110 protein-coding genes and 2 rRNA genes are annotated in these 112,445 nt (G+C 72.1%); 68 read left to right on the forward strand and 44 right to left on the reverse strand.

Annotated elements, in window-relative coordinates; all coding sequences use genetic code 11:
* A 23S ribosomal RNA gene (locus DV20_RS00005) occupies positions 1–354 on the forward strand; the annotation flags it as partial.
* Between the two features lie 56 nt (positions 355–410).
* A 5S ribosomal RNA gene (rrf, locus tag DV20_RS00010) occupies positions 411–527 on the forward strand.
* Between the two features lie 120 nt (positions 528–647).
* On the opposite strand, the gene DV20_RS47380 is transcribed toward rrf, so the two are convergent.
* On the reverse strand, positions 648–2,327 hold the full coding sequence (locus DV20_RS47380) for a hypothetical protein (RefSeq protein WP_235190663.1): 1,680 nt from the start codon (positions 2,325–2,327) through the stop codon (positions 648–650).
* A gap of 39 nt (positions 2,328–2,366) precedes the next feature.
* Between DV20_RS47380 and DV20_RS47385 the strand changes: the two genes are divergently transcribed.
* The 6 genes from DV20_RS47385 to recN all read left to right on the forward strand — a co-directional run bounded on the left by DV20_RS47385 (position 2,367) and on the right by recN (position 7,756).
* Positions 2,367–2,894: a tetratricopeptide repeat protein gene (locus tag DV20_RS47385; RefSeq protein WP_235190664.1), complete on the forward strand. Its 528-nt coding sequence runs from the start codon at positions 2,367–2,369 to the stop codon at positions 2,892–2,894.
* A complete protein-coding gene (locus DV20_RS00020) occupies positions 2,887–3,858 on the forward strand; it encodes an HAD-IIA family hydrolase (protein WP_043774927.1) in 972 nt (323 codons plus the stop codon). Before DV20_RS47385 ends, DV20_RS00020 begins: the two co-directional genes overlap by 8 nt.
* A gap of 17 nt (positions 3,859–3,875) precedes the next feature.
* Entirely contained in the window at positions 3,876–4,073 is a 198-nt protein-coding gene (locus tag DV20_RS00025; protein ID WP_043774930.1) for a hypothetical protein, read from the forward strand.
* Positions 4,074–4,078: 5 nt separating this feature from the next.
* Positions 4,079–4,921 (forward strand): TlyA family RNA methyltransferase, encoded by an 843-nt coding sequence (locus DV20_RS00030; protein WP_043774932.1) that lies wholly within the window; start codon positions 4,079–4,081, stop codon positions 4,919–4,921.
* Positions 4,918–5,844, forward strand: coding sequence for an NAD kinase (locus DV20_RS00035; RefSeq protein ID WP_043774935.1), 927 nt, complete (start codon positions 4,918–4,920; stop codon positions 5,842–5,844). Before DV20_RS00030 ends, DV20_RS00035 begins: the two co-directional genes overlap by 4 nt.
* Positions 5,845–5,977: 133 nt before the next feature.
* Positions 5,978–7,756 (forward strand): DNA repair protein RecN, encoded by a 1,779-nt coding sequence (gene recN / locus DV20_RS00040; RefSeq protein ID WP_043774938.1) that lies wholly within the window; start codon positions 5,978–5,980, stop codon positions 7,754–7,756.
* Positions 7,757–7,807: 51 nt separating this feature from the next.
* Here recN and DV20_RS00045 read toward each other — a convergent pair whose 3' ends face one another.
* Entirely contained in the window at positions 7,808–8,374 is a 567-nt protein-coding gene (locus DV20_RS00045; protein ID WP_200876324.1) for a VOC family protein, read from the reverse strand.
* Positions 8,375–8,814: 440 nt separating this feature from the next.
* Between DV20_RS00045 and DV20_RS00050 the strand changes: the two genes are divergently transcribed.
* The 4 genes from DV20_RS00050 (at position 8,815) to DV20_RS00065 (ending at position 13,193) form a co-directional block, all read left to right on the forward strand.
* The gene (locus DV20_RS00050) at positions 8,815–9,801 is read left to right on the forward strand and encodes a zinc-binding alcohol dehydrogenase family protein (protein ID WP_043774940.1); all 987 of its coding nucleotides are present in this window, start codon (positions 8,815–8,817) and stop codon (positions 9,799–9,801) included.
* On the forward strand, positions 9,798–10,973 hold the full coding sequence (locus tag DV20_RS00055; RefSeq protein WP_043774943.1) for a DUF1266 domain-containing protein: 1,176 nt from the start codon (positions 9,798–9,800) through the stop codon (positions 10,971–10,973). Before DV20_RS00050 ends, DV20_RS00055 begins: the two co-directional genes overlap by 4 nt.
* Before the next feature lie 88 nt (positions 10,974–11,061).
* On the forward strand, positions 11,062–12,246 hold the full coding sequence (steA, locus tag DV20_RS00060; protein ID WP_043774946.1) for a putative cytokinetic ring protein SteA: 1,185 nt from the start codon (positions 11,062–11,064) through the stop codon (positions 12,244–12,246).
* On the forward strand, positions 12,243–13,193 hold the full coding sequence (locus DV20_RS00065; RefSeq protein ID WP_043774949.1) for a copper transporter: 951 nt from the start codon (positions 12,243–12,245) through the stop codon (positions 13,191–13,193). Before steA ends, DV20_RS00065 begins: the two co-directional genes overlap by 4 nt.
* 5 nt (positions 13,194–13,198) lie before the next feature.
* On the opposite strand, the gene DV20_RS00070 is transcribed toward DV20_RS00065, so the two are convergent.
* Positions 13,199–13,906 (reverse strand): aspartate/glutamate racemase family protein, encoded by a 708-nt coding sequence (locus DV20_RS00070; RefSeq protein WP_043774952.1) that lies wholly within the window; start codon positions 13,904–13,906, stop codon positions 13,199–13,201.
* Positions 13,903–15,324, reverse strand: coding sequence for an NCS1 family nucleobase:cation symporter-1 (locus tag DV20_RS00075; protein WP_043774955.1), 1,422 nt, complete (start codon positions 15,322–15,324; stop codon positions 13,903–13,905). The genes DV20_RS00070 and DV20_RS00075 overlap by 4 nt, the downstream gene beginning before the upstream one ends.
* 150 nt (positions 15,325–15,474) lie before the next feature.
* Between DV20_RS00075 and DV20_RS00080 the strand changes: the two genes are divergently transcribed.
* The 5 genes from DV20_RS00080 to DV20_RS00100 all read left to right on the forward strand — a co-directional run bounded on the left by DV20_RS00080 (position 15,475) and on the right by DV20_RS00100 (position 21,309).
* Positions 15,475–16,143: a GntR family transcriptional regulator gene (locus DV20_RS00080; protein WP_084093246.1), complete on the forward strand. Its 669-nt coding sequence runs from the start codon at positions 15,475–15,477 to the stop codon at positions 16,141–16,143.
* 162 nt (positions 16,144–16,305) lie between these two features.
* Entirely contained in the window at positions 16,306–17,496 is a 1,191-nt protein-coding gene (locus tag DV20_RS00085; RefSeq protein ID WP_043774958.1) for a S53 family peptidase, read from the forward strand.
* Positions 17,497–17,732: 236 nt separating this feature from the next.
* Positions 17,733–18,893 carry an acyltransferase gene (locus DV20_RS00090; RefSeq protein ID WP_043774960.1) on the forward strand — a complete coding sequence of 387 codons (1,161 nt, stop codon included), beginning with the start codon at positions 17,733–17,735 and terminating at the stop codon, positions 18,891–18,893.
* Between the two features lie 89 nt (positions 18,894–18,982).
* Entirely contained in the window at positions 18,983–20,683 is a 1,701-nt protein-coding gene (locus DV20_RS00095; RefSeq protein WP_063607765.1) for a CTP synthase, read from the forward strand.
* Positions 20,680–21,309: an NUDIX domain-containing protein gene (locus DV20_RS00100; protein ID WP_043774966.1), complete on the forward strand. Its 630-nt coding sequence runs from the start codon at positions 20,680–20,682 to the stop codon at positions 21,307–21,309. The genes DV20_RS00095 and DV20_RS00100 overlap by 4 nt, the downstream gene beginning before the upstream one ends.
* A 21-nt stretch (positions 21,310–21,330) precedes the next feature.
* Here the strand turns inward: DV20_RS00100 and DV20_RS00105 are convergent, their stop codons facing one another.
* Complete coding sequence (locus DV20_RS00105) at positions 21,331–21,852, reverse strand: DUF1707 domain-containing protein (protein WP_043774968.1); 522 nt, start codon at positions 21,850–21,852, stop codon at positions 21,331–21,333.
* A 104-nt stretch (positions 21,853–21,956) separates the two neighbouring features.
* Here DV20_RS00105 and xerD point away from each other — a divergent pair, with 104 nt between their 5' ends.
* The 6 genes from xerD to DV20_RS00135 all read left to right on the forward strand — a co-directional run bounded on the left by xerD (position 21,957) and on the right by DV20_RS00135 (position 26,976).
* Positions 21,957–22,859, forward strand: coding sequence for a site-specific tyrosine recombinase XerD (xerD, locus tag DV20_RS00110; protein WP_043775311.1), 903 nt, complete (start codon positions 21,957–21,959; stop codon positions 22,857–22,859).
* Positions 22,860–23,006: 147 nt separating this feature from the next.
* Positions 23,007–23,978, forward strand: coding sequence for a ParA family protein (locus DV20_RS00115; protein ID WP_043774970.1), 972 nt, complete (start codon positions 23,007–23,009; stop codon positions 23,976–23,978).
* On the forward strand, positions 23,975–24,406 hold the full coding sequence (locus tag DV20_RS00120; protein WP_043774972.1) for a hypothetical protein: 432 nt from the start codon (positions 23,975–23,977) through the stop codon (positions 24,404–24,406). The genes DV20_RS00115 and DV20_RS00120 overlap by 4 nt, the downstream gene beginning before the upstream one ends.
* Positions 24,406–25,308, forward strand: coding sequence for a segregation and condensation protein A (locus DV20_RS00125; RefSeq protein ID WP_043774973.1), 903 nt, complete (start codon positions 24,406–24,408; stop codon positions 25,306–25,308). The genes DV20_RS00120 and DV20_RS00125 overlap by 1 nt, the downstream gene beginning before the upstream one ends.
* Positions 25,305–26,237 carry an SMC-Scp complex subunit ScpB gene (gene scpB / locus DV20_RS00130; RefSeq protein ID WP_043774975.1) on the forward strand — a complete coding sequence of 311 codons (933 nt, stop codon included), beginning with the start codon at positions 25,305–25,307 and terminating at the stop codon, positions 26,235–26,237. The genes DV20_RS00125 and scpB overlap by 4 nt, the downstream gene beginning before the upstream one ends.
* The gene (locus DV20_RS00135) at positions 26,224–26,976 is read left to right on the forward strand and encodes a pseudouridine synthase (RefSeq protein ID WP_043774977.1); all 753 of its coding nucleotides are present in this window, start codon (positions 26,224–26,226) and stop codon (positions 26,974–26,976) included. Before scpB ends, DV20_RS00135 begins: the two co-directional genes overlap by 14 nt.
* Here the strand turns inward: DV20_RS00135 and DV20_RS00140 are convergent.
* On the reverse strand, positions 26,955–27,797 hold the full coding sequence (locus tag DV20_RS00140) for an SAM-dependent methyltransferase (RefSeq protein ID WP_043774979.1): 843 nt from the start codon (positions 27,795–27,797) through the stop codon (positions 26,955–26,957). The genes DV20_RS00135 and DV20_RS00140 overlap by 22 nt on opposite strands.
* A 66-nt stretch (positions 27,798–27,863) precedes the next feature.
* On the opposite strand from DV20_RS00140, the gene DV20_RS00145 reads away from it, so the two are divergent.
* Both DV20_RS00145 and DV20_RS00150 read left to right on the forward strand, forming a co-directional pair.
* Complete coding sequence (locus DV20_RS00145; protein ID WP_235190665.1) at positions 27,864–29,705, forward strand: Xaa-Pro dipeptidyl-peptidase; 1,842 nt, start codon at positions 27,864–27,866, stop codon at positions 29,703–29,705.
* A 101-nt stretch (positions 29,706–29,806) separates the two neighbouring features.
* Positions 29,807–30,148, forward strand: coding sequence for a hypothetical protein (locus tag DV20_RS00150; RefSeq protein WP_043774980.1), 342 nt, complete (start codon positions 29,807–29,809; stop codon positions 30,146–30,148).
* Here the strand turns inward: DV20_RS00150 and DV20_RS00155 are convergent.
* From DV20_RS00155 to DV20_RS00165, 3 genes are read right to left on the reverse strand one after another with little or no spacing between them, the layout of a single operon-like run.
* Entirely contained in the window at positions 30,136–31,335 is a 1,200-nt protein-coding gene (locus tag DV20_RS00155; protein ID WP_043774981.1) for a cation:proton antiporter, read from the reverse strand. The two genes, DV20_RS00150 and DV20_RS00155, sit on opposite strands and share 13 nt — an antisense overlap.
* A 7-nt stretch (positions 31,336–31,342) precedes the next feature.
* Positions 31,343–31,825: a cation:proton antiporter regulatory subunit gene (locus DV20_RS00160; RefSeq protein WP_043774983.1), complete on the reverse strand. Its 483-nt coding sequence runs from the start codon at positions 31,823–31,825 to the stop codon at positions 31,343–31,345.
* Between the two features lie 36 nt (positions 31,826–31,861).
* Positions 31,862–32,230, reverse strand: coding sequence for a DUF4267 domain-containing protein (locus DV20_RS00165; protein WP_043774985.1), 369 nt, complete (start codon positions 32,228–32,230; stop codon positions 31,862–31,864).
* Positions 32,231–32,341: 111 nt separating this feature from the next.
* Here DV20_RS00165 and DV20_RS00170 point away from each other — a divergent pair, with 111 nt between their 5' ends.
* From DV20_RS00170 to DV20_RS00215, 10 genes are all read left to right on the forward strand, one after another.
* Positions 32,342–32,887: a TetR/AcrR family transcriptional regulator gene (locus DV20_RS00170; RefSeq protein ID WP_084093249.1), complete on the forward strand. Its 546-nt coding sequence runs from the start codon at positions 32,342–32,344 to the stop codon at positions 32,885–32,887.
* 91 nt (positions 32,888–32,978) lie between these two features.
* Entirely contained in the window at positions 32,979–33,683 is a 705-nt protein-coding gene (cmk, locus tag DV20_RS00175) for a (d)CMP kinase (protein WP_043774991.1), read from the forward strand.
* Positions 33,680–34,339: a lysophospholipid acyltransferase family protein gene (locus DV20_RS00180; RefSeq protein ID WP_043774994.1), complete on the forward strand. Its 660-nt coding sequence runs from the start codon at positions 33,680–33,682 to the stop codon at positions 34,337–34,339. Before cmk ends, DV20_RS00180 begins: the two co-directional genes overlap by 4 nt.
* A gap of 16 nt (positions 34,340–34,355) precedes the next feature.
* Entirely contained in the window at positions 34,356–35,816 is a 1,461-nt protein-coding gene (der, locus tag DV20_RS00185) for a ribosome biogenesis GTPase Der (protein WP_043774997.1), read from the forward strand.
* A 289-nt stretch (positions 35,817–36,105) separates the two neighbouring features.
* On the forward strand, positions 36,106–39,981 hold the full coding sequence (locus DV20_RS00190) for a Pls/PosA family non-ribosomal peptide synthetase (RefSeq protein ID WP_043775001.1): 3,876 nt from the start codon (positions 36,106–36,108) through the stop codon (positions 39,979–39,981).
* Positions 39,982–40,061: 80 nt separating this feature from the next.
* A complete protein-coding gene (locus tag DV20_RS00195; protein ID WP_043775003.1) occupies positions 40,062–41,471 on the forward strand; it encodes a M1 family metallopeptidase in 1,410 nt (469 codons plus the stop codon).
* A 125-nt stretch (positions 41,472–41,596) separates the two neighbouring features.
* Entirely contained in the window at positions 41,597–43,888 is a 2,292-nt protein-coding gene (locus DV20_RS00200; RefSeq protein WP_043775006.1) for a glycosyl hydrolase family 95 catalytic domain-containing protein, read from the forward strand.
* 131 nt (positions 43,889–44,019) lie between these two features.
* Positions 44,020–44,895, forward strand: a complete 876-nt coding sequence (locus tag DV20_RS00205) for a peptidylprolyl isomerase (RefSeq protein WP_043775009.1) — start codon at positions 44,020–44,022, stop codon at positions 44,893–44,895.
* A 64-nt stretch (positions 44,896–44,959) separates the two neighbouring features.
* Entirely contained in the window at positions 44,960–45,709 is a 750-nt protein-coding gene (locus DV20_RS00210; RefSeq protein WP_043775011.1) for a DUF4184 family protein, read from the forward strand.
* Positions 45,710–45,806: 97 nt separating this feature from the next.
* Positions 45,807–46,250, forward strand: coding sequence for a hypothetical protein (locus DV20_RS00215; RefSeq protein WP_043775013.1), 444 nt, complete (start codon positions 45,807–45,809; stop codon positions 46,248–46,250).
* Between the two features lie 4 nt (positions 46,251–46,254).
* Here DV20_RS00215 and DV20_RS00220 read toward each other — a convergent pair whose 3' ends face one another.
* Positions 46,255–47,127 (reverse strand): PDR/VanB family oxidoreductase, encoded by an 873-nt coding sequence (locus DV20_RS00220; protein WP_043775016.1) that lies wholly within the window; start codon positions 47,125–47,127, stop codon positions 46,255–46,257.
* 1 nt (position 47,128) lies between these two features.
* A complete protein-coding gene (locus DV20_RS00225) occupies positions 47,129–47,749 on the reverse strand; it encodes an MSMEG_1061 family FMN-dependent PPOX-type flavoprotein (RefSeq protein WP_043775019.1) in 621 nt (206 codons plus the stop codon).
* Between the two features lie 56 nt (positions 47,750–47,805).
* Between DV20_RS00225 and DV20_RS00230 the strand changes: the two genes are divergently transcribed.
* Positions 47,806–48,423, forward strand: a complete 618-nt coding sequence (locus DV20_RS00230; RefSeq protein ID WP_051735717.1) for a TetR/AcrR family transcriptional regulator — start codon at positions 47,806–47,808, stop codon at positions 48,421–48,423.
* A gap of 44 nt (positions 48,424–48,467) precedes the next feature.
* On the opposite strand, the gene DV20_RS00235 is transcribed toward DV20_RS00230, so the two are convergent.
* The 3 genes from DV20_RS00235 to DV20_RS00245 are packed head-to-tail and all read right to left on the reverse strand — an operon-like array spanning position 48,468 to position 50,976.
* Positions 48,468–49,466 (reverse strand): hypothetical protein, encoded by a 999-nt coding sequence (locus DV20_RS00235; protein ID WP_043775021.1) that lies wholly within the window; start codon positions 49,464–49,466, stop codon positions 48,468–48,470.
* 28 nt (positions 49,467–49,494) lie between these two features.
* Positions 49,495–50,397, reverse strand: a complete 903-nt coding sequence (locus DV20_RS42890) for a phosphotransferase (RefSeq protein WP_167344351.1) — start codon at positions 50,395–50,397, stop codon at positions 49,495–49,497.
* Complete coding sequence (locus tag DV20_RS00245; protein WP_043775024.1) at positions 50,398–50,976, reverse strand: LuxR C-terminal-related transcriptional regulator; 579 nt, start codon at positions 50,974–50,976, stop codon at positions 50,398–50,400.
* 22 nt (positions 50,977–50,998) lie between these two features.
* On the opposite strand from DV20_RS00245, the gene DV20_RS00250 reads away from it, so the two are divergent.
* Positions 50,999–51,988, forward strand: coding sequence for a histidine kinase (locus DV20_RS00250; RefSeq protein WP_043775026.1), 990 nt, complete (start codon positions 50,999–51,001; stop codon positions 51,986–51,988).
* On the opposite strand, the gene DV20_RS00255 is transcribed toward DV20_RS00250, so the two are convergent.
* Complete coding sequence (locus tag DV20_RS00255) at positions 51,930–52,661, reverse strand: polysaccharide deacetylase family protein (RefSeq protein ID WP_043775027.1); 732 nt, start codon at positions 52,659–52,661, stop codon at positions 51,930–51,932. The two genes, DV20_RS00250 and DV20_RS00255, sit on opposite strands and share 59 nt — an antisense overlap.
* 109 nt (positions 52,662–52,770) lie before the next feature.
* Here DV20_RS00255 and DV20_RS00260 point away from each other — a divergent pair, with 109 nt between their 5' ends.
* Both DV20_RS00260 and DV20_RS00265 read left to right on the forward strand, forming a co-directional pair.
* A complete protein-coding gene (locus DV20_RS00260) occupies positions 52,771–52,980 on the forward strand; it encodes a helix-turn-helix domain-containing protein (RefSeq protein WP_051735718.1) in 210 nt (69 codons plus the stop codon).
* Positions 52,980–53,642, forward strand: a complete 663-nt coding sequence (locus DV20_RS00265; protein ID WP_043775030.1) for a Clp protease N-terminal domain-containing protein — start codon at positions 52,980–52,982, stop codon at positions 53,640–53,642. The genes DV20_RS00260 and DV20_RS00265 overlap by 1 nt, the downstream gene beginning before the upstream one ends.
* Positions 53,643–53,711: 69 nt before the next feature.
* Here the strand turns inward: DV20_RS00265 and DV20_RS00270 are convergent, their stop codons facing one another.
* Both DV20_RS00270 and DV20_RS00275 read right to left on the reverse strand, forming a co-directional pair.
* Positions 53,712–54,518: an NAD-dependent epimerase/dehydratase family protein gene (locus DV20_RS00270; protein ID WP_043775033.1), complete on the reverse strand. Its 807-nt coding sequence runs from the start codon at positions 54,516–54,518 to the stop codon at positions 53,712–53,714.
* 25 nt (positions 54,519–54,543) lie between these two features.
* A complete protein-coding gene (locus DV20_RS00275; protein WP_043775035.1) occupies positions 54,544–55,347 on the reverse strand; it encodes an IclR family transcriptional regulator in 804 nt (267 codons plus the stop codon).
* Between the two features lie 153 nt (positions 55,348–55,500).
* Between DV20_RS00275 and DV20_RS00280 the strand changes: the two genes are divergently transcribed.
* From DV20_RS00280 to DV20_RS00310, 7 genes are all read left to right on the forward strand, one after another.
* Positions 55,501–57,009, forward strand: coding sequence for a sodium:solute symporter family protein (locus DV20_RS00280; RefSeq protein ID WP_043775037.1), 1,509 nt, complete (start codon positions 55,501–55,503; stop codon positions 57,007–57,009).
* A gap of 51 nt (positions 57,010–57,060) precedes the next feature.
* Positions 57,061–57,996, forward strand: a complete 936-nt coding sequence (locus DV20_RS00285; RefSeq protein WP_043775038.1) for a 5-dehydro-4-deoxyglucarate dehydratase — start codon at positions 57,061–57,063, stop codon at positions 57,994–57,996.
* Positions 57,996–59,252 carry a glucarate dehydratase family protein gene (locus DV20_RS00290; protein ID WP_043775041.1) on the forward strand — a complete coding sequence of 419 codons (1,257 nt, stop codon included), beginning with the start codon at positions 57,996–57,998 and terminating at the stop codon, positions 59,250–59,252. The genes DV20_RS00285 and DV20_RS00290 overlap by 1 nt, the downstream gene beginning before the upstream one ends.
* 4 nt (positions 59,253–59,256) lie before the next feature.
* Entirely contained in the window at positions 59,257–60,387 is a 1,131-nt protein-coding gene (locus DV20_RS00295) for a hypothetical protein (protein WP_043775043.1), read from the forward strand.
* Between the two features lie 15 nt (positions 60,388–60,402).
* Positions 60,403–61,857 (forward strand): aldehyde dehydrogenase (NADP(+)), encoded by a 1,455-nt coding sequence (locus tag DV20_RS00300; protein WP_043775045.1) that lies wholly within the window; start codon positions 60,403–60,405, stop codon positions 61,855–61,857.
* A 176-nt stretch (positions 61,858–62,033) separates the two neighbouring features.
* The gene (locus tag DV20_RS00305) at positions 62,034–64,430 is read left to right on the forward strand and encodes a polysaccharide lyase 8 family protein (protein WP_200876325.1); all 2,397 of its coding nucleotides are present in this window, start codon (positions 62,034–62,036) and stop codon (positions 64,428–64,430) included.
* Positions 64,431–64,497: 67 nt separating this feature from the next.
* Positions 64,498–65,940, forward strand: coding sequence for a flavin-containing monooxygenase (locus tag DV20_RS00310; protein WP_043775051.1), 1,443 nt, complete (start codon positions 64,498–64,500; stop codon positions 65,938–65,940).
* Positions 65,941–65,982: 42 nt separating this feature from the next.
* On the opposite strand, the gene DV20_RS00315 is transcribed toward DV20_RS00310, so the two are convergent.
* A complete protein-coding gene (locus DV20_RS00315) occupies positions 65,983–66,612 on the reverse strand; it encodes a winged helix-turn-helix transcriptional regulator (RefSeq protein ID WP_043775054.1) in 630 nt (209 codons plus the stop codon).
* An 87-nt stretch (positions 66,613–66,699) separates the two neighbouring features.
* On the opposite strand from DV20_RS00315, the gene DV20_RS00320 reads away from it, so the two are divergent.
* Positions 66,700–67,068 (forward strand): VOC family protein, encoded by a 369-nt coding sequence (locus DV20_RS00320; protein WP_043775057.1) that lies wholly within the window; start codon positions 66,700–66,702, stop codon positions 67,066–67,068.
* Between the two features lie 95 nt (positions 67,069–67,163).
* Here the strand turns inward: DV20_RS00320 and rpmJ are convergent, their stop codons facing one another.
* From rpmJ to DV20_RS00350, 6 genes are all read right to left on the reverse strand, one after another.
* Positions 67,164–67,286, reverse strand: a complete 123-nt coding sequence (rpmJ, locus tag DV20_RS00325; RefSeq protein ID WP_043775060.1) for a 50S ribosomal protein L36 — start codon at positions 67,284–67,286, stop codon at positions 67,164–67,166.
* Between the two features lie 73 nt (positions 67,287–67,359).
* Positions 67,360–68,610, reverse strand: coding sequence for a VWA domain-containing protein (locus tag DV20_RS00330; protein ID WP_051735719.1), 1,251 nt, complete (start codon positions 68,608–68,610; stop codon positions 67,360–67,362).
* Positions 68,607–70,787, reverse strand: a complete 2,181-nt coding sequence (locus DV20_RS00335) for a DUF5682 family protein (RefSeq protein ID WP_043775063.1) — start codon at positions 70,785–70,787, stop codon at positions 68,607–68,609. Before DV20_RS00335 ends, DV20_RS00330 begins: the two co-directional genes overlap by 4 nt.
* A complete protein-coding gene (locus DV20_RS00340) occupies positions 70,784–71,869 on the reverse strand; it encodes an ATP-binding protein (protein ID WP_043775066.1) in 1,086 nt (361 codons plus the stop codon). The genes DV20_RS00335 and DV20_RS00340 overlap by 4 nt, the downstream gene beginning before the upstream one ends.
* Positions 71,866–73,251, reverse strand: a complete 1,386-nt coding sequence (locus DV20_RS00345) for a DUF5691 domain-containing protein (protein ID WP_043775071.1) — start codon at positions 73,249–73,251, stop codon at positions 71,866–71,868. The genes DV20_RS00340 and DV20_RS00345 overlap by 4 nt, the downstream gene beginning before the upstream one ends.
* 202 nt (positions 73,252–73,453) lie before the next feature.
* Positions 73,454–74,773, reverse strand: coding sequence for an SWIM zinc finger family protein (locus DV20_RS00350; RefSeq protein ID WP_235190666.1), 1,320 nt, complete (start codon positions 74,771–74,773; stop codon positions 73,454–73,456).
* Between the two features lie 151 nt (positions 74,774–74,924).
* Here DV20_RS00350 and DV20_RS00355 point away from each other — a divergent pair, with 151 nt between their 5' ends.
* On the forward strand, positions 74,925–75,434 hold the full coding sequence (locus DV20_RS00355; protein ID WP_043775077.1) for a PadR family transcriptional regulator: 510 nt from the start codon (positions 74,925–74,927) through the stop codon (positions 75,432–75,434).
* Complete coding sequence (locus DV20_RS00360) at positions 75,434–76,033, forward strand: GyrI-like domain-containing protein (RefSeq protein WP_043775080.1); 600 nt, start codon at positions 75,434–75,436, stop codon at positions 76,031–76,033. Before DV20_RS00355 ends, DV20_RS00360 begins: the two co-directional genes overlap by 1 nt.
* Here DV20_RS00360 and DV20_RS00365 read toward each other — a convergent pair.
* From DV20_RS00365 to DV20_RS00375, 3 genes are all read right to left on the reverse strand, one after another.
* Positions 76,018–76,281 carry a hypothetical protein gene (locus DV20_RS00365; RefSeq protein WP_043775083.1) on the reverse strand — a complete coding sequence of 88 codons (264 nt, stop codon included), beginning with the start codon at positions 76,279–76,281 and terminating at the stop codon, positions 76,018–76,020. The genes DV20_RS00360 and DV20_RS00365 overlap by 16 nt on opposite strands.
* Entirely contained in the window at positions 76,281–78,347 is a 2,067-nt protein-coding gene (locus DV20_RS00370) for an AMP-binding protein (RefSeq protein ID WP_043775085.1), read from the reverse strand. The genes DV20_RS00365 and DV20_RS00370 overlap by 1 nt, the downstream gene beginning before the upstream one ends.
* A 304-nt stretch (positions 78,348–78,651) precedes the next feature.
* On the reverse strand, positions 78,652–79,590 hold the full coding sequence (locus DV20_RS00375; RefSeq protein ID WP_043775088.1) for a helix-turn-helix transcriptional regulator: 939 nt from the start codon (positions 79,588–79,590) through the stop codon (positions 78,652–78,654).
* 187 nt (positions 79,591–79,777) lie between these two features.
* Between DV20_RS00375 and DV20_RS00380 the strand changes: the two genes are divergently transcribed.
* The gene (locus DV20_RS00380) at positions 79,778–80,170 is read left to right on the forward strand and encodes a VOC family protein (RefSeq protein ID WP_043775091.1); all 393 of its coding nucleotides are present in this window, start codon (positions 79,778–79,780) and stop codon (positions 80,168–80,170) included.
* Here DV20_RS00380 and DV20_RS00385 read toward each other — a convergent pair.
* On the reverse strand, positions 80,124–80,564 hold the full coding sequence (locus tag DV20_RS00385) for a DarP family protein (protein WP_043775328.1): 441 nt from the start codon (positions 80,562–80,564) through the stop codon (positions 80,124–80,126). The genes DV20_RS00380 and DV20_RS00385 overlap by 47 nt on opposite strands.
* Before the next feature lie 167 nt (positions 80,565–80,731).
* On the opposite strand from DV20_RS00385, the gene DV20_RS00390 reads away from it, so the two are divergent.
* From DV20_RS00390 to DV20_RS00415, 8 genes are all read left to right on the forward strand, one after another.
* Positions 80,732–81,505 carry a helix-turn-helix domain-containing protein gene (locus DV20_RS00390; protein ID WP_043775094.1) on the forward strand — a complete coding sequence of 258 codons (774 nt, stop codon included), beginning with the start codon at positions 80,732–80,734 and terminating at the stop codon, positions 81,503–81,505.
* On the forward strand, positions 81,498–81,686 hold the full coding sequence (locus DV20_RS43545) for a DUF397 domain-containing protein (RefSeq protein ID WP_084093250.1): 189 nt from the start codon (positions 81,498–81,500) through the stop codon (positions 81,684–81,686). Before DV20_RS00390 ends, DV20_RS43545 begins: the two co-directional genes overlap by 8 nt.
* Positions 81,687–81,735: 49 nt before the next feature.
* The gene (locus DV20_RS00395) at positions 81,736–82,485 is read left to right on the forward strand and encodes a 3-hydroxybutyrate dehydrogenase (protein ID WP_043775098.1); all 750 of its coding nucleotides are present in this window, start codon (positions 81,736–81,738) and stop codon (positions 82,483–82,485) included.
* A gap of 34 nt (positions 82,486–82,519) precedes the next feature.
* Positions 82,520–83,845, forward strand: a complete 1,326-nt coding sequence (locus DV20_RS00400) for an MFS transporter (protein ID WP_043775101.1) — start codon at positions 82,520–82,522, stop codon at positions 83,843–83,845.
* Between the two features lies 1 nt (position 83,846).
* Positions 83,847–85,700 carry a helix-turn-helix domain-containing protein gene (locus tag DV20_RS00405; RefSeq protein WP_043775104.1) on the forward strand — a complete coding sequence of 618 codons (1,854 nt, stop codon included), beginning with the start codon at positions 83,847–83,849 and terminating at the stop codon, positions 85,698–85,700.
* Between the two features lie 146 nt (positions 85,701–85,846).
* On the forward strand, positions 85,847–86,020 hold the full coding sequence (locus DV20_RS45380; RefSeq protein ID WP_160169688.1) for a hypothetical protein: 174 nt from the start codon (positions 85,847–85,849) through the stop codon (positions 86,018–86,020).
* 115 nt (positions 86,021–86,135) lie between these two features.
* Positions 86,136–86,300 (forward strand): hypothetical protein, encoded by a 165-nt coding sequence (locus DV20_RS45385; RefSeq protein WP_160169689.1) that lies wholly within the window; start codon positions 86,136–86,138, stop codon positions 86,298–86,300.
* Entirely contained in the window at positions 86,297–88,486 is a 2,190-nt protein-coding gene (locus tag DV20_RS00415) for a TOMM precursor leader peptide-binding protein (RefSeq protein ID WP_043775107.1), read from the forward strand. Before DV20_RS45385 ends, DV20_RS00415 begins: the two co-directional genes overlap by 4 nt.
* Positions 88,487–88,524: 38 nt before the next feature.
* Here the strand turns inward: DV20_RS00415 and DV20_RS00420 are convergent, their stop codons facing one another.
* The gene (locus DV20_RS00420) at positions 88,525–89,718 is read right to left on the reverse strand and encodes an extracellular catalytic domain type 1 short-chain-length polyhydroxyalkanoate depolymerase (RefSeq protein WP_043775110.1); all 1,194 of its coding nucleotides are present in this window, start codon (positions 89,716–89,718) and stop codon (positions 88,525–88,527) included.
* A 175-nt stretch (positions 89,719–89,893) separates the two neighbouring features.
* Between DV20_RS00420 and DV20_RS00425 the strand changes: the two genes are divergently transcribed.
* The gene (locus tag DV20_RS00425) at positions 89,894–91,249 is read left to right on the forward strand and encodes a 3-hydroxybutyrate oligomer hydrolase family protein (protein WP_200876326.1); all 1,356 of its coding nucleotides are present in this window, start codon (positions 89,894–89,896) and stop codon (positions 91,247–91,249) included.
* Positions 91,250–91,525: 276 nt separating this feature from the next.
* Positions 91,526–91,927 (forward strand): hypothetical protein, encoded by a 402-nt coding sequence (locus DV20_RS00430; protein ID WP_043775112.1) that lies wholly within the window; start codon positions 91,526–91,528, stop codon positions 91,925–91,927.
* A gap of 5 nt (positions 91,928–91,932) precedes the next feature.
* Here the strand turns inward: DV20_RS00430 and DV20_RS00435 are convergent, their stop codons facing one another.
* Genes DV20_RS00435 through DV20_RS00450 form a run of 4 tightly spaced genes read right to left on the reverse strand, consistent with a single transcriptional unit; the run spans position 91,933 to position 95,833 of the window.
* Positions 91,933–92,721: an aminotransferase class IV family protein gene (locus DV20_RS00435; RefSeq protein ID WP_043775114.1), complete on the reverse strand. Its 789-nt coding sequence runs from the start codon at positions 92,719–92,721 to the stop codon at positions 91,933–91,935.
* Positions 92,722–92,737: 16 nt separating this feature from the next.
* Positions 92,738–93,712 carry a TolB-like translocation protein gene (locus tag DV20_RS00440; RefSeq protein ID WP_043775117.1) on the reverse strand — a complete coding sequence of 325 codons (975 nt, stop codon included), beginning with the start codon at positions 93,710–93,712 and terminating at the stop codon, positions 92,738–92,740.
* Positions 93,709–94,953 (reverse strand): MFS transporter, encoded by a 1,245-nt coding sequence (locus DV20_RS00445; RefSeq protein WP_407638302.1) that lies wholly within the window; start codon positions 94,951–94,953, stop codon positions 93,709–93,711. Before DV20_RS00445 ends, DV20_RS00440 begins: the two co-directional genes overlap by 4 nt.
* 4 nt (positions 94,954–94,957) lie before the next feature.
* Positions 94,958–95,833 (reverse strand): alkaline phosphatase family protein, encoded by an 876-nt coding sequence (locus DV20_RS00450; RefSeq protein WP_043775118.1) that lies wholly within the window; start codon positions 95,831–95,833, stop codon positions 94,958–94,960.
* A gap of 230 nt (positions 95,834–96,063) precedes the next feature.
* Between DV20_RS00450 and DV20_RS00455 the strand changes: the two genes are divergently transcribed.
* Complete coding sequence (locus DV20_RS00455) at positions 96,064–96,810, forward strand: SIR2 family NAD-dependent protein deacylase (RefSeq protein ID WP_043775120.1); 747 nt, start codon at positions 96,064–96,066, stop codon at positions 96,808–96,810.
* Positions 96,807–97,292, forward strand: a complete 486-nt coding sequence (locus tag DV20_RS00460; RefSeq protein ID WP_200876327.1) for a GNAT family N-acetyltransferase — start codon at positions 96,807–96,809, stop codon at positions 97,290–97,292. The genes DV20_RS00455 and DV20_RS00460 overlap by 4 nt, the downstream gene beginning before the upstream one ends.
* Positions 97,293–97,303: 11 nt before the next feature.
* Here the strand turns inward: DV20_RS00460 and DV20_RS00465 are convergent, their stop codons facing one another.
* From DV20_RS00465 to DV20_RS00475, 3 genes are all read right to left on the reverse strand, one after another.
* On the reverse strand, positions 97,304–97,609 hold the full coding sequence (locus DV20_RS00465) for a hypothetical protein (RefSeq protein ID WP_043775121.1): 306 nt from the start codon (positions 97,607–97,609) through the stop codon (positions 97,304–97,306).
* Positions 97,610–97,810: 201 nt separating this feature from the next.
* Positions 97,811–99,550 (reverse strand): serine/threonine-protein kinase, encoded by a 1,740-nt coding sequence (locus DV20_RS00470; protein ID WP_235190667.1) that lies wholly within the window; start codon positions 99,548–99,550, stop codon positions 97,811–97,813.
* A gap of 37 nt (positions 99,551–99,587) precedes the next feature.
* Positions 99,588–100,553, reverse strand: a complete 966-nt coding sequence (locus DV20_RS00475) for an SDR family NAD(P)-dependent oxidoreductase (RefSeq protein WP_043775122.1) — start codon at positions 100,551–100,553, stop codon at positions 99,588–99,590.
* Positions 100,554–100,657: 104 nt separating this feature from the next.
* Here DV20_RS00475 and DV20_RS00480 point away from each other — a divergent pair, with 104 nt between their 5' ends.
* Complete coding sequence (locus DV20_RS00480) at positions 100,658–101,209, forward strand: DUF6069 family protein (protein ID WP_043775123.1); 552 nt, start codon at positions 100,658–100,660, stop codon at positions 101,207–101,209.
* On the forward strand, positions 101,206–101,631 hold the full coding sequence (locus tag DV20_RS00485; protein WP_043775124.1) for a nitroreductase/quinone reductase family protein: 426 nt from the start codon (positions 101,206–101,208) through the stop codon (positions 101,629–101,631). The genes DV20_RS00480 and DV20_RS00485 overlap by 4 nt, the downstream gene beginning before the upstream one ends.
* Positions 101,632–101,652: 21 nt before the next feature.
* Here DV20_RS00485 and DV20_RS00490 read toward each other — a convergent pair whose 3' ends face one another.
* The 4 genes from DV20_RS00490 to msrA all read right to left on the reverse strand — a co-directional run bounded on the left by DV20_RS00490 (position 101,653) and on the right by msrA (position 106,724).
* Entirely contained in the window at positions 101,653–102,456 is an 804-nt protein-coding gene (locus tag DV20_RS00490; RefSeq protein WP_043775127.1) for an ABC transporter permease, read from the reverse strand.
* Positions 102,453–103,427 (reverse strand): daunorubicin resistance protein DrrA family ABC transporter ATP-binding protein, encoded by a 975-nt coding sequence (locus DV20_RS00495; RefSeq protein WP_043775129.1) that lies wholly within the window; start codon positions 103,425–103,427, stop codon positions 102,453–102,455. Before DV20_RS00495 ends, DV20_RS00490 begins: the two co-directional genes overlap by 4 nt.
* 184 nt (positions 103,428–103,611) lie before the next feature.
* The gene (locus tag DV20_RS00500; protein WP_043775132.1) at positions 103,612–105,888 is read right to left on the reverse strand and encodes a M4 family metallopeptidase; all 2,277 of its coding nucleotides are present in this window, start codon (positions 105,886–105,888) and stop codon (positions 103,612–103,614) included.
* Positions 105,889–106,208: 320 nt separating this feature from the next.
* Complete coding sequence (gene msrA, locus DV20_RS00505) at positions 106,209–106,724, reverse strand: peptide-methionine (S)-S-oxide reductase MsrA (protein ID WP_043775135.1); 516 nt, start codon at positions 106,722–106,724, stop codon at positions 106,209–106,211.
* A 137-nt stretch (positions 106,725–106,861) separates the two neighbouring features.
* Here msrA and DV20_RS00510 point away from each other — a divergent pair, with 137 nt between their 5' ends.
* Complete coding sequence (locus DV20_RS00510) at positions 106,862–107,242, forward strand: STAS domain-containing protein (protein ID WP_043775137.1); 381 nt, start codon at positions 106,862–106,864, stop codon at positions 107,240–107,242.
* Positions 107,243–107,245: 3 nt separating this feature from the next.
* On the opposite strand, the gene DV20_RS00515 is transcribed toward DV20_RS00510, so the two are convergent.
* Entirely contained in the window at positions 107,246–108,112 is an 867-nt protein-coding gene (locus tag DV20_RS00515) for a LysR family transcriptional regulator (RefSeq protein ID WP_043775140.1), read from the reverse strand.
* 114 nt (positions 108,113–108,226) lie between these two features.
* Between DV20_RS00515 and DV20_RS00520 the strand changes: the two genes are divergently transcribed.
* Complete coding sequence (locus DV20_RS00520; protein WP_043775143.1) at positions 108,227–108,676, forward strand: nuclear transport factor 2 family protein; 450 nt, start codon at positions 108,227–108,229, stop codon at positions 108,674–108,676.
* 3 nt (positions 108,677–108,679) lie between these two features.
* Here DV20_RS00520 and DV20_RS00525 read toward each other — a convergent pair whose 3' ends face one another.
* Both DV20_RS00525 and DV20_RS00530 read right to left on the reverse strand, forming a co-directional pair.
* Positions 108,680–109,390, reverse strand: coding sequence for a 2OG-Fe dioxygenase family protein (locus DV20_RS00525; protein ID WP_043775146.1), 711 nt, complete (start codon positions 109,388–109,390; stop codon positions 108,680–108,682).
* Between the two features lie 29 nt (positions 109,391–109,419).
* Entirely contained in the window at positions 109,420–110,295 is an 876-nt protein-coding gene (locus tag DV20_RS00530) for a helix-turn-helix domain-containing protein (RefSeq protein WP_043775148.1), read from the reverse strand.
* A 318-nt stretch (positions 110,296–110,613) separates the two neighbouring features.
* On the opposite strand from DV20_RS00530, the gene DV20_RS00535 reads away from it, so the two are divergent.
* Complete coding sequence (locus DV20_RS00535; RefSeq protein WP_043775150.1) at positions 110,614–111,051, forward strand: hypothetical protein; 438 nt, start codon at positions 110,614–110,616, stop codon at positions 111,049–111,051.
* 10 nt (positions 111,052–111,061) lie between these two features.
* Here the strand turns inward: DV20_RS00535 and DV20_RS00540 are convergent, their stop codons facing one another.
* Positions 111,062–111,367, reverse strand: a complete 306-nt coding sequence (locus DV20_RS00540) for a hypothetical protein (RefSeq protein WP_043775153.1) — start codon at positions 111,365–111,367, stop codon at positions 111,062–111,064.
* A gap of 122 nt (positions 111,368–111,489) precedes the next feature.
* Between DV20_RS00540 and DV20_RS00545 the strand changes: the two genes are divergently transcribed.
* Positions 111,490–112,401 (forward strand): hypothetical protein, encoded by a 912-nt coding sequence (locus DV20_RS00545; RefSeq protein ID WP_043775155.1) that lies wholly within the window; start codon positions 111,490–111,492, stop codon positions 112,399–112,401.
* Positions 112,402–112,445 lie beyond the last annotated feature (44 nt).

Here is a 112,445-nt window from a genome sequence, read left to right on the forward strand (position 1 = left end):
GGCTGTTCGCCCATTAAAGCGGCACGCGAGCTGGGTTTAGAACGTCGTGAGACAGTTCGGTCCCTATCCGCCGCGCGCGTAGGATACTTGAGGAAGGCTGTCCCTAGTACGAGAGGACCGGGACGGACGAACCTCTGGTGTGCCAGTTGTTCTGCCAAGGGCATGGCTGGTTGGCCACGTTCGGAAGGGATAACCGCTGAAGGCATCTAAGCGGGAAGCCTGTTCCAAGATGAGGTATCCCACCCCTTTGTGGGTTAAGGCCCCCAACAGACCATTGGGTTGATAGGCCAGAAATGGAAGCACAGTAATGTGTTGTCGAGTTGACTGGTACTAATAGGCCGAGGACTTGCCTACAAAGATGTTACGCATCCACTCTACGGTTCTGAAACACCACGCGTGTTTCACAGTGTTTCGGTGGTTATAGCGTCAGGGAAACGCCCGGTCCCATTCCGAACCCGGAAGCTAAGCCTGACAGCGCCGATGGTACTGCAACCGAAGGGTTGTGGGAGAGTAGGACACCGCCGAACTTACCTTCCGTACGGCCCGTTAGGATAGCCAGTTGGCTGCCCTAGCGGGCCGTACGCGTATGTCCAGAACAAGATTTTTTCATGGCAGGAGGCCAGGTGTCCGAGTTCGGTCGACGAGACTCAAGCGATGATGGGTCCGGCCGGTCGGCACGCCGGGACGAAGGCTCCCGGGGCCGGTCGGACGGACCCGGGGGAGACCGGCGCGGCGCGGACCGCGGTGGCCGCGACAACGCGCACCAGGGACGGCCGCGCCGTGACGACCACGGTGCCCGCGGCGGTGGCAAGCCCTTCCGCGGCGGCGACGGTCCCCGTGACCGCGATCAGCGCGGGGGTTACGCAGGTCAGAGCCGCAGTGGCGGCCGTGACTTCGGCAACCGCGACGACCGGAAGGGCGGGTACGGCAGCCGCGACTCCGGCGGCCGGCCGGGTGGCAGCCGCTTCTCCGACGGCCCGAGCCGCTCCGGTGGCGGACGCTACGAAGACCGGGGCGCCGGCCGATCGGGCGGCCGCTACGAGGACCGAGGCAACAGCCGTTCCGGCACCCGCGGTGACGGCCCGGGCCGCGGCTACGAAGACCGGAGCGGCCGGCCGCAGGGCAAGTCGTCCTACGGCGACCGCAAGCCCCGCTGGGAGGACCGCGGCGGTTCCGGCCGCCGCGACGACGACCGCGGCACCCGCCCGGGCGGCTTCCGCTCGGACGACCGCGGCCGCGGCGGCTACCAGCGCCGCGACGACGACCGCGGTCCCCGCACCGGCGGTTTCCGCTCCGACGACCGCGACCGTCGCGACGACTCGCGCGGCGGCTACCAGCGCCGCGATGACGACCGAGGTGGCCGTACCGGTGGCTTCCGATCGGACGACCGCAACCGTGGCGGCGACGACCGTGGCTCCCGCACGGGCGGTTTCCGGTCCGACGACCGCAACCGTGGCGGCGACGACCGCGGTTCCCGTACCGGCGGTTTCCGTTCGGACGACCGGAACCGTCGTGACGACTCGCGCGGCGAGCGCGGCGGCTACCAGCGCCGCGACGATGACCGCGGTTCCCGTACCGGCGGTTTCCGCTCGGACGACCGTGGCCGCGGCGATTCGCGTGGCGGTTACCAGCGTCGCGATGACGACCGCGGCTCCCGCACCGGGGGTTTCCGCTCGGACGACCGGAACCGTCGTGACGACTCGCGCGGCGAGCGCGGCGGCTACCAGCGCCGCGATGACGACCGCGGTCCCCGCACTGGTGGCTTCCGGTCCGACGACCGGAACCGTCGTGACGACGACCGTGGCACCCGTCCGGGCGGTTTCCGTTCGGACGATCGTGGCGGCGACCGCGGGCCCCGGACGGGGGGTTTCCGGTCCGACGACCGGGACCGCCGTGACGACTCGCGCGGTGAGCGCGGCAGCTACCAGCGCCGCGACGACAGCGGTGACAGCCGCGAGAACCGTGACAGCCGGGAGAACCGCGGCGAGCGCACCGGTGGGGGCTTCCGCGACGCCGGCAAGCGCTACGACCGCGACAACAGCAGCCGCCCCGGTGGTCGTGACCAGGGTGACCGCAGGGATCGCCGGGACGACCGGCCCCGCCGGGACCCGCGGCCCCGGGTCGGCGGCCCGCTGGACGACGAGGCCCTCGCCAAGGAACTCCTCGAAGCGCCCGAGCTCCCCGAGGACATCGAGTTCTCCGACCTCGACGAGGAAGCGCGCCGCGAGCTGCGGACGCTTCCCAAGGGGCTGGCCGAGACCGTCGGGAAGCACCTCGTCGCGGCCGGCGGCCTGATCGACAGCGATCCCGAGGCCGCCCTCGAGCACGCCAAGTACGCCAAGGCCAAGGCCTCGCGCGTCCCGATCGTGCGTGAGGCCCTCGGCCTGGTCGCCTACCAGGTCGGCAACTGGTCGGAGGCCCTCTCCGAGCTGCGGGCCGTCCGGCGGATGACCCGCACCGACGACCACATCGCGGTCATCGCCGACGCCGAACGCGCGCTCGGGCGTCCCGAGCGGGCCCTTGACCTGGCGAAGGAGGTCGACACGGCGAAGCTCACGAAGGCCACCCAGGTCGAACTCGCGATCGTCGCGGCCGGGGCGCGGCGGGACCTCGGGCAGCTCGACGCCGCCGTCGTCTCGCTGCAGGGTGACGACCTCAAGGCCGAGAAGCGCGAACCGTGGAGCGCTCGCCTCTTCTACGCCTACGCCGACAACCTCGCCGCCGCCGGGCGCAAGGACGAGGCCATCCGGTGGTTCCTCAACGCCGCCGAGGCCGACGCCGAGGACGAGACCGACGCCGCCGAGCGCGCCGCCGATCTGTCGAACGAGGACAAGAACGCGGACGCGAACGCGGACACCAACGAGGCGAAGGACACCGAAGCCACCGATGAGTGACGCCCTCCTCGCGGCCTACGACGCGGTCCTCTTCGACCTCGACGGCACCGTCTACCACGGCACCCGGGTGATCCCGGGCGCCCCGGAGACGGTGCGGGCCGCGCGGGAGCACGGCACTCCGGTCCGGTTCGTCACGAACAACGCCTCCAAGGCACCCGACGAGGTCGTCGCGCACCTCACCGGTCTCGGCATGCCCGCCGGGACCGATGAGGTGCACACCAGCGCCCAAGCCGGCGTGCAGCTGCTGAAGGAGCGCCTGGACCCCGGGGCCGAGGTCCTCGTCGTCGGCACCGAGTCGCTCGCCGCCGAAGTGACGCAGGCGGGGCTCACGCCGGTGCGGGAAAACGTCGCGGGCGTCCAGGCCGTCGTTCAGGGGCACTCGCCGGACAACACCTGGGCCGCGCTGGCCGAGGCCTGCCTGGCCATCCGCGCCGGCGCGCTGTGGGTGGCCTGCAACGTCGACGCGACCCTGCCCAGTGAGCGCGGCCTGCTGCCGGGCAACGGCTCGATGGTCGCCGCGCTGCGCACCGCCACCGACGTCGAGCCGCTGGTCGCCGGGAAGCCGCAGCCGCTGCTGTTCGACACCGCCGCGCGGTCGGCCGGTGCGGAGCGGCCGCTGGTCGTCGGCGATCGGCTCGACACCGACATCGCCGGTGCGGTCGCGGCGGGCATCGACTCCCTGGTCGTGCTTTCGGGGGTCGCCACGCCGAAACAGCTGATCGAAGCGATCCCGGCCGAGCGGGCGACCTACCTCGCCCGTGACCTCACGGCGCTCACCGAAGCGGTCGAAGACCTGCGGATCGGGCCGAGGCCCGGCTGGACCGTCACCACCGAAGGCGGCGTCCTGGCCGCGACCGGTGACGGCGACGAGCTGGACCTGCTGCGCGCCCTGTGCCACACGGCCTGGGAGACCGGCGTCACCGAACTCCACGGCGACGCCGAAGCGCGGCTGGGCGGCAGCTGACTGATACCGTTTGCCCCGTGCAGGACCATCCCTACCCCGTCCCGGGGCCGCCGCCCGGTTCGTTCTCGCAGCAGACCGACCCGCGGGCCGGCATCGACGAAGCCGTCGCCGGGCTGGACGACCTCGACGCGTTGCCGCTCGCGGAGCACGTCGAGCGCTTCGACGCCGTGCACACCGAGCTGACGGTCGCCCTGTCCAGCATCGACAAGGTCTGATCGGCGTGCCCAAGCGGGCCCGCCTCGACGCGGAACTGGTTCGGCGCGGCCTCGCCCGGTCGCGGGAACAGGCGTCGGCCCTGATCACCGGCGGCAAGGTCACCGTCCGCGGGATGGTCGCGACCAAGCCCGCCACCGGCGTGGAATCCGACGCGCCCATCGTGGTGAGGGACGAAGATGACCCCGGCTGGGCGTCGCGCGGCGCGCACAAGCTCCTCGGCGCGCTGGAAGCGTTCACGGAGCTGAGCGTCGAGGGCAAGCGCTGCCTCGACGCCGGCGCGTCGACCGGTGGGTTCACCGACGTCCTCCTGAGGAACGGCGCCGCGACCGTGATCGCCGCCGACGTGGGCCGTGGCCTGCTCGACTGGCGAATCCGCACCGATGAACGTGTAGTGGTCATGGACCGCACGAACGTCCGCAACCTGACGCCCGACGACCTCGGCGGGCAGGTCGACCTCGTCGTCGGCGACCTTTCGTTCATCTCGCTCAAGCTCGTGCTGCCCGCGCTCGCGGCCTGCGCGCGCGACGGCGCCGATCTGGTGCCGATGGTGAAACCGCAGTTCGAGGTGGGCAAGGACCGCCTCGGCAGCGGTGGTGTCGTCCGCGACCCGGAACTGCGCGCCGAATCGGTGCTCACGGTCATCGACGAGGCCGCGAAGCTCGGGCTCGCGTTGCGCGGGGTGACCGCCAGCCCGCTGCCCGGGCCGTCCGGGAACGTCGAGTACTTCGTGTGGCTCACCAAAGCCCGGTTCTCCGGAGAACGGGTGGCCGAGTCCACTGTGGACGCGGTAGACAGGTCTGAGGCCGAGCGGCTCGTCCGGACCGCCGTCGAGGAAGGGCCCGCATGACCACCGAACGTGAAGTGCTCCTCCTGGTGCACCCCGATCGCGAAGCGACGGGCGAAGCCGCGCGCGAGGTTTCGGCGCGCTTCGCCAAGGCCGGCATCCGGATCCGGGTCACCGAGCACGACGTCTGCGCGTTGATCAACCCCGAGCAGCACGGCGTCGGCGCGACCTGCACCGTCGTCGGCCCGGACGACGACCCGGCCGAGGGCGTCGAGCTGGTCTTCGTGCTCGGCGGCGACGGCACGCTGCTGCGCGCGGCCGAGCTGGCCCGCCCCGCCGGGGTGCCGGTGCTCGGCGTGAACCTCGGGCGCGTCGGCTTCCTCGCCGAAGCCGACTCCGACGCGCTGGCCGACACCGTCCAGCGGGTGGTCGACGGCGACTACCAGGTCGAAGAGCGGATGACCATCGACGTCACCGTCACCCACGACGGTGCCGAGGTCGCCCGCACCTGGGCCCTCAACGAAGCCAGCGTGGAGAAGAGCACCCGGGAGCGGGTGCTCGACGCGCTGATCGAGGTCGACGGCCGCCCGGTGTCCGCCTTCGGGTGCGACGGTGTGCTCTGCGCCACACCGACGGGCTCGACCGCGTACGCGTTCTCGGCGGGCGGCCCGATCATCTGGCCGGACGTCCAGGCGCTGCTGGTGGTGCCGAGCAACGCGCACGCGATGTTCGCGCGGCCGCTGGTCGTCTCCCGGGACTCGGTGATCACCGTCGGGATCGACCCGGACGGCTCGTCCGCCGTGCTGACCTGCGACGGCACCCGGCCGATCGACCTGCCGCCGGGCGCGCGGGTGCGCGTGACCTGCGGCAAGACGCCGGTGCGGCTGGCCCGGCTGTGGGACGGCCCGTTCACCGATCGCCTGGTGCAGAAGTTCTCGCTGCCGGTGAAGAGCTGGCGAGAACGGCACGCCCGCCCCTGCGAATAGCCCTCCGCCACCACCCTCACCGGAGGCGCTTCGCGCCGCTGACCAACCATTCGGCGCTTTGTTCGAACATATCGGCGACGCGCCGGGTGCCCGCGCGCGCAGAGTGTCGGTGGTGGCCGCTACCGTAGGCGGCGTGCTGGCCGAGATGCGCATCCAGGGCCTCGGAGTCATCGAGGACGCCCTGCTGGAACTGCACGCGGGCTTCACCGTCGTGACCGGTGAGACGGGTGCGGGCAAGACCATGGTCGTCACCGGGCTGCACCTGCTGTCCGGGGGCCGAGCCGAGGTGTCCAAAGTCCGGACGGGAATGCTCAAGGCGTTCGTCGAAGGGCGGTTCACCTACTCCGGTGTCGAAGGCGCCGAGCGGATCGTCGCCGATTCGGGCGCGGACGTGGACGAGGACGGCAGCGTGATCGCGCTGCGGGCGGTCGCTGTCGACGGGCGGTCCCGCGCCCACCTCGGCGGCCGGTCCGTGCCGGTCGGGGTGCTCGCCGAGCTGTCCGAGCAGCTGATCGCGGTGCACGGGCAGAACGACCAGCTGCGGCTGCTGCGCCCGGCCGAGCAGCGCGCGGTGATCGACCGGTTCGCCGGCGACTCCGTGGCGAAGCCGCTGCAGGCTTACCGGGAGGTCCGGTCGGAGTGGCTGGCGGTGATCGCCGAGCTGACCGAGCGGTCGACGCGCTCGCGGGAGATGGCCCAGCAGGCCGACCTGCTCAAGCACGGGCTGACCGAGATCGACGCCGTCGCGCCGGAGCCGGGCGAGGACGTCGAGCTCACCGAGCAGATCAAGCGGCTCGCGGCGGTCGACGAGCTGCGCGCGGCCGCCACCGAGGCGCACGTCGCGGTCTCCGGTTCCCCGGACGGCGACCCGGACGCGCCGGGCGCGATGGGCCTGGTCTCCGAGGCGCTGCGGCGGCTCTCGACGGCGGAGGACGCCGTGCTGCGCGAGCTCGCGCCGCGGCTGGAGGAAGCGTCCGTGCTGCTCTCCGACGTGGGCGCCGAGCTGGGCAACTACGTCGAGACGCTGGACGCCGACCCGGCGCTGCTGGAGAAGGTGCTGGCCCGCCAGGCCGACCTCAAGCGGCTCACGCGCAAGTACGCGGCGGACGTCGACGGCGTGCTGGCCTGGGCCGAAGACGCCCGGCGCCGGCTGGAAACCATGGACACGTCGGAGGAGGCCCTCGCCGAGCTGGCGCTGCGGCGCGACCAGCTCGCGATCCAGCTGGCCGCGCACGCGGCCGAGGTGTCGGCCGCCCGGGAGACGGCGGCGACCGAGCTGGCGGCGGAGATCACGCGCGAGCTGTCCGGGCTGGCGATGGGCCAGGCCGCGATCGAGGTGACGGTCGAGCAGCGCCCCGCCGAGCACGGCGACACGCACGCGCTGGCGATCGACGGCCGCGCGGTGCACGCGGGCCCGGACGGCGTCGACGACGTCGAGCTGCTGCTGCGCGCCCACGACGGCGCCCCGCCGCTGCCGGTGCACAAGGCGGCCTCGGGCGGTGAGCTGTCGCGGGTGATGCTGGCCATCGAGGTGGTCCTGGCCCACGCCGACACGGTCCAGACGCTGGTGTTCGACGAGGTCGACGCCGGGGTCGGCGGCCGCGCGGCGGTCGAGATCGGCCGCCGGCTGGCGCGGCTCGCGCGGACCCACCAGGTCCTGGTGGTGACGCACCTGCCGCAGGTCGCGGCGTTCGCGGACCAGCACCTGGTGGTGGACAAGGGGCACACCGGCGGCGTCACCCGAAGCGGCGTGAAGAACCTGAGCCAGACAGAGCGGGTGAGCGAGCTGGCCCGCATGCTCGCGGGCATGGACAACGAGACCGGCCGGGCTCACGCCGAGGAACTGCTGGCGACGGCGGAGAAGGACAAGACGGAGTTCGAGCCGAAGAAGAAGCGGGCCAGGAAGAAGTAGCCGGGCTGCCGGCATGGCGGGTGGGGCCCGCGGCGCCCCACCCGACGCGGCTCAGCAGGCGTCCGGGTCCTCGACACCCGGCGGCGGGGTGAACAGTTGCTCGAAGGTCTGGTCGACGAGCTCGAGCACGTTGCCGAACGGGTCTTCGCAGAAGCAGAACCACGACTCCGGCCCCACCTGGTGGATCTTGCTGCGCTGGCGGCCGCCGAAGAGGCGGATGCGGGCGGCCGTCTCCGGCACGTCGAGGCACGTGAAGCAGATGTGGAAGATGCCGGTGCGCCAGTAGTCGAAGTTGTCGGCGCGACGCTCGGCGACCGGGCCGGTGAATTCGAACAATTCGATTCCGGTGCCGCCCGGCATGACCATGTGCGCGATCCGGGCGCTCTGCCAGCCCTCGCCGTAGATGTCCGACGCGGGGCCGCCGCCGGGGGCGTCGCTGCTGATGGAAAACGGGCCGAGCAGGAGCTTGAGGCCGAAGACCTGCTCGTACCACGCGACCGCGCGATCGAGGTCGGTCACCGACAGGGCGGCGTGGTTGAAGCCGGTCCGCACGGCGGGCGGGGTGAGGCACTCGAGCGCGGCGAGCCGCGGTGCCGGGACGTGGGGCAGGGTGGGCACGCCCGGAACCACACCGGTTCCGGGAACACCGACATCGCTGGACTGCATGGGCAAACTCCTGGGTGGTGTGAGAAACGCTCGGTGGCGCAATGCGATCACCCCCCATGAGGATGCATTGCACAGCCGTCGGCTGTGCGACCAAGTATCGGTGGTCCCCGCGAGAAATCTTCCTGAGAATTGTGGCAGCGTTGGGAAACGGGTCACGAACGCACAGTCACCACTGCGGCAAACGGCCTACGACCGGCCTTTTTCCCCTGCTGAGACCCCTGCCTGTCACTTTCCAACCAGGCGCACCCGCCGACGGGATCCGCATTTTGAGTAAATTGTTGGTAAAGCCGTCTCGGAAATTCGAAAACCGCGCGTGAGCCCTCGACGGTCACGGAAGGTTCTCGCGGGCGAAGTGGTTGGAGGACTTGTCCGACGGCGAAGAAAGGACCCCCATGCGCGCGGTGGTACTCCGTGAACCCGGCCCGGTCGAGCACCTCGAGCTCACCGAGCTTCCGCTGCCCGAGGTGAAACCCGGCTGGGTCCGGATCGCCGTCAAGGCGTTCGGCCTCAACCGGTCCGAGCTGCACACCCGGCTGGGCCTGGCCGAAGGTGTCACCTTCCCGCGCGTGCCCGGGATCGAGGCCGTCGGGATCGTCGACGCCGGCGGCGGCTTCCCGCCGGGCCAGCAGGTCGCGACCATGATGGGCGGCATGGGCCGCACCTTCGACGGCGGCTACGCCGAATACACCCTCGTGCCGGCGAACCAGGTCATCCCGTTCCGCAGTGACCTGCCGTGGGCGGTCATCGGCCAGGTCCCGGAGACGCTGCAGACCGCGTACGGTTCGCTCACCACCGGCCTCGACCTGCGGGAAGGCCAGACGCTGCTGATCCGCGGCGGCACGTCCGCGCTCGGCTTCGCCACCGCGACCCTGGCGAAGGACCTCGGCGCCACGGTCTTCGCCACCACCCGGCAGAAGGATCGCCTGGACACTCTCGCCGGGCACGGCGTCGACCACCCGCTGCTGGACGACGGGACCGTGGCCGAGCAGGTCCGGAAGATCGTCCCCGAAGGGGTCGACGCCGCCCTCGAACTCGTCGGCACCCCGACCCTGCCGGACACCCTGAACGCCACCCGCGTGCACGGGACCGTCTGCTTCGCCGGCATGTTGTCCAACCAGTGGACGATCTCGAACTTCTATCCGATCGGCTACCTTCCCGCCGGGGTGCGGTTGACCGCTTATGGTGGTGAGGCGGACGACCTGCCCGCCCCCGTCCTCCAGCGGCACCTCGACCGGATCGCCGACGGCGAAGCGAGCCTCGGCCCGGTCAAGGTCTACTCGATGGCGGAGATCCGGCAGGCGCACGACGACCTGGAGCACAACCGGACGGCGGGCAAGCTCGTCGTGTTGACCGGCCGAGCGGAGGGAGCCGCCCCGTGATCCTGCCGCCGCCCGCCGACGTCGAAGCCCAGCTCGCCGCCGCGCGGCGGGACGGCGACCTCGACCGCTACCTCGGCCTGCTCGCGGACGAGGAGCTGTTCGTGCCGATCCGGCGGGTGGACGCCCGGAGCATCCTCGACGAACGGGCGGAGACCTTCCCGAACGTCTACTTCGAGACCGGCGGCGACGAGTTCCTGCAGGTCTTCACCCGCGGCGCGCTGCCGGACTTCGGGCCGGACGTCGTGGCCATGAGCGGCGCGCTCGACTGGGCGGTCGACGGCGTCGGGCGGCACGAGCGCGTCGTGTTCAACCGCGGCACCCGCGCCGAATGGCGGCTGGCGGGGGCGACGCTGCAGCCGTGGCTCGACGCGCACGCGGGCGACGTCACGCCGCTGGAAGAGCAGGTCGAGCGGCTGATCACCGCGCCGTACGGGCACCTCGAAGGGCCCATCGCGCACGCGCTCGCCTGCGGCGCGCACCTCGCGGTGCTCAACGCGGCGCCCTGGAACCTGCTCGACGGCCGCTACCACGACTACGTCGCCGAGGTGCGCAGCCTGCGGGACTGGTGGGGCGTGGCCGACCCGCCCGGCTGGCGCGCGACCATGACCGGCCTGATCGGCGACGGCTACACGCTGACGCCGGGCAACCTGGTCCTCATGCTGCGCCTGCGGTTCGCCGCCGAGTACGGGCTGCCGGGCGCCGAGTTCGACCCGCTGACCTGGGCGCAGCTGGTGGACCGGTGGTGCACCGAGAACGACGCCGCGGACCAGGCCGACGAGCTGCGGGACACCGTCCGCCGGGTGTCCCGGTACGAGCGGCGGCTCCGCGCCGACGGCCTGGTCGGCGCGGACGGCTGCGTCACGACGGCGTTGTCCTGGGACGTCGGCCGCGCGATCGCCATCGCCCGCGGCGGGCTGGCGGCCGGGTACTGCGACGCGCTGAGCGCCGAGCTGATGGCGCTCGAAGCCGGATCGCTGGCCCGTCGCTACCACCAGTCATGGGCCGACCTGTCGGCGGGGTACGTGATGGGCCGGGTGCTGCACGCCGGCGAGGACGAGTTCGGCGAGTGGTACCCGGCCGCCGTGCGCGTCCACCACCAGCTCCTTCAGGATCCGGCGAGCCCCTGGTTGAACCTCGATTTCGGCTCGCTGTCGGAGGAGTCCGAGGCCTGACCCGTGCGGGGGAGGTCACCACAATGAGTCACCCCGGCTACGGCGTGGCGAGCATCGTCCCATGAGCAAATTTGTCACCATCGGCCACATGAAGCTCACGGGTCTGCTCACGCGGAATCAAGAACCCCCGCCGGGGATCACCGGGGTCGCCCGGGTCGACCGCCGCACCCGGGAGCTCCTGCGCCGGATCAGTCCCGGCGACATCGTCGTGCTCGACCAGCTGGACCTGGACCGCGCGACGGCCGACGCCCTGGTCGAGGCCGAGGTCGCCGGCGTGGTCAACGCGTCGCCGTCGATCTCCGGCCGGTTCCCGAACATGGGCCCCGAGATCCTCGTCGCGGCCGGCATCCCGCTCGTCGACTCGGTCGGGGGCGAGCTGCTGCGCTCGATCAAGGACGGCACGAAGCTGCGGCTGCACGACGGCGTCGTCTACGTCGGCGAGCGCCAGGTCGCCTCCGGCATCCTGCAGACCGCCGAGAGCGTCGCCGACCAGATGATCGAGGCCAAGGCCGGGATGTCGACGCAGCTGGAGGCGTTCTCGGCCAACACCATCGAGTTCCTGCGCCGCGAGCGCACCCTGATCCTCGACGGCGTCGGCGTCCCCGAGCTGAAGGTGCCGCTGCGGGACCGGCACGTGCTGGTCGTGGCGGGCGGCAACGGGCACGCCGAGGACCTCAAGAAGCTCAAGAAGTACATCGCCGAACACCGCCCGGTGCTGATCGGGGTCGACGCCGGCGCCGACACCCTGCGCGTCCAGGGCTACCGGCCGGACGTCGTCGTCGGCGACCCCACCGGCATCGGCACCGCGACGCTGCGCGGCGGCGGCGAGGTCGTCGTGCCCGCGCAGCCGGACGGCCACGCCCCCGGCGTCGAGCGCATCCAGGACCTCGGCATCGGCGCGGTGACGTTCCCCGCGTCGGGCAACGCCGAAGACCTCGCGCTGCTGCTGGCCGACGCGCACGGCGCCAGCCTGGTCGTCACCGTCGGCTTCCAGGCCACCCTGCGCGAGTTCCTCGACCACGGCCGGTCCGGCTCGAACCCGTCGACCTTCCTGACGCGGCTGAAGCTCGGCACGAAGCTCGTCGACGGCAAGGCGGTGGCGACGCTGCACCGCAACCGCGTGTCGATCGGCGCGGTCGTCCTGCTCGTGCTCGCCGCGGTCGTGGTGGTCGCCGCGGCACTGCTGGTGTCCGATGTGGGCTCGGTCTACCTCGACTGGCTCAAGGGCACCTGGAATTCGTTCTACGCCTGGGTCAGGGGATTGTTCACGTGATTTCGCTGCGCTACCACGTCGTTTCCATCGCCGCCTGCTTCCTCGCGCTGGCCGTCGGCGTCGTGCTCGGCTCCACGGCCCTGAACGGCACGCTGCTGTCCGGGCTCGCGGGCGAGAAGAAGGACCTCGGCAGCCAGGTCGCCGACCTGGAGGCGCAGCGCAACGCGCTCAACGCCCGGCTGGCCGACGCCGACGCCTTCGCCGGCTCGATGGGCCCGAAGGTCGTGGCCGGCACGCTGGACAAGCGGACGGTGGTGCTGGTGACCACCGAAGACGCGCGCCCGGCCGACCGGGACGCGCTCAAGCAGCTGATCGGCCAGGCCGGCGCTTCGGTGACCGGCGAGGTGCAGCTGACGTCGGCGTTCGCCGACCCCGGAAAGGCCGACCAGCTCCGCGACGTCGTCACGCGGCTGCAGCCGGCCGGCTCGAAGTTCCCGACGGCGGGGGACTCGGGCACGCTGGCCGGCGCGCTGCTCGGTTCGGTGCTGCTGCTGGACAAGACCACGGCGAAACCGCAGTCCGCGCCGGAGGAACTGGCGGCGGCGCTGAGCGGGCTCACCGACGGCGGGTTCGTCAAGGCCGGCCCGGACGTCAAGCCCGCGCAGCTGGCGATGGTGCTCACCGGCGCCCAGGCCACCGGCGACGGCGCGGGCGACCGGGCGGCCACGATCGCCCGGTTCACGACCCAGCTGGACCGCAGCGGTGCGGGCACGGTCCTGGCGGGCGACGCCGGTTCCGCGGACGGCACCGGCGCGCTGGGCGTGGTCCGGGCGGACACCGCGGCGACGTCGATCCTGTCCACAGTGGATAACGCAGACACGTCGGCGGGCCGGGTGAGCGCGGTGCTGGCGCTGAAGGAACAGCTCGACGGCGGCGCGGGCCGCTACGGGGTGGCGGGCAACGCACAGGCTCCGGCGCCGGGCGTCGCCCCACCGCCCGGCAACTGAGCGGTTCATCCGGACCAGGTACGCCGTTTGGCCAGCGGCCGCGCGTACGAACCCGCCCGGCTCGTCTTCAGCCCCAGGGCCACCAGGGATTCGGCGAGCCGGACCGCGGCCGCGACGCCGTCGATGACGGGGATGTCCAGCATCGTCGAGATCCTCCGGTCCAGCCCGGTCATCCCGGCGCACCCGAGGACCAGCACCTCCGCCCCCGCGTCCCGCGCGCGACGGCCGGCCGTGAGCAACGCCGACTCGGTCCGGCGTTCGTCGGTCAGCTCCAGCACCCCGAGCCCGGCGCCGGTGACCGTGACGCAGTTCTGCGCGACCCCGGCGGCGTGCAGGCTGTCCTCGATCAGCCCGCACGTCCGGTCCAAGGTGGTCACGACGCCGTAGCGGCGGCCGAGCAGGCAGGCCAGGTGCGCGGCGGCCTCGGTGATGTCGACGACCGGGACGTCCAGCAGCTCGCGCGCGCCCTCGCGGCCGTGCTCGCCGAACCCGGCGAGCACGACGGCGTCGAACGGTTCTTCCAAGCCCCGCAACAGATCGAGCACCGCGGCCGCGGACAGGAAGCTGTCCAGCCAGCCCTCCGCGGACTCGGGTCCCCACCGAGGCGTCCGCGCGAGGATCTCGGTGCCGGGGCTCGCGGCCGCGCGGGCCCCGGCTTCGATCTCCTTCGTCATCGTCTCGGTGGTGTTGCAGTTGGTGACGACGATCCTCATCGGTGCTTCCTCGACACCGCGAAGTAGAGCAGCGCCGACGACGCCGTGCCGATGAACCACGAGTACGGCGCGGCCGGCGCGAAGAACGGCACCAGCGCGATCACGGCGGACAATGCGGCGGTCGGGAAGAACGTCACCAATGCCCGCGGGTTCACGCGCGGGTAGCTCCCGCCGTCGACGAACAGCTGGGCGACGTCGACCTTGCCGCGCCGGATCAGGTAGTAGTCGACGATCATGATGCCGAACAGCGGGCCGAGGAACGCGCCGAGCCCGCCGAGGAAGTAGTTGACCACCGCCGGCGAGGAGTACAGCTTCCACGGCAGCACGCACAGGGCCGCGACCGCGCTGATCATCCCGCCGACGGTGAAGCTGATCCGCTTCGGCCAGATGTTGGCCAGGTCGTAGGCGGGGGAGACGAAGTTGGCGACGATGTTGACACCCATGGTGGCGACGGCGAAGGTCAGCGCGCCGATGACGAGCACCGGCGTGTTGTGCACCTTGGCCAGCAGCTCGGCCGGGTCGGTGATGGCCTCGCCGAACACCTGCATGCTGCCCGCGGTGACGACGACCGACAGCAGGGCGAACGCCGTCGAGTTGATCGGCAGGCCCCAGAAGTTGCCGCGCTTCACGGTCTTCTGGTCCGGGGCGAACCGGGAGAAGTCGCAGAAGTTGAGCATGAGCGTGCCGTAGGTGGCCAGGATGAGCCCGGCCGCGCCGAACCACTGCCGGATCTGCTCGCCGGTGGACAGCTGCTGGGGGCTGCTGGTGAACGAGATGTTCCAGTGGCCCGCGGCCAGGATCCAGACGGCGAGGGCGATCATCACGACCCAGATCGCCGGGCCGCACCAGTCCTGGAACTTGCGCACCGACTCCATGCCGCGGGTCAGGATCAGCGCCTGGACCGCCCACAGCGCGACGAAGCAGATCCAGCCGAGCGCGTGCAGGCCGAGGAAACCGTGCTCGGTCCAGGGTTTCAGGCCGGGGTCGATGGCGAGCACGAGCAGCGTGATGGCGACGCTCGCCAGGTAGGTCTGGATGCCGTACCAGAAGATGGCGATGATCGCGCGGATCAGCGCGGGCAGGTTGGCGCCGAACGTGCCGAAGCTGATCCGCGCCACGACCGGGAACGGCACGCCGGTGCGCTGCCCGATCCGGCCCATCAGGTTCATGCCGGCGTAGATGATGACGAACCCGAACAGCAGCGCGGTGAACACCTGCCAGGCCGACAGGCCCAGCACGAAGAGCCCGGCCGCGAAGGTGTAGTTGCCGAGGTTGTGCACGTCGGACATCCACAGCGCGAAGATGTCGTAGACCTTCCACCGGCGTTCCTTCGCCGGCGCGAGATCCTCGTTCCAGAGGCGGGGGTCGGGTGGTGGAGTCGTCTCTTGAGAGGGTTCGGTAAGCGGGGCGGCGGTCATGAAGGCCCTCCGATCGACGTGCGGTGACGACGATTTGGGATACCAAACTTTGGAATCCCAAATATCACCCCGGCGTCCACCCGAGTCAATACTCCGGCCGATAAGCTCGGGTAACGACGTGTTACGGCGGTGTTGAGCGAGAGGGGCGCGGTGAACGAGCGGCAACCCCTCGCGGCCACCCGGCAGCGGGTGCGCGAGGAGCTGCGCGAACGGATCCTGACCGGGCGGCTGCGCCCGGGTGACCGGCTGGTCGAGCGCGAGCTCGCCGAGGACCTCGGCGTTTCCCGGGTGCCGGTCCGCGAGGCCATCCGCAGCCTGGAGGCCGAGGGCTTCCTCGTCGTCCAGTCGCCGCGGCGGGTGGTCGTCCGGCAGCTCGCCCGGGTCGACGTCGAGGAGCTGTTCGACGTCCGCGAGGCGCTCGAAGGACTCGCCGCCGGGCTCGCCGCCGAGCGCGCCGGCGCCGCCGCGCTCAAGCGCCTCGACCGCGCGCTCGCCGACGCCGCCCGCGCCACGGCCCGCGGCGACGCCGCCCGGATCACCGTGCTGAACTCGCGCTTCCACGACGAGATCGTCGCCATCGCGGGCAACGCCCTGCTGTCCACCATGCTCCAGCCGCTGGAGGGCAGGCTCCGCTGGCTGACGAGCCAGAACGAGCACTGGGCCGAGCTGCTCGACGAGCACCGGCGGCTCTACGAGGCGATCGCCTCGGGGGACGCGGACCGCGCGAAGGCGTCCGCGGTCGAGCACGTGCGCGTCAACCGGGAAGTCACGCTGCGTTCCCTCTTCGGTGAAGAAACCGGGGAGCGCCCGGCGGGGTGACCCTGCCCGATTTGACGAGCAATCCGCACGGGCGCCCGGTTTTTCAGCCATTCGCACCAACGGTGACACGACTTTGGTCTGTGTCACGCCGCCGAACGGCTGCTTACGGTCTTCGCTCACCGGTCCCGCCGACCGGCGTCCCCACCGTTCCGGAGGTTCACTGTGCGTAGAGCGACAGTATTCGCCGCAGCCTTCACCCTGGCCCTGACCACCGCGGGCGTCGCACAGGCGGCGCCCGCGCCGCACGGCCACGCCCAGCGCGTCTGCTCGGTCGCGCCCGCCGGGCTCGCGGCCTGCAACGCCTGGATCAACACCGACACGACCTTCGCCGCGGCCGCCACGCCGTCCGGGCTCGGCCCGGCCGACCTGCTCTCCGCGTACAACCTCGGCTCGCTCGCGGGCAGCGCCGGCGCCGGCCGCACGATCGCCATCGTGGACGCCTACGACGCCCCGACCGCCTTCGCCGACGTCAACGTCTACCGCGCCCAGTACGGCATCCCCGCGCTCGCCTCCTGCACGCCGTCGTCGATCAACGCGAGCACCACCCCGTGCTTCGCCAAGGCCGACCAGAACGGCGGCACCACCTACCCGCGCAAGGACGGCGGCTGGGCCCAGGAGATCTCCCTCGACCTCGACATGGCCTCGGCGATCTGCCCGAAGTGCAACATCCTGCTGGTCGAGGGCACCTCGTCGAGCTTCGCCAACCTCGGCACCGCGGTGAACACCGCCGTGCGGCTCGGCGCCGAAGTGGTCAGCAACAGCTACGGCGGCAGCGAGTTCTCGAGCGAGGCGAGCGCCGAAGGGCAGTACTTCAACCACCCCGGCGTCGCCATCACGGTCAGCTCCGGTGACGCCGGGTACGGCGTCGAGTTCCCCGCCGCGTCGCGGTACGTCACCGCGGTCGGCGGCACCAGCCTGAAGAAGGCGTCGAACACGCGCGGCTGGAGCGAGACGGCGTGGAGCGGGGCCGGCAGCGGCTGCTCGGCGTACATCACCAAGCCGTCGTGGCAGACCGACGCCGGCTGCGGCAGGCGCACGGTCGCCGACGTCAGCGCCGTCGCCGACCCGGCCACCGGGGTCGCCGTCTACGACAGCACGGCGTACCAGGGCCGCTCCGGCTGGATGGTGTTCGGCGGCACGAGCGTCGCGGCTCCGGTCGTCGGCGGCGTCTACGCCCTCGGCGGTGTCAGCGGCGTCACGGGCGCGAACACTGTGTACTCGAACACATCGTCGCTCAACGATGTGAGCGGCGGCAGCAACGGCTCGTGCGGCGGCAGCTACCTCTGCACCGCCGTGACCGGCTACGACGGCCCGACCGGGCTCGGCACCCCGAACGGCGCCACCGCGTTCTGACCCCTGCGGAAGTGGCCTGCCACACGGGCGCCCCGGCTCGCTCGTGTGGCAGGCCGTCACGCACCGCACTAACATGATCACGGTAACCGCGCATCCCGAGCGGACGTGGCATATCCGACACGCTCCAGGAGCCCCGCCAACAGGCGCTTCCCAGCGGCTTCATGGGAAATTCACAGAATGGGTGGCAAGTCTGACAACGTGAACCACGCCGACGACGGTGCCGGATCGGCGGCACGATGACGACTGCCCAGGCCACGCTCGAGGCCCCCGCCCGCGCTGCGAGACCGGGCGGCAAAGCGCCCTACCTCCACCAGATCGACCTGTTCCGGTTGATCACGTTCGCCTGCGTCATCCTCATCCACGTGGTGGGCGCGACGAACTTCGCGCAGGACGTCGGCGCCAACGCCGTCGAGACGCCGCTGCACTTCACCCGGGAAGCCTTCTTCGCGCTGACCGGCTTCGTGCTGGTCTTCCAGAACCGCCGCCGCGAGTTCACCGCCGGTGACTTCTGGCGTCGGCGGCTCCCGCTGGTCGCGACCCCCTACCTGGCGTGGTCGATGTTCTTCTGGGCGTACTCGCTGATCACCGGCGCGCAGCAGCCGGGCTCGCTCGAGGCGTCGATGCGCCTGCTGCTCAAGGACCTCGTCACCGGCGGAGCCTGGTACCACCTGTACTTCCTGCTGGTGACGATGCAGGTCTACCTGCTCTTCCCGCTGCTGATGAAGCTGCTGCGGGCGACCGGGGGCAGGCACAAGTGGCTGCTGCTCGGCAGCGGGCTGGTGCAGGTCGGCGTCACGTTGTTCATGACCTACCAGCCGCTGGGCGTCAGCTACGAGACGATCACCCACCTGTACGGCACGATCCTGCCGTACCAGTTCTACACGCTGTTCGGCGCCGTGGCGGCCATGCACTTCGAGACCGTGCACGCCTGGGCGGGGCGGCACCGGCTGCTGCTCGGCGGCGCACTCGTCGCGGTGCTGGCCGGCACCGAGTGGTACTACTTCCAGACTGTCCACAATGGAACTTTCCCGCAGGTGGCCAGCGATCCGTTCCAGCCGTACCTGATCCCGTGGTTCCTCACCGTGATCGCGGCGATCTACGCGTTCGCCACGCGGTGGGCGGCGCGCCGCCGCGAAGGCGGCCGCGGGGCCCGGGTGGTCTCGTGGGCGGCGAACCGCTCGTTCAGCGTCTTCCTCGTGCACCCGCTCGCGCTGGCCCTGCTCGGCCCGGCGATCCCGCACGTCGCGGAGCGGTTCGGCGCGCCGTGGCTCAGTGTGCTCATCTACCTGGCGACGATCGTCCTGACGGTCGTGATCGTGGAGGTCCTGCGCCGGCTGCCCGGTAGCCGCGCGCTCACGGGCCGGCCGCGGCTGCGGCCGGCCAAGGTTGCGGCTTAAGTCACCCGGGTGGGTGGCTCAGGTCATATCCGGGGGCTCGGGCATGTCTGAGCGCGCGGATCCGCAGCGGTGGGATATGCTGGCGGCCCGTGGGACTTCAGTCACGGGCAACCAAGTACGTTTTTGTCACCGGAGGCGTCGCCTCCTCTCTGGGTAAGGGACTCACGGCCTCGAGCCTGGGGCAGCTCCTTACCGCACGCGGGCTTCGCGTCACGATGCAGAAGCTCGACCCCTATCTCAACGTCGACCCCGGGACGATGAACCCGTTCCAGCACGGCGAGGTGTTCGTCACCGACGACGGCGCCGAGACCGACCTCGACATCGGGCACTACGAGCGGTTCCTCGACCGCGATCTCGACGGCAAGGCCAACGTCACCACCGGCCAGGTCTACTCCGAGGTGATCGCCAAGGAGCGCCGCGGCGAGTACCTCGGCGACACCGTGCAGGTCATCCCGCACATCACCGACGAGATCAAGGCCCGGATCACCGCGGCCGCCGGGCCGGACGAGACCGGCCAGTCGCCCGACGTCGTCATCACCGAGGTCGGCGGCACGGTCGGCGACATCGAGTCCCTGCCGTTCCTGGAGGCCTGCCGCCAGGTCCGCCACGACGTCGGCCGTGACCACTGCTTCTTCCTGCACGTCTCGCTGGTGCCGTACCTGGCGCCGTCGGGCGAGCTCAAGACGAAGCCGACCCAGCACTCGGTCGCCGCGCTGCGCAACATCGGCATCCAGCCCGACGCGCTGGTCTGCCGGGCCGACCGGGAGATCCCGGAGGACCTCAAGCGCAAGATCGGCCTGATGTGCGACGTCGACACCGAGGCCGTCATCGCCTGCCCGGACGCGCGCTCCATCTACGACATCCCGAAGGTGCTGCACCGCGAGGCGCTCGACGCCTACGTGGTCCGCCGCCTCGGCCTGCCGTTCCGCGACGTCGACTGGACGGTGTGGGGCGACCTGCTCGACCGCGTGCACAACCCGAACGAGATCGTGCGGATCGCCGTGGTCGGCAAGTACATCGACCTGCCGGACGCCTACCTGTCGGTCACCGAGGCCCTGCGTGCGGGCGGGTTCGCCCACCGCGCCAAGGTCGAGATCGTCTGGGTCGCCTCCGACGACGCGCAGACCGCGTCCGGTGCCGCCTCCGTGCTGTCCGATGTGGACGGCGTGCTGATCCCGGGCGGGTTCGGCATCCGCGGCATCGAGGGCAAGGTCGGCGCGATCGAGTACGCGCGCACCCGCGGCGTCCCGCTGCTCGGCCTGTGCCTCGGCCTGCAGTGCATGGTCATCGAGGCCGCCCGGCACCTGGCCGGCATCGAGGACGCGGGTTCGTCGGAGTTCGACGAGAACACCAAGCACCCGGTGATCTCGACCATGGCCGACCAGCGCGACGTCGTCGCGGGAGAGCGGGACATGGGCGGCACCATGCGGCTCGGGGCGTACCCGGCGAAGCTCAAGGCGGGTTCGCAGGTCGCGAAGGCCTACGGCACCACCGAGGTCTCCGAGCGGCACCGGCACCGCTACGAGGTCAACAACGCCTACCGCAAGCAGCTCTCGGACGCGGGCCTGGTCTTCTCCGGCACCTCGCCGGACGACCGCCTGGTCGAGTTCGTGGAGCTGCCCGCCGACAAGCACCCGTTCTTCGTCGGCACGCAGGCGCACCCGGAGCTCAAGAGCCGCCCGACCCGCCCGCACCCGCTGTTCAGCGCGTTCGTCAAGGCCGTCGTCGACCGCAAGGTCGCCGAGCGGCTGCCGGTCGAGCTGCCCGAAGCCCCGGTGGCCGCCCGATGAGCGCGCCGGGCGAGCACGAGTTCAGCGTCGCGTCGAGCCGCGACGTCCACATCGGACGCGTCGTCGGCCTGCGGATCGACGACGTCGTGATGCCGGGTGGGGACACCGCGGTCCGCGAGGTGATCGAGCACCTCGGCGCGGTGGCGATCGTCGCGCTGGACGAAGACCAGCAGGTCACGCTCATCCACCAGTACCGGCACCCGATCGGGCGCCGGCTGTGGGAGCTGCCCGCGGGCCTCATCGACCACCTCGGCGAGGACCCGGTCGGCACGGCCAAGCGCGAGCTCGTCGAAGAGGCCGGCCTGGCCGCGGCGGACTGGGTGACCCTGGTCGACGTCGCGGCGTCACCCGGCTTCACCGACGAGGTCGTGCGGGTGTTCCTCGCCCGCGGGCTGTCCGATGTGGACCGCGAGGTGCTCGGCGAGGAGGAAGCCGACCTGGTCATCCGCAAGTTCCCGCTCGCCGAAGCGGTCCGGATGGCCCTGGCGGGCGAGCTGCTCAACGGCGCCACCGTGTCCGGGGTGCTGGCCACGCACGCGGTGCTCACCGGCGTGGCTTCGCCGCGGCCGGCGGACGCGCCGTGGGAGGACCGCCCGACGGCGTTCGCCAAGCGCAAGCAAGCCTGACCCGCTCCGCTGCGTCCCGGCTCAGGGGCGCAGCGGGCGGCCTTCGGCGTCCGTTCCGCCGTTGACCAGCAGCACGACGCCGTCGATGATCGGCCACAGGATGCCGACCCCGGTGCAGAACGTGGCGAAGAGCTGGGCCACGCCCAGCCCGGTCTGGCCGGTGTAGAACCGGCCGACGCCGAAGGGCAGCACGATCTGCAGCACGCCGGCCACCGTCTTCGACCGGTGTGAGTACGGCACGGGCATCGGCTGCGAGTACGGCATCGGCGCCGGTGGCGCGTACGGATCCGGCCCGTACACCGGCAGCTGCGTGGTGGGTTGCGCGTACGGCGGTGTCGCCGGCGGCCCGAAGAAGCCCGGGTGCGGGTGCGGCAGGTCGCGGAACAGCGGCCGCAGGTCGCCGAGCGTCGTCGCCGCGTAGGCGTCCGTCACCCGCGTCTCGTACTCGTCCGGCGTGATGCGGCCCATGCCGAAGTGGTCGGCGAGCAGCCTCGCGGCTTCCTCCCGCTCGGCCGTCCCGATGCGCAGTTCGTCGGACCCCATGGCTCCACGGTAACCGCGTGCCACCGGGAACGGGGTTTCTGCCGGGTCACGACCGCCGCGCGGCCTATGGTGACGGCGTGGCAGCCCCGGGCAGCACCGACGGCGTGATCGCCGCGTACCTCGACCACCTCGTCGTCGAACGCGGCACCGCGCGCAACACCCTGGACAGCTACGCCCGCGACCTGCGCCGGTACGCCGCGCACCTGGACGGCCTGGGCGTCGCGAAGATCGCCGACGTCACCTCCGCGCACGTCACGGCTTTCGGTGCCGCCCTGCGCGAGGGCGACGACGAGCACAAGCCGCTCGCCGCGTCGTCGGCCGCCCGTGCCCTGGTCGCCGTGCGGGGCCTGCACAAGTTCGCGCACGCCGAGGGCCTCACCGAGCACAACCCGGCCCGCGAAGTCCGGCCGCCGACGCCGGCCAAGCGGCTGCCCAAGGCGCTGCCGGTCGACGACGTGCTGCGGCTGCTCGAAACCCCGCCGCCCGACGGCGAGCGCCCGCTGCGCGACCGGGCCCTGCTGGAGGTGCTCTACTCCACCGGCGCCCGGATCTCCGAGGCGGTCGGCCTGGACGTCGACGACGTCGACGCCGCCGAGCGGACCGTGCTGCTCGACGGCAAGGGCGGCAAGCAGCGGCTGGTGCCGATCGGCCGTCCGGCGCTCGCCGCGTTGCACGCCTACACCGTCCGTGCCCGTCCGGCGCTCGCGGCGCACGGCCGGGGCACGGCGGCGCTGTTCCTCAACGCCCGCGGCAGCAGGCTGTCGCGGCAGAGCGCGTGGCAGGTCCTCAAGGACACCGCCGAGCGAGCGGGGATCAGCGCCGTCGTGTCGCCGCACACGCTCCGCCACTCCTTCGCCACGCACCTGCTCGAAGGCGGCGCCGATGTCCGCGTCGTCCAGGAACTGCTCGGCCACGCGTCGGTGACGACGACCCAGGTGTACACGCTGGTCACGGTCAACACCCTGCGCGAGGTGTACGCGACGGCGCACCCGCGGGCGTTGGGCTAGACGGCCCTAGAAAGCGACAAGAGCCTTCCCAGCCTGCACCGACGGTCGAGTGACATTGCCCCGTCGAGTCCGGCGCGTTGCTTTGCCGGGGCTCCGACTCCGGACATAGGCTGCGGCGGACGCTGACGAACAAGGAGCTTTCGCGCCATGTCGACACCGAACCAGCCGGCCCCTTCGGCCGAGTCCGCCGGGTCGGCGGCGGCGAACCTCAGCCAGGTCACCATCGCCACGCCCACGATCCACGACGGCGACGAGCAGCAGGAGCGCAACGGCAAGAAGGTCAAGCTCGAAGGCATCGGCCCGACCGGCCGCCCGATCCGCGAGCACCCCGATCCGGCGCCGCTGGACAAGCACGGCCCGGCCAAGATCATGGCGATGTGCAACCAGAAGGGCGGCGTCGGCAAGACGACGTCGACCATCAACCTGGGTGCCGCCCTCGCCGAGTACGGGCGGAAGGTGCTGCTCGTCGACTTCGACCCGCAGGGCGCGCTCGCCGTCGGCCTCGGCATCCAGCCGCACGAGCTGGACCAGACGGTCTACAACGCCATCATGGAGCGCTCGGTCAGCGCCACCGACGTGCTGATGAAAACCCGCGTCGAGGGCGTTGACCTGCTGCCGAGCAACATCGACCTGTCCGCCGCCGAGGTCCAGCTCGTCGCCGAGGTAGGGCGCGAGCACACGTTGTTACGGGTCCTGCGTCCGGTCATGAACGACTACGACTATGTTCTTGTCGACTGCCAGCCCTCGCTCGGCTTGCTCACGGTGAACGCGCTGACCGCCGCGGACGGCGTGATCATCCCGCTGGAGTGCGAGTTCTTCAGTCTGCGAGGCGTCGCCCTCCTGATCGACACCATCGAGAAGGTTCAGGAACGCCTCAACCCCAAACTGGACATAGTCGGGATTCTCGCCACCATGTACGACCCGAGAACCCTGCATTCGAAGGAGGTCATGGCTCGCGTGGTGGAGGCATTCGGCGAGACCGTGTTCGACACGGTCATCAACCGCACCGTGCGGTTCCCCGAGACGACGGTCGCGGGTGAGCCGATCACGACCTGGGCGCCCAAGTCGGCCGGCGCGGCGGCGTACCGCCAGCTGGCCCGCGAGGTGATCGCTCGGTGAGCAGGCGCGCCTCCCTGCCCGGAGCGTCGGAACTCTTCCGCATCACCTCCAGCCCCGCTCTCGATCTCCCTCCCCAGGCCCCGCCCGGCCCGGCGCCCGCAGAACCCGGTGAAAACGGCAGCGGCAAGGCCAAGGGCAACGGCCGCAAGGAGCAGCTCGCCCGCAGCGGCGACGCGGCCCCGCACGGATCCGGCCGGACGAAGCACGATGCGAAAATCACCGTGTATGTCTCGGGCGACGAGCTCCTGGCCATGGAGCAGGCCCGGCTGACGTTGCGCGCGAAGCACGACCTGGTCGTCGACCGCGGCCGGCTGGTCCGCGAGGCCGTGGCGGTGCTGCTGGCCGACTTCGACCAGCACGGCGAGGAATCGGTGCTGGTGCAGCGGCTGCGGGTGGTCGGCTCAGACGGCGGCGAAACCGAGGGCTGATGGACGAGCCGGCACCGGCTCCCGAGGACCAGGTCCCCGAACCGCACCAGACGGTGCACGGCGGGATGATCCCCGAAGGCGTCAACACCGAAGAGCTGAGCACGTCGAAGTTCAAGGTGCGGCTGGCCAACTTCGAGGGCCCGTTCGACCTGCTGCTGCAGCTGATCTCGCAGCACCAGCTCGACGTCACCGAGGTGGCGCTGCACCAGGTCACCGACGACTTCATCGCGTACACGCGCGCGCTGGGCAGTGACTGGAACCTCGACGAGACGACGGAGTTCCTGGTCATCGCGGCCACGCTCCTGGACCTGAAGGCGGCCCGGCTGCTGCCGTCGGCCGAGGTGGAGAGCGAAGACGACCTCGCGCTGCTCGAAGCCCGCGACCTGCTGTTCGCGCGGATCCTGCAGTACCGCGCCTACAAGCAGGTGGCGGCGCTGTTCGGCGAGCTGGAACAGAACGCGCTGCGGCGCTACCCGCGCTCGGTGGCGTTGGAGGAGCGGTTCGTCGGGCTGCTGCCCGAGGTCATGCTGGGGGTGACGCCGCAGCGGTTCGCCGACATCGCGGTGGCGGTGTTCCGGCCGAAGCCGCCGCCGACGGTGTCGATCGCCCACATCCACATGGGCCGCATCTCGGTGCGCGAGCACGCGGCGATCCTGCGGGTGATGCTGGCCGAACGTGGCCAGGCGACGTTCGGCGAGCTGGTCGACGACTGCGAGCACACGGTGGAGATCGTGGCGCGCTTCCTGGCGCTGCTGGAGCTCTACCGCGAGGCGACGGTCCAGTTCGAGCAGAGCGAGGCACTGGCCGAGCTGCACGTCCGCTGGACGGGCGGCTCGAAGGAAGAAGCCTCCGCGGCGGCCGAGCTGGACCGCGCCGCCGGAGACGAAGAGGAGTACGGGTGAGCCCGGAGAACAACGAGCAGGTGTCCCCGCCCGAACCGCCGGTGGGCGAACCGGCCGACGCCGCGGCGGAGCTGGCCCTGGGCGAGGCCCTGTCGGGCGAGCCGGTCACCGAGGACGGCGAGCCGCTCGACCCACTGCCCGAGGTCGCCGCCCCCGAGCCCGACCCCGAGGGGGCACTTTCACGTGAAAGTGCCCGGGAGACGGCGGCACTTTCACGTGAAAGTGCCCCCTCCGAGCCCGAGCCCGAGCCCGAGGCCGAGTCGGGGGTCGAGCCCGAGGCGGACCCGGCACTTTCACGTGAAAGTGCCGCGCGTGCCGAGCCGGGTCCGGAGGATCCCGAGGCCGATCTGGTGGCCGCCGGGGATGCCGACTCCCGGCCGGATGTCACCTCCGACGAGACCCTCGAAGCCGCGCTCGAGGCGCTTCTGCTCATCGTCGACTCGCCCGCGAGCGAAGAACTCCTCGCCGAGACCCTCGGGCAACCCCAGTCGCGGATCGTCGTCGCGCTGCGGACCATGGCGCAGAAGTTCACCGATCGGGCGTCCGGGATCGACCTGCGGCGCGTCGGCGAAGGGTGGCGGTTCTACACTAGGGACGTCTATGCCCCGTTCGTGGAGAAGCTCCTGCTGGACGGCCAGCGGTCGAAGCTGACCCGGGCCGCGCTGGAGAGCCTCGCCGTGATCGCGTACCGGCAGCCGGTGACCCGGGCCAGGGTCGCCGCGGTGCGCGGCGTGAACGTGGACGGCGTGATCCGGACGCTGCTCGCGCGCGGCCTCATCGAAGAGATGGGGACCGATCCCGAGACGACCGGGACGCTGTACGTGACGACCGAGCTGTTCCTGGAGCGACTGGGGCTGTCGTCACTGAACGACCTGCCGCCGATCGCTCCGTTGCTACCCGAAGTGGACACCATCGATGACATCCAGTGAACACCCCGACGGCGTCCGGCTGCAGAAGGTGCTGTCGCAGGCCGGGGTCGCCTCCCGGCGCGCGGCGGAAGACCTGATCGTCGCCGGCCGGGTCGCGGTGGACGGCGAGGTCGTCACCGAGCTGGGCCGCCGCGTCGACCCGGACAGCGCGATCATCCACGTCGACGGCACCCGCGTGAACCTCCGCGACGACCTCATCTACCTCGCCCTGAACAAGCCCAAGGGCGTGCACTCGACGATGTCGGACGACCGTGGCCGCCCCTGCGTCGGCGACTACCTGCGCGGCCGCTACGAAGAGACGCCCGGCGTCGTGCACGTCGGACGGCTCGACGAGAACACCGAGGGCCTGCTGCTGCTGACCAACGACGGCGACCTCGGCCACCGGCTGATGCACCCGTCCTACCGGGTGCTGAAGACCTACCTCGCCGAGGTCGACGGCCTCGTCCCGCGCGGGCTCGGCAAGGAGCTGCGCAAGGGCTGGGAGCTGCCGGACGGCATCGTCAAGGTCGACCAGTTCCGCGTCAAGGACATGCACTCCGGCAAGTCGCTGGTGGAGCTGGTCATCCACGAGGGCAAGAAGCACATCGTGCGCCGCCTGCTCAAGGACACCGGCCACCCGGTGCTCAAGCTGGTCCGCACGGCGGTCGGCGACGTCCAGCTCGGCAACCAGCGCGTCGGCTCGATCCGGCGGCTGACGAAGACCGAGGTGGGTGCGCTCTACCGCAACGTCGAGCTCTGACCGCCTCTCGGGGGCAGCCGCACAGCGGTGACGAAGCCGCCGGCGGTCGCGTCGTCGTCCGACGGGCGGCCGTAGGCGGCGGCGAGTTCGGCGCGGGTGACCGTCGACGGCTGCCAGCCGTGGGTGGCCAGCCACTCCGGCGCCCGGCCGCCGAGCCCGCCGCGCCACAGGGACGTGACGTGCTCGCCGCCCGCGGCCACCTTCGCGCGGGCGATGAGGCTCCCCGGCGGGGTGCCCGGCCGGTGCTCGAACGCGATCCGGCTGCCCGGCGCCGCCAGCTCGCCGACGGTGGTCAGCAGCCGCTCGGCCTCCGCGCCGGTCAGGTACATCAGCAGGCCTTCGGCCAGCCACGCGGTCGGCACGGCCGGGTCGAACCCGGCGCCGCGCAGCGCGGTGGCCCAGTCCTCGCGCAGGTCGGCGGGCACGACGACCCGTGCGCACGCCGGTTCGGCGCCCCGCCCGGCGAGCACCTGGTCCTTGAACGCCAGCACTTCCGGCAGGTCCAGCTCGAACAGCCGCGTGCCGTCCGGCCAGGGGAGCCGGAACGCCCGCGTGTCGAGCCCGGCCGCGAGCAGCACGACCTGCCCGCAGCCGCTGCCGAGCAGGTGGCCGTCGTAGAACCGGGTGCGGATCACGACCTGGGGGTAGAACATCGCGCCGAGCCCGCCCGCCGGTTCCGCGGGCAGCGCCGAGCGGCCCGCCTCGGCGAACGCGGCCGCGTACGGGTCGTCGAACAGGCGGTCCGGGCGGCGGCTTTCGGCGGCGCGCAGGGCGGCGACACCGACCGCCGTGCGGCTCACCGCGGGCAGGGATCCGGTCACGATCCCAACGTACGCCCGACTTTCCGCTGTAGTGGGCGTGAACCCCGGCCCGCTAGCGTGTGAGGCATGCGAACCGGTGTGGTGTGCGGGATCGTCGCGGTGCTCCTGTCCGGCACGGTGGTTCCCGCCGCCGCGGCCACGCAGGAGAGCGAACCGGTCTACGACTACGCGAAGGCGGTCCGCGAAACCGTCTGGGTCGACATCGGCCGTGACGGGGACGGTGACGGCCGGTCCGATCGCGTGGCCGCGGACATCGTCCGGCCGAGCGAGGCGACTTCACCCGTTCCGGTGATCATGGACGCCAGCCCGTACTACTCGTGCTGCGGGCGCGGCAACGAGAGCGAGCTGAAGTCGTACGACAGCGCCGGGAAGCCGGTGAAGTTCCCGCTGTTCTACGACAACTACTTCGTCCCCCGGGGCTACGCCGTGGTGCTGGTCGACCTGGCCGGGACGAACCGCTCGGCCGGCTGCGCGGACGTCGGCGGCGCCTCCGACGTCGACTCCGCCCGCAAGGTCGTCGACTGGCTCAACGGCCGCGCGACCGGCTACACCGCGAAGACCGGCGGCAGCGCGGCGACGGCGGGCTGGAGCAGCGGGAACGTCGGGATGATCGGCAAGTCCTACGACGGCACGATCGCCAACGGCGTCGCGGCGACCGGGGTCGCCGGGCTGAAGACGATCGTCCCGATCGCGGCGATCAGCTCCTGGTACGACTACTACCGCTCGGACGGCGCGACCTTCGGCTTCAACCCGGACGGGCTCGCGCGCACGGTCGAAGCGCGCAACAGCGGGCAGAACTGCTCGGCGCAGAACCAGGTCCTGGCGGCCGGCGCCGCCGCGAACGGCGACTACGGGCCGCTGTGGGCGGACCGCGACTACGTCCGGCGGGCGGGCAACGTGCGGGCCAGCGTGCTGCTGTCCCACGGCGTCAACGACCTCAACGTCAAGACCATCCACTTCGGACAGTGGTGGGCCGGGCTGAACGTCGAGAAGAAGATCTGGCTGTCCCAGACCGGGCACGTCGACCCGTTCGACTACCGGCGGGCCGGCTGGGTGGACCTGCTGCACCGGTGGTTCGACCACTACCTGCTCGGCATCGACAACGGCGTCCAGAACGGCCCGATGGCCAGCGTCGAACGGCAGCCGGACCAGTGGGTGGACCAGAGCGCGTACCCGGCGGCCGGCGTGGTGGCGACGACGCTGCGGCCGCACGCCTCCGGCACGCTGGGCACTTCGCCGACGTCCGGGACGGCGTCGTTCACCGACAACCCCAGCCTGGGCGAGGACACCTGGGTGACGAACCCGGGCGGCGCGGCCTTGACGTACTCGACCGGGGCGCTCCCGGCCGACGTGCAGGTTTCGGGAACGTCGTCCGTCACCGTGACGGCGACCCCGAGCACGTCGTCGGCCCGGGTGTCGGCCCTGCTGGTGGATCTGGGCGCGGCGACGATCCGCAACTTCGCCGGCAGCGGCGAGGGGATCAAGACGGGCACCACGGAGAACTGCTGGGGCTCGTCGACCTCGGGCGACGACGCCTGCTACCGGATCGCCTCGGCGGACGTGAAGAAGGTGAACTACACGATCATCAGCCGCGGCTGGGCGGACCTGGCGAACTACGCGTCCCTGTCGCAGGAGAGGCCGTTGACCCCGGGGACGGCGTACACGATGACGTTCCGGCTGGCGTCCACGGACCACGTCGTTCCGAAGGGCCACGCACTGGCCCTGATCATCGGCGGCACGGACGGCAGCTTCCTCCGCGGGCCGGCCCAGCCGGGCCGGGTGACGCTGGACCTGGCCCGGACGTCGGTGTCGGTGCCGATCGCCGGCGTGGTGCCCGCGGCGACGACCCACGCGGCCTTCGGCACGGGCGCGTTCGTGCCGTCGGCGGGCCGGGCGGACCTGCGGTGAGGTAGCCGGACGGCCCAGCCGGGCCCCGCCGGAAGGTCGCTTGCCCCCGGACCTTCCGGCGATAGGCCCGAAAACCCCCGCACCCCCACCGAGGAGCCGCCGTGCCGATTCGGAAGCTGTGCGCGACCCTGGCCGTCCTGACCGGTGCCTCCGCGCTGGTCGCCCCCGCCCTTGCGCAGGCCGCCACCACGACCGCCTGCGCGTCCGGCGTCTTGATCCGGACCAGTTCGATCCCGTACCCCTCGCCCACGGTCAACCTCGGCACGTCGTGCGCCGGGTTCGCCGACGCGGGGGCGCCCTACGTCTTCACGATCGCCCGGCTGAACGCCGTCTACCACCAGTTCCCGATGAACGCCGTCTACACCAACGTCACCGCCACCTGCAGCGCTTACTCGTACAGCGGGACGTCCCTGGTCGCGACGGGCTGCACCTACGTGTTCTGAGCCTCCGCCGTGGCCGTCCGCGCGGTCGCTTTCCGCTGCAACGCCCGGACGATCGGCTCCACCACCCGGGCCGCCGTCGGGCCGAGGATGGCCATCAGCAGGACGTACGCCGTGGCCAGCGCCGCCAGCTCGCCGGTGACCGCGCCCGCCGCCACCGCCAGCCCGGCGATGACGATCGAGAACTCGCCGCGGGCGACCAGTGCCGCGCCCGCTCGCGCGCGGCCCATCTTGCCGATGCCCTGGCGGCGGGCCGCCCACCAGCCCGTGCCGACCTTCGTCAGCGTCGTCACGACCGCGAGGACCAGGGCCCAGCCGAGCACCGGCGGGATCGACGCCGGGTTCGTGTTGAGCCCGAAGACCACGAAGAACACCGCCGCGAACAGGTCCCGCAACGGCTCCAGCATGCGTGTCGCGTTCTCCGCCGTCGAACCGGAGATCGCGATGCCGAGCAGGAACGCGCCGACCGCGGCCGACACCTGCATCGCCGACGCCAGCCCGGCCACCAGCAGCGCCGCGCCGAGGACCTTGAGCAGGAACACCTCGCGGTCCGGGCTGTCGACCGCCGCCGAGACGTACCGGCCGAACTTCAGCGCGACCACCAGCACCACGGTGATCACCAGCAGCGAGATGCCGACGGCCTCGAGACCGCCGAGCAGGGACACCCCGCCCAGCACCGCGGTGAGGATCGGCAGGTAGAGCGCCATCGCGAGGTCCTCGAACACGAGGATCGACAGCACCACCGGCGTCTCGCGGTTGCCGAGCCGTCCCAGGTCGCCGAGGACCTTGGCGATGATGCCGGACGACGAGATGTACGTGACGCCTGCCATCACCATCGCGCCGACCGGGCCCCAGCCCAGCAGCAGCGCGACGGCCGCGCCGGGGGCCGCGTTGAGGACGATGTCGAGCAGGCCCGCCGTCCACGAGCGGCGGAGCCCGGTGAACAGCTCGGCCGCGGAGTACTCGAGGCCGAGCAGCAACAGCAGCAGCACGACGCCGATTTCGCCGGCCAGGTGCGTGAAGCCGCCGATGTCGGTGAGCGGGATCAGGCCACCTTGCCCGAAGCAGAGGCCACCGAGCAGGTAGAGCGGGATGGGGGAGAGGCCGATCTTGCCGGCCAGGCGCCCGAGCACGCCCAGCACGAAGAAGACCGCCCCCAGTTCGATCAAGGACAGCGCGGTGTGGTCCATCGGCCGCTCAGCCGTACTTGAGGATCTTGGCGGCGGCTTCGAGGCCCTCGCTCGTGCCGACCGCGACCAGCAGGTCGCCTCCGGTGAACGTGAAGTCCGGCGTCGGCGACGGGTGCACCTGCCCGGCCCGAGCCACCGCCACCACCGAGACGCCGGTGCGGGTGCGCATCGCGGTGTCGCCGAGCGTCCGGCCGTCGAACGGGCCGGACGGCTTGATCGGCAGCTGCCGGGTGCTGATCCCCGGCAGGTCCCGGTGCTCCTCCGTCAGCTGGGCGACCAGCTGCGGTGCGCCGAGCAGGTTGGCCAGCGCGCCGGCCTCGTCCGCGGTGAGCGGGATCGAGGCGGCGCAGGCATCGGGATCATCCGATTTGGACACGATCAGCTCGATGTGGCCGTCCCGCTGGGTGACGACGCCGACGCGCCGACCGGTACGGGTGGCGAAGTCCTTGCGGACCCCGATGCCGGGCAGAGGAGTTACTTCGACGTTCACCCAACCACCGTAACCCACGTGTCCGATTCGCGGCGTTCAGCCGAGCAGCAGGAGCAGGGCCGCGACGACCATCACGGCCGCGGTCAGCCCGTGGACCCCGAACGCGACGGCCTTCTTCCCCCGGTGGCGCAGGACGATCAGCATGTCGAAGACGGGCCAGAGGGCCGCGGTCAGGATGACCCAGCCCAGCGCGTGCGGGTCGCCGTAGACGATCAGGGTCAGCGGGACGAGGCCGGCCCCGATGTCACGGCCGCCCTTGACGTTCAGGAAGGTCGTGGCGTTTTCCGGGACCTCGGGGAAACCGAAACCCGCGGCGATCTTCGCCGGCGCGAAGAGGTAGTTGAGGCCGATGAAGATGATCCCGAGCGAGACGATCGCGACGAGGGTGTAGCCGGTGACGATCATGGTGTTCCTCCAGTTTTCTAGCGTCGCTAGGATTGCTAGCAACGCTAACTTAGCACCGCTAGTTTGTCTAGCAGTGCTAGCGTGTGACCCATGACCCAGCGACAACGACGTGTGCGGGACCGGACCGAGCGAGCGCAGCGCATCGTCACCGCGGCCCGCGAGCTCGCCGAGGCGGAGGGCTGGGAGGCGGTCACCACCCGGCGGCTCGCGGCCCTGATCGAGTACAGCCAGCCGGTGCTCTACAGCCATTTCCCCGGCGGCAAGGACGCGATCATGGCGGCGGCCGCCTTGGAGGGCTTCGCCGAGCTGGCCGAGGCACTGGCCGCGGCGCGCGACGGCGGTCTCGCCGGGATCGCGAGCGCGTACGTCGCGTACGCCGAAGCGAAGCCGGCGCTGTACGACGCGATGTTCACGCTCGCGTCCGAACTGCGGTTCGCCCAGGACGACACCCCGGAGGTGATGAAGGCGAACTTCGCGGAGCTGCTCGCGGTCGTCGAGCCGGTGGCGGGTGAGCAGCCCGCGGGTGTGCTGACCGAGGTGTTCTGGAGCACGCTGCACGGGCTGGTGACCCTCGATCGCGGCCACCGGCTGTCCCCGGAGCACCGTGACGAGCGCCTCGCGCTGGTGGTCGCCCGCTTCGGCGCGCGGGGCGACTGATCTCCTCCGCGCCCCGACCGGCAGAATGGGGGACAAAGCCGACCGAGACGAGAACGCGAGGAGAATGCCGGTGACGGGAGCCCTACGAGGTGTGGTCGCGCTGGACGGCCCGTCGGGGACCGGGAAGACCACCGTCGCCCGCAAGCTCGCCCAGCGCCTCGGCGCCGGCTACCTCGACACCGGTGCGATGTACCGGATGGTCACCCTCGCCGTGCTGCGCGCCGGTGTCGACCCGGCCGACGCGAACGCCGTCGCCGCCGTGGCCGACCGGGCCGAGTTCAGCATCGGCACCAGCCCCGAGCGGCCCGAGATCCGCCTGGCCGGCGAGGACGTCGCCGCCGACATCCGCGGGCCCGAGGTCACCAGGGCCGTCTCGCCCGTGTCGGCGGTGCCGCACGTGCGTGAGCTGCTGGTCGCCCGGCAGCGGCAGATCATCGGCGACGTCGTCGAGCACCGCGGCGGGATCGTCGTCGAGGGCCGGGACATCGGGACCGTCGTCGCGCCGGACTCGCCGCTGAAGGTGTTCCTGACCGCCTCGGCCGACGTCCGCGCGTCGCGCCGGAGCACCCAGGACACCGCGGCCGGGCGGCAGTCTTCGGTCGCCGACGCCCTGGCTTCGGTCGAACGCCGTGACCACCTCGACTCCACCCGCGCCGCCTCGCCGCTGCGCGCCGCCGACGACGCGGTGCCCGTCGACACCTCGGAACTGTCGATCGACCAGGTGATCGTCGCCCTGAGCGAGCTGGCCAGCCACCGCGGCCTGCTGGCGGGGTGCGGCGCCGAGGTGGCTCGATGACCGCTGACGGGTTGCCGGAAGGCTCCGTCGGCAGGCTCCACGACGCCGGGCGGGTCTTCGCCCGGTACTATCTGCGCTCGGCGTTCCACATCCGGGTGCACGGCCGCGAGCGCGTTCCCGCCACCGGGCCGCTGCTCGTGATCGCCAACCACAGTTCCATGATCGAGCCGCAGCTGATCTTCGGAATGCTTCCGCGGCGTTCGGCGTTCCTGGTCAAGGCCGAGATGTTCGGCGGGATCGTCGGCCGGTTCCTGCTGGCGATCGGGCAGATCCCGCTCAAGCGCGGCGAGATCGACCGCAAGCCGCTGATGACCGCGGTCGGCGTCCTGAAAGACGGCGGAGTCGTCGGGATCTTCCCCGAAGGCACCCGCGGGACCGGGGACGTCGGCGCGGCCGAACGCGGCGCGGCCTGGCTGGTCCGGGCCTCCGGCGCGACCGTGCTCCCGGTCGCGACGCGGGGCACGCTCAAGCCGGACGGCGGCCGACGGCGGTTCCGGCCACGGGTGGACATCCTCGTGGGCGAGCCGTTCTCGCCGAAGGTCGGACCCGGCAGGACCGGGCTCGACCAGGGCACCGAAGAGCTGCGCGGTGAGCTCGCGGCGCTCGTCAAGACTTTGGACGACTGGCGTGCCGAACACGGATTCGGCGCGGTATAAGGGAAATTAGGTTCCGATGGAAGAGTACGAAACCGCCGGCGAAGTCGACGGCACCTGGTCCGACGAGACCGAGTTCGCCGCGCTCGACGCGCGGATCGAGGCGGCGGAAGCGGCCGAGGAGGCCGCGCTCGCACAGCCGGTCCTCGCCGTCGTCGGCCGGCCCAACGTGGGCAAGTCGACGCTGGTCAACCGCATCCTCGGCCGGCGCGAAGCCGTCGTGCAGGACGTGCCGGGCGTGACCCGCGACCGCGTCGCCTACGACGCCTACTGGGGCGGGCGCAGGTTCACCCTGGTCGACACGGGTGGCTGGGAGCCGGACGCGACCGGGCTGCAGGCCTCCGTCGCCGCACAGGCCGAGCTGGCCATGCAGACCGCGGACGCGGTCCTGCTGGTCATCGACGCCTCGGTCGGCGCGACCGCGACCGACGAAGCCGTCTCCAAGGTGCTGCGCCGCTCGAAGAAGCCGGTGCTGCTGGCCGCGAACAAGGTCGACGACGACCGGCTGCTCGCGGACACCGCGTCGCTGTGGTCGCTCGGCCTCGGCGAGCCGCACCCGGTCAGCGCGCTGCACGGCCGCAGCTCCGGCGACCTGCTCGACGCGATCCTCAAGGCCCTGCCCGAGTCGCCGCGCGAGGGCGGCGCCGTGACGTCGGGGCCGCGGCGCGTCGCGCTGGTCGGCAAGCCGAACGTCGGCAAGTCGAGCCTGCTCAACAAGCTGTCCGGCGAGGAGCGCTCGGTCGTCGACTCGGTGGCCGGCACCACCGTCGACCCGGTCGACTCGCTGGTCGAGCTGGACGGCGAGACCTGGCGGTTCGTGGACACGGCGGGCCTGCGCAAGCGCGTCAACTTCGCCGCGGGCGCCGAGTACTACGCCTCGCTGCGCACCAAGACCGCGATCGACGCGGCCGAGGTCGCGATCGTGCTGCTGGACGCGGCCGAGCCGCTGTCGGAGCAGGACCTGCGGGTGCTGACCATGGTCGTCGAGGCCGGCCGCGCGTGCGTGCTGGCGTTCAACAAGTGGGACCTGGTCGACGAGGACCGCCGGCACGCGATGGTCCGCGAGCTCGACCGCGGCCTGGTCCGCGTGCCGTGGGCGGAGAAGGTCAACATCTCGGCGCTGACCGGCCGGTCGGTGCGCAAGCTCGCGCCGGCGCTGCGGACCGCGCTGAAGTCGTGGGACCAGCGGGTGCCGACCGGCCAGCTCAACGCCTGGCTGTCCGACCTGGTCGCGGCCACCCCGCCGCCGGTCCGCTCCGGCAAGCAGCCGAAGGTGCTGTTCGCGACCCAGGCCGGCATCCGCCCGCCGACCCTGGTGCTGTTCACCACCGGCTTCCTCGAGGCGGGCTACCGCCGCTTCATCGAGCGCAAGTTCCGCGAGCAGTTCGGCTTCACCGGCAGCCCCGTCCGGGTGAACGTCCGGGTCCGCGAAAAGAAGGCAAAGCCCAAGGTCGGCGGAAAAGCCGCCCGAACCCGGTGACGTTACGGGCATCACAGGTGATTGGACGGGCATCATTCGTGATTGGTGGGGAATCACTCTCGATGCCCGTCCCATCACGCGTGATGCCCCTCTGATCACGCGTGATGCCTCCAAGATCGTGAGGTCGGACACGCTGGCGTGACCCTGTGGATACCTTTTGGTGATCCGCGGGTATGGTGAAAGGTCGTTGCGGGCGCCTCATTCGGAGAGCGAGCCCGGTTGAGGCTCCCGAAAGGTGAGTGGTGGGCTTGCGCGCCCATGGTTTTGTTCTGCCCGGGGTGAGCGGCCGATGACCGTCACGATCGAACCCACCGGATCCGCCGCCGAAGTCACGCTCGCCGAGCGGGCGCTGTTCTGGTCCGGTCTCGGTGCCGCCGAGCGCACCCTCCTCGACATCCTCGCCGCCACCGCCGAGCGGCACCCGAACGCGGCCGCGATCGACGACGGCACCACCACCCTGACCTACCGCCGGCTCCTCGAGGAGATCGACGCCTACGGGCGCCGCCTCAAGAGCTACGGCGTCGGCCTCGGCGACCGCGTCGGCATCCGGATCTCCTCCGGCACCGCCGAGCTGTACACCGCCATCCTGGCCACGCTGTCCGTCGGCGCCGCGTACGTGCCGGTCGACGCCGACGACCCGGACGAGCGCGCCGAGCTGGTCTTCGAAGAGGCCCAGGTCGCGGCGGTCGCCACCGACGGCGAGATCCACGTCCACAGCACCCCCGGTGGCCGCGAGGGCCGTCCCGGCCCAGCCGACGACGCCTGGATCATCTTCACCTCCGGCTCCACCGGCAAGCCCAAGGGCGTCGCGGTCACCCACGCGAGTGCCGCCGCCTTCGTCGACGCCGAAGCCGAGCTCTTCCTCGCCGACGAGCCGATCGGCCCCGGCGACCGCGTCCTGGCCGGCCTGAGCGTCGCCTTCGACGCCTCCTGCGAAGAGATGTGGCTGGCCTGGCGCCACGGCGCCTGCCTGGTCCCGGCGCCCCGCGCGCTGGTCCGCACTGGCGTCGACCTCGGCCCGTGGCTGGTCGCGCAGCGCATCACCGTCGTCTCGACCGTGCCGACGCTGGCCGCGCTGTGGCCGGCGGACGCGCTCGAAGACGTCCGCCTGCTCATCTTCGGCGGCGAAGCCTGCCCGCCGGAGCTGGCCGAGCGCGTCGCCGTCGAAGGCCGCGAAGTCTGGAACACCTACGGCCCGACCGAGGCCACCGTCGTCGCCTGCGCCGCGCAGCTGACCGGCGACGGCCCGGTCCGCATCGGCCTGCCGCTCGCCGGCTGGCAGCTCGCCGTGGTCAACGACGAGGGCGAGCCGGTCGCCATGGGCGAGACCGGCGAGCTCGTCATCGGCGGCGTCGGCCTGGCCCGCTACCTCGACGCGGCGAAGGACGCCGAGAAGTTCGCGCCGCTGCCGTCCCTGGGCTGGCAGCGCGCCTACCGTTCGGGCGACATGGTCCGCGCGGAAGAGGAAGGCCTGCTGTTCCTCGGCCGCCTCGACGAGCAGGTCAAGCTCGGCGGCCGCCGCATCGAACTCGGCGAGGTCGACGCCGCGCTGCAGGCCCTGCCGGGCGTGCAGGGCGCGGCCGCCGCGATCCGCCGCACCAAAGCGGGCAACCAGGTCCTCGTCGGGTACGTCGTCCCCGGCAGCGAGGAGTTCGACCACGACCAGGCCGCGCATCGCCTGCGGGAGCACCTGCCCGCCGCGCTGGTGCCGCTGCTCGCCGTCGTCGACGACCTGCCGACCCGCACCTCCGGCAAGGTCGACCGCACCGCCCTCCCGTGGCCGCTGTCCACAGTGGAGGCTTCCGGGCTGACCCCGACCGAGACGTGGCTCGCCGAAGGCTGGGCCGAGATCCTCGGTGTGTCGGTCGACAGCCCGAAGGCCGACTTCTTCACCCACGGTGGCGGCAGCCTGACCGCCGCGCAGGTGGTCGCCCGCATCCGCACCCGGCACCCGCAGGTGTCGGTCGCCGACATCTACGCCCACCCCAAGCTGGGCGCCATGGCCGCGATGCTGGACGCGCTGAGCGGCCAGGCCACCGAACGCCGGGACATCGCGCCGACGAAGCGCCGGGCCGGCGTCATCCAGACGCTGCTGCTGGTCCCGCTGATGGGCCTCGTCGGGCTGCGGTGGGCGACGCTCGCCGCCGCGCTGTCGAACGTCCTGTCGCTGCTCGGGTTCGCCTGGGCGCCGACGCTGAGCTGGGCCTGGATCGGCCTGGCGTGGGTGGCGCTGTTCAGCCCGGCGGGCCGGATCGCCATCGCCGCCGGCGGCGCGCGCGTGCTGCTGTCCGGAGTGCGTCCCGGGACGTACCCGCGTGGCGGCAGTGTCCACTTGCGACTCTGGACGGCCGAGAAGCTGGCCGAGTTCTCCGGCGCGGACAGCGTGGCCGGCGCGTCCTGGATGACCACGTACGCGAAGGCGCTCGGCGCGCGGATCGGCAAGGACGTCGACCTGCACTCGCCGCCGCCGGTCACCGGCTTCCTCAAGCTGGGCCGCGGCGCGGCGATCGAGCCTGAGGTCGACCTGACCGGCCACTGGGTCGACGGCGACGTCGTGCACATCGGCAAGGTCCGCGTGGGCGCCGAAGCCCGTGTCGGCGCGCGCAGCACGCTGTTCCCGGGGGTCCGGATCGGCAAGGGCGCGGAGATCGCGGCCGGGTCGACCGTCCGCGGCGCCGTCCCGGCCGGGCAGCGCTGGGCCGGTTCGCCCGCCGCCCGCGTCGCCAAGGAGGAGCGCAACGCGCTGAAGTGGCCGTCGAGCCGCCCGCCGCGCTCGCACTTCTGGGCCGCCGTCTACGGCGTGACCTCCCTGGCCCTCGGCTTCCTGCCCGGCGTGGCCGCGCTCGCCGGGGTCGCCGTGCTCGGCTACGCGATCTCCGGTGCCCCGACGCTGCTGGACGCGTTCACCCGCGCGCTGGTCTTCGTCCCGGTCGCGACCGCCGCGTACTTCCTGGCGTACATGCTGCTCGTGCTGGTCGGTGTCCGGGCACTGAGCGTCGGCATGGTCGAGGGCTACCACCCGGTGCACGGCCGCGTCGCCTGGCAGGTCTGGGCGACCGAGCGCCTGATGAGCATGGCCCGCGAAGGCCTGTTCCCGCTGTACGCCAGCCTGTTCACCCCGGTGTGGCTGCGGCTGCTCGGCGCGAAGGTGGGCCGCAACGTCGAGGCGTCGACCGTCCTGGCGCTGCCGAAGATGACGAAGGTCGACAGCGGCGCGTTCCTCGCCGACGACACGATGGTCGCCACCTACGAGCTCGGCCACGGCTGGCTGCACGTCGCTCCGGCACGGATCGGCAAGCAGGCCTTCCTCGGCAACTCGGGGATGACCGCCCCCGGCCGCTCGGTGCCGAAGCGCGGCCTGGTCGGCGTGCTGTCCTCGACGCCGCTGAAGGCGAAGAAGGGCTCGTCGTACCTGGGCATGCCGCCGCTGCCGGTCCGCCGCGCGGTCGGCGAGGCCGACACGAGCCGCACCTACACCCCGGCGCTGCACCTCAAGGCGGCGCGGGCGCTGGTCGAACTGTGCCGGATCGTCCCGGTCATGTGCGGGGTCGCGCTGACCGTCGTGGTCGCGTTCGGCCTGCTGTGGACGGCTTCGGCGTTCGGCTTCGGCGTCGCCGCGCTGCTGGCCGGGCCCGCCCTGCTGGCCGCCGGGATCGTCGCGGCGCTGACCGCGACGGTGATGAAGTGGCTGCTGGTCGGCAAGTTCCGAGAGGTCGACCACCCGTTGTGGAGCTCCTTCGTCTGGCGCAACGAGCTGGCCGACACCTTCGTCGAGGCCCTGGCCGTGCCGTGGCTGATCGGCTCGGTCGGTGGCACCCCGCTGCTGAGCGCGTGGCTGCGCACGATGGGCGTCAAGATCGGCCGCGGCGTCTGGCTGGAGACGTACTGGCTGCCTGAGGCGGACCTCGTCGAGCTGGGCGACGGCGCGACGATCAACCGCGGCTGCGTCGTGCAGACGCACCTGTTCCACGACCGGATCATGAGCATGTCCCGGGTGACCCTCGGCGAGGGCGCGACGCTCGGCCCGCACGGCATCGTGCTGCCGGGTGCGGGCATCGGTGCCCGGACGACGGTCGGCCCGGGCTCGCTGGTGACCCGCGGCGACGAGGTCCCGGCCGACACCCGCTGGCTGGGCAACCCGATCTCGGCCTGGCCGGGCAAGTAACGAAAGCAGGGCCAGGCGCGCCGGACTCCCCCGTCCGTGCGAGCCTGGTTCCAGCACGCACGACGAAAGGTTCGCCACGGGTGATTGCGAAGGCTCCCGCTCCCGGCGCGGACACCTCCGGCGACCCGTACCTGCCCGCGCACGGCAACGGCGGCTACCGGACGCGGCACTACGACCTGAACCTCGACTACAAGGTCGCGCCCAACCGGCTCTCGGCCTCGGCCGTGATCACCGCCGAGGCGACGCAGGCGCTTTCCCGCGTCAGCCTCGACTTCGGTGAGTTCCGGGTCAACCGCGTGCTGTTCGACGGGAAGCCCGCGAAGTACCTCAAGCGCGGCGCCAAGCTGCACGTCAAGCCGGCGAAATCGGTCCCGGCGGGTGCGGCGTTCACCGTCGAGGTCCACTACGTCGGCAACCCGCGCCCGGTGCGGAGCCGCTGGGGTGACGTCGGCTGGGACGAGCTGACCGACGGCGCGCTGGTGGCGAGCCAGCCGGTCGGCGCGCCGTCGTGGTTCCCGTGCAACGACCACCCGTCGGACAAGGCGGCGTACCGGGTGAGCGTGACGACGGCGTCGCCGTACCTGGTCGCGGTCACCGGCACGCTGGTCGAGCGCACGACGTCGGCCAGCACCACGAGGTGGGTCTACGAGCGGCGCGAGCCGACGGCGACGTACTTGATGAGCGTGCAGATCGGCCGCTACGACGAAGTCGAGCTGACCGGCCGCGGCTGGTTCCCGCACACGGGCGTGGGACTGCGCCGGCTGAGCCTCGGCATCGGGCGCGCGAGCGGGCAGGTGGAATCGGTCTTCGAGACGGTCCCGCAGCGGGCCGCCGTGCCGCCGCGGCTGCGGCGCGCGTTCGAGCGCGACTTCGGGCGGCAGGGCCGGATGATGGAGTTCCTGCAGCGGCTGTTCGGCCCGTACCCGTTCACCGAGTACGTCGTCGTGGTCACCGACGACGACCTCGACGACCCGATCGAGGCCCAGGGCATGGCGATCTTCGGCGCCAACCACGTCGACGGCCGCCGCACCCACGAGCGGCTCGTGCTGCACGAGCTGTCCCACCAGTGGTTCGGCAACAGCCTGACGGTGGCGGATTGGCGCCACATCTGGCTGAACGAGGGCTTCGCGACGTACGCGGAGTGGCTGTGGTCGGAGGAGTCGGGCGGCCCGCCGGCCGCGGCACTGGCCCGCGACTGGCACGCCCGCGTCAAGGCCAAGCCGGCGGACGTCCGGATCGCCGACCCGGGCGTGTCCCGGATGTTCGACGAGCGCGTGTACAAGCGCGGGGGGTTGACGCTGCACGCGCTGCGGGCGGAAATCGGCGACGCGGCGTTCTTCGCGTTGCTGAAATCCTGGGCGGAGCAGTACCGGCACGGGCTGGTCACGACCGAGCTCTTCGTCGCCGCGGCCGAGGTGCACGCGGGGCGTTCGCTGCGCGGCTTCTTCACGCGCTGGCTGGACACGCCGGCGGTGCCCCCGCTGCCCTGATTCGTCGGATGTCTATGCTGCTGTCCGGGTGAACCGCCCTGGCCTTTCGGGCTGCCTTCTGCAAGTATGGCCGGACGCCGCCGCATGATCTCGCCGAAACGTAGTATGAATTCGGAGGATGCTTCATGGACGCAGTGTCCCGGCGGACGGTACTCCGCGCTGCTTCGGTACTCGCCGGGGCCGCCGCCTTCGGGGGTTTGTGGTCCCAGGCCGCCCCGCCCGCGCTCGCGAACGCCGACCCGCACCGGGACGTCGCCGAAGACGCGCGGATGATCTGGCGGCGGTTGCCGAAGAACTGGCAGGAAGGCCCGTTCCTGGCCAACGGCTACCTCGGCACCCAGGTCTACGCCGGGAAGACACCGAACACCCTCAAGTTCATGCTGAGCCACACCCAGGTGCAGGACCAGCGCATCCAGTGGGAGGCGGGCATCGGCCTCTCCCGCCTGCCGATCGGCTCCCTCACGCTCACCCTGGCCGGCGCGATCACCGCCGTCGACTGGACGCTCGACCTCTACAACGCCGAGCTCGGTGGCACCATCACCACCACGCAGGGCTCGGTCGCCTTCTCCGCCGTCGTGCACAACGACCTCGGCGTCCTCCTCGTTTCGTTGACGCCGAGCGCCGGCGAAGCCGGTGCCACGTGGGGCTTTCAGCCGCTGGAGTCCGCGACCACCCGGACCGTGCGCAAGCCGCCCGAGTACGTCGCCAACCCGGCGCCCGAGCTCGGTGACGGCTACTGCGCCCAGCCCATGCTCGCGGGCGGCGGGTACACCACGGCGTGGCAGGAACGCGCGATCGGGACGCGACGGCTGCTCGCCGCGACCGTCGCCTACAGCTTCCCGGGCACCACGCACACCGCCGACGCGCGCGCGGCCGTCCGGAAAGCGCTTGCCGCCCGCCCGGACGCCCTGCTCGCCCGCCACCGCCACTGGTGGAACGACTACCACCGGCGCAGCTTCGTTTCGGTTCCGGACAAGCAGGTGCAGCGCTTCTACTGGATCCAGCTCTACAAGATCGCGGCCGCCACCCGGGCGGACGGGCCGGTCGTGTCCGAATGGGGGCCGTGGTTCCCCGAGACCGGCAACAGCTGGACCGCCGTCTGGTGGAACCTCAACGTCCAGGTCACCTACCCGATCGTCAACAGCACCAACCACCCCGAACTCGACGCCGTCACCGCGACCTTCCGGCGCGACCACGCGAACCTCGAGGCGTCCGTCCCGCCCGCGTACCGCGACGGCGACACCTACGCCCTCTCGCACCCGGGCGACTGGCGGCTGCGGCCCGGCGGCACGCGCTCGGTGGGCGTCCCCGGGACGACGTCGAAGACCGACCAGACCGGGAACCTGCTGTGGGGGCTGCACAACGTGTGGCTGGCCTACCGGCACCACCTGGACAAGCGCGTGCTGCGCGATGTCCTGTACCCGACCTTGGCGAAGGCGCTGAACTTCTACCGCCACTTCCTGTTCACGGGCCCGGACGGGTTCCTGCACCTGCCGCTGACCCGGTCGCCGGAGTACGCCGACGCGCCGGACTGCACCTACGACCTGTCCCTGATCCGGTGGGCGGCCCGCACGCTCGTCGACTCGGCCCGCATCCTGTGCCTGGACGAACCGCGCGTGCCGATCTGGCGGGAAATCGGCGCGAAGCTCGTGCCGTACCACGAGGACCCGGCCAACGGCGTGCTGATCGGCGACGCCGTCCCCCTGTCCGCTTCGCACCGGCACTTCTCGCACCTGCTGTGGCTGTACCCGCTGCGGGAGAAGGTCTGGGACCGCCCGGGCGACCGCGACCTGATGACGCGCACCTTCACCCACTGGGCCGCCGACCAGACGGCGTGGCACGGCTACAGCTACGCGGCCGCGTCGTCGATGAGCTCGGTGATGGACGCGCCCGAAGAAGCGTTGCGGTACCTGAAGTTCTTCCTCGACCGGAACGTCGTGGCCGATACCGGGCTGACCGCGAACACGATGTACCGCGAGGGTTCGAACTTCGCGATCGAGAGCCCGATCACCGCGGCACAGTCCGTTGTGGACATGGTGCTGCAGGGGGCCGGCGGGGTGCTCAAGGTCTTCCCGTCGGTGTCGGCGACCTGGCGTGACGCCTCGATCGCCGGGCTGCGCGCGGAAGGTGCGTTCCTCGTGGACGCCTCCCGCCGCGACGGCCAGACCGAGTTCGTCCGCGTGCACAGCGAAGCCGGCGAGGCCCTGGTGCTCCAGCACGGCGTCGCCGGGGACATCGAGGTCCGCGACGAACACGGCCGACGGCTGCCGTGGCGCCCGGCCGGGCCCGGGCGGATCGCGATCGGGCTGCGCCGCGGCGGCACCGCCGTCGTCACCCCGCGGGGCGGGCGCCCGGACTACGCGCCGCGGGACGTCCCCGCGCTCGGTCCCGCGCCGGCGTGGGGCCTGCCGAGCTGAACCGGAGGAGGTCGAACGGACGTGACGTGCAGAACCGTGCTCGGCGGGGCGGGGTCTGCCGTGATCGCGTGTTCTCACCCGGGAACGCGGTCGTGACGGCAGAATGACGCTCTCCGACGAGGGGAGCGTGGATGAGCGAGCCGGGCGGCAGACCCGGTCCGTACTCGGACCGGCCGCCGCCGAAGCAGTCGTCGGCGACGGCGATCGTGCTGGTCACCGGGTCGGTCGTGGTTGTCGTGGTGATGGCACTGGCCTTCCTGGCCTGGGGCTACCCCGGGTTCCTGCGCGAGCCGGCCGGCCGGGCCGGCGGCGCGTTCCGGACCACCGCGCCGACGTCGAGCTCCCCGTCGGCGACCGTGTCCGGCACGCCGGCCGCGATCCCGGGCGGCCGGGCGCCGATGCCGAAGCGGGCGAAGCCGCTGGCCGACCCGGTGACGTGCGCGTTCACCCCCGACCCGGGCTCACCGGCGCCGAAGAAGGCCGCGCTGCCGCCCGACGGCCCGGCTCCGTCGACCGGGACCGTCGACGTGCGGCTGGCGACGACCGCGGGCGACGTCGGGCTGACCCTGGACCGCGCGCTGGCGCCGTGCACCGTGGTCAGCTTCCTGAGCCTGGCCCGGCAGGGGTTCTACGACGGGACGGCGTGCCACCGGCTGTCGGTCAGCGCCGGGCTGCAGATGCTCCAGTGCGGCGACCCGGTCGGCGACGGCACCGGCGGCCCGGGCTACACGATCCGCGACGAGCTGTTCCCCGGCCTCACGTACGGCCGCGGCGTCCTCGCGATGGCCAAGCCGACCGCCCCGGACTCCGGCGGGTCCCAGTTCTTCCTGGGCTTCGGCCGGATCGACATCCCGCCGGACTACACGGTCTTCGGCAGCATCGACGACCCCGGCCTCGAGGTCCTCGACCGGATCGCCCGCGCCGGAACCGACCCGGCCGAACCGGGCATCGGCGACGGCAGCGGCCCACCCGAGATCCCGGTCACCCTCACCCACGTCACCCCCTGACCGTTTCGGGCGGTCGAGGAGTCCGGGCTTAAGGTGGGTCCACGTACGGACACCGGGGGAGTCGTTGCCGTTCACCTTCGCGCACCCGGCCGCCGTGGTGCCGCTGGCCCGGTGGCTCTGGCTGCCCGGCCTGGCCGCGGGTTCGCTCGCGCCCGACGTGGCCTACTACGTGCCCATCCCGGGCGGTGCCCTGACCCACGAGCCCGCCGGCCTGGTGAGCGTGGACCTGCTGCTCGGGCTCGCGCTGGTGGCCGTGGGGTACGCCGTCCTGGCGCCGGTACTGGCGCTCGGCCCGGCCGGCTGGCGGGAGCGGGTGCCGCGTCCGGAGGGCCGCATCCCGTGGCTCGGCGCGGTGGTCTCGGTCGTCGCCGGGGCGGCGACCCACCTGCTCTGGGACGCGTTCACTCACACCGATGGCTTCGCGGTGCGGCACTGGGCTTTTCTGCGGGTCTCGGTCGTCGGCCCGCACCGGCTGTACAACGTTGTCGGGTACGTGTCCTCGGCCGGTGGCCTGCTCGTGCTCGCGGTGCTGGTCGTGCGCTGGTACCGCCGGGCGCCGCGGGCCGGACGGGCCTGGCCGGTGCTGCCCCGCGCCGGCCGGCTCGTCGTGGCGGCCGGGCTCGGCGCCGGACTGGTGGCCGGGGCGCTGCTCGGGCTGACGGACCCGGTGAGCCGGGTCAGCGGGTACGACTGGGTGCGGTGCCTGCTGATCGGCGCGGTGCGCGGCGGGGCCGTCGCGGCCGCTTGCCACGTCGGGTCCTGGCCGCTGATCAGCCGGCGGATCCGCGCTCGGGCCGTGCCGTCGCTGCGCTGACCCGACCAGGCGATACGGCCGATCGGACGTAACACGAAGCGTGATCGTCCCGACTCGGGGAGACGACGGGTACGGACACGGCTCACCGGGGGTCGGGATGGCCGAAGGAAGCTTCTGGAAGACGGCGCCGGGTGTGCTGACCGCCGTGGCGGGCGTGATCGCGGCGGTCGGGGGACTGCTGGCCATCCTGTTCCAGGTCGGCGTCCTCGGCGGCGGGGACGAACCGCCGCCCGCGGCCTCCGGGGTGGCTTCGTCGTCGGCCGTGGTCTCCTCGACGGTCCGCTTCTGCATCGGCGCCGGGACGGGGATCAACCTGAACGACAGCCTGGACGTCGCCTTCGAGAAGATGTCCGGGCTCGAGATCGCGCGGTCCGACCCGGCGCTTTCCGCCGGCGGCAAAGCGACCGTCAAGGTGCACCTCACCAGCGGGAAGGATTTGTCCGGGACGATCACGTCGGGCTGCGACTTCTTCGCGCAGACCGACGTCGGCCGCTACAGCCTCTACCCGGACAGGCTGGTGAAGATCGAGTTCCGCCGCTGATCGCTCACAGGTCCAGCACCAGCTTCGGCGACAACGCGCGGGACACGCACGGGTACATGCGGCCGGGAGCCGCGCCGATGTCGTCGCGGTGCTCGGGTTCGCCGTCCAGCACCAGCACCTCGCAACTGCCGCACACGCCTTCCCGGCACGCCGACGGCACCGGCTTCCCGGCGTGGTTCAGCGCGTCCAGCAGCGACTCGTCCGCCGGGACCTGGATCCTGCCCCCGGACCGGCCGCAGACCACCTCGAACGGTGTGTCGGGCCCGAACGTCCGCCGCGTGGGCTCGAAGCGTTCGGTGTGCACCCGCGGGAACACCGCCTCCGCCGCGTCCACCATGGACGCCGGGCCGCAGCAGTAGACGTCGGCGGCCGGGAACTCCCGCGCGAGCGCCGCGAGATCCGGGCGCCCGAACCGGACGCGGTCCCCGTACCAGCCCCGCAGTTCCGCGGCGAAGGGCCGGCTCCGGCCCGCGTACGCCAGCGTCACGGCGGCACCGGACGCGACCGCGGCCCGCAGCATCGGCACGATCGGCGTGATCCCGATCCCGCCCGCCACGAACAGGTACTCGGCCGCCGGCCGGAGCGGGAAGTGGTTGCGGGGCAGCGAAACCGACAGTGTCCGGCCCGGCCGGAGGAACAGATGGACGTATTCCGAGCCGCCGCGGCTCAGCGGGTCGTGGCGGACCGCGATGCGGTACGCCGACAAGTCGCCGGGATCGCCGCACAGCGAGTACTGCCGCGTCAGCCAGTTCGGCAGCTCCAGGTCGATGTGGGCGCCCGGCTCCCACGGGGCCAGGGGGCCTTCGTCGCCGCGCAGCAGCAGGGAGACGACGTCGCCGGTCAGGCGCTCGACGCTTTCCAGGATCGTTTTCTGCATGTCAGTACAGCTTCCGGTAGCCGTCTTCGAGGAGCTGGTCGAGCAACGCCGGTTCGAGGTTCATCTTCTCGGCGGCGATCTCGCCGGCCGACGGCAGTTCCGCGGCCAGCGCCTGGCTCGCCGGGTCCCACAGGCGCGACCGGATCAGCGCGCGCCCGCAGTGGAAGTACACCTCGGCGACGTCGACGACGATCGCCAGCATCGGCGCCTTCGCCTCGGTGCGCATCCGGGCGAGCACGTCCGGCTCGTCGGTGACGTACGCGCTTCCGTTGACCCGCAGGGTTTCCCGCATGCCGGGGACGAAGAAGAGCAGGCCGACCCCGTCGTTCTCGGCGATGTTGCGGAAGGAGTCCGCGATCTTGTTGCCGGGCCGGTCGGGCAGGGCCAGGGTGCGCTCGTCGAGCACCTTGACGAAGCCGGGGTAGTCACCGCGGGGGGAGCAGTCGGCGCGGCCCGCGGCGTCGGCGGTGGCCAGCGTCAGGAACGGCGAGTGCGCGATGAAGCGGCGGGCGTGCCGGTCGATGCGGTCGCCGATCTTGGCCTTGATCATCTCCTCCGGCTCGCCCAGCCGGGCCCGCACCGCGGCCGCGGAGACGTGATGGAGCATGTTTGTGCTGGTCATGGCACAATTATGAGCAAATATTCAGATCTTGACTACTCGCTTTCCCGGGGAGATCCGTGACGTCGGACCAGCGCCGCATCCAGCCACGTAAACAGCCGCGTCAGGTCCGCGCCGAGCTGACCCGGCAGCGGATCCTGACCGCGGCTGCTCACGTTTTCGCCGACCACGGCTACGCCGCCGGCACCACCAACCGCATCGCCGAGCGCGCCGGCATCTCGATCGGCTCGCTGTACCAGTACTTCCCGAACAAGGACGCGATCCTCGCCGAGCTGCTGACCCGGCACCTCGACGACGGCACGGCGGCCGCGACGAGGGTCCTCACCGGCCCGCTGCCGGACTCGATCGAGGAGGTCTTCCGCGTCTTCGTCCGGCTCGCGGTCGAAGCCCACCTCGACGACCCCCACCTGCTGCGCATGCTGCTCGAGCAGGCCCCGCGGTCGGACGAGCTGCTCGAGCGGATCGGCCGGGTGAAGCGGACCATGGTCGACCGCACCCGTCAGCTGCTGGAAGGCCACCCCGAGGTGCGCGTCGCCGACCCGGCCACGGCGGCCCGCCTGGTCATCGCGACGGTCGAGCTGGGCGTCCACGACCTGCTGGCCGAGCCCGACCCCATCGACGCCCGGCGGCTCGAGGACGAGATGGTCGCGATGCTGACCCGGTACGTCACCGGGTGAACCGGCAGGCCCCCGCGTCGATCCGGGTGCCGATCGCGGACGAGTCAGCCCAGCCGGTGCATGATCCGTTGCGCTTCGGCCGGGCTCAGGGCGAGCTGGGGGTCGTCGCGGAGGCCGCGCCAGATGTCGTCCAGCTTGCGGGTGGGCTGCCAGCGGCCTTGACCGACGTACAGCTCTCCGAACCACTTGTCGCCGGCCTCGGTCTTGACGAGGAGGCGGGTGGCGTCGACGTCGAGGGTCGCTTCCAGCGTGTCATAGATCCCGAAGTACCAAGCATCGGAGCCCCACTCCTGGCGCTGCTTGAACCGGCGGATCCGCTGGGCCAGCTGGTAGGCCTCGAAGGTTTCCTGGGCCGGGGCGACTTCGGTGACCGTCCAGTCCGGGTGGTCCGCCACCTCTTCGAGCAGACTGGCCGTCTTCCACTCGAGGCCGCGGCCGAACACCCGCTCGGTTTCGCCGTCGAGGTGCACCACCGCGCGCGGGACGTCGTGCCCGTCGTCGACGAGGAACGAGCGTGGCCGGGAGAGCCGCGCGGTGACCTGCTCGACTTCCTCGGCACTGAGCGGCAGAGACCGGTCGAAGGACCCGACGCCTCGGTAGGGGCCGCGAAGCTGTTTCGAGGGGATCCACAACCCGTCGCGGACGCACACCTCTTCGCCGCCGTTGTGCCGCCGGACCACGGTGAACACCAGCTCGACGTCGACGAAGGGGCGCAGGTTTCTCGAGAACCCGAAGTATTCTGGGCCCTCGGTCCGGCGGGCGGCCCGGACACCGGTCGCGAGCGCGAACAGGAGGTCCGCCGCCTCTTGCTCGCCGGCGACCGCTTCGAGCTCCAGCCCCGGTGGAACGGGCTCCCACCGGAGGTTTCGCGTGTAAGCCTCGGCCACGGCCGGGATGTCCCGGACCACAGCGACGGGAAACGGCAGCTCGTCCCGGGCCACGAACCACCGCGCAGGGGCGACCTCCCCGCGGATCCGGTCGTGCTCCGCCTCGCTGGTCGGGACGGAGCTGGGCTCTTCGGGATCGTCGTCCGTGTAACGCATGGTTCCCCCTTGCGCCGAGGTTAGCCGATCAGGCGCCCGCCCGGCGCAGGCGTTCGGCCGCCTGGACCCGCACGGCTTCTCCGCACACCGGGCGGTCGCCGTGCAGTGCTTCCCAGCGGGCGTTGTGCAGTGCGGGCCAGAGACTCGCCGCCCAGGCGATCTCGCGCTCTTCCGCGGTGAACCGGCGCCCGCGGAGTTCCTGGTAGACCGTCAGGAACGCGGCCGAGCTGTCGATCGGCGCCAGGTTCGGCGGCGAGGCGCTGGCGAACGTCCCGGACGCCGCGCCCGCCAGCGCCGCCTCCGGTTGCCACGCCAAGCTGTCCCAGTCGTCCACCGACCAGATCTCCCCGTCGCGCCAGCGGAGGTTCTGGGCTTCGAAGTCGGCGTGGCCCAGGACGCACGGCAGATCCGCGGCCAGCAAACGTTTGCGCGCCCGGACGGCCGTCTCGACGACGACGGCGGGCACGGCACCCTGGTCGAGTTCGTCGAGGAAGCCGATCGACGGCCACAACCCCGGATCCGTGTGGTCCCACCGCGCCCACCGCGGGTTCGGCAGCGGCGGCGGGACCAGCACGCCGGTCAGCTCGGCCATCAGCCGGGCGAAGACCGCCGCGCAGCGCACGGCGACGTCCGGGGTGTCGCCCGGCAGCAGGGTGCCGCCGGGCCGGAACTCCTCCGCGTGCACCGCCCGCGGGCCCACGGTGATCACCGGCGTCACGGGCCGGGGACACGGAAACCCGCGCTCCGCCAACCGGGCCTGTGCCTCGACGCAGGCGGCGGCCCGGCCCTCGTCCTCGCGCGCCTTGACCACGACCTGCCGTCCGTCGGTCAGCCGCACCCCGGTCACGTCCGACAGCGACCGCCGTTCGAACAGCACGCCGGCCGGTGCGGCACCGAGGTGTTCCGTGCACCAGGACGACAGCCAGTCCACTCAGCGGTCCCTGGCCACGAGCGCCGCCTGCGTGCGGCTGCTCACGCCGAGCTTGGCCAGCACGTTGCCGACGTGCGCCTTCACCGTCCGCTCCGCCAGCCGCAACCGGCCCGCGATGTCCTTGTTGGACAGTCCCTCGCCCAGCAGGTCCAGCACATCCCGCTCCCGCGGCGTCAGCGCACCGCCGGCGCTCAAGGCCGCTGCCGCCGCCGGGCTCAGGGCCGTCACGCCCTGGTGGGCCGCCCGGACGGCCGCCGCGAGCTCGTCGCCCGAGGAATCCTTCAGCACGAACCCGGCCGCGCCCGAGGCGAGGGCTTCGCGGATCTCCCGGGGGCGGCCGACCGTGGTCAGCATGAGCACCCGCGGGGCCGCCGGTCCGAACCGGCGCAGGACTTCGAGGCCGTCCATGCCCGGCAGGTACAGGTCGAGCAGCACGACGTCGGCCTCGGCGGACGACGCGAGCAGCTCCCGGCCGCTCGCGAAGACCGCGACCACGTCCAGGTCCGGCTGCGCGCCCAGGATCAGCGCGATGCCCTCGCGCACCAGCGCGTGGTCGTCGACGACCTGCACCCGGATCATGCCCGCACTCTACTGTCGGCCCATGCGCCAGTCCCTCCTCACGACCGCCGCGGTGGCCGCGGTGTTCTTCGCCAGCGGGGCGTGGACGCCGCAGCAGGGGTGGCTCGCCGCCGGGCTCAGCGCGGCCCAGCTCGTCCCGCTGCTGTGGTCCCGTCGCGCTCCGGCGCTCGTGCTCGTGGTGGTGACCGTCGCGACGGCCGGGCACCTGCTGCTCGACCAGCCGCGCAACACGATGTACGTGCCGGTGCTGCTTGCCCTCCACAGCACGCCCCAGCGGTGGCTCGCGGCCGCGGCGGCGCTCGTCACCGGCGCCGCGGTGTTCCCGGCGAAGGGACCCGTCGACGGCACGCTCCTGGCCGTCACCATCAGCGCGGTCGCCTGGCTGCTCGGCGCCGAACGCCGCCGGGCCCTCGCCGACCGGGCCGAGCGCGCGGCCCGGCGGCTGCACGACACGCTCGCCCAGACCACGGCCGTCATGCTCGTGCAGGCCGAGACGCTGCGCGCGGTCGGCGACCTGACCGACGCCGACCGCGCCCGTCTCGACACCCTGCTGGCCGCCGGCCGGGGCGCGCTGACGCTCGTCCGCCGCACGCTGGACGACCTGCGCGACGACGCCGACCGCGCCCCCGACCTCGCCGAGGTGCTGGCGCGGCTCCGCACCGCCGGCCTGGTCCTTGACCGCGACCCGGTGCTGCCGGAACTGCCGCGCCCGGTGCGGGAGCTGGCCGAGCGGTTCGTCGCCGAAACCGCGGTGAACGCCCTGCGCCACAACGGTCCCGGTGTCCGGCTGCGGCTGGACGTCGACGCCGGGGAGCGGGTGAGGATCACCGCGCGGAACCCGCTCAAGGGAACGTCGTCCCCCGGAGGCGGCTACGGGCTGGCGGGACTCGCGGAGCAGGCCAGGGCGGCCGGCGGCACGCTCACCCACGGCCCGCGCGACGGCGAGTGGGTCGTCAGCGTCGAGCTGCCAGCAGCTGTGCCACGGTCACGAACCGGTAGCCGCGCTGCTTGAGCGCGTCGAGGACCGGTCCGAGCGCCCGGCGGGTCGGCTCGCGTGCCGGGTACATCGCGTGCAGCAGGACGATGGAGCCGGGCCGCACCTGCTCGACGGTCGTCCGCTCGATGGTGGCGGCGTCGGGGGTGCCGGCGGAGTCCGGGTCGACGTCCCAGGTGACGGTCGTGCGGTGGTGCGAAGCCAGGTAGCGGGGGAGGGCGAAGAGCTTCTTGCCGTGCGGCGGCCGGAACAGGATTTCCCCGCGGTAGCCGGTGGTGCGGATCAGCGCGTCGGTGGCTTCGACCTCGTCGGCGACCCAGGACGACGTCACGCCGATCATGCGGTCGTGGCTGAAGCTGTGGTTGCCGATCTCGTGCCCGGCGGCGGCGATGTCGCGGGCGAGGTCCGGGTGCGCGGCGATGTCCCGGCCGACGAGGAAGAAGGTCGCGGGCACCTGACGGCTGTCCAAGGTGCCGAGGACCGCGTGGGTGCCGGCGGGGTCGGGGCCGTCGTCGAAGGTGAGGGCGACGATCTTCTCGCTGGTGTCGACCCGGTTCACGAGGGTGCCGAAGAACTGGAAGGTCCGCGAGTCGGCGACCTGCAGCAGCGTGAAGGCGCCCGCGAGGGCGACGACCAGCAGGCTCGCCACGACGATCGTCCACTTCCGCGCGCGGCGGGATCTCAGGATCATGGCCGCCACCCTGGCGGTGGTGCGGAACGGGGGGAAGCCGCGAAGGTACTAGTACCCGTCAGCATGTGTTGACGCGATTCCGCTGTCAGCATATGCTGACACGGTGAGCTTGCCGACCGACCTCGACCACGCCGTGCGCAGCACCGACCCCGACGTCGCGCTGCGGGCCGTGGCGCGGCTGCGGCGGCTGACCGAGCAGCTGGAGGCCGATCAGGTGGCGGCCGCGCGGCGGGCCGGCTGGTCGTGGCAGGACATCGCCGAGCGGCTCGGCGTCACCAAGCAGACCGTGCACCGCAAGCACCGTGGCCGGGAGGGCTGATGTTCCAGGGAGATCACCCGGCGGTCGGCCGGGCGTTCCGCCGCGCCGGCGAGCTGGCGCGGGAGTTCGGGCACACCCGGGTCGGCAGCGAACACCTGCTGCTGGCGCTCACGGAAGGGCCGCTGGCCGGGCTCGCCGGCATCGAGCAGGCCGTGCACCGGGCGGCCCCGGACGGCGCGGGCGTGGCCGCCGACCGCGAGGCGCTGACGGTGCTCGGCATCGACCTCGGCCCGCTGCCGGCGGAACTGGCGGACCGGCCCCCGGCCAAGGCGCCCCTGTTCCCGCTGGGCGCGGGGAAGGCCCGGCGCCGCTGCGCCCGCGCGGCACCGCGGATCGGCCTGGACGTCCAGGCGGCGTACGCCGCGTCACTGCGCCTCGCCCTCGCGCGCCGGGAACGCCGGCACCGCGTCGAGCACGTCGCGCTGGCGCTGGTCGCGCTCGACCCCGGAGCCGACTGGGTGGTGCGCACGGCCGGGGTGAACCGCGGAGAACTCCTCGCCGGCCTCGCGGCGGCCCACCCGCCACCGCGGCGGAACCGGCTGCTGCGGGCCGAACGCCGGGTGGGCCGCCGGGCGCGGTGCCGCGACATCGTCCGCGGCTACCAGCACACCACCGGCCGCGCGGCGGTCGCGCCCGCCGCGTTGGCCGGCTTGGTGCACTGAGCCGGCTCCGGCTGTCGGCCCAGTCGCCGGCGCCCCAGAAAACCACAGTGGGGCGCCGGCGGGCGGGCGTCAGAGCGGATTGAAGACGCCCAGGGGAGCGGTGCAGAACGGGCCGCCGACGTACTCGGCCGCGGGGCCCGTCGGCGCGGGCTTCGCCGCCAGCTGGTCCGCGTACACCTCCGCGTCGTCCAACGACTTGTAGCCCAGCGCCTCCGCCTCCGCCAGCGAGTAGATCCGGCGGGTGTTGTCCGAGACGCCCCAGATCAGCCGGTACCCCGGCGAAGGCGCCGAAAGGCAGGCCTCGAACAGCCGCGCGGCGTCGTCGGGGGAGAGCCACGTCGACAGCCCGCGGGGGCCCAGCGGCAACGGCGTCTCGAAGCACGAGCCGATGCGGATCACGATCACGTCCATGCCGAACCGGGAGTGGTACAGGCTCCCCAGCGCCTCGATCGCCGCCTTGGAGACGCCGTAATACGTGTCCGGCCTCGGGGACGAGTCCGCCGGGAGGTCGGAATCCACCCGGCGGAAACCCACCGCGTGGTTGCTCGAGGCCAGGATCACGCGCGAGATGCCCGCCGCCTGCGCTGCCTCCAGGACCTTCTGCGTCCCGTTGATGTTGACGTCGAGGGTCGCTTCCCACGAGTTCTCGCGGCTGTGCCCGCCCAGGTGGATCAGCGCGTCGACGCCTTCGCACGCCGCCGCCATCGCCGCCGGGTCGGTCACCGACGCCGTCACGATCTCTTCGGAAGCGTCGGAAGCCGTTTGCGGGGCCAGGTCGAGCAGGCGCAGCACCCGGCCCGGGCGCCGCAGGCGGGGGCGCATCAGGGTGCCGACGACACCCGCCGACCCGGTGATGAGCACGCGCTGGTCCGTCATGGGGTTCCTTTCACACAGAAGGGGGTCAACGGATGCCGGCGCGGCGCAGCTGCTGCCCGAGCTCGGCGGTGGTCTCGGCGAGCAGCTCGCCGACGCGGCGGGCGTCGTCGTCGGTCACCTGGGCGATGGGCATCGAGCAGCTGATCGCGTCGGTGCCCGGGATGCGGTACGGGATCACCGCGGCGACGCACCGGACGCCCAGCGTGCCTTCTTCGACCTCGGCGGCGTACCCGCGTTCGCGGGTGGCGGCGAATTCGGCGTGCAGGCCTTCGAGCGTGGTGATGGTGTTCGGGGTCAGCGCGGGCAGCGTGGCCGGCATCAGCGCTTCGATCTCGTCGTGCGTCAGCTCGGCCAAGAGGGCCTTGCCCAGCGCGGTCGCGTGCGCGGGCAGCGTGCGCCCGACGCGGGAGACCAGGTGCGTCGAGCGTTGTGACTCGCGCGTCTCCAGGTAGACGACCTCGGTGCCGTTGCGGCGCGCGAAGTGCGCGGTGAAGCCGGTCTTCTCCCGGATGCGTTCCAGCGCTTCGGTGGCGAAGGGGACGACGGCGTCGCGGTCGAGGTACGCCGTGCCGCAGATCAGCGCGCGGACGCCCAGCCGGTAGCGGGCGGTGTTCGCGTCGGCCTCCAGCCAGCCGGCCTCCAGCAGCGTCCGCAGCAGGCCGTGCAGCGACGAGCGCGGGAAGCCGGTGCGCGCGTGCAGGTCCGACAGCGACAGCCAGACGTCGTTCGCCGCGAACGTCTCGATGAGGTCGACGGCCCGGCGTGCGGACTTGACGCCCGAGGCTTCGGCCGGGGCGCTCTCGGCCGCGTTGTCCACCTTCTGCGGCATTTGTGCTCCTCCGTCCGGCCGTTGACTTGTGACCCCGGCCATATTAGCGTCCCGAACAACGTTCTTATGGATGAACATAATCACTATAACAGACTCCGTTCATAGATGTGAACAGTGGCACCACATCGACGTGGACGCGGAAGGGAGCCTGCGGTGCACGCACTCGACTGGACGATGATCTGCGCGTACTTCGCGCTGATGATCGTGATCGGCTGGTGGTCGCACAAACGGGTCAGCGACGTGAAGGACTTCTTCACCGCCGGCGGCCGGATGCCGTGGTGGCTGGCCGGCATCTCACACCACATGTCCGGCTACAGCGCCGTCCTCTTCGTCGCGTACGCGGGTGTCGCGTACACCAGCGGCGTCACCGTGTACTTCTGGGGCTTCGCCAGCATCGGCATCGGCGTGGGCATCGGCAGCTGGCTGTTCGCCGCCCGCTGGAACCGGCTGCGCTCGAAGCTCGGCGTCGCCTCACCGCTGGAGTACCTGGCCAAGCGGTACAACGTGCCGACCCAGCAGGCGCTGGCCTGGAGCGGCAGCCTGCTGAAGATCTTCGACATCGCGGCCAAGTGGTTCGCCGTCGCGACGCTGCTGCACGTCTTCGCCGGCCTGGACTACAACCTCGGCATCCTCATCACCGGCGCGGTCACCCTCGTCTACTGCACGATCGGCGGCCTGTGGGCCGACGCGCTCACCGACTTCGGCCAGTTCGTCATCCAGGCCATCGCCGCGATCGTGATGATCGTCGTGGTGCTGGGCAAGCTGGGCGGGATCTCGGCGCTCTGGACGATGTGGGACAAACTCCCCGCAGGCCACGTCGACCCGGTGACGTCCAAGTACACCACCATCTTCCTGCTCGTCTACGTGCTGGTGAAGACGCTGGAGTACAACGGAGGCATGTGGAACCTGGCGCAGCGGTACATGGCCGCGCCGACCACCCAGGAGGCCAAGCGTGGCGCCCGGCTGTCGTCGGCGCTGTACCTGTTGTGGCCGCTGGTGCTGATGTTCCCGATGTTCGCCGCGCCGCTGCTGATCCCGGGCATCAAGGACCCGACGCAGTCCTACGCGATCATGACCACGACGTTCCTGCCGCCGGGCCTGATCGGCCTGGTGCTGGCCGGCATCTTCTCCCACACCATGGCGATGGTCTCCTCCGACGCCAACGCCATCTCCGCGGTGATCACCCGGGACATGATCCCGGCGATGTTCCGCCGCACCCGGCAGTGGACCGACGTCCAGGGCCTGAAGGCCGCGCGGATCACCACGGTCGTGTTCGTCGCGCTGACCATGCTCGTGGCCACCCAGGCGCAGAACCTCGGCGGCGTGCTGCAGATCGTCGTCAACTGGGTCGCCGCGCTGATGGGCCCGATCTCGATCCCGCTGCTGCTGGGCATGCTGCCGTGGTTCCGCAAGTGCGGCCCGCGCGCGGCGCTGATCTCCTGGGCGGGCGGCCTGATCGACTACGCGCTGGTGTACTACGTCTTCAAGGCGAACCAGACCGTGCTCGTCGCGACGCCGATCCTGGTTTCCCTCGTTCTCTACGTCGGTCTCGGCCTGCTGGCCCCCGAGCGCAGCGACGCCGCCGATGAGATCGTCGACACCGTGAACACCGCCGACGACGTAGTCGGCCGGAAGCAGGAAGGCACGACCGTGCCCGCCTGACGCAGGCCTCACCCGGCCGAACCCGAAAAAGGACGAGAGAGCAGAAGACTGATGGCACAGAACGAGATCGAGCTGGACGGCCTGCTGGCGTTCCCCCTCACCCCGTTCACCGAGGACCTCGAGGTCAACCTCGACGCGTTCGCGGAGAACGTGGAGAGCCACATCGCGGCGGGCGCCGGTGCGCTGTTCGTGGCGTGCGGCACCGGCGAGTTCAGCTCGCTCTCGCCCGCCGAGGTCACCTCGGTGCTCACCCGGGCCCGGGAGGTGGCCGGCGGCCGCGTCCCGGTCTGGGTGGGCGCCGGGGGCGGCGCGGCGTCGGCCCGGGCCGGCATCGCGGCGGCACAGGCCGGCGGCGCGGACGGCGTGCTGCTGCTGCCGCCCTACCTCGTCGCCGGACCGCAGCCGGGCCTGGTCGACTTCGTCCGGTACGCCGTCGGGGACTCGTCCGTGCCGGTCATCGTGTACCACCGCGGCACCGGCGTGTTCAGCGCGCCGGCCGCCGCGTCGCTGCTCGACATCCCCTCGGTCGTCGGGCTCAAGGACGGCTACGGCGACGTCGAGTGCATGACCCGGATCGTCACCACGATCCGGGTGCTGGACACCGAGCGGGCGCGGAACTTCCTGTTCTTCAACGGGTTGCCGACCGCGGAGGTCTCGGCCAAGGCGTACGCCGCGATCGGCGTCGCCCGGTACTCCTCGGCGGTGCACTGCTTCGCGCCGGAGATCGCCCACCGCTTCCACCGCGCGCTCGCCGAGGGGGACACGAGCGTGATGGACGCCCTGCTCACGGGGTTCTACCTGCCGCTGGTGGCGTTGCGGGACGAGACGCCCGGCTTCGCCGTCTCGCTCGTCAAGGCCGCCGCCCGGCTGCGCGGCGACAAGGTCGGCCCGGTCCGGCCGCCGCTGGTCGAGCCGACGCCGGAGCAGATCCACCGGCTGGAGAAGGTCGTGGAGGACGGCTTCGTGACGCTGAAGGGGCTCGGCTGATGCAGATCCTCGACGTGGTGCTGACCCCGGTGGCGTTCGCGGACCCGCCGCTGCTCAACGTCATGGGCGTGCACGAGCCGTTCGCGCTGCGCAGCGTCGTCCAGGTCAAGTGCGAGGACGGGATCGTCGGGCTCGGCGAGTCCTACGGCGACGACGCCTTCCTCGGCGAGGTGCGCAAGGTGCTGCCGCGGCTGCGCGGCCACGACGTGTTCGACCTGCCCGGCCTGCAGCGGCTGGTCGCGGAGGCGCTGTCGGACACCGTGCTGACCGACGCGCACGGCCTGATCGGCGGGTTCTCCATCCGCAAGACCATCGCGAGCGTGTACTCGCTGTTCGAGGTCGCCTGCCTGGACGCGCAGGGGCACTACCTGGGCCGTCCGGTGACCGACCTGCTCGGCGGCAAGGCGCGCGACGCCGTCGAGTTCTCCGCCTACCTGTTCTACAAGTACGGCAAGCACGTCGACGGCCGCGAGGACTCCTGGGGCGAGATCACCACGCCCGAGGCGCTCGCCGGGTCGGCGAAGCGGATGTTCGACGAGTACGGCTTCCGCTCGATCAAGCTCAAGGGCGGGGTCTACGAGCCCGCCCAGGAGATCGACGGCGTCCGCGCGCTGGCCGAGGCGTTCCCGGGGCACCCGCTGCGGATCGACCCGAACGGCGCCTGGACGGTCGAGACGAGCATCCGGGTGGCCGGCGAGCTCGACGGCGTCCTGGAGTACCTGGAAGACCCGACACCGGGCATCGACGGCATGGCCCAGGTGGCCGCCGAGGCGTCGATGCCGCTGGCCACCAACATGTGCGTGGTCAACTTCGGCGACATCGAGCCGGGCTTCCGGGCGCGGGCGATCGGCGTGCTGCTGTCGGACCACCACTTCTGGGGCGGGCTGCGCGCCACGCAGTCGTTGTCGGTGACGTGCGAGAGCTTCGGCGTCGGTCTGTCGATGCACTCCAACAGCCACCTCGGGATCAGCCTGGCCGCGATGGTGCAGGTCGCCGCGGCGACGCCGCACCTGACCTACGCCTGCGACACGCACTGGCCGTGGAAGGTCGAGGACGTCATCGAACCGGGTGTGCTCCAGTTCCGGGAAGGGGCCGTCGCGGTGCCGACGACCCCGGGACTCGGCGTCACCCTCGACGAGGACGCGCTGGCGAAGCTGCACGAGAACTACGTCCGATGTGGACTGACCCAGCGGGACGACGTGACCTACATGCGGAAGTACGTCCCCGGGTTCGAGCCGAACACGGCGAGGTGGTGAGCCGGTGAAGGTGACGGGATACGCCTACCCCTGGGACGTCCTGGAGCCCGGGTTCGCCGCCCGGGTGCGGGCGCTCGGCGTCGACGAGGTGGCCGTGGCGCTGTCGTACCACAGCGCCCGCGCGGCGACGCCGTGGTCGCCGTCCCGGACGGCGGTCGTGGCGCGGCACGCGGCGTTCTACCGGCCGGTGCGTCCGGACGGGTGGGGCGCGCTGCGTCCGTCCACTCCGGACTGGATGGCCGCGGAGGACTCCGGCGGCGACGCCGTCCGGCTGCTCGGCGAAGCCGGGATCCCGGCCGCCGCCTGGATCGTGCTGACCCACAACTCCCAGCTCGGCTACGAGCACCCGGACGTCGTGGTCCGCAACTGCTTCGGCGAGTCCTACCCGTGGGCGCTGTGCCCGTCGCAGCTCGGGGTGCGTGAGTACGCCGCCGCAGTGGTGGCGAATTCCGTCGCCGGGCTGGAGCTGTCGTCGGTGATCCTCGAGGCCTGCGGGCCGCTCGGCGCGGTGCACCAGCACCAGCACGAGAAGACCGACGGCGTGTGGGCGCCCGCGGTGGCCCGGCTGCTGTCGATCTGCTGCTGCGACGCCTGCGCTTCGTCCTGGGACGTCGACGCGGACGCCGTCCGGGCCCAGCTCGTCGAGGAGGTCCGGCGGCTGATCGCGACCGGCGACCTGGGGGTGACGGCCGATGGCTTGCCGCCCTCGTTGACCTCGATGCTGCTGCGGAGCCGGCAGCGGGCCACCGACGAACTGCGGGCCGCCGTTTTGGCCACGCTGCCGCCGGGCACCCGGATCGTGCTGCACGGCGCGCTCGACCCGTGGGTCACCGGCGCGCTGCCCGGGCTGACGCCGTCGGCACCCGAAGACGTCGACACGGTCGTATTGTTCGGGTGGGCGTCCGCCACGGGTGCCGAGGCCGTCGCGGCGGCCCGGGAGGCCCTGCCCGAACGGGTCGCGATCGCCAGTTACATCACGGCGGTCGCCGCCGCGCCGGTGCCGGACATCGCCGCCTACGTCGGCGAGCTGGCCAAGGCGGGTGCCGCCGAGCTGCACCTGTACCACCTCGGCTTGGCCGGTCCGGGCCGCTGGCCCGACCTGGAAACGGCCACCGCCGCCGCCCATGAGAACTGAGGAGCTGCACCCCACATGAGCCAGGCCACTGACGCCGCCACGCTCGAGAAGATCCTGGCGGGCGCCGCCGAAGCCGCCCGTCCCGCCGCCGAGGCGACCCCGGCCGAGCGCGCCGGCTGGCTGACCGCCGTCGCCGACGCCCTCGACGCCGCCGCGGGCGAACTGGTCCCGCTGGCGCACGCCGAGACGCACCTGCCCGAGTCGCCGCGGCTGGCCGGCGAGCTGAAGCGCACGACGTTCCAGCTGCGCCTGTTCGCCGAAGTCCTCGCCGACGGCGAGTACCTCGGCGCCACCGTCGACCACGCCGACCCGGACTGGCCGATGGGCCCGCGTCCGGACATCCGCCGCGTCAAGACCGCGATCGGGCCGGTGCTGGTGTTCGCGGCCAGCAACTTCCCGTTCGCGTTCAGCGTCGCCGGCGGCGACACCGCGTCCGCGCTGGCCGCGGGCTGCCCGGTGGTCCTCAAGGCGCACCCGGGGCACCCGGAGCTGTCCGCGCAGACCGGCTCGATCGTGCGGGAAGCGCTGATCAAGGCGGGGGCACCGGCCGCCCTGTTCAACGTGATCTTCGGGCAGGAGGAAGGCGTCACCGCGCTGAAGGACCCGCGGATCGCGGCGGCGTCCTTCACCGGCTCGATCCCCGGCGGGCGGGCGCTGTTCGACATCGCGAACGCGCGCCCGCGGCCGATCCCGTTCTACGGCGAGCTGGGCAGCGTCAACCCGGTCGTGGTCACCGAGGCCGCGCTCGCCGTGCGCGGGGAAGCCGTGGCCAAGGGCTACGCCGGGTCGTTCACCCTCGGCGCCGGCCAGTTCTGCACGAAGCCGGGCCTGCTGTTCCTGCCGGAGGACCACGGCCTGACCGACACGCTGCGCGCGGCCCTCGACGGCGCCGCGGCGCAGCCGATGCTGAACGACCGGATCGCTTCCGGATACGCCTCTCGGCTGTCTGCGCTGCGGGAGGTCCCGGGCGTCGAGGTCGTGTCGTCGTCGGATTCCGCGTCGCCGTCCTTCACCCCGACGCTGCTGGCGACCACCGGCAAGCAGTTCCTCGAGGGCGGTGACACCGTGCACGAGGAGTGCTTCGGGCCGGCGTCGCTGATCGTCACCTACGCCGACCAGGCCGAGCTGCTGCGCCTGCTCGACGTCGTCGAACCGGGGCTCACCGCCACGATCCACGGCGAGGAGTCCGATGTGGACTGGCTGCGGCCGGTGCTGCCGTCGCTGGCCCGCATCGCCGGACGGCTGCTGTGGAACGACTGGCCCACCGGCGTGACGGTGAGCTGGGCCCAGCAGCACGGCGGCCCGTACCCGGCCACGACCGCCCCGACGACGACGTCGGTCGGCACCGCGGCGATCGAGCGGTTCCTGCGCCCGATCGCCTGGCAGGGCTTCCCGGACGCCCTGCTGCCCGAGCCCCTGCAGGAGGCCAACCCCTGGCAGCTGCCCCGCCGCACCGACGGCTCCCGCTGACCGACTGACCCCGGCACTTTCACGTGAAAGTGCCCACCTGGCCGCGGCACTTTCACGTGAAAGTGCCCACCTGGCCCCGGCACTTTCACGTGAAAGTGGCCGGGGTGTCCGCCGCCGCACAACTGAATTCCGTTCCCCCGCAAGCCAAGGATGTCTTGATCCTGGGAGGCATTGTCATGCCCGTGAACCGGAGAAACGCCCTGCGCGGTGGTGCCCTGGCGGCCGCTTCCACCGTGCTCTTGACCCGCCCGGCGTTCGCCGCGCCCGCCACCAGCGCGCCCGCGAACAGAGCGACTGCGAACAGCGCGGTCGCGGCGAGCCCGGTGCCCGCCGGGACCGCGGCGATCGTCGCCGCCTACCGGCAGCTGCAGACCGGCATCAACCGGCCGTCGCCGGAACGCACGGCGGCGCTGGCCAACCTGGGCCGCGTTGCCAAGGCCTACAACGCGAGCCTGTCGGTGGCCGGTGGTGGAGCTCCACTGTGGACGGACTTGCCGCTCGGCCCGGGCAGCGACTACACGACTTCGATGTACGCGCGGCTGCGCGCGATCGCCGTCGACTGGGGCACGCCGGGTGGTGCGCTGTCCGGTGACCCGGTGGTGCTCGACCGGATCAAGTCCGCGCTCGAACTGATCTACACCAGCCAGTACCACGAAGACGTCGGCGAGATCGGCAACTGGTACACCTACGAAATCGGCATCCCGTACTACCTGCTGCACACGTTGTCGGTGGTCGCCGACCAGCTGACCGCCGAGCAGCTGGCCCGCTACCTCAAGCCGGTCAAGCGATTCGTCGGCAACCCGAACCTGCGCGCGAACAACCCCTCGGTGATCGAAACCGGCGCCAACCGCGCGGACAAGGCGCTCATCTCGATCGTGTCGGGTGCGCTGCTCGGCGACACGGCGTGGATCAAGACCGGCATCGACGCGCTGACCGACGTCGCGGGCGGCGGTGCGGCGAGCGTCGTCGCGAAGCTGGACCGGGCGGCCGGTGACGGCTTCCACGTCGACGGCTCGTTCATCCAGCACGACACCATCCCGTACGCCGGGCACTACGGCATCGTGCTGCTCAGCGCGCTCGCCGGCGCCATCTACGTCACGCAGGGCACGGAATACGCGCTCCCGCAGCCGGTGAAGGACAAGATCTACGCGCTGGTCGCCGACAGCTTCGCGCCCTTCGTCTACGCGGGCGCGCTGATGGAGCCGGTGCGCGGGCGGATGCTGTCGCGGCAGGGGGAGACCGGCCACGACATCGGCCACCAGCTCACCGTCGCCACGCTGGTGCTGGCCCGGACGGCGTCGGGCAAGACGAAGACCGACCTGAACGCGCTCGCCGCGAAGTGGATCAAGGAGGGCGAGTACGCGCCCTTCCTGAAGATCCCGGATCCGGAGCGGTTCGCGCCCGGCCCGGACCTGGTGGCGACGCCGGGCATCGAGTTCGCGCAGGACATGCTGGCGTCGGGGGCCCGCCCGGCGCGGGTCGAGGCGACGCACCGCGTCTTCGGCCAGCAGGACCGGCTGGTCCACGTCACCGCCGGCTGGTCGGCTTCGCTGGGCGTCAGCTCGACGCGGATCTCGCGCTACGAGGCCATCAACGGCCAGAACCTCAAGGGCCACCACGTCGGCGACGGCGTGCTCTACACGTTCCTGCCGAACGCCAAGGGCCACTACACCGACGCCTACTGGCCGACGGTCGACCCGCTGCTGCTGCCCGGCACGACCGAGCACGACGGCCCGGTCGACCCCCGGTTCGGCGGCGTGCCGGTGGGCCCGAACCCGCACACCGGCGGCGTCCGCTGGGACGCGCGGCACGGCGCCCACGCGTTCGACTTCAAGAACTGGGACGGGTCGCTGGTCGCGAAGAAGTCGTGGTTCTTCACCCCGGACGGGATCGTCTGCCTCGGTGCCGGGATCACCAGCACGTCCGCCTTCGCGGTGCGCACCACGATCGAGAACCGCAACCTCGGCGAGGGCGGCCGCGGGACGCTCCTGGCCGACGGCCGGCGCGTTCCGGCCGACCTGGGGAAGGTGTCCGCGCTGCAGCGGCCGCGCTGGGTGCACCTGGAGAACGTGGGCGGGTACGTGCTCCTCGACGACGCTTCGGTGACGGCGGTCCGCGAAGACCGGACGGGCGCGTGGCGCGACATCGACACGGGCGCCAACACCAAGGGCACCACGGCACCGCACACGCGCCGGTACCAGAAGCTCATCCTGGAACACGGGGTCAAGCCGACGGACGCGAAGTACGCGTACGCGGTGCTGCCCGGTGCTTCGGTGATCGGCACGCTGACGGCGTCCCGGGCGTGGCGCGTGCTGGCGAACACCCCGGTGGTGCAGGCGATCCGCGTGGCCGGCGGCACGGTGCTGGCGAACTTCTTCGCCGCGGGCTCGGTCGGTGAGCTCAGCGTGTCCGGGCCGGCGTCGGTGGCGGTCGGGCGGTGCGGGGCCCGGACCCAGCTCGCCGTCTCGGACCCGACGCAGCTGCAGGACAGCGTCACGGTGACGGTCCGTGGCCGGACCGTGGTGGTGCCGCTGAAGGGCACGTTCGGCGCGACGACGGTGGTCCTGGTGTAAGGCGTCCCCGCCGGGCCGGTGCCCCGACCCGGTCCGGCGGGGTCCTCACCTCGGTACGCTGCCGGTCATGACCGAGCACGTGGACGTCCTGATCGTGGGCGCCGGCCTGTCGGGGATCGGCGCGGCCTGCCGCCTGCAGGAGCGGCTGCCGGGCAAGACGTACGCGGTGCTGGAGGCGCGCGACACGATCGGCGGTACGTGGGACCTCTTCCGGTACCCGGGCATCCGGTCCGACTCGGACATGTTCACCCTCGGTTACCCGTTTCGGCCGTGGCAGGACCCGAAAGCCATCGCCGACGGGCCGTCGATCCTGAGCTACATCCGCTCGACGGCCGAGGCGTTCGGCGTGACCGCCCACATCCGCTTCGGGCACCGGGTCGTGCGGGCGGCGTGGTCGTCGGCGGACGCGCGCTGGACGGTCTCGACCGCGCACGGCGCCACGTTCACCTGCCGCTTCCTGTACCTGTGCAGCGGCTACTACTCGTACGACTCCGGTCACGTCGTCGACTTCCCGGGCCAGGCCGAGTTCGCCGGCGAGGTCGTCCACCCGCAGCACTGGCCGGATTCACTGGACTACGCGGGCAAGCGGGTCGTGGTGATCGGCAGCGGGGCGACGGCGGTGACGCTGGTCCCCGCGCTCGCGTCGCGCGCGTCGCACGTGACGATGCTGCAGCGGTCGCCGTCCTACATCGTCGCGCGGCCGGGCCGGGACGCGCTGGCCGACCGGATCCGCGCGCTGCTGCCGGAGAACCTGGCGCACCGGGTGGTCCGCGGCAAGAACGTGGTCATGGGGACGCTGTTCTTCCAGCTGATGCGGCGGCTGCCGGGCCGGACGTCGCTGGCGCTGCGCAAGCGCGTGGCGGCGCAGCTGCCGGCGTCGATCCCGGTGGACCCGCACTTCGTGCCGTCCTACGACCCGTGGGACCAGCGGCTGTGCCTGGTGCCGGACGCGGACCTGTTCCGGGCGCTGCGCTCGGGCGAAGCGGACATCGTGACGGACCGGATTGCGCGCTTCACCTCGTCCGGCATCTCCCTGGAATCGGGCCGCACGCTGGCGGCCGACCTGATCGTGACGGCGACCGGCCTGCGGCTGGTGGCGTTCGGCGGGATCGCGCTGACGGTCGACGGGCGGGCGATCGAGCCGGGCGAGCAGCGGACGTACAAGGGCACGATGTTCGGCGGGGTGCCGAACCTGGCGTGGTGCGTGGGCTACACGAACAGCTCGTGGACGCTGCGGGCGGACCTGGCGTCGCAGTACGTGTGCCGCCTGCTCGCGTACCTGGACCGGCACGGGTTCGCCTTCTGCGTGCCGGACCCGGCTTCGGCGTCGGGCGCGGGCCGGCCGCGGCCGATCGTGGACCTGCAGTCGGGCTACATCAAGCGGGCGGCCTCCGGCCTGCCGAAGCAGGGCGGGCGGCGGCCCTGGATGATGCGCCAGAACTACCTGCTGGACCTGGCGGACATGCGGTTCAGCCGCGTGGACGACGGAGTGCTGCGCTTCGGGCACTGACGTCCTTCGCCGGCGGACGACCTCCGTGTCCGTTCTGCCGGTTCAGCTTTCGTGTTCGCGTAACAGCCGGCGGACGGCGTTCCGATCGCCGTCGATCGTCATCCGGCCGTCGCCGATGGCCTCGTCGAGCTCGGAAGGCCGGTCCAGCAGCGTGTTCAGCGTCCGGGGATCGGTCCGGATCGTGGCGTCGGGATCGCCGGGCGCGCCCGGCTCGACCGTCAGGCGGCCCGGCTCGGTGCGGACCGTCCACACCCGAGCGTCCAGTTCGATGCGGTAGCACGCGGTGGCGCGCGGGCGGGCGGACCCGCGGAGGAACAGCAGCACGGAGGTGGCGCCGAGCGACGCGGACCGGGGGAGCGGGATTCGCGTGCCCCACGCGCCCAGCGCCAGCACGACCGGCTCCAGCTCGCGGCCCCATTCGGTGAGCTCGTAGACCGTCGAGGCGGCCGGGGGCGGCAGCCGGCGGCGGGCCACCACGCCGTGGCCCGTGAGCTCGCGAAGCCGGTCGGTGACCAGGTTCGAGCTGGCGCCCGGCAGCGCGCGGCGGACGTCGGAGAACCGCTGTGGCCCGAGCAGCAGCTCACGCACGACGAGCAGGGCCCAGCGCTCCCCGACGACGTCCAGTGCGCGGGCGATCGTGCAGGCGTCCCCGTAGCTGCGGCTCGTCGGCATAGTACGAATATACAACTCAGTGGTTGTTTTTAACAACTGCCGCGGCGTACGGTGGCCCGGTCAGGACGTCGACGGGAAGGAACGGTCATGGGCCGGCCAGTCGTGCACTTCGAGATCATCGGCACCGACCCGGCGCGGCTGCGCGGGTACTACGGCGAGCTGTTCGGCTGGGAGCTCGACACGTCCGGCCCGGTGTCGGACCAGGTGTCGGAGCCGGGAAGCTACGGGTTCGTGGAGACGGACGGCCTCCCGGGCGGCGTCGGGGGCGGCGCGGCTCATGAGCCGCACGTGGTGTTCTACGTCGGCGTCCCGGACGTCGCGGCCGCTCTGGCGGCGGCCGAACGCCTCGGCGGTACGCGCCGGATGGGCCCGGACCGCGCGCCGGGGCGGGATCTGGTGGTCGCCCACTTCGCCGACCCGGAAGGCAACCTCATCGGCCTCGCGGGCCCGGCCTGACCCGTCTCGCCCGAATGGCCTCGGCTGGAAGGCCGATGACGCAAGCCGAGCCCCGGAACCGTGCGGTTCCGGGGCCCGGTGTGTCGCGTCCTGCGTCAGCCCTGGCGGGCCTTCGAGCGCGGGTTGTCCTTGTTGATCACGAACACGCGGTTGCCGCGCCGGATGACCTGAGCGCCCGGCTGGCGGGCGAGCGAACGGATCGAGCTGCGGACCTTCATCGTGAGCCGTCCTTCCCGGGGCACTGGCCCCACACTCCCCTCAACCACCGCGAGGTCGGTTTGATTCCGCAACTCAGCTGGTCTCGCGAGCCACCCAGCCCTGCAGGTCGTCGCCCCGGATGGCCGCGGCCATCAGCTCGGGGAACTGGTCCGGCGTGCACGCGAAGGCCGGGATGCCCAGCTCGGCCAGGGCCGCCGCGTTCTCGTGGTCGTACGACGGGGCGCCCGAGTCCGACAGCGCCAGCAGTGTCACCACCTGGACGCCCGCGCCCGCCAGCTCGGCGATCCGGTGCAGCAGTTCCTCCTCGTCGCCGCCCTCGTAGAGGTCGCTGATCAGCACCAGCAGCGTCCGCTCCGGGCGCTCGACGAGGCCCTGGCAGTACGCGATCGCCCGGTTGATGTCCGTGCCGCCGCCCAGCTGGGTGCCGAACAGGACGTCGACCGGGTCGGCGAGGTGCTCGGTGAGGTCCGCGACCTCCGTGTCGAACGCGACGAACGACGTCTTCAGCGCCCGCATCGACGCCAAGACCGCGCCGAACAACCCCGAGTACACCACCGACTCGGCCATCGAGCCCGACTGGTCGACCGCCAGGATCACGTCCCGCTGCACCGCCTGCTGCCGCCTGCCGAAGCCGATCAGCTTCTCGGGGACGATCGTGCGCAGGTCGGGGGAGTAGTGCTTGAGGTTCGCGTGGATCGTGCGCGCCCAGTCGACGTCGCCGGGACGCGGCCGGTGCGTGCGGGACGCCTTGTCCAGCGCGCCCCGGATCGCCGCGCGGGTGCGTTCGGCGAGCCGCTCCTCCAGCTCGGTGACGACCTTGCGGACCACCTCGCGCGCGGTCTCCTTGGTCTCCTCGGGCAGCACGCCGTTCAGCGACAGCAGCGTGCCGACCAAGTGGACGTCCGGCTCGACCGCCGACAGCAGCTCCTTCTCCAGCAGCATCCGGGTCAGCCCGAGCCGGTCGACCGCGTCGCGCTGCATCACCTGCACGACCGTGCTGGGGAAGTAGCGCCGGATGTCGCCCAGCCAGCGCGCGACCCGCGGCGCCGACGCACCCAGGTTCGCGCTGCGCGGGCCGCCCGTGGCCTCCTCGTCGGGCTTGTCGTAGAGGACCGCCAGTACCGCGTCCACGCCACTGTCCTCTTCGGACAACTGGGCGTCCGCCAGTCCGGACCCCGGCCCGGCGCCGTCGCCACCCAGCACCAGCCGCCAGCGGCGGACCCGGTCGGTGTCCGCGGTGTTCGTTGCCGCCTCCGCGGGAGGGAGTCCGTCGGCGGTGTTCGTTGCCGCCTCCGCGGGAGGGAGTCCGTCGGCGGTGCTCATGCGCCCACCCCCAGCAGCGTCGCCAGGACCGGCAGCACACGCTCGGCCCGGTCCTCGTCCAGTTCGTCAGCCACCGGCACCGCGCGGGCGGCGCCGGTGAGCCCGGCCGCGCGCTGGCCGATCGCCCGCTTCTCGGGCCCGCTGAAGGCGCCGAAAGTGCGGCGCAGCAACGGAAGCACCTCGGTGAAGACGTCCTGGGGGATCGCCGCCAGCCACGCGTCGATCACCCGCAGCAGGCCCTCGTCGTGCACCAGCAGCAGCGCGCCGCCGTCGAAGAAACCCTCGACGTACGCCGCGCCCGCCGACGGCACCACCCCCGGCGTGAGGGCGCGGCCCAGCCGCAGCTCGATGTCGAGCGCGTCGAACAGCCCGGCGTCGTGCAGGATCCGGGTGAGCCGCCCGGCCAGCAGCGGCGGCAGCGACGGCCGTTCGGCCAGCCGGGCCAGCGCCGCCAGCCAGCGTTCCTTCGGCTCGTCGCCCAGCAGGGAGGTCGCGTCGTGCACGCCGTCGACGAGCTTGGCCAGCCGGGCCGCGGCGTCGTCGTCGATGCCGTGCGCGGCCGGCGGGAGCCCGGCGCAGATCCGGTCCAGCATCCGGTCGGCGACCGCCCGCAGCGCGCCGGTGTCGGTGCCGCGGACGTTGCCGTACCGGGTCGCCCTGGCCAGTGCGGGCAGGGCCGCCATCAGCCGGGCGACGTCCGCGTCCGCCGCCGCGCGGGCGTCGAGCGCCGCGAGGGCTTCGGGCAGTGCCTCCGGCAGGTCGGCGAGCAGGCAGTTCTCGACGGCCGTGGTCACCTCGTCCAGCGGGGGTGTGCCTTCGACGCTGCCGCGGACCGCGGCGGTGGCCGCCGACGGGACGGTGGTGCCGTACACCGCGGCCGCGACCAGGTCGACCTCGAACGACGGTTCCCAGCACAGCGCCCACGTCTCGCGGAAGGTGCCCCTGTTCCGCCGCGCCGACGCCTCCCGGCTGCCCCACTCGATGCCCAGGATCCGCAGCCGGTGCAGCAGCTTCGAGCGGTCGAGTCCGCCCGGCGTCCGCAGGTCGAGGTCGAGCTCCTTGACGACCGGGTCCTTCTTGAGCCGCAGGCGTTTCGCGGTCGCGGTGAGGTCCGCGGCCAGCGGGGGCTGCGGCACGCGGTCGGGCACCTCGCCGAGCCGTTCGCCGACCACCAGGCGCCGCGTGACGAGCTCGACCTGCACCTCGTCGCCGCCGCACAGCACCGACCGGGTGGCTTCGGTGACTTCGGCCAGCCCGGCCGACGACCGGCCCCGCAGCGTGGCCAGCGTTTCGGCGAGGCGGACCGCCTCGATGACGTGCGCGGTCGAGACGGGCAGGTCCTCTTCCCGCAGCACCGCGGCGACGCCGGTCAGCCAGCGCGTGGTGACGTCGCCGGCGGTGGTGAACAGGTGGTGGTACCAGCCCGGCGAGCGCACGCCCGCGCCGTAGCCGCTGGCCGTGGCGAGGCGGCCGTGCGTCCACGGCACCCAGGTGCACGCGACCTTCCGCTTCGGCAGTCCTTTGAGGACGGCCTGGTCGTGCGAGGCGGGCGGCAGCGGATCGGCCAGCGCGGGCACGTGCCAGGCGCCGCAGACGACGGCGATGTTCTCGAAGCCGTCCTTGCGGGTGCGGCGCAGCACCGAGCGCATGTAGGCCTCGCGCCGGGCTTCGGTGCCCCGAGGCGGTTCTTCGTCTTCCCGCACGGCGGTCATCGCTTCGGCGATCACTTCGAACGGGCTTTCGGTGTCGCGCCGCGACTCGACGACGTCGTCCCACCAGCGTTCCGGGTCGTCGTACCCACCGGCCGTGGCCAGCAGGGCCAGCGGGTCGACGGGCGGACCGGCGTGCTCGTCCGGCCCCGCGGCGAACGTGTGCGCGGCCGGGAGGTCGCAGAACCGCACCGGGATCCCGGCCTCGCGGGCGTAGGTGAGCGCCTGCCATTCGGGGCTGAAGACGGCGAACGGCCAGAACGCGGCGCGCGAGACGTCGTCGGTCGCGTAGGCCAGGAGAGCGACCGGCGGCCGCATGGCCGGGTCTTCGGTGAGTTCGACCAGGGCGTCGGCCTCGGGCGGCCCCTCGATGAGGACGACGTCGGGTTCGAGTTCGGCGAGCCGCGTCGCCACGGCTCGGGCGGATCCCGGGCCGTGGTGGCGGATGCCGAGCAGGTGAGTGGTCAAGAGATCTCCTGGCCCGCCCGGTAGAAGTCGGCCCAGCCGTCGCGCTCGCGGACCACGGTCTCCAGGTATTCGATCCAGATCGCGCGGTCGGCCACCGGGTCCTTGACCACCGCGCCGTGGATGCCCGCCGCGATGTCGTGCGGGCGCAGCACGCCGTCGCCGAAGTGGGCGGCCAGGGCGAGCCCGCCGGTGAGCACGCTGATCGCCTCCGCGGTCGACAGCGTGCCGGACGGCGACTTCACCGCCGTGCGGCCGTCTTCGGTGCGGCCCGAGCGCAGCTCGCGGAACACGGTGACCACGCGGCGGATCTCGGCCAGCTCGGCGGCTTCGGCGGGCAGCTTCAGCGAGGCACCCAGCTCGGCGACCCGGCGGCTGACGATCTCGACCTCGGCCTCGGCGCTGTCCGGCAGCGGCAGCACGACCGTGTTGAACCGCCGCCGCAGCGCGCTCGACAGCTCGTTGACGCCCTTGTCCCGGTTGTTCGCCGTCGCGATCAGGTTGAAGCCCGGCCGGGCCTGCACCTCCGTGCCGAGCTCGGGGATCGGCAGGGTCTTTTCGGAGAGGATGGTGATCAGCGAGTCCTGGACGTCCGCGGGGATGCGCGTCAGCTCCTCGAGGCGGGCCAGCTTGCCGTCGCGCATCGCGCGCAGCACCGGGCTTTCGACCAGCGCGGCGGGGCTCGGGCCCTCGGCGATCAGCCGGGCGTAGTTCCAGCCGTAGCGGATCGACTCCTCGGACGTGCCCGCGGTGCCCTGCACCAGCAGCGTCGAGTCGCCGCTGATGGCGGCGGAGAGGTGTTCGGACACCCACGTCTTCGCCGTGCCGGGCACACCGAGCAGCAGCAGCGCGCGATCGGTGGCGAGGGTGGCGACGGCGACCTCGATCAGCCGCCGCGGGCCGACGTACTTCGGGGTGATCACGGTGCCGTCCGGCAGCGTGCCGCCGAGCAGGTACTCGACGACGGCCCACGGGGACAGGTTCCAGCTGGGCGGCTTGGCCCGGTCGTCGGCGGCGGCCAGCGCGGCCAGCTCGGCGGCGTGGTCCTGTTCGGCGTGCGGCCGGAGGACGGTGGGGGCGGTCATGCGAGCTCCTCGTACATTTCGCGGCGGAAGTTCAGCGTTTCGGTGAGCGCCCGGCGCCACGGCCCGGCGTCCATGGTCAGGCGGGTGGTGGCCAGCGGGTGGCGCAGGCACTCCGGCGGGACGGCCCGCGCGATGACGACCGCGGCGTGCGAGACCAGGCGGTGGTCGTCCTGGCGGGCGACCCAGTCGAGCAGCGCGGTGCCGAGGGCCTTCGTCCACGGCCGGGGCAGTTCGTGCACCAGCCGGGCGAACGATTCGACGGGCAGCCGGCCGACGAGGTGCCCGACGGTGGCGGCCTGGCTCGCCGGGCTCAGCACGCCGAGCAGCGGTGGCGTGGTGCGCCCGCCGGGATCGGCGCCGATGAGCGCCTGCGCCCAGGTTTCGTCCCGCTGCCGCAGGGCGGCGGTGGCCCAGGAGTCCCGCAGCACGGCGGCCGGGCAGCCTTCGACGGTCATCCGCACGACCTCGGCCGGCGGGCCGAACTCGCTCCAGAAGGACAGCGGAGCGGCCGCGACGAGGGTGCGCAGGCGGACGGTGCCGTCGCCGCGTTCGCCCTGGGGGAGCGTGACGGTGAGAACCCGGTTCCGGCGGCGGACCAGTGGCCTCAGCCGTTCGGCCATGCCGCGCCCGTAGCGGGTGCCGGGCAGCCGCCCGAGCAGGTCGGCGGCCTGTTCCCGGACGGCGGCGGCCCGGTCGGTGAGCGCGGCCTCGAGGAAGGCTTCGTCGTCGGCCCGGACGTGCCCGCCGAGGACGCCGAGGAAGTCGGCCCGGACGTCGGCGGGCTCGATCTTCCAGGAGGCGGCGAGGGCCTCGCGGGCGGCGTCGGGATCGTCGGCGAGCTTGGCGGCCAGCCACCGGCGGCGCTGGGCGAGGCTGCCGTACTGCCAGACGTCGGCCTGCTCTTCCGCGGGCGCGGCGAGGAAGGACCAGTCGGGGTTCCGCTGCCCGAGCCAGGCACCGGTGGGCCCGGCGACGGTGACCAGCGGCCCCCGCAGGGCGGCTTTCGTGCGGGCGGCCTCGGCGAGCAGCGGCAGGGTTTCGGGCGGGACGCGGTAACCGGTGCCGGCGACGATCCCGAGCCACTCGAGCAGCAGATCGGGGTGACTGGCGGCGAGAAGCCGGCCGAGCCGGTCCCGCGCGAGCGGCGGCACGAAGGGCCGCTCGTCCTTGGCGGCGACGGGAAGCGGCCGCACCTCGCGCAGCGCCTGCCGCCCGGCCCGCCGGTAGGTCCCGATCACGGCCGCGGCGGCGAGCAGCTGTTCGGCGGGATCTTCGCGGTCGGCGATGAGGCTCTGGACGGCGGGCGGCTGCGCGGAGAGGTCGAGGGTGCGCCGCCGGGTGCCGAGGAGGGCGGTGCCGACGAGATCTTCCCAGGCTTTCACGGCTTCACCGCCTTTCGGAGTGGGTCGGTCGGGGTTCGCGGGGAGTGGGTGGGTTGCTGATCGAGGGATGGGAGTGGCTTGGAGCCGGTCGAGCGGGCGCGGGTGGGTTGGCGCCCGCTGAAGAGCCGGCGGCGTGGCCCGGCTCCGGGCCGGCCGGGCAACGCGCGGGTTGCGGGCTGGTGCGGGTGGGCTTCGGATCGGTTCACAGCCGCACCGCCCGGCCTTCGTGCCAGCACGTCAGCGGCCTCAGGCCCGCCGGGCTCCACTCGCCCGCCACCGTCAGCGGGCGGCCCGCCGACAGCGCCAGCAGCGACCACGGGAACGCGTACGGCACCAGCGGCAGCGCCGTTCCGTCCTTTTCGGACAGACACCAGCCGCCCGCGTGCTCCGCCGGTGTCACGCCCGAGAGCAGCACCGGCCAGCGCTCCACCCACGGGTCCGCCGCCATCGCCCGGGCGTGCGCCGCCAGGGCTTCCGAAATCGAACCTCCCTCGGCCGCCGGGGCCGCGGACGGGATGCCGCGCTCCGCCACCAAAGCCCGCAGGGGCGCCGCGCCCGGGTAGAACGCCAGCTCCGCCGTCAGGCGGTGGCCTGGGGGCAACGACGCGTCCAGGGGACGGCCCGGTGGCGCGAACGACAGCACCAGTGCGTCCCGGCCCGTGCCGAGGCCGCGCAACCACGTCCGGCGGGTGAGCAGGCGGTCGTTCTCCTCGTCGGCCGCGCCGGTGATCAGCCATTCGTCCGCCACGCGCTCGCCGCTCTCCAGCACCTTCGCCGTCTCCACCGAGAAGCCGAGGCGGGTGCGGACCGTCTCCGCCAACGCCGGCGGCAGCGACTCCAGGCGCGTGGCCGCGTCCGCCAGCAGGTACAGCTGGGACAGCTCGGCCAGCAGCGCCTCCGGCCAGTCGCGGCGGCCGACGACCGCCGCCGCCCGGCGCAGGCCGCCCGCGAGGCCCGACGCCTGGGCGTCGACCATGCGGACCGCGACCGTGCGCAGCTCTTCGCCGCCGTTGCGCTCGAAGCCCGCGAAACCCGCGCCGATCCGGTCGGTGAGCCAGACCTTCAGCTCCGCGACGCCGCCCTCGACGCGGGACGCCCGCTCGGAAGCGCGCCGGGCGGCCGCCTCCTCGTCCTTCGGGCCCGCCGCCTCGGCGCGTTTCTCCGCTCGGCGTGCGCGATCGGCGCGTTCGGCCAGCCAGGCGTGCACCCACTCCGGTGCCGCGCCCGCGTCGACCCGGCCGGCCGCCCAGAGCAGCAGCAACCCCAGCGCGTGCTTGCACGGGAACTTCCGGCTGGGACAGGAACACCGGAACGCGGGTTCGGCGAGCTCGACGCACGTCTGGTACGGCTTCTTGCCACTGCCCTGGCAGAAGCCCCACACGGCGTCTTCGGACGCGCCCGCGCCCGACCACCTCGCCGGCGTGGCGAGCGCCCGGCCCGCCTTCTCCGACGCGGGATCCGGCGCCAGCCCGGCCACGCGTTCCGCGGTCCACGGCACCGCCGTCACCACCTGTCCCCCCACTGTGCTCCCTCGCTTTCCGGTACTCGCTGAAGCATGCCAGCACCCACCGACATTTTCCGGGGGTTCGGGTGGCGGAGCCCCCGACCTGGGGCGGAGCCCCGGATGCACTGACATTTTCCGGAGGCGACTATTCTAGTGCTAGAGTACCGCCGTGCTGACCGACGCGGAGCTCACGGTGCTGGGTCTGGTGGCCGAGCGGCCGAGGCACGGCTACGAGCTGGACGAGGTCGTCTCGGAACGCGGCATGCGCGACTGGACGGCGCTCGGCTTCAGCTCGATCTACTACGTCCTGGGCAAACTCCGCGAGAAAGGCCTGGTCGCCGAGGTCGAGGGGGAACGCGCGCACGCCAAGGCCAAGAAGACGTTCACGGTCACCGAAGCGGGCCGCCAGGCGTGCGCGGCGGCCGCCGAAGCCGCCATCGCGGAGCTGCGGCCGGTGCACCCGCCGGTGCTCGTCGGCCTGGCCAACAGCCCGGCCGTCCCGCCCGAACGGCTCGCGGCCGCGCTGGCCCGGCGCGCGGAAGCCGTCGGGGAACGGCTGGCCGAGGTCCGGCGCGCCGCCGCGGCCCAGGAGGACGCCCCGGCGTTCGTCCGGGCGATCTTCGACTACTCCATCGCCCAACTCGAGGCGGAAGCCCGGTGGCTGGAAGGAATCACCTGATGCCCTATGACCTCAAGAAGGAACTGAAGCAGCTCTACGCTCCGAAGAACCGCGACTGGGCGCTGCTCGACGTGCCCGAGCAGCAGTTCCTCGCCATCGACGGCCGCGGCAACCCGAATACGGCCGAGAGCTACAAGAAAGCCGTCGAAGCGCTATACGCCTTCGCGTACACGATCAAGTTTTCGGCGAAGCAACGTGGCGAAGACTTCGTCGTGGGCCCGCTGGAAGGGCTGTGGTGGGCGGACGACTACACCGCGTTCACCGTGCGCGCCAAGGACTCCTGGCAGTGGACGATGCTCATCGCGCAGCCGCCGTGGATCGGGGAGGACGCGGTCGAGGAAGCCCGGGAAACCGTGGTGCGCAAGAAGAAGATCGATGCGCCCGTGCGGTTCGAGAAGCTGCACGAGGGCCGGTGCGCGCAGGCCCTCCACCTCGGCTCGCACGACGACGAGGGCCCGCTGCTGGCCCGCCTGCACGACGAATACGTTGTGGAGCAAGGGCTGAAGCTGACCGGCCTGCACCACGAGGTCTACCTCGGCGATCCGCGGCGGACCGAGCCGGCGAAGCTCAAGACCGTGCTGCGTCAGCCGGTCGGCTGATCGAGCTCGGCGAGGCCGCTCTCCCAGCGCACCCGGCGTTGCTCGGACGTCTGCTCCCACCAAGGCTCGCCGCGTTCGCCCAACGCGACCTTCGCCGTCTGGACGCGGGCGCGGTCCTGCACCCGCCGGGCCGCCATCAGGTGCTTCTGCAGGCGGTCTCGGACGTCCTCGGGGATCTCCGGGTCCGTGGCCCGCCAGCGGCGGCCGTGTACGACGATGTACCGGCCGTCCGGCGTGTGCTCGGGCATCAGTACTCGCTCGTCGCCGGCCAGGTGTCGTCGTGGAGGAGGCGCTTGAGGATCTTGCCCGTCGCGTTGCGGGGGAGGTCCGGGACGAAATACACGTCCCGTGGCACCGCGAACCGGGCCAGGCGCTGGTGGATGTACTGCCGGATGTCCTCCGCGTGCAGGGACGCGCCCCGGCGCGGGACGACGTACGCCGCCAGGCGCTGGCCCCACTCCGCGTCCGCCACGCCGACCACCGCCGCGTCGTGGACGCCCGGCAGCGCCACCAGTGCTTCCTCCACCGGGCGCGGGAACACGTTCTCGCCGCCCGAGACGATCATCTCGTCGGCGCGGCCGGTGATGAACAGGCGGCCCGCCGCGTCGAGGTAGCCGACGTCGCCGCTGGCCATCATGTCCGCCGCGCGCGCCGGGTCGGTTCCGCTCGTGTAGCCCTCGAACAGCATGTCGTTGCCGACGAAGATCTGGCCCTCGCCGCCCGGCGGCACCGGCTTGCGGTCCTCGTCCAGGATCGCCAGGCGCGTGCCGAGCGGGCAGCGGCCGGCCGTGGTGGGCGCCGCGCGCAGGTCGGCCGGGTCGGCGATGCTCGCCCAGGACACTTCGGTCGAGCCGTAGAAGTTGTAGAGGACGTCGCCGAAGGTGTCCATGAACGACGTCACGAACGGCCCGGACATCGCCGAGCCGCTGCTGGCCACGATCCGCAGGGAAGACAGGTCGTAGCGCGCGCGGACCCGTTCGGGCAGGTCCATGATGCGCTGCAGCATGATCGGCACGGCGAACAGCGCGTCGCACTTCTGCTCGGCGATCGTCCGCAACGTCTCTTCGGCGTCGAACTTGCGGATCAGCGCGAGCGACGCCCGCAGCGCCATGCCGATCTGCATCGCGGCGAGGCCCCACGTGTGGAACAGCGGGGCCGCCACGAGCAGCCGGTCGCCGGCGCGCAGCGGGATCCGGTCGAGGATCGCCGCCGCGGTGCCCATGCCCTTCGGCGTGGGACGGCGGGCGCCCTTCGGCGTCCCGGTGGTGCCGGAGGTCAGCACGATCAGCCGGCCCGGGCGCTCGACCGGCTTCGGGCGGTCGGCGGGCGCGGCCTGGATCAGCTCGTCGACGGTCGGGTAGCCGGCGTCGGCGTCCGGCCAGGTGCTGATCCGGGCGAAATCGCCGGGCACGTTCGCGATGGTCTGCGCGAATTCGTCGTCGGCCAGCACGGCGGAGGGCCGGTGCTCGGCGAGCACGTCCTTCACCGAGGCGGCGGACAGGCCCGTGTTCAGCAGGATGACGTCGGCGCCGAGCTTGCTGGCCGCGACGAACGACTCGATCATCGCGGCGTGGTTGCGGCACATCAGCGCGATCCGGTCGCGTTCGACGACGCCGAGTTCGCTCAGCGCGTTGGCGAGCCGGTCGCTGCGCTCCTGGACCTGACGGAAGGTGCGGAAGCTGCGCTCGTCGTGCAGGGCGGGCTCGTCCGGGACGCGCGCCGCCGCGGCCTGGTAGCCGCCCGCGACCGTGGCGCCCCACTGCGCGAGGGAGTTCAGCTGACGCGCCAGCTTGTCCGGGCGCCCGGCGCTGAGCACGCCGGCGCGCAGCAGGATGCTCGTGGTGCGCAGCTTGGTGGCCTTGTTGGTCTCGCCGTCGGTTTCGGGGTCGTGCTCGCCGGCCAGGTGCAGGTCCAGGCGCCGGGCGAGGGCGCGGACGTCCTTCTTGATCGACGACACGAGGTCCAGGTGCGCCGGCGGCAGCATCATCCGCACGAACAGCTCGGTCTTGCCGCCGGCCAGCGGTCTGAGCTCGATGGAGACCCAGGTGCCTTCGTCGGGGACGCCGCACCACACGACGTGCTCGCCCGGCCGGTAGACGACGGCCTGCATCTGCGTCTCGAACATCGGTCCCCGCGCGGGGACGATCCGGATCGAGCCCTTCGGGCCGCGCCCGCGCCCGGCCGGCTCCTGGATCTCGCACCAGCTGATCTCCGGCACGAATCGCGAGTACCACTCCGGCGATCCGACGATCTGCCACACCACGTCCGGCGGGTGCCCGACCACGGCACTCGCTTCGACCACATCGTCACGCATTGTCTGCCCTCACCGAAGTGTCACCGAACGCACGTTCAGGTCACGGAGGCGTCACAATAGCAGCAAACGGGTGAGCAGGGGTACTCCGAACGGCCAGATACCGGCGGGTAACGGACACTCCCAGTGGGCCCTTCCCGTGTCCACTGTAGACCGATTAACGGCGTTCACCAGGCATAGCGGCGATCGAGCCGGTCAACGTGATCGACAGGCGAGGTATGCGGGCTCCGCGGGCGTCCGTCGGTGAAGGCGAACTCTGAACAGAGCAATAACGGCACAAAGGGCATAGCGGACACGCTAAGGGTGGTCACGATCCGTAGCGGGCGAGGAGTTCCGCGCCCAGCCGGGCCAGTTCGGCTTTCACCGACTCCGGGCCTTCCACCTCGACGAGCGCGCCCCACCCCGCGAGCTCCTGCGCGATCATCACCGGCGCCGGCGCGGCCACCCGCGCCCGGACCCGATCCCCGGGCAGCTCGGCGACCAGCTCGCAGTGCCGCCCGAACCGCCCCCGCAGCACGGGGAAGTGCCGCCGGTCGAGCACCACGTCGGCGCTGAGCAGCGACCGGCGCTTCTCCACCTCCTCGACGACCTCCTGCCACACCGCCGCCAGCTCCAGGTCCGACGGCCGCTCCGCGGGCTCGTCGGTCACCACGGCCGAGACGATCCGGTCGACGCGGAACGTCCGCCTGCCCTTGGCCGTGCCCGCGACCAGGTACCAGAGCTCGTCCTTGTCGACCAGGCCCCACGGGTCCACGAGCCGCTCGGACTTCTCGCGCCCGGCGTACGCGAGGCGGACGCGGCGGCGCGCGATGACGGCGTCCCGCAGCCGCGAGACCATCGGCGGCCGCTCCGTGGGGCGCTCGCCCCAGCCCGCCTGGTCGACGACGATCGCGTCCGCCGCCGCTTCGGCGTCCGCCCGGAACGTGCCCGGTAGCGCGCCCAGCAGCTTCCGCAGGGCCGACTTGACCTCCGGCGCCCCCGCCGCCGCCGGGCCGGCCAGGAGGAAGAGCGCCTGGGCCTCGCCCGCGCTCAGGCCCGAGAGGTCGGTGCGTGCGCCGCCGACGAGTTGCCAGCCGCCGCCGCGGCCTGGCTGCGGGTAGACCGGCACGCCGGCCGCCGACAGGGCTTCGAGGTCGCGACGGGCCGTGGCGACGGAGATCTCCAGCTCCGATGCGAGCTCGGCGGCCGTGACGCGGCCGCGCGCCTGCATCAGCAGCAGGGTGGCCACGAGGCGGTCGGCGCGCACGAGGGAAGTGTCGCACTCGTCCCGGCGCCGGGCGGCGGGGCAGTGGGGTCCATTGTGGACTGGACGCCCGGCCGCTGCGGGAGACGTCCGCCCAGCGGCGGGCGCGGTGGGCACTCGAGGGAAAGTGCTCAGTTGGTGAGCACTTTGCCCCCGCATGATGGCTCCACACGATCGAGAGGAGCAGGACATGCTGCGAGGGATGGCCACCGTCACCTACTACGCCGAGGACCACGAGGCCGCGAAGGCCTGGTACACGGAGTTCCTGGGGGTCGAGCCGTACTACGGCGTCCCGGGGTACTTCGAGTTCCGGATCGGCGACTACCAGCACGAACTCGGCATCATCGACCGCAGGTACGCCCCGTTCGCGCACGCCGAGCCGGGCGGCGAGATCGTCCGCTGGCACGTCGACGACCTCGAAGCGACCTTCGCGCGCCTGCTCGAGCTGGGCGCCAAGGAGTACGAGCCGATCATCGAACGCGGGCCGGGTTTCGTGACGGCGTCGGTCGTCGACCCGTTCGGGAACGTCCTCGGGATCATGACGAACGTGCACTATCTCGCGGTGCTGGCGGAACGCTCATGAGCCGGTACGCCTCCTTGACGCACTTCTCGCACCGCTCGTGCCGCTCGGTCTTGCCCGCCGGATCGGTGCCGTAGAAGGGGAAGCAGCCCGCGCCGCAGCTCGCGAAGTAGATCAGGCCGAGCCGCACCTCGCCGCGCCCGACGTAGTGGGTGAGCCGGCGGCGCGGCTCCGGCCCGCATTCGGGGATCCAGCCGTGGGCGGGCAGGCGGGCGGCGGCGATCTCGTCGAGGACGCCCGCGCGGCTGATCAGATCGGCGCCGAGGCAGCTGAGCCGCTCGCCGAGGTCGCGCAGGCCGTCCGCGCGCAGGGGCGGGCCGGTCAGCCAGGCGACGTCGCCGGGGAGGGTTTCGGCGAGGTCGCGCAGACGGGTCAGGAGTGCGTGGTCCGGGTCCATGACCAGCAGCGAAACCGACGCGGATCCGCGACACCAGCCGACGGGCGCGGGAACGGAAATGTCGGACCCCGGTGACACAATGCGGTCATGGCAACACCCTTCGCGACACCCCGGGCGAGAGCGCTCGGGTTCGGGCTGCGCACCTGCCGGGAGGCGCGGACCTCGGAGTGCGGCAGCTGGCCCGGAAGATCGGCGTGCATGCGCAGGAGCTGTCCAACTGGGAGTACGGGAAGCGGATACCCAAGGTGGAGCAGGTGGCGCTGCTGATGGGGGCGCTGGTGGTGGATCCGGAGGAGCGGAAGCGGCTGCTGGAGCTGGCTCGCTCGGCGCATGAGCTGAGCTGGCTGGAGAAGGTGATGCCCGGGTTCTCGCTGAAGCCTGGCACCTATGTCCAGTACGAGCGCGAGGCGAGCGAGCTGTTCAGCTGGGAACCGGCGTTGATTCCCGGGCTGCTCCAGACCGCCGGATACGCGCGGGTCGTGCTGGCCGGGTTCGGTGTGGCCGGCGAGGAGAACGAGCGGCTGGCAAACGCCCGGCAGACTCGGCGGAGCGTGTTGGGGGCATCGCGGCGGACCCCGTTCCGGGCGATCCTCGGGGAGGCGGCGTTGCGGCCCGGGTTCATCGAGCCGCCGGTCATGGTCGAGCAGCTCCGCTTCCTGCGCGACTTGTCCCGGTGGAGCAACATTTCGCTGCGGATCCTCCGGGGTACCCCGGTATTCCACCCCGGGCTGTGCGGGCCGTTCGTGATCCTCGACTTCCTGCAGCTGCCGCCGATCGTGTTCGTCGAGCAGTATCGGTCCAGCGCCTACCTCTACGCTGACGATCAGGTGGCGGACTACCGGTCGGCCGCCAAGACCTTGGCGGCGCTTGCCCTGAGCGAGCAGGAGAGCTGCGCGTTCATCGGGGAGGTGATCGCCGAACTCGGAGGCTCGGATGGGTGAGTGGCGGACCTCCCGCTATTCAGGCGAAGACAACTGCGTGGAAGTGGCGCTCGGACCTGCGGCAAAAATCCGCGACACGAAGGACCGATCCGGCGGCACCCTCGAAATCTCCACCCGATCGTGGGATGCCCTCCTCGCCGCCCTATGTCACCCGACCACACTGGATCTTCCGAAGGTGTAGCTCTCGCACACATAGCTAGCGATCGGCGTCACGCTTACCGTTCCCGTCCATGACCAGCGATCTGGACGGGCGCACCGCCCTCGTGACCGGCGGGGCCAGCGGTATCGGCCTCGCCTGCGTCCGCGCCCTGGGTGCGGCCGGGGCCAAGGTGCACGTCGTCGACTTGGACGGAGACCGGGCCGAAGCCGCCGCCGCGGAGGTCGGGGGCTGGGCGCACGTCGCCGACCTCGCCGACCCCGCCTCGATCGGCGCGCTGCCGGCCGAGGTCGACGTCCTGGTCAACAACGCCGGGATCCAGCACGTCTCGCCCCTCGAAGACTTCCCGCCGGAGATTTTCACGCGGATCCAGGCCCTGATGGTCACGGCCCCCTTCCTCCTCATCCGGCACACGCTCCCGGCCATGTACGCCCGCGGGTGGGGCCGGATCGTCAACATGTCCAGCGTCCACGGGCTGCGCGCCTCCGCCTACAAGGCCGCGTACGTCGCCGCCAAGCACGGGCTCGAAGGCCTCTCGAAGGTCGCCGCGCTCGAAGGCGCCGAACACGGCGTCACCAGCAACTGCGTGAACCCCGGGTACGTGCGCACCGCGCTCGTCGACGGCCAGATCGACGCCCAGGCCGCCGAGCACGACATCCCGCGTGAGGACGTCGTCTCCGAGGTCCTGCTCAAGCGCGCCGCGATCAAGAAGCTCATCGAACCCGAAGACGTCGCTTCCCTGGTGGTGTGGCTGTGCTCGCCGCACGCCGGTCACATCACCGGGGCCTCGATACCCCTCGATGGCGGTTGGACCGCCGCGTAAACAACCGCTCAACCACAAGGAAGTGGAGCCCGCAGTGAGCCAACCCCACCGGTCGGCGATCGCCAAGATCGTCGGCGCGAGCCTGATCGGCACCACCATCGAGTGGTACGACTTCTTCCTCTACACCTCGGCCGCCGCCCTCGTCTTCAACAAGCTGTTCTTCCCGACGGCGAACCCGCTCACCGGCACGCTGCTGGCGTTCCTGACCTACGCCGTGGGGTTCCTCGCCCGCCCGGTCGGCGGCCTGGTCTTCGGCCACTTCGGTGACCGGCTCGGCCGGAAGAAGCTGCTGGTCGTCAGCCTCGTGCTGATGGGTGGCTCGACCTGCCTGATGGGCGTGCTGCCGACGTACGCCACCGCGGGCGTCCTGGCTCCGCTGCTGCTCACGCTGCTCCGGCTCGTCCAGGGCTTCGCGCTGGGCGGCGAGTGGGGCGGGGCCGTCCTCATCGTCTCCGAACACGGTGACGACGGCCGCCGCGGCTTCTGGGCGAGCTGGCCGCAGTGCGGCGCACCCGGCGGGAACCTGCTGGCCACCGCCGTACTGGCGATCCTCTCGGCCACCCAGTCCGATGCGACGTTCATGTCCTGGGGCTGGCGCGTTCCCTTCCTGCTCTCCGGCGTGCTGCTGCTGATCGGATTGTGGATCCGGCTGGCCGTCGCCGAGTCGCCGGTGTTCCTCGCCGCCCAGCGCCAGGCCGAGGCACGCGCCGAAAAGCACGTCCCGGTCGTCGACGTCTTCCGCAACAGCTGGCGCCAGGTGCTGATCACGATCGGCGCCCGGATGGCCGAGAACGTGTCGTACTACGTGATCACCGCGTTCATCCTGGTGTACGTCACGACCGGGCTGCACCTGCCGAAGGGCGTCGGGCTGACCGCGGTGCTCATCGGCTCGGCCGTGCACTTCGTCACCATCCCGGTGTGGGGCGCGCTGTCCGACCGCGTCGGCCGCCGTCCGGTGTATCTGTTCGGGGCGATCGGGATGGCCGTGTGGGGCTTCGCGTTCTTCGCGCTGCTCGACACGAAGTCGTCGCCGGTGATCGTGCTGGCCGCGACCGTCGGGCTGGTGCTGCACGGCGCGATGTACGGCCCGCAGGCCGCCTTCTTCGCCGAGCAGTTCCCGACCCGGGTGCGTTACACCGGCCTTTCGGTCGGCGGGCAGCTGTCGTCGATCGCCGCCGGGGCCGTCGCGCCGCTGATCGCGGTCGCGCTGTTCTCGGCCTGGCGCAGCACCGTGCCGGTGTCGCTGTACGTCGCGGCGATGTGCCTGATCACGGTGATCGCGCTGCTCGCTTCCCGCGAAACCCGCGGCGAATCGCTGCACGACGACGTCGAGGCGGAGAAGGCGGTCGTTTCGCCCTAGCATGACGGCCGTGACCGCACCCTCGGACGCCCTGCGCCGGCTGCTCGACCTGCTCGCCTCCGGGGCGAGCACCGAGCAGCTGGCGCACGTCGTCGTGGCCGCCCGCGCCGAGGGCACCCTCGACGCGGCCGACCTGGCCGCGCTGGCCAGCGCGGGTGAGCTGGCGCTGCGGATCCGCGAGACGCTGGCCGAGCACCGGCGCCGCGAAGCCCAGCTCACCGCGCTGTTCGAGACCGCGAGCGAGCTCGCCGCACTGTCCGATCCGGACACCGTGCTGCGCTCGATCGTCCGGCGGGCCCGGGCGTTGCTCGGCGTGGACGTCTCGTACCTGAGCCTCAACAACGAGGCCGAAGGCAAGACCTACATCCGGGTCAGCGACGGCTCGGTGTCGGCGGAGTTCCAGCAGATCGTGCTGGGCATGGGGGAGGGCCTCGGCGGGCTGGTCGCGCAGACCGCCCGGCCGTACGCGACGTCGGACTACTTCAACGACGACCGGTTCAAGCACACCCGGCACATCGACTCCGGCGTCGAAGACGAAGGCCTGACCGCCATCCTCGGCGTCCCGCTGGCCATCGGCCCGAAGGTGCTGGGCGTGCTGTTCGCGTCCGACCGCGCCACCCGGGAGTTCACCGCCGACGAGGTGGCGCTGCTGTCGTCGCTGGCCGACCACGCGGCGATCGCGCTGGACAGCGCGAACCTGCTCGACCAGACCCGCCGCGCCGTCGCGGAGCTCAACGAGGCCAACGCGACGATGGAACGCGCCGAGGACGCCCACGACCGGCTGACCGACCTCGTCCTGCGCGGTGGTGACCTGCCGGACGTCGCCGACGCCGTCGCCGACGTGCTGCACGGCGATCTCACGGTGTACGACGCCGACGGCACGCTGCTGGCGAGTTCGGCGGACCCGGTGGCGCTCGACCCGGACGCGCTCGCCGCGGCCCGCGCGAGCGGCCGCGCGGTGTCCACAAAGGACAATTGGGTGTGCGCGGTGCAGGCGGGCCCGGAACTGCTCGGCAGCCTGGTGCTGGCCGGCCGCGCGGGGCTGAGCGACCCCGACCGGCGGCTGTTCGAGCGCGCCGGCGTCGTGACGGCGCTGCTGCTGATGCTGCGGCGGTCGGTGGTGCGCGCCGAAGACGAGGTCCGCGGCGAGCTGCTGACCGACCTGCTCACCGCGCCCGGCCGCAACCCCCGCGCCCTGCTGGCCCGCGGCCGCCGGCTGGGCATCGACCTGTCGGCCCCGCACGCGGTCCTGGTCGCCCACGCCGACGGCGGCTCACGCCGTCGCGTGGCGAGCGCGGCCGCCCGCCACGCGACGCTGGTCGGGGTGCACGCGGAGGAGGTGGTCCTGCTCGCGACCGGCGACCCGGACGAGCTGGCCCGCCGCGTCGCGGCCGACCTCGGCTCGGCGACGGGCCGCCCGGTCACGGTGGGCGCGGCGGGCCCGGCGAGCGGCCCATCGGCGATCGCGGAGGCCCACGCGGAGGCGGCCCGCTGCGTCCGGGCGCTGCTGGCCCTCGGCCGGACGGGCGAAGGCGCGGCGATGGCCGGGCTGGGTTTCCTCGGCCAGCTCCTGGGGGACCGCGCGGACCTGGACGCGTTCGTCCGCCAGACGCTGGGACCGGTCCTGGACTACGACGAGCGCCGCGGCACCGAGCTGGTGGCGACCCTGCGGGCCTACTTCGCGAACGGCTCGCAGCTGGCGCGGACCAAGGACGTGCTGCACGTCCACGTGAACACGGTGGTGCAGCGGCTGGAACGGGTGGCGTCGCTGCTGGGGGAGGACTGGCAGGTGCCGGACCGGGCGCTGGAGATCCAGCTGGCGTTGCGGCTGCATCGGCTCGGCGCACCGCGGTGACTCCGCTTTTTGTCGGTGCTCTCCGGTAGCGTGGAAATCGGGGGGCGCCCCCGCGGGCTCGGCAAGTACCCCCGCCCGGGTCTAGCGGACCGCGGCGTGACCAGGCACCGTGGAAGCCGACGGATATCGCCCATGACGGGGGTTTCATGAAGGAATTCGAAAGCGCACTCGCGTCGGCGTTCGGGGTCGGCCCGGCCGCGGTGCCCGTGCTGGCGATCGACCAGCTCGACGGCCGGTCGGATACCGGGGCCGGTCCGGTGCCGATCTGCTACACCTGGGCGGCGGATCCGGTTCGCCCATCGGTCAGCCCCTGTCGGTGATCGAACCCGGGAATGCCGCCGGATGAACGCGGGGAAACCGCCCGACCAGCCCTATCGAATCGCTCGGCGAAGGGGCACGGTGGAAGGTGACGACACCGAAATCGAGGGGGTTTCCGTGACTGAATTCCAGCGTGCACTGACCGCCGTGTTCGAAGCCGGGCCTGCCGAGCCGCTCGAGGTGAAGATCGACCGGCTCGACGGCCGGGCCGAGCGTTCCGAGCCGGTGCCGGCGTGCGGCACCTGCTACTGCGTCGAGCCGGTGGCCGCGGCCGCCGGGTGACCGAAGCGACCCCGCCCGTCGTCGGGTTCAAGCGGCACCTCCGTGCCGAGGTGGTGCCCGGCGACGCGGTCTACGTGCTGTCCGAGGACGGTGCGACGGCGCTGCGCGGGCCGCACCTGGAGTCCCTGGTTCCGTTGCTGGACGGCACCAGGGACTTCGCGGCGCTGCGCCGGGACCTGCCGGCCGGCGTCCCGGCCGCGGAGGCGTCCGGGGTGCTGACCCGGCTCGCCGAAGCCGGGCTGATCGGCCTGCGCCCGGCGGCTTCCACGCCCGAGCTGGCCTATTGGGACGCCGTGGGCGGAGAACCACCGCGCGGCCGGGTCGCGCTGATCGGCGGGGATCCCGCGATGGCCGACGCCCTGCGCTCGGCCGGGCTCACCGTGTCCGAAGACGAAGCCGAGCTTTCCGTGGTGCTGTGCCACGACTACCTCGACGAAACACTGTCCGAAGTGGACGCCCAGCATCGCGCGTCCGGCCGTCCGTGGCTGCTCGCCAAAACCGTCGGTGCGCGCCTGTGGATCGGTCCGTTCTTCACCCCCGGCGACGGCCCCTGCCGGCACTGCCTGGCCGCTCGTCTCTGGGGGAACCGGCCCGCCGAAGCCCACGTCCGCGACGCGCTCGGCCGGTCCGGCCCGCTGCCCCGCCCGGAAGTCACCCTCACCCCGCTGACCGCCGTCGCGCTCAACCTGGTCGCGCTCGAGGCGGTCAAGTGGCTGGCCGGGCAGCGCCACCCGGGCCAGCGTGCCCTGTGGACGTTCGACAGCCGCGACCTGACCGGCGAACGGCACGAGGTGCGCGCCCGGCCGCAGTGCCCGTCGTGCGGGAACCCGGACCTGGTGCGCGAACGGACGCGCCGTCCGGTGGTGTTCGAGTCCCGGCCGAAGTCCCGCACCGACGGCGGCGGGCACCGGGTGCTGCCGCCGGAGCAGGTGCTCGACACCTACCGGCACCTGGTCAGCCCGCTGACCGGGGTGGTCAAGGAACTGCGCCGCGACACACGCGGCCCGGCTCTGTTCGCCTCGTACCGCTCCGGGCCGAACATCGCGCTGGGCCGGCGTGGCGCCGAACGGCTGACCACGGCGTTGCGCAGCCAGAACGGCGGCAAGGGCGTCACCCCGATCCAGGCCGAGGCCGGAGCGCTGTGCGAAGCCCTCGAACGGCACAGCGGCCACCACGACGGCGACGAAGAACGGGTGCGGGCCAGTTTCCGTTCGCTGGGCGACAAGGCGGTACACCCCGGCACGTGCCAGCTCTTCCACGAACGCCAGTTCGCCGACCGGGCGCGCACCAACGCGGAGCACGGGCCGTTCCAGCACGTCGCCGAGCCGTTCGACGAAGACGCCGAGCTGGACTGGACCCCCGTGTGGTCGCTCACCCGCGGCGAACACCGGCTGTTCCCGACCGCCATGCTGTACTTCGGCGCACCCGGACCGTCGTCCGTGTTCGCCGACTCGAACGGCAACGCCGCGGGCGGCACCCTGGAAGACGCCACGCTCCAGGGCATGCTCGAGGTCGTGGAACGCGACGCCGTCGCGTTGTGGTGGTACAACCGGACCCGGCAGCCGGCGGTCGACCTGGACGCGTTCGGCGACCCCTGGATCGCCGAGCTGCGCGCGGCCTACGCGGGCCTCGGCCGCGAGGTCTGGGTCCTCGACCTGACCGCCGACCTCGGCGTGCCCGTGCTGGCCGCGGTCTCCCGCCACACCGGCGGCCCGCGCGAGGCGATCATGCTGGGGTTCGGCGCGCACCTCGACCCGGCCGTCGCCGTGCGGCGCGCGCTGACCGAGCTGAACCAGATGATGCCCGCGCTCCTCGACGGGTGGGACGGCGGCGACGACCCGGACGCGGTGCGGTGGCTGCGGGACGCGACCGTCGACGGCCAGCCGTACCTGCGGCCGGACCCGGCCCTCCGCCCGGCCCGGTTCGAGGACGCCTCCTCGCCGGACCTGCTGGTGGACGTGCGGCTGGTGCAGGCCAAGCTCGAAGCCGCGGGGCTCGAGGTGTTCGTGCTCGACCAGACGCGGCCCGACATCGGCCTGCCCGTGGTCAAGGTGATCGTCCCGGGCCTGCGCGGGTTCTGGGGGCGGTTCGCGCCCGGCCGGCTCTACGACGTGCCGGTGCGGCTCGGCCGCCTGGCCGAGCCGACCGCCTACGAAGACCTCAACCCGATGCGGATCTTCCTCTAGCACTCATCACTTTGCGGCGCCCGGGGCGGAGCTCCGGATCAGCACTGCCCGTCGGCGAGGACCCAGTAGCCAGGGGACGTCTCCCGCAGGGCGTGCACGGTGAAGGTGTTCCACAGCCCCATGGCCTGGTTCGAACCGTTCGCGTACGTCTGCCCGGCGCTCTGGTGGGCGCGGCCCGCCTGGGTGTGGGCGTAGTTGCTCGCGCTCACGCAGGTGCCCGCCGGCGCGGCGGTGGTCGTGGTGGTGGTCGGGGGCACCGACGTCGGGCTCGATCCGTTGTCCAACCCGAAGAACACGCCGGTGTAATAACTCGAGCAGATCCCGGCGAGGAAGTACGCGCCGGTGCTGCCGCACTGCGTCGTGCCGGTGCCGGGGTCGACCGCCGTGCCGTGGCCCATGCCCGCGATCGAATACAGCTGCACCTTGCCGCCGTAGTTCGTCAACGTCGTGCCGCCGGGCAGGGACTGGGTGCTCGTCGGGGTCTGGGAAACGCCGTGGACCGCGGTCCACTGGTCGCGCAGCTCGGTGCCGTTGACCGGGTAGACGGTGTAGTCGGCGGTGCCCTGCCAGATCGCCACGCGCGGCCACGGCCCGCCGTAACCCGGGTACTGCGCCTTGACCTTCGACGCCCACTGGGCCGGTGTCAGCCGCTGGTCGTTCTGCTGGCAGTTCGTCGCCTCGGTGACGCTCGTCGCGCACTGGGCGGGCAGGCCGGCGTTGATCCCGCCCGCGGCGAAGACGTCCGGGTACGCCGCCAGCAGGTCGGCGGTCATGCCGCCGCCGGCCGACAACCCCGTCACGAAGACCCGCGCGCGGTCCGAGCCGTGGTCGGCGATCGCCTTGTCCACCATGGACCTGATCGACGCGGCTTCGCCGTTGCCGCGGGTGTCGTCGGCGGTGGAGAACCAGTTGAAGCACTTCAGCGAGTTGTTCGCGGTCGACTGCTGCGGGAACACGACCTCGAACCGCCAGCGGTCGGCCAGCTCGGGCCAGCCGGAGTGGGCGTAGTAGTCCGCCGCGCTCTGGGTGCAGCCGTGCAGTGCGACGACCACCGGACGGCCGGTCTCGAGCCCGGCCGGGGTGTAGGTGTACATCGCCAGCGCGCCGGGGTTGGCGCCGAAGGACGGGACCTGGACGAGGGACGACGGCGGCGGATCGGCGGCGGCCACGCCGACCGTGGTGAGCACGGCGGCGGTGATCGCGGCGAGTCCCGCGAAGGCGAGCTTGCGCATGGTGGGTTCCTTCTCGTCGTTGAGAGGGCTTTCAGCGACGCTAAGACGCCGCCGCGGTCGGAGACCATGTGGCCGTCCACCACATCGGCTCGCCCGTTCATGGTGACCGGCGGGATGGCTCTCGCGGGCCGCACGAGGTTGGGTTCCGGGGTATCGGACGAGGCGGAGGTGAACCGTGCGGGGTTGGCTGGCTTGGGTTCTGGCGGGCACGCTCGCGGCGGCGCTGCCCGCGACGGCGTCGGCTTCGGCCGGGCGCTGCGCGGTGGACGTGCCCGGCGCGCAACAGCAGGTCGCCGTGTGTCTGGACGACCTGACGACGACCGGGACGCTCGCGTCCGGTCACACCGTCGAGGCCGACTGGGCGGGCCTGACCTCGGCGGGGCTGCCCGGCTTCGGCGCGGTGCCCGGCGTCCAGGTCGACGGCTACTTCCCGGACTCCTCGACGGCGAACACCAACCACGGCTGGAACCACGACGCGCAGTTCGTGCTGCGCCTGCCGGACCGGTGGAACGGCGGCCTGGTCGTTTCCGGTTCGCCCGGTGTCCGGCGCCAGTACGCGAACGACCGCGCGATCGGCGACCAGGCGCTGGCCGAGGGCTACGCCTTCGCGGCGACCGACAAGGGCAACACGGGCGCGGCGTTCTTCACCGACGGCGTCCGGCCGGGGGACGCGCTGGCCGAGTGGAACTCCCGCGTCACGCAGCTGACGCTCGCCGCCCGGGCCGCCGCGGCCCGGCACTACGGCCGTCCGGTCGCGAAGACCCTGGCGGCCGGGCTGTCCAACGGCGGGTACCTCGTGCGGTGGCAGCTGGAGAACCGGCCGTGGCTCTACGACGGCGGCGTCGACTGGGAGGGAACGCTGTGGCGGGCCGACGGCCCGAACCTGCTCACGTTCCTGCCGCCGGCCCTGCGCGCCTACCCGGCGTACGCGGCGGGATCCGCGGCGGCGCACCAGTCCATATTGGACGCCGGATTCGCGCCGGGGTCGGAATTCCTGTGGGACTACCACTACCGCGTCTACTGGGACCTGACCCAGCGGATCTACCGCGAGGAGCTCGACCCGTCGTTCGACGGCTCGCTCGCGGGTGGCACCCCGTTCTGCGCCAGTGGGACGCCGGCCTGTGACGCCGACTACGCGTATACCTCCCGGCCGCCGTCCGTGGCGCGGGCGGTCGAGCGGATCTCGCTGACCGGCCGGATCGGCAAGCCGCTGCTGACGCTGCACGGCACGCTCGACACGCTGCTGCCGATCACCCGCGACTCCGACGTCTACGACCGGATGATCCGCGACTCGAAGCGGGAGGCGCTGCACCGGTACTACCGGATCGAGGGCGGCAACCACGTCGACGGGCTCGTCGACGCCTACCCGGACCGGCTGCGCCCGCTGGGGCCGTGCTTCCGGACGGCGTTCGACGCCCTCGCCGGCTGGCTGCGCGGCACGCGTCCCCCGGCCTCGGCGACGATCGCCCGCCCCGCCGGGGCGACCCCGGCGGAACTGGCGACGGCGTGCGACCTGGTCAGTCGCCCTTGACGAGGTGGTCGGCCGGTTCCCGGCGACGTCGGCGCCCCGCATTTCCGCTGTTTGCCGACATGGCGTACACGAATCGCACGGATATGCGGTGAACCGGATCGAGCCCGCGTCCGTATCACTGAGTGAGGCATGCGGGAGTGTCGACCGTCATTGATGATGGGCGCCGGGGGCCGCGAAAATTCGTTGACGTCGAATATCCAGGTGTCGGCCATGCTGCGGAAGAACCGTCCGTCCGGAAGTGAACGTCATGCTCCTACCTGTGCCCGGGGCCGCCTGATGGCCGTCGACCTGCCGGGTCTCGCGATCGTCGCCGGGGCGCTGCTGCCGGCCTTCGCCGCGGCGGCCTGGGCGATCACCCTGGAACGGCGGCACCGCCGTCCCCCGGCCACCCCGGAGCCGGAACCGGACTTCACCGTGGCCGGCATCCAGTCCCGGCTGCGTCGGGAGCTGGTCACGCGGCGGCTGGCCGAAGCGGGCACGGTGGCCCTGCCGACGTTGCCGATCCCCGCGCAGACCCGCCGCGAACCCGCACTGGTGAGGCTGCCCTCACGCGTGGCCGGTGTCCTGCCCGCGCCACACCCGGCGACCGCGGGCGCCCCGGCGCCGCGGTTCGCCTTCGCGCCGCCCGACACGGACCTGATGCGCCGCATCCTGGACGGCCTGCGCAAGCTGGACTAGGCACCTCACGGCGCGGTCAGCGGCTCCTCCCCGTACGCCCGGTGCAGCAGGGCCAGGAAGGACGGCGCCTCGGGCAGCTCCACGGAACCGATCCGCCGCACCGCCACCCCCGGCGTCCAGGAGTTCATGACCGCGCCCCCGGCCAGGGCCGGCAGGTCGGCTTCGGTGATCTCCCGGACGTGCTGGGCCACCCCGAGGCGGTCGAGCTGCCGGGCCACGATGCCCATCGTCGTCCCGCGCAGCATCGGGGCCTCGGGCCACACCACGGCCGTGCCGTCCCAGAACGCGAGGTTCCAGATGGTGGCTTCGCTGAACCGGCCCCGCCGGTCGACGAACGCCGCGTCGTCGGCGCCCCCGGCGAGCGCCTGGCGGAACAGGTACGTCTTGGCCGGTTCGCCGACGTGCTTCACGGCCGGGAGGAACCGTTCGTGCTCGCTGATCGCCAGCGTCAGCGGGCCGGCCGGCCCGGTGGCCGGTGGCCCGGTGCGGACCAGCACGTCCGGCTCGGCTCCGGGCTGCCCGGCGGGCGAGGACACGGTCGCGGTCAGGGAGACGTCCTCGGGGCCGGCGGCCAGCGCCGTGCGCAGGAAGGACTGCACCCGGTCGTCGGGCAGCGCCCGGCCGAACAGCTCCACCGAGGCCGACCGCAGCCGGTCCAGGTGCAGGTCGAGGCCGCGCACCCGGCCGCCGCGCACCTGCATGGCGGTGAAGTGGGCGTAGCCCGCGAACGCGAGCGGGGTCAGTTCCTCGGCCGTCGCCGGCCGCCCGTTCCGGTGTGCCACGTAGAAGGACATACGGGCACCGTAGTGATCACAGCGCGACCGGGGACTCGGCGTCCGGGATCAGCAGGCGGGACGCGCCCGAGCCGTCGGCCGGGACCGACCAGACGTCCGCGTGGCCCGGGCCGCGGGGCAGGCCGTAACCGATCGTGTGGCCGTCGAGCCAGGCGGGCTGGTCGTCGACGCTGCGGGTCTCGGCCAGCGGCGTCACCTTCGACCCCGCCAGGTCCAGCACCGACAGCCGCCAGCCCTTGGCCGGGTCCCCGTCCACGGCGGACTTGAACGCCACCCGCGTCCCGTCCGGGGACAGCGACGGGCATTCGACGTTCTCGCGCAGCGTGCGGATCGTGTGCGCGGCGAAGTCGCCCGCGACCAGGTAGCGGCGGCCGGCCGTCGACATCGTCGCGTAGAAGTGGCGGTCGTCGCCGGTGAACGTGACGCCCCAGAAGTTGAGGTCGGCGGCCCCGTACGGCCGGCCGTCGAGCGTCACCGCGTAGTCCTCCAGCGTGCCCGCGAGGTCGCCGGTCGCCGTGTCGAGGATGCCGGCCCGGGTGGAGAACAGGCCGCCGTTGTACGAATCGCCGGTGACGAACACCGTCCACGCGAGCATCCGGCCGCTCGCCGACACCCGCGCCCGGTTCGGCAGCCCGACCAGCGGGATCTCCCGCCGCACCGCCAGGTTCCGGTCGAGCACGGCCAGCTGGTAGGTGGTCAGGTCGCCGTCCTGGCGCAGGCAGAGCCCGGTGCCGCCGGCGGCGTACACGCGCGCGCACGACAGCGGCGACACCGTCCGCGGGCCGCCGGGGTCGCCGGCGGGCACCGTGGCGACGTGCCCGCGGTCGGCGTCGGCGGTGCTGCGGAACAGCAGCCGCGGGCCGGGGGCGAGACTGACCGCGCCGGTCGCGGTGACGTCGTGGCCGCGTGCGCTCGCGAACCCGACGTAGGCGACCGCGGCCCCGGCGAGCACGAGCACGCCGGCGACCGCGATGAGGATCCGGGTTCTCACGCCGTCACCTTCCGCGGGGAGAGGACCGCGAACGTCACGGCGATCGCGGCCACGGCCCCGCCTGCGGCGACGCCGATCGCGAGGTCCGGGCCCCAGAACTGCCAGGCGAGTCCGAACAGGACGGACGAAGCGAAGTAGGCGAGCGCCTGCGCGGTCTGGACGAGCGAAATCCCGGTGGTGCGCAGCGACTCCGGCAGCAGCGGACCGGCGAGCGCCATGAGCACGCCGTCGGTCGCCGCGTAGAACGCGCCGTACAACGCCAGGCTCAGGGCGAACAGCGGCCAGCCGGACACCGGCCCGGCCAGCAGCAGGTAGACCAGGGCCAGCGCGCCGTACCCGCCGAGCACCACCGGCAGCCGCCCGACCCGGTCGGCCAGCGCGCCCAGCGGCGCCGCGAGCAGCAGGTAGCTCAGGTTCGTGCCGACCGCGAGCAGCGGGAACCAGCCCGTGGCGATGTCCTCCTTGTGCTGCAGCAGCAGGTAGACGAACCCGTCGCCGACCGTGGCGAGCCCGAGCACGCACGCGGCGACCAGCAGCCGCCGCACACCGCCGCCGCGGAGCAACGCGGCCGCCGCCCGTGGCGAGACCGGCGTCGCGGCCGCTTTCGGCGTCCGGTGGTCGCGGACGAACAGCACCAGCAGCAGCACGCCGATCGCGGCGATGCAGAAGCTGACGACGAACACGGCGTCGAAGGCGGCGGGATCGGCCGCGCCGACGGCGGCCAGCACGGCGAGCGCGACCAGCGGCCCGGCGAACGCGCCCATGCTGTCCATCGCGCGGTGGACGCCGAAGGCCCGCCCGAGCAGCGGTTCGGGCGCCGACAGCGTGATCAGCGCGTCCCGCGGCGCCGTCCGGAGGCCCTTGCCGGTGCGGTCGAGCGTGATCACCGCGCCGATCGCGGTCGCCGACGCGCCCGCGGCGAGCAGGCCGAGCTTGGCCACCGCGGACAACGCGTAGCCGGCCCCGGCCACGACCTTGCGGCGCCGGACCCGGTCGGCGACGTAACCGCCGACGACCCGCAGCAACGCCGTCGCGCCCGTGTAGAGGCCGTCGACCAGCCCGTACGCGGCCGGGCTCAGGTGCAGCCCGAGGACCAGGTACACGGGCAGGATCGCGGTGACCATCTCGGCGGAGACGTCGGTGACCAGGCTGACGGCGCCCAGCGCGAAGACGTTCGCGCCGACCGCCGAGAGCTTGCCCTTCGCGGCGTGCTCCCGGCGGCCCATGGTGGCGAGGTACACGCGGTTACTGCCAGACGTCGAGGATCGGCGACTTGCTCGCGGCGTTGCCGATGCCGGGCAGGCCGTAGGCCGCCTCGATGGTGCGCAGCACGGTGTAGTGGTTGATCGATTCGCTGTAGCTGCCGACCTTGACGTTCGCGCCGGTGAAGGTGGTGAAGATCTGGTTGACCGACGTGCCGCTGTCCTCGTCGAAGGTGGTGATCAGCAGGCTGTTGTGCGTCTTGGCCCACTGGGCGTAGGCGTCGAGGTGGTTCTTCAGCCAGGAGTCGCCGGTGCCGATGCTGCAGTCGTGCATGTCAGAGCACATGTCGGGCGTCACGAACGAAACGGTGGGCAGCTGGGTGAAGTCGGACGGGAACGCGGAGAACCGGACATTGCTCGCGGCGGGGACGTTCGAGAAGTCGACCCAGCTGTTGTGCTTGCGCCGGTAGGTGCCGCTGGAGCAGCCGGTGTAGCCGTCCGACGGCATGGCTTCGGAGTAGCCCTTGAAGGTCTTGCCCGCGTCGATCAGCTGGCGGCCGAGGTTGGCCTTCGCGCCGAGGTTGGCCGGGCAGCTGTCGTCGGTGACGCCCTGCGTCGCGCCGGAGAAGAGGGCGACGTAGTTCGGCTGGCTCGGGTGGGTGATCGCGAAGGAGTTCGTGAACTTCGCGCTCTGCGAGGCGAGGGAGTTGAAGTAGGGCGCGCTGGAACTGCCGTTGATCGAGGAGTACTTCTTGTTCTCGAACATGACCAGGACGATGTGGTCGAACGCCGGCACGGCCGCCGCGGTGGGCCGGACGGCGGCGGGCTCGTCCGTTCCGGTGACGACGGCCGCGGTGACGACGCCGGCGGTGACCAGGGCGGCCGCGGCGAACGCGGCGAAGATCCGCTTGCGGATCATGGGTCCTCCAGCACTGAGGGGGTGGGCGCCTCATGGTGCCCACGGCAGGGGACCGGATCGTGAGGTGCTGTGGTCCGGCTCGTGAACACCAGGAAACCTCCGGCGGACAACCGAAAGAGTGGGTGAACGGTTTTCCGGTGTCAACCTTCTTTCGTTGGTGCGCCGGGGGTCTGCCCGCCGCGCGGTAATCCGGTCGTGCCCCCGCGGACGAGCCGTTAACCTTCGCCACCATGGACGGCAAGCTGATCGACCGGCTCCGCGGCGCCCGGCGGGTCGCCGTGCTGACCGGGGCGGGCATCTCCACCGCGTCCGGGATCCCCGACTACCGCGGTCCCGAAGGAGTCTGGACGCGCACGCCGAGTGCCGTCAACGCCTTCACGATCGAGAACTTCATGGCCGACGCCGAGGTACGTCGCGAGCTCTGGCGCACGTACGCCGGGCACGCCGCCTGGCACGCCGAACCGAACGCCGCCCATCGCGCGCTGGCGGAGCTCGACAACGCCGGTGTCGCCGTCCGGGTGCTCACCCAGAACGTCGACGGCCTGCACCAGCGGGCCGGCCTCGCCCCGCGCAAGGTCCTCGAACTGCACGGCAGCATGCACACCACGCGGTGCACCGGGTGCGCGGCCGGCTTCCCGACCACCGAGATCCTCGCGGCGGGCGACGACGACCCGGCGTGCCCGCACTGCGGCGGCATCCTCCAGCCCGGCGTCGTCCTTTTCGGACAGTTGCTGGACGGCGCCGTCCTCGGTCACGCACGGAACATCGCGGCGGCGAGCGGGGTCTTCCTGGCCATCGGCAGTTCGCTGCAGGTGGAGCCGGCGGCGTCGCTGTGCACGGTCGCCGTCGAGGCCGGGGCGACGCTGGTCGTCGTCAACCGCGATCCGACGCCGTACGACTCCGACGCCGCTTTCGTGCTGCGGGACGACATCGAAACCGCCGTCCCGGAACTCTGCGCCGCCGTGGGCGACCGGTGATCCGTGAAGCCCGCGGTGACGACTGGCCCGCGATCTGGCCGATCATCCACGACGTCGTCACCGAACAGCAGACGTTCCCCTACGACCCGGCGATGACCGAAGACGACGCGCGCCGGATGTGGCTGTGCGCCCCGCCGGGCCGGGTGGTCGTCGCCCTCGACGGCGACCGGGTGACGGGCACGGCGAACATGTACGCCAACCGCCCGGGTCCCGGCAGCCACGTCGCCTCCGGCAGCCTGATGGTCGCGAAGGAGGCGCGCGGCGCGGGCGTGGGGCGGGCGCTCACGACGGACCTGATCGAGTGGGCCCGGCGGAGCGGGTTCGCGGCGATCCAGTTCAACGCGGTCGTGGCGGTGAACACGGCCGCGATCCGGTTGTACGAGAGCCTGGGCTTCGTGACGCTCGGAACGGCGCCGGGCGCGTTCCGCCATCCGGTCGCGGGGGAGGTCGGGCTCCGGATCATGTGGCTCGACCTGCGGTGATCCGTTCCGTTCTACGCGCTGAGCTGATCGTCCGGGGAATCCTGTGGTCCGGACAATTCTTCGGCGAAGATGGTGTCGATCTTCCGGGCCGCGGAGCGCAATTCCGCGACGCTCGCCACGAGCAGCGCCAACGCGGCGGCGGGCACCACGAGCAGCACGGGCGGCCACCCGAACGCGGCGACGGCGGCGACGCAGAACAAGGCGACGACAAGGAAGACTGCCCGGCCGGCGACCCGCGGCCACGCGGGACGGGGCTTGGCGTGCCGGCCGCTCGGTGTGCGGAAAACCGGCCGCGCAAGGGCAGCGTGGACACTCATCCAGACCTCCGAAATGTTCGTCGAACCGGCCGGGACAGGATTCCCGGCGACGGCACTGTGCACTGAGTCGGGCCGGACCTGCGTGCGGTTACCCGTCGTTATTGGTTCGAGTCCCAATTCCCGGAATCGAATTGATCGCCATTCCGGCGGGGTTTCGGCACCAGGGCCGTTCGGCCCGGATCCGTGCGCCGGAGGTCCCGCTCAGGAGTTGTGACCGAGGCCCTTGCCTTTGCCCTTGCCGGGGCTCTCGGCCCGCTCGGGCTTGCCCGCCTTCGGCGGCTGGCCATTGGCTGTGGGGTGGTCCCGGGCGACGACGGCGGGCTCGAGCGCGACCGGCTCGCTGGGACCCGGCTGCGAACCCGAGCCGCCGGAGCGCGGTTCCGGGGTACCGGACTCGGCGAGCGGCGGAGCGGACGACGCGGGCGGGGAGACGGCGGCGGGGGAGTTGGCGGCCGGCTGGGCGGGCGAGCCGGTCCCGGTTTCCTGTTCGACGAGCAGCATCGCACTCACGGCGGCGACGGCGGCCGCGGTCAACCCGGCCGCGGCGACCAGCCGGCGGCGCTTGGGGTTGTCGGCCGGGAGGTGGTGGAGGTGGGTCGGCGCGTCGGCGGCCGGCCCGGCGCTGCCAGTGGGGCTGGGGGCGCTGTCGGTGGGGGCGTGGTGGTTGGTGGGGCTGGGGGCGGCGGTGGTGTCGGTAGGGGCGTGGTGGTTGGTGGGGCTGGGGGCGGCGGTGGTGTCCGTGGGGGTGTGGTGGCCGGTGGGGCTGAGGGCCGCGGCGCTGTCGGCGCTGTCGGCGGTGATCGGGCCGGGGTGGGCCGAGATCCCGTGGTCGGCGGGATCACCGTGGCCCGCCGGGTCGGAAGCCGCGCTCGTCTCGTCGGGTGCCGGTCCGGCAGTCCCACCAACCTCACCAACCCCGCCCAGCGCGGTACCGGCGTCCAGCCGGCGGCGCCACCGCGGGGTGCGCTCGCGCCGGGTCCACGGCCGCGTCGGGGGCGGCGCGTGCAGCATGTCCAGTACCTTCGCCGCCGTCGGGCGGTCGGCGGGCTCTCGCTGGGTCATCCGGCGCAACGTGTACGCCAGCGCCAGCGGGGTTTGCTCCGGGATCCTGGGTGGTCTCGTCAGGCGGGCCATGGCCGCCTCGACCATGGTGCCCGGGTACTCCCGCTGCCCGGTCAGGCATTCCAGCAGGATCAAGCCGAGCGCGTACACGTCCGCCGGGGGACCCGCCGGCTCGCCCGACACCTGCTCCGGCGCCAGGTACGCCGCCGTGCCCGGGATCAGGCCCGTTCCCGTGATGTGGGTCGTGTCGAGGGCGTGGGCGATGCCGAAGTCGCCGATCAGGGGACCGTCCGCGGACACGAACACGTTGGCCGGCTTCAGGTCGCGGTGCACGATCCGCTGCGCGTGGACGTGGGCCAGTGCCTCGGCGAGCCCGTCGGCCAGCGCCGTCACCTCCGCCGCGGGCAAGGGGCCGCCCAGCAGCCGCTCGGCGAGGTTCTCGCCCTCGACGAGCTGCATCACCAGGTACGTCCGGCCGTGCTCGGTGCCGCTGTCCAGCAGCGCCACCACGCCCGGGTGGCTGATGCTGCCCTGGATCGTCATCTCGCGCAGCCGGCGCCGCTGGTCGAGCGCGACCGCGTCACGGTCGTAGATCTTGACCGCGACCTCGCGGTTCAGCCGGACGTCGTAGGCGCGGTAGACGCGGGCCGTGCCGCCGCTGCCGATCAGCCTGCCGACCTCGTAACGCCCGCCCAGCAGCCCCGGCGGCCGCTCGTCGTCGAGGGCCTGGCGCGGGGTGATGGTGAACTCGCCGAGCGCGTAACGGCCATGCGTGACCTCCGCCTCGTCACCCGTCGGCGGGCGCCCCGTTCTCCCGGCTTCGTCGGCCACGGGCGGCAGATACCCCGCACCGGCGCCCGGCAAACGTCGGAAGATCACGAAGGAAGTATCGTCCGGGGGCCCGCCGGCGTAACGGTCAGGGCCGCGCGAACGCGTCCACGCCGGTCAGCTGCGCCGACAGCGTCCACAGGCGCGCGGCCTGCTCGCGGTCGACGGCGTACCGGCGGACACCGGAGGCGGCGAGCCCCTCGGCGTCCTCCGGCGCGAGCTCGGCGACGTCGCAGTCCTCCAGGTACAACCCGCCGAGCCCGGTCAGCTGCGGCGAGGTCGCGGCCCAGACGGTGGTCGCGGCGCCCTGCTCCGGGGTCTTGAACCGCATCAGGTAGTTCCCGGCCTCGTCGATCCAGCCGCGTTCGATCATCTCCTCCCGCGGCAGGTGCCGCTGCAGGGGCGTCATGATGCCGCCGGGGTGCAGCGCGAAGGCGTGTACGTCCTTTTCGGCGCCCAGCTCGTCGAGCCGGACGGCGAAGAGCACGTTCGCCGTCTTGGCCTGGCCGTAGGCCTGCCACTTCTCGTAGCCGTGCTCGAAGTGGACGTCGTCCCAGCGGATGGGCGAGTAGTGGTGGCCGCGCGAGGACAGCGAAACCACGCGGGCGCCCTCGGCGATCGCCGGCCACAGCCGGTTGACCAGCGCGAAGTGGCCGAGGTGGTTGGTGGCGAACTGGGCTTCCCAGCCCGGCCCGACGCGGGTCTCCGGGCAGGCCATGATGCCGGCGTTGGCGATGAAGAGGTCGATCTGCCGCCCGGTGGCCAGGAACCGGACGGCGAACGCGCGGACGCTCTCGAGATCGCCCAGGTCCAGCTCGTCGACTTCGACGTTTTCGAGGCCGACGAGCGCTTCTTCGGCGGTGCCGCGGCGGCGGGCCGGGACGACGACGTGGGCACCGGCGCCGGCCAGCGCACGGGTGGTTTCGAGGCCGATACCGGAGTACCCGCCGGTGACGACGGCGAGCTTCCCGGTGAGGTCGGCGCCCGCGACGGCTTCGGCGGCCGTGGTGGTGGCGCCGAAGCCCGAACCGATCTTGTGCTGTGCGGTGGTCATACCCCGACGCTACGAGCTGGAGTGCGCTCCAGCGCAAATCGCGGACGAGGCCGAAACAGGGGACAATCGGCGGTGAGAGGCGCAGCCGACCCAGGAAGGCTCTGATGTCCGACTACTACGGGAACCAGCCCCAGGACGTCCGCCCGGGGATCGACGCGCGCCGCCTGTGGGCGGGCGGCGTGGCGACGGCGGTGGTCGCGGCCCTGCTCGCGGTCGTCGGGTTGCTGATCGCGCGCGGGATCTTCGAGGTCGAAGTACTGGCCCCAAAAGGCGAAGGCGTCTGGGGCAACGCGAGCACCACGACGTACGCGCTGGTCGCCGCCGCGGTGGCCCTGCTCGCCACCGGGCTGATGCACCTGCTGAGCGTGGCGACGCCGGCGCCGTCGCAGTTCTTCGGCTGGATCATGGTGCTGGTCACCCTGATCGCCGTGGTGCTGCCGCTGACCCTGACGGTCACGCCGAGCGCGAAGATCGCCACCGCCGTCATCAACCTCGTCATCGGGCTCGTCATCGCCGCGGTGGTGAACAGCATGGCGGCCAGCGCCCGCACGCTGCACCGGCGCCGCAGCCAGCAGAGCGCGACACCGCCGACGCCGCCGCCGACCCGGCAGCAGTGGACCCAGCAGGACCCGCCGACCCGGTACTACGACCGGTGACGGCGGTGGACGTCCGGGAGACCAACCGCCGGGTGATCGAGCAGTTCCGGGCGGGTGGCGAGGTCGAGGGCATGCACCGCGAGCGCCTGGCGCTGCTGACGACGACGGGCCGGATCTCCGGGGAGCCCCGCACGGTCCCGATGATGGTCCACCGCGACGGGACCCGGTGGCTGGTGGTGGCCTCCAACGTGGGGGCGCCCCGGCACCCGGACTGGTACCTGAACCTCGAGGCGGACCCGCGGGTGCGGGTCGAGGTGGACGGCCGCGAGTTCGACGCCGAGGCACTGCCGCTGCTCGGCGCCGACTACGTGCGGACGTGGACGGAGCTGGAGAAGGAGTACCCGTTCCTGGCGGACCACCAGGCGAAGGCGCGGCAGGCCAGACGGGTGATCCCCATCGTTGAGCTGTCCGAAGAGGACTGAAGTGGTCCTCTTCGGACGGTCCTACTTGCTCGCCACCCGGCGGTAGCGCGCGGTGGCCAGCGGGGCGAAGACCGCGATGATCGCCAGGCAGCACAGGATCGCGTACAGCGCCGCGTTCTCCGCGGGCCAGCCCGTCGGCGGGGCGCCGAACCGGTTGCCGAACAGGTCCCTCGTCGCGTTGATCACCGCCGTGAACGGGTTCCAGTCCGCGATCGCCTTGAGGAACGCCGGGAGCGTGTCCGTCGGGACGAACGCCGAGGAGATGAAGCTCAGCGGGAACATCCAGATCAGCCCCGCGCTCTGGGCGACCTCGACGCTGCGGGCTGCCAGGCCGATCAGGGCGCCCACCCACGACAGGGCCCACGCGAACATCAGCATCACCAGGTAACCCAGCAGCGCGTCCCAGAAACTGCCGCGGATCCGCCAGCCGACGAGCAGCCCGCACAGCGACATCACGACCAGCGCGACCACGCTGACGACCAGGTCCGACGTCGTCCGGCCGAGGACGACCGCGATCCGGGACATCGGCAGCGAGCGGAACCGGTCGATGATGCCCTTCTGCAGGTCGTTGGCGAAGCCGATGACGGTGAACGCCGAGTTGAACGCCACCGTCTGGGCGAAGATCCCGGCGATGAGGAACTCCCGGTACGCCGCGCCGCCCGCTTCGCCGCCGATCGCGTTGCCGAAGACGTAGGCGAACAGCAGGACGAACATGATCGGCTGCAGCGTCGCCGCCATCAGCCAGTCGGGGTTGCGGCGGACGTTCGTCAGGTTGCGCCACGTGACGATGCCGCCGTCGGAAATGCCCTTCGCGAGCGAGTTCACTTCGCGGCCTCCTCAGCCGAAGCACCGTGGCCGGTCAGGGACAGGAAGACGTCGTCCAGCGTCGGCCGGTGCAGGCCGACGTCCTGGACCGCGATGCCGTGGGCGTCGAGCCGCCGCAGGGCCTCGATCAGCGCCTTCGGCCCGGTGTCGACCAGGATCTCGGCGCGCCGCGTGTGGGCGTCGCCGGTCGGCTCGCCGGTGCCGACCTCGCGCAGCACGGCCAGGGTGGCCGGCAGGTCGTCCGCCGAGGCGACGACCAGTTCCAGGCGCTCGCCGCCGATCTGGGCCTTGAGCTCGTCCGCCGTGCCGCGCGCGATCACCCGGCCGTGGTCGATCACCACGATCGAGTCGGCGAGCTGGTCGGCTTCTTCGAGGTACTGGGTGGTCAGCAGCACGGTCGTGCCGTCGGCCACGAGCTCCTTGATGACCGCCCACGTGTCGAGGCGCCCGCCCGGGTCGAGGCCGGTGGTCGGCTCGTCCAGCACGACCACGGTCGGCTCGGCGACGAGCGCGCCGGCCAGGTCGAGCCGGCGGCGCATGCCCCCGGAGTAGCCCTTCGCCGGCCGGTCGGCGGCCTCGTCGAGCCGGAACCGCGTGAGCAGCTCCCGCGCGCGCGAGCGGGCTGCGGCCTTCTTCCGGCCGTAGAGCCGGCCGACCATGTAGAGGTTCTCGAAGCCGGTCAGGTTCTCGTCGACGGCGGCGTACTGGCCGGACAACCCGATCCGCTGCCGCACCTCGTCCGGCTCGGTCAGCACGTCGTAGCCCGCCACCGAAGCTTCACCCGAGTCCGGGCGTAGCAGCGTGGTCAGGATGCGCACGGTGGTGGTCTTCCCGGCGCCGTTCGGGCCGAGCAGGCCGAGCACGCGCCCGGCCGGGATGTCGAGATCGACGCCGTCGAGCGCGCGTGTCGACCCGTAGGTCTTCACGAGCCCGCGTACCCGGACGGCCGGGTCCGGTTCCCGCTGTGGCATGTCGGCTCCCCCTTCAGGTGACCCCGACAAGCTAGGCCACGCTGCCCGGTTTGTCCTCCGGGTTTCTCCCTGAGCCGGGTCAGTCCGCCGTGAGCGAGACCGTCAGTCCGGCGTCGGCTTGCTCCGGAAAACACGGAAGCGGGGAGGCCGGTTCACCCGGCCTCCCCGCTTCGGTGTTTCAGTGTCAGCTCAAGGTGACAGCCACGTCGTCGATGACGAACGAGGTCTGCAGGGAGCTGTCTTCGGTGCCGGTGAACTTCAGCGCGAGGGTGCCGCCGGCCGCCGACGAGACGTCAATGGTCTTCAGCACGTACCCGGACGCCTTGTTCAGGTTGGAGTAGCTGCCCAGCGTCGCGCTGCCGTTGGTGACGGTCAGCTTGTCGTAGGCGGTGGAGGTGGTCGTCTCCGCGGTGTCGATGTGCAGGTAGAACGTCAGGCTGGCGTGGCAGCCCGCCGGGATGCTCACCGACTGCGCGATCGACTCCGTGGTCGTGCTGCCGTAGCCGTCCAGCCAGGACGAGTACGTGCCGCCGTGCGCGGCCTGACCCTGCGAGCCCCACTGGCCGATCGAGCCGGTGGTGCCGGTCCAGCTGGTGGTGCCGGACTCGAAGCCGCCGTTGGCGATCTTCTGGCCGGAGCAGCCGCCGGTGGTGCCGACCGTCCACGAGAACGACGCCGTGCCCGACTTGCCCGCGCTGTCGGTCGCCGTCACCGTGACGTTCGAGGTGCCCGCGGTGGTCGCGGTGCCCGAGATCGTGCCGGTGGACGAGCTGATCGACAGGCCGGCCGGCAGGCCGGTGGCCGACCAGGTGTAGGGCGCGGTGCCACCGGAAGCCGACAGCGGCAGGTTCACCGAAGCGCCGGTCACGGTGGACTGGTTGCCCGGGTTGGACACGGTGACCGTGCCGGTCGCCGAGCAGGTCGGGTCGGCCGACTGGGCCGGCACGCTGATCGCGTCCCACGCCGCCTTGACGGTGTTGAACTCGGTGCAGCTGCCCGGGAACAGGTTCTTCGCCGCGGTCAGCGTCCAGGTGCGGTACTTCAGGTACGAGCTGCTGGAGGTCTTGAGCAGCATCGCGTTGTAGAAGATCTTCATCGCGGCCTGCACGCCGAGGCCGGTGATGCTGGAGCTGTTGCACGTGGTGCTGGTCGGCTGCCCGTTGGTCGGGTTGGTGCCCTCGGCCAGCAGGTAGAACCAGTGGTTGCCGGGGCCGGCGGCCGCGTGCACCTCACCGTTGGGGACCGAGCTGTCGTAGCAGTTCTTGTCGCCCAGCGCCGACGGGTTGTACATGTTGCGGATCGGGCCGGAGCCGACCAGGTTGATCGTCTCGCCGACGAGGAAGTCCGGGACGTCACCGCCCGACGGCTCGTTCGCGAACCACTCGGTGGAGGCGCCGAAGACGTCCGCGACGAACTCCTGCGTGCCCGCGTTGGAGATGCCGCCCGGCGTGTGGTCGTCGATGCCGTGCCCGAGCTCGTGCGCGACGACGTCGATCGAGCTGATCCACTGGCCGTTGGTGTTCTTGCCGATCTGGACCTGGCTGCCGTCGTAGTAGGCGTTCTGGTCGTTCAGGCCGACGCGGATCGGCCAGCCGCCGCCGTTGCCGTCGAAGCTGTTGCGGCCCAGCCACTGCGAGAGCATCTTGTTCTCGGTCTGGAGGGCGAACAGGGCGTCGACGCAGCCGGTCTCCCGGCTGGTGGCGTTGCCGTTGCCCCACGCGTCGTCGGGACCGCTGAACGTCGTGTTGCTGGCCGCGTCCTGGCAGGCTTCGTTGGTGTGGGACGGATCCTTCAGCGAGTACGTGCTGCCGGACTGCGTGGTGTCGAGGTGCACCGGGTTCGGGCGGTTGTAGGCGCTGGTGCCGTCACCGTTCATGACGTGTTCCTGCGTGTGGAGCACCTTCCCGGTGGCGGCGTCGACGATGACGTCGAGCCGGCTCGGCCCTTCGGCGTCGCGGCCGGCCACGGTGCTCTTCCACGCCAGCGTCGGCGCGCCGAGCGCGTAGACGACCTGCTGGGCGGGACTGACGCTGTCCACCGCGGACAGCTGCTGCCGCGCGGTCGCCTCCGCCGCGGCCGCCGAGACCTTCGCGGTGTTGGTCGCGAGGTTGATCGTCTGGTCCTGGGCGACGGAGGTGCCGAGCACCTGGCCCGTCGAGTCGGTCGCGACCACGAAGTCGCCGCCCACCACGGGCAGGCCCTTGTAGCTGCGCTCGTAGGGGATGTACTTCAGGCCGTTGGTCGAGGAAATCGCTTTCTGGGCCAGGAAAACGTCGTCCGCGCTCGCGTGCAGAGCGGCGGGCCTGCTCGCCACGAGCCCGGCCGCCGCCGACACGGCCAGGGTCTGGGCGTCCGGGACGGCGTTCGGGGTGGCGGGCTGGGCCTGAGCGGCGGTGGTCGTGCACAGCGCGGCGACCAGCGCGCCGCTCGCGGCCAAGACGAGTGGACGTCTCAGATGCATCGAAGGATCTCCTCCGGGCAGGGCGAACCGGCCCGGTGACAGGCCGGGCCGAGAACGGGGACGACGGGGAATAAACGTGCGGCTTAGCGGAAATCAGCATCCGGTGCCGAAGCCTCGTGAACAAGCGACGAACGTACGGTCTTATCTGCATGTCGCAATACGTCCCAAATAGGACATTCGACACTATTGGGATACCGGTCGTTGTCTGTCCAATGCGGACTGGAGGCGGATCACCGCCGTTCGGCCGATCTTCACTGCCCCCGAGACGACGAAGGCCCCTTCGCCGGGAATCGGCGAAGGGGCCTTCGGTGGTTCTGCGGTCAGGCGGTCTTCTCACGCTTCGGGAGCTTCCAGCCCGGGCGCACGAAGTGGCACGTGTACCCGTTCGGGATGCGCTGCAGGTAGTCCTGGTGCTCCGGCTCGGCCTCCCAGAAGTCGCCCACCGGGCTGACCTCGGTGACGACCTTGCCCGGCCACAGGCCCGACGCGTCGACGTCGGCGATGGTGTCCTCGGCGACCCGCTTCTGCTCGTCGTTTTCGAAGAAGATCGCCGAGCGGTAGCTCAGCCCGATGTCGTTGCCCTGGCGGTTCTTCGTCGTGGGGTCGTGCACCTGGAAGAAGAACTCGAGCAGGTCGCGGAACGTGGTCTGCGCGGGGTCGTAGATCACCTCGATGGCCTCGGCGTGGGTGCCGTGGTTGCGGTAGGTGGCGTTGGGGACGTCGCCGCCGCTGTAACCGACCCGGGTCGAGATCACCCCGGGCTGACGGCGGAACAGCTCCTGCATGCCCCAGAAGCAGCCGCCGGCCAGGACGGCCCTTTCGGTTGACGTGGTCACGGCGTCACTCCTTCTCCTCGTGCGGTGCTACCGCCCGTTACAACTGCCCCGGACCTCCGATGATTCCACGCCGGTATTACGGATGCCTGACGTCCGTGGGACGATGGGGCGGGACGGGATGGCTCCCGGGAGGCGCGATGCGCGAAGACGACATCGCCACGGAACACTCCGGCGGCGTACTGGTCGTCGAAATGCGCGGAGAACCGGACATCGACGCTGTGCGGCAGCGGACGGGGGCGCTCGAAGCCGCCGTCTGCGAGCTGCCGGGGCCGCCCCTGCTGGTGCTCGACCTCGGCAAACTGGAGTTCCTGTCGGTCCGCGGGGTCCGCGGGCTGCAGGACGTGATCGAACGGTGCCGCACGCGCCGGATCGCGGGCTGCCTGATCGTGCCGCCCGGCAGCGAGGTCGAACGGGTGGTGCGGCTCACCGGCCTGGCCGGCCGGGTACCGGTGTTCCCCCACCGCCTGCTCGCGATCGCCCGGTACCAGCCGGTCGAGATGCGCTGGCTGCCGCGCTGAACGTCAGCCGGGTTCGCGCACGAGTTCCGCCGCGGCCTCGGCGAAGGCGCGCACCCGCGCGGACGCCGTGCCGGCGGCCCACACGAGTCCCCACTCGAGCGGCGGGGCGCCGTCGAGCGGCACGTAGGCGACGTCGGGCCGCGGGTGGTAACGGCGGACGTGGGCACCGACCGGCAGCACCCCCGCGCCGGCGCCGGCCAGGGTGAGCAGCTCCTGCAGGCCGGCCCGCGGCCGCGGTTCGGTGTCCGGCGCGTGGTCGTCGAGCCACGGGTCCGGCAGCGACCACCGCAGCACGGTGACCCGGGCGAGGTCGGCGACCGGCACCGCGTCCCGGCGGGCGAACGGGTGTCCGGCCGCGACGGCGAGGAAGCGCCGCTCCCGCACCAGCACCGGGCCGGTGACCAGGTCCGGGCCGGGCAGCGGGAGCCCGGTCAGCACGACGTCCACCTCGCCCTCGCGCAGCCAGGGCAGGACCTCGGCCGGGCGCACCTCGCGGAACTCGACCGAGCAGCCGGGGGCCCGTTGCCGGAACCGCTCGGCCACCCCGGCGAGCAGCTGCCCGCCCGCGGCGTCGCCGAACGCCACGCGCAGCGTGCCGGTGACCCCGCGGCCGGCTTCGACGGCGTCGGCCAGCGCCGCCTCGACCGCCGAGAAGGCCGGACCCAGGTCGGCGCGGAACCGCCGCCCGGCCGGCGTCAGCTCGACGCGGCGGCTGGTCCGGGTGAACAGGGGCGCGCCGATCCGCCGTTCCAGCTTGCGGATCGTCTGGCTGACCTGCGCGGTGGACACGTGCAGCCGCTCGGCCGTGCGGCCGAAGTGCAGCTCCCCGGCCAGCGTCAGGAACGTCTCGAGCTCCTGCCACCGCGGCATGTCGCGCCCCCGATCGTCAACTCGTGTTTGACGATCGTGGCACGAACCCGCGTTGATCGGCTTCGCGGGTGTCCGCAGGCTGGAGGCCATGAACCACCTCGAGAAGGAGCTCCGATGCCGGACCTGAACGACCGCCTGGAGATCGTCGACGCGCTGTACCGCTTCGCGCTCGGCCAGGACCTCAAGGACCGCGAGCTGTTCGCGTCGTCGTTCGCCGCCGACGCGGAGGTGGACTTCCGGCCGGCGGCCGCGCGGTGGGGCGGACGGCCGCCGCTGATGACCGGGCGGGACGCGATCGTGGACACGATCCTGGCGCTGTTCGCCGGCCGCGTCGACACCACGCACCAGGTGACCAACCCGCGCGTGACCGTGGACGGCGACACGGCCCGCCTGACGGCGCTGGTCGAGGCCCAGCACCTGCTGAGCCCGGACCACCGCACGCACGCCCTGCTGAAGAACCGCTACGACGTCGCCCTGGTCCGCGACGGCGACCGGTGGTTGATGCGCCGCGTCGTCATCGAGAACGCCTGGTACACCGGCGATCCGGTGGCCATCTTCGGGTGAGCGTCAGCCGAGGCCGTAGGTCTGCGGGTAGTCCACCGTGCACACGAGGGCGTCCCGGCGCGCGCGTCCGCCCGGCGGGGCGATCAGCGGGCTGGCGGTGTGCAGGAAGCGGGCGTCCTCGAACACGATGAGCTGCCCCGGCTCCAGCCGCTGCCGGTGGACCGCGGTGTCCGGGGCGTCCGGGCGGAAGAGCGTCGTCTCCGCGCCGGAGCCGTCGCGGTCCACGACGTAGACGAAGACGAACTCCTCGCCGTCGGCGTGCGGCCGCGTCACGACGTTGGTGAAGGTCCGGAAGATGTTGACACCGAAGGTTCCCCGCGCGCGGCGGCGGCCGTCCGGGATGAGGCCGAGCGCGGCGCGGATCCAGGCGGCGAACAGGGCGTCGTGGGCCACCGGCGTGCGGGCGTACTCGCGCCGCTCGGGACGGCCGCCGCGGTCCTCGATGGCGATCTCGGGGTGCTCGGCCAGCGTCACGTCCTCGCCGCGCCACGCGTACTCGACGACGTCGCGGGCCCGCTCCCGGTCGGCGGGGATGTCGCCGGGGTAGCGGCGGAGCACGTCCTTGGTGAAGTACGTGCGCAGGAGGTGTTCACGCAGGCGCGCGCCGGGCAGGCCCAGCTCGTCGTCGGACACGACGAGGTAGCCGTCGGTGTCGAGCCGCTTCCGGTGCAGCCGGAGTTCTTCGCGTGCGGGAACGGGGAAATCGAAAGCCATGCGTGGGTCCCAACGTGAAGGGAAAGGGATCAGCCGAACTGCGCGGACTGGATCTCGCGGATGAGGGCGCGGCTCTCGTCGGGTTCGAGGGACGCGGCCACGAGCGCGTCGTGGTAGCCGCGGTAGTGCTCCACCGTCTTGGCGGTCTCGATGTGCCGGAACCCGGCGTGGGTTTCGATGTGCACGATGTCGCGGTCGAGTTCGTCTTCGAACTCGAAGTAGGCGTACATGCAGCTCATCGAGAACAGCGGAGGATGGGCGAAGGGGAAGACGCGCAGTTCGATGTTCGGCGCGGTCGACCGTTCGACCAGGTGGTCCAGCTGCGCGCGCATGGTTTCGCGGGAGCCGACGAACTGCCGCAGCGCGGACTCGTGGGTCACCGCGACCAGCCGCAGCGGCGCCATGTCCTCGCGCTCGGTGAGGACGTGCTTGCGGTGTTCCCGCAGTTCGACGAGCCGCTCGACCTCGTCGGCCGACCACCACGGCTCGTGCGTCGAATACTGGGCCCGGGCGTATTCGGGGGTCTGCAGGAGCACCGGCAGCAGCGGAATCGTGTAGATCCGGGCCACCGTCGCTTCGGACTCGTACGCGAGGTGGGCGTCGAGCCCGGGGGTCGCCGTGGTCTGCGAGTAGTCGGTCCACCAGCCCTGCCGCCCGGACGCCTTCACCCAGCGCATCAGCCGCTCGGCCAGCTGCGTGTTCTCGATGCGGTAGAAGCGGATCAGGTCGCGGACGTCCCTGGCCTGCGGGCTGCCCTGGGCGTTCTCGAGCCGGGACAGCTTCGACGTCGAGATCAATAGCGTCTCGGCCACCTCTTCGAGGGTGCGGCCGGACTCGTCACGCAGGCTCCGGAGCGTGTCCGCGATCCGGCGGCGCGGCACGATCGGACCTTGCGTGGGGGCCATGAAACCTTCGTTCTCGCGGCGGACCGTTCGCGATGGGACCCGGTTGGTGGGTTTCCCATCGCGCCGCGACCATACTCCATCCGGCTCTGCTGGGTGGGACCTCGCCCCTCGAAAGTGGATTTTCGCTGGTCGGCCGCGTGTTGCGCCGAACGGGTGTTCCACCTTGGGATTCCTCCGTGGGAATTGCAAACGAGCCATCCCGGAGTGACACTTGCAGGGCAAGGCCGGAGCCAGGCCCGGGACCCGAGACAGTGAGGACGACCAGGAACGACGACAGGGGACCGGACCGGCGGGCGGCGCCGAGGGGAAGGAATCGCCATGTTCGTCGTGCTGAGACCGGGTGTGCTCGTCCGGGTGCTGGCCGCCACCGCCTTCGCGGCCTTCTTGCTCTTCGTGCTGCTGGGCGGCCTCGGCTCGGGGCCGTCCGGCTCCTCCGGCGGGCCCCCCACCGACCCGGCGGGCGGGGGCGGCGACCTGCTCGCGCGCACCGCGCCGACGCCGTACGTGGTGGCCGGGACCGGGAAGAACGGCCTCAACGTCCGCTCCTGCGCGGCCGCGACGTGCCGCCGGGTCGGCTGGATCGCGGAGGGCGGCACGTTCGAGGCGGAGTGCTGGACGCACGGCACGCCCGCGTCCGGGGACGACCGGTGGCTGCGCGGCATCATCGCCGGGCAGCGGACCGGCTACGCGGCCGCGCACTTCCTCAGCGGCGGCGGGGCGCCGGAATGCGGGACGAGCTCCGCGCGTCGGACGTGAAGGCGCCGGCTCACTCGCCGCGCATCGAGCGGCGGATCTCGGCCAGCCTGTCCTTGGCCGCCTGGTCCCGGTCGGCGATCTTCTTGTCCAGGGCCTCGGCGGTGTTTTCGGTGCCGAGGCCGGCGACGTCGACCGAGCCGAGCGACGTGGTGTACCGGTTCTCGATCTTGTCGCGGACGAAGTCGAAGCTGGGCACTCCGCCCTCGCTGTAGTCCGGGTCCGGCAGCGGCGGCGACGGGATCGCCGTCGCCTCGGTGGGGGTGTGCTCGACGATCTCGCCCTCGACCACGTTGGGGTCGCCGTCCGGTTCGCTCATCTCCCGACTTTAGCGCCGGTGTGGGCAGTCCTGCCGCGATCAGTGGGTAATTCGGCCGTGGGCCCGGCAGGCGCGGTGGGGAATTCTCGACGCGCACAGCCGGTGTCCGGAGGGAGCAGACCATGAGTGCCGGGGCCTACCGCGCCGAAACGGCGGAGATGGGGACGGTCGTCAGGGCGGTCGAAGACGTCGGGTCGTCCTTCCTCTCGGCCACCCGGGACCTGGAAGGCCTGGTGCTGGACGCGTTGTCGTTCGCCGGGATCGGCAGCGGCGTCGCGGCCGCGAACGCCGCCCTGCACTCGACGCTGGGCAGCGCGCTGCAGAAGCTCCTGAGCCTGCTGGTGAACGTGAACCAGAACGTCCAGAAGGCCGCGGACGGGTACCGCGCCGCCGACTCCGACGTCGCCCAGGCGTACGGCGGCGGTCAGCAGGGCGGGGGTGGCGCCGCCGCGGCGGCCGCGGCGCCCCCGCAGCTGGATCCCCGGGTCGTCGATTCGATCATGCGGTCCGAGGGCGCGACGGGCGAGCAGGGCGGCGTGCCCGAGGCGTACGGATTCCGGCAGAACATGCACAACGGCTACGACCGGATCATCGCCGCGCGCGAGCAGTACGGGATCGGCAGCGCCGAGGAACGCGCGGTCGTCGCCGATCTGATGACGGCGAACGCGCGCACGGCAGGCGCGCTCAACTTCACCGACCCCGGCACCCAGGCCGCGATCATGTCCGGCGCGCACATGCGCGGCGCCGGCGGGGTCCGCGCGATCCTCAACCACATGGCGGGCGACGACATCGTGCGCAGTTCGCGCACGCTGAGCGACGCGGCCGTCCAGCACGCCCAGGGCCTGACTCCCGAGCAGTTCCAGCAGGAGTTCCGCGACGCCCGCATCGAGTACGACCGCCGGATCTACGGCGACACGACCACCCGCCAGGGTGGCCACACGGCCAACTGGTGGGACCGCTACGGCAACGGCTTGACCCGCCGGTACGACCGGGAGCAGGCCGAATTCCTCGAGCTTTCCCGGCCGGCGAACTGAAATTGCCGCTTTCCGCGTTCTTCGGGTTCACCGGGTTCTTCGGA

It is taken from the genome of Amycolatopsis rifamycinica (genome assembly GCF_000695625.1).
Taxonomy (GTDB): Bacteria; Actinomycetota; Actinomycetes; order Mycobacteriales; family Pseudonocardiaceae; genus Amycolatopsis; species Amycolatopsis rifamycinica.

Coding starts and splice junctions, on each gene's coding strand:
- DV20_RS00020 (WP_043774927.1), top strand. CDS start 2,887: ATGAGTGACGCCCTCCTCGCGGCCTACGACGCGGTCCTCTTCGACCTC.
- DV20_RS00035 (WP_043774935.1), top strand. CDS start 4,918: ATGACCACCGAACGTGAAGTGCTCCTCCTGGTGCACCCCGATCGCGAA.
- DV20_RS00050 (WP_043774940.1), top strand. CDS start 8,815: ATGCGCGCGGTGGTACTCCGTGAACCCGGCCCGGTCGAGCACCTCGAG.
- steA (WP_043774946.1), top strand. CDS start 11,062: ATGAAGCTCACGGGTCTGCTCACGCGGAATCAAGAACCCCCGCCGGGG.
- DV20_RS00070 (WP_043774952.1), bottom strand. CDS start 13,906: ATGAGGATCGTCGTCACCAACTGCAACACCACCGAGACGATGACGAAG.
- DV20_RS00075 (WP_043774955.1), bottom strand. CDS start 15,324: ATGACCGCCGCCCCGCTTACCGAACCCTCTCAAGAGACGACTCCACCA.
- DV20_RS00090 (WP_043774960.1), top strand. CDS start 17,733: ATGACGACTGCCCAGGCCACGCTCGAGGCCCCCGCCCGCGCTGCGAGA.
- DV20_RS00100 (WP_043774966.1), top strand. CDS start 20,680: ATGAGCGCGCCGGGCGAGCACGAGTTCAGCGTCGCGTCGAGCCGCGAC.
- DV20_RS00105 (WP_043774968.1), bottom strand. CDS start 21,852: ATGGGGTCCGACGAACTGCGCATCGGGACGGCCGAGCGGGAGGAAGCC.
- DV20_RS00115 (WP_043774970.1), top strand. CDS start 23,007: ATGTCGACACCGAACCAGCCGGCCCCTTCGGCCGAGTCCGCCGGGTCG.
- DV20_RS00125 (WP_043774973.1), top strand. CDS start 24,406: ATGGACGAGCCGGCACCGGCTCCCGAGGACCAGGTCCCCGAACCGCAC.
- DV20_RS00135 (WP_043774977.1), top strand. CDS start 26,224: ATGACATCCAGTGAACACCCCGACGGCGTCCGGCTGCAGAAGGTGCTG.
- DV20_RS00145 (WP_235190665.1), top strand. CDS start 27,864: ATGCGAACCGGTGTGGTGTGCGGGATCGTCGCGGTGCTCCTGTCCGGC.
- DV20_RS00155 (WP_043774981.1), bottom strand. CDS start 31,335: ATGGACCACACCGCGCTGTCCTTGATCGAACTGGGGGCGGTCTTCTTC.
- DV20_RS00165 (WP_043774985.1), bottom strand. CDS start 32,230: ATGATCGTCACCGGCTACACCCTCGTCGCGATCGTCTCGCTCGGGATC.
- DV20_RS00180 (WP_043774994.1), top strand. CDS start 33,680: ATGACCGCTGACGGGTTGCCGGAAGGCTCCGTCGGCAGGCTCCACGAC.
- der (WP_043774997.1), top strand. CDS start 34,356: ATGGAAGAGTACGAAACCGCCGGCGAAGTCGACGGCACCTGGTCCGAC.
- DV20_RS00190 (WP_043775001.1), top strand. CDS start 36,106: ATGACCGTCACGATCGAACCCACCGGATCCGCCGCCGAAGTCACGCTC.
- DV20_RS00200 (WP_043775006.1), top strand. CDS start 41,597: ATGGACGCAGTGTCCCGGCGGACGGTACTCCGCGCTGCTTCGGTACTC.
- DV20_RS00205 (WP_043775009.1), top strand. CDS start 44,020: ATGAGCGAGCCGGGCGGCAGACCCGGTCCGTACTCGGACCGGCCGCCG.
- DV20_RS00215 (WP_043775013.1), top strand. CDS start 45,807: ATGGCCGAAGGAAGCTTCTGGAAGACGGCGCCGGGTGTGCTGACCGCC.
- DV20_RS00220 (WP_043775016.1), bottom strand. CDS start 47,127: ATGCAGAAAACGATCCTGGAAAGCGTCGAGCGCCTGACCGGCGACGTC.
- DV20_RS00225 (WP_043775019.1), bottom strand. CDS start 47,749: ATGACCAGCACAAACATGCTCCATCACGTCTCCGCGGCCGCGGTGCGG.
- DV20_RS00235 (WP_043775021.1), bottom strand. CDS start 49,466: ATGCGTTACACGGACGACGATCCCGAAGAGCCCAGCTCCGTCCCGACC.
- DV20_RS00245 (WP_043775024.1), bottom strand. CDS start 50,976: ATGATCCGGGTGCAGGTCGTCGACGACCACGCGCTGGTGCGCGAGGGC.
- DV20_RS00250 (WP_043775026.1), top strand. CDS start 50,999: ATGCGCCAGTCCCTCCTCACGACCGCCGCGGTGGCCGCGGTGTTCTTC.
- DV20_RS00255 (WP_043775027.1), bottom strand. CDS start 52,661: ATGATCCTGAGATCCCGCCGCGCGCGGAAGTGGACGATCGTCGTGGCG.
- DV20_RS00265 (WP_043775030.1), top strand. CDS start 52,980: ATGTTCCAGGGAGATCACCCGGCGGTCGGCCGGGCGTTCCGCCGCGCC.
- DV20_RS00270 (WP_043775033.1), bottom strand. CDS start 54,518: ATGACGGACCAGCGCGTGCTCATCACCGGGTCGGCGGGTGTCGTCGGC.
- DV20_RS00275 (WP_043775035.1), bottom strand. CDS start 55,347: ATGCCGCAGAAGGTGGACAACGCGGCCGAGAGCGCCCCGGCCGAAGCC.
- DV20_RS00285 (WP_043775038.1), top strand. CDS start 57,061: ATGGCACAGAACGAGATCGAGCTGGACGGCCTGCTGGCGTTCCCCCTC.
- DV20_RS00290 (WP_043775041.1), top strand. CDS start 57,996: ATGCAGATCCTCGACGTGGTGCTGACCCCGGTGGCGTTCGCGGACCCG.
- DV20_RS00300 (WP_043775045.1), top strand. CDS start 60,403: ATGAGCCAGGCCACTGACGCCGCCACGCTCGAGAAGATCCTGGCGGGC.
- DV20_RS00305 (WP_200876325.1), top strand. CDS start 62,034: ATGCCCGTGAACCGGAGAAACGCCCTGCGCGGTGGTGCCCTGGCGGCC.
- DV20_RS00310 (WP_043775051.1), top strand. CDS start 64,498: ATGACCGAGCACGTGGACGTCCTGATCGTGGGCGCCGGCCTGTCGGGG.
- DV20_RS00315 (WP_043775054.1), bottom strand. CDS start 66,612: ATGCCGACGAGCCGCAGCTACGGGGACGCCTGCACGATCGCCCGCGCA.
- DV20_RS00320 (WP_043775057.1), top strand. CDS start 66,700: ATGGGCCGGCCAGTCGTGCACTTCGAGATCATCGGCACCGACCCGGCG.
- rpmJ (WP_043775060.1), bottom strand. CDS start 67,286: ATGAAGGTCCGCAGCTCGATCCGTTCGCTCGCCCGCCAGCCGGGCGCT.
- DV20_RS00330 (WP_051735719.1), bottom strand. CDS start 68,610: ATGAGCACCGCCGACGGACTCCCTCCCGCGGAGGCGGCAACGAACACC.
- DV20_RS00340 (WP_043775066.1), bottom strand. CDS start 71,869: ATGACCGCCCCCACCGTCCTCCGGCCGCACGCCGAACAGGACCACGCC.
- DV20_RS00360 (WP_043775080.1), top strand. CDS start 75,434: ATGCCCTATGACCTCAAGAAGGAACTGAAGCAGCTCTACGCTCCGAAG.
- DV20_RS00365 (WP_043775083.1), bottom strand. CDS start 76,281: ATGCCCGAGCACACGCCGGACGGCCGGTACATCGTCGTACACGGCCGC.
- DV20_RS00370 (WP_043775085.1), bottom strand. CDS start 78,347: ATGCGTGACGATGTGGTCGAAGCGAGTGCCGTGGTCGGGCACCCGCCG.
- DV20_RS00380 (WP_043775091.1), top strand. CDS start 79,778: ATGCTGCGAGGGATGGCCACCGTCACCTACTACGCCGAGGACCACGAG.
- DV20_RS00385 (WP_043775328.1), bottom strand. CDS start 80,564: ATGGACCCGGACCACGCACTCCTGACCCGTCTGCGCGACCTCGCCGAA.
- DV20_RS43545 (WP_084093250.1), top strand. CDS start 81,498: ATGGGTGAGTGGCGGACCTCCCGCTATTCAGGCGAAGACAACTGCGTG.
- DV20_RS00395 (WP_043775098.1), top strand. CDS start 81,736: ATGACCAGCGATCTGGACGGGCGCACCGCCCTCGTGACCGGCGGGGCC.
- DV20_RS00405 (WP_043775104.1), top strand. CDS start 83,847: ATGACGGCCGTGACCGCACCCTCGGACGCCCTGCGCCGGCTGCTCGAC.
- DV20_RS45380 (WP_160169688.1), top strand. CDS start 85,847: ATGAAGGAATTCGAAAGCGCACTCGCGTCGGCGTTCGGGGTCGGCCCG.
- DV20_RS00420 (WP_043775110.1), bottom strand. CDS start 89,718: ATGCGCAAGCTCGCCTTCGCGGGACTCGCCGCGATCACCGCCGCCGTG.
- DV20_RS00430 (WP_043775112.1), top strand. CDS start 91,526: ATGGCCGTCGACCTGCCGGGTCTCGCGATCGTCGCCGGGGCGCTGCTG.
- DV20_RS00435 (WP_043775114.1), bottom strand. CDS start 92,721: ATGTCCTTCTACGTGGCACACCGGAACGGGCGGCCGGCGACGGCCGAG.
- DV20_RS00450 (WP_043775118.1), bottom strand. CDS start 95,833: ATGATCCGCAAGCGGATCTTCGCCGCGTTCGCCGCGGCCGCCCTGGTC.
- DV20_RS00455 (WP_043775120.1), top strand. CDS start 96,064: ATGGACGGCAAGCTGATCGACCGGCTCCGCGGCGCCCGGCGGGTCGCC.
- DV20_RS00465 (WP_043775121.1), bottom strand. CDS start 97,609: ATGAGTGTCCACGCTGCCCTTGCGCGGCCGGTTTTCCGCACACCGAGC.
- DV20_RS00475 (WP_043775122.1), bottom strand. CDS start 100,553: ATGACCACCGCACAGCACAAGATCGGTTCGGGCTTCGGCGCCACCACC.
- DV20_RS00480 (WP_043775123.1), top strand. CDS start 100,658: ATGTCCGACTACTACGGGAACCAGCCCCAGGACGTCCGCCCGGGGATC.
- DV20_RS00495 (WP_043775129.1), bottom strand. CDS start 103,427: ATGCCACAGCGGGAACCGGACCCGGCCGTCCGGGTACGCGGGCTCGTG.
- DV20_RS00500 (WP_043775132.1), bottom strand. CDS start 105,888: ATGCATCTGAGACGTCCACTCGTCTTGGCCGCGAGCGGCGCGCTGGTC.
- DV20_RS00510 (WP_043775137.1), top strand. CDS start 106,862: ATGCGCGAAGACGACATCGCCACGGAACACTCCGGCGGCGTACTGGTC.
- DV20_RS00515 (WP_043775140.1), bottom strand. CDS start 108,112: ATGCCGCGGTGGCAGGAGCTCGAGACGTTCCTGACGCTGGCCGGGGAG.
- DV20_RS00520 (WP_043775143.1), top strand. CDS start 108,227: ATGCCGGACCTGAACGACCGCCTGGAGATCGTCGACGCGCTGTACCGC.
- DV20_RS00525 (WP_043775146.1), bottom strand. CDS start 109,390: ATGGCTTTCGATTTCCCCGTTCCCGCACGCGAAGAACTCCGGCTGCAC.
- DV20_RS00530 (WP_043775148.1), bottom strand. CDS start 110,295: ATGGCCCCCACGCAAGGTCCGATCGTGCCGCGCCGCCGGATCGCGGAC.
- DV20_RS00535 (WP_043775150.1), top strand. CDS start 110,614: ATGTTCGTCGTGCTGAGACCGGGTGTGCTCGTCCGGGTGCTGGCCGCC.
- DV20_RS00540 (WP_043775153.1), bottom strand. CDS start 111,367: ATGAGCGAACCGGACGGCGACCCCAACGTGGTCGAGGGCGAGATCGTC.
- DV20_RS00545 (WP_043775155.1), top strand. CDS start 111,490: ATGAGTGCCGGGGCCTACCGCGCCGAAACGGCGGAGATGGGGACGGTC.